Origin of the sequence: Nocardia sp. NPDC051321 (assembly GCF_044455225.1) — a bacterium.
Classification (GTDB): domain Bacteria; phylum Actinomycetota; class Actinomycetes; order Mycobacteriales; family Mycobacteriaceae; genus Nocardia.
This window is the reverse complement of sequence record NZ_JBITEM010000026.1, coordinates 1-88,838: the sequence shown is the minus strand read 5'-3', so window position 1 is coordinate 88,838 and position 88,838 is coordinate 1. Positions and strand designations below refer to the sequence as shown.

Annotated in this window: 80 protein-coding genes and 2 pseudogenes; 44 read left to right on the top strand and 38 right to left on the bottom strand. The window is 67.1% G+C overall.

Annotation, left to right across the window (positions count from 1 at the left end; translation table 11 throughout):
• Positions 1-376: 376 nt before the first annotated feature.
• The 4 genes from ACIA8C_RS41470 to ACIA8C_RS41455 all read left to right on the top strand — a co-directional run bounded on the left by ACIA8C_RS41470 (position 377) and on the right by ACIA8C_RS41455 (position 5,423).
• On the top strand, positions 377-2,113 hold the full coding sequence (locus tag ACIA8C_RS41470; RefSeq protein ID WP_397144720.1) for a TM0106 family RecB-like putative nuclease: 1,737 nt from the start codon (positions 377-379) through the stop codon (positions 2,111-2,113).
• Positions 2,110-4,080 (top strand): molecular chaperone HtpG, encoded by a 1,971-nt coding sequence (gene htpG / locus ACIA8C_RS41465; RefSeq protein ID WP_397144718.1) that lies wholly within the window; start codon positions 2,110-2,112, stop codon positions 4,078-4,080. Before ACIA8C_RS41470 ends, htpG begins: the two co-directional genes overlap by 4 nt.
• 61 nt (positions 4,081-4,141) lie before the next feature.
• Positions 4,142-4,600: a GNAT family N-acetyltransferase gene (locus ACIA8C_RS41460; protein WP_397144716.1), complete on the top strand. Its 459-nt coding sequence runs from the start codon at positions 4,142-4,144 to the stop codon at positions 4,598-4,600.
• 4 nt (positions 4,601-4,604) lie between these two features.
• Positions 4,605-5,423, top strand: a complete 819-nt coding sequence (locus ACIA8C_RS41455; protein WP_397144714.1) for a methyltransferase domain-containing protein — start codon at positions 4,605-4,607, stop codon at positions 5,421-5,423.
• A gap of 70 nt (positions 5,424-5,493) precedes the next feature.
• On the opposite strand, the gene ACIA8C_RS41450 is transcribed toward ACIA8C_RS41455, so the two are convergent.
• Complete coding sequence (locus tag ACIA8C_RS41450) at positions 5,494-6,261, bottom strand: SDR family NAD(P)-dependent oxidoreductase (RefSeq protein ID WP_397144712.1); 768 nt, start codon at positions 6,259-6,261, stop codon at positions 5,494-5,496.
• A 126-nt stretch (positions 6,262-6,387) separates the two neighbouring features.
• Positions 6,388-6,513: pseudogene (locus ACIA8C_RS41445) on the bottom strand (DUF4352 domain-containing protein); the annotation flags it as partial.
• A gap of 51 nt (positions 6,514-6,564) precedes the next feature.
• Here ACIA8C_RS41445 and ACIA8C_RS41440 point away from each other — a divergent pair.
• Together ACIA8C_RS41440 and ACIA8C_RS41435 are read left to right on the top strand one after the other, a co-directional pair.
• Positions 6,565-7,443, top strand: coding sequence for an SDR family NAD(P)-dependent oxidoreductase (locus tag ACIA8C_RS41440; RefSeq protein ID WP_397144710.1), 879 nt, complete (start codon positions 6,565-6,567; stop codon positions 7,441-7,443).
• Between the two features lie 26 nt (positions 7,444-7,469).
• Positions 7,470-7,688 (top strand): annotated as a pseudogene (locus tag ACIA8C_RS41435) (TetR/AcrR family transcriptional regulator); the annotation flags it as partial.
• Positions 7,689-8,010: 322 nt separating this feature from the next.
• Here the strand turns inward: ACIA8C_RS41435 and ACIA8C_RS41430 are convergent.
• From ACIA8C_RS41430 to ACIA8C_RS41415, 4 genes are all read right to left on the bottom strand, one after another.
• Positions 8,011-8,778 carry a TMEM165/GDT1 family protein gene (locus tag ACIA8C_RS41430; RefSeq protein WP_397144708.1) on the bottom strand — a complete coding sequence of 256 codons (768 nt, stop codon included), beginning with the start codon at positions 8,776-8,778 and terminating at the stop codon, positions 8,011-8,013.
• 295 nt (positions 8,779-9,073) lie between these two features.
• Complete coding sequence (locus ACIA8C_RS41425) at positions 9,074-9,601, bottom strand: peptidase (RefSeq protein ID WP_396994836.1); 528 nt, start codon at positions 9,599-9,601, stop codon at positions 9,074-9,076.
• A 453-nt stretch (positions 9,602-10,054) separates the two neighbouring features.
• The gene (locus ACIA8C_RS41420; RefSeq protein ID WP_397144706.1) at positions 10,055-10,675 is read right to left on the bottom strand and encodes a superoxide dismutase; all 621 of its coding nucleotides are present in this window, start codon (positions 10,673-10,675) and stop codon (positions 10,055-10,057) included.
• Between the two features lie 385 nt (positions 10,676-11,060).
• The gene (locus ACIA8C_RS41415) at positions 11,061-11,672 is read right to left on the bottom strand and encodes a hypothetical protein (RefSeq protein ID WP_397144704.1); all 612 of its coding nucleotides are present in this window, start codon (positions 11,670-11,672) and stop codon (positions 11,061-11,063) included.
• Positions 11,673-12,204: 532 nt separating this feature from the next.
• Here ACIA8C_RS41415 and ACIA8C_RS41410 point away from each other — a divergent pair.
• The 4 genes from ACIA8C_RS41410 to ACIA8C_RS41395 all read left to right on the top strand — a co-directional run bounded on the left by ACIA8C_RS41410 (position 12,205) and on the right by ACIA8C_RS41395 (position 15,670).
• Positions 12,205-12,576 (top strand): rhodanese-like domain-containing protein, encoded by a 372-nt coding sequence (locus ACIA8C_RS41410; protein ID WP_397144702.1) that lies wholly within the window; start codon positions 12,205-12,207, stop codon positions 12,574-12,576.
• 23 nt (positions 12,577-12,599) lie between these two features.
• The gene (locus ACIA8C_RS41405) at positions 12,600-13,646 is read left to right on the top strand and encodes a DUF4328 domain-containing protein (RefSeq protein ID WP_397144700.1); all 1,047 of its coding nucleotides are present in this window, start codon (positions 12,600-12,602) and stop codon (positions 13,644-13,646) included.
• Positions 13,643-14,410, top strand: a complete 768-nt coding sequence (locus ACIA8C_RS41400; protein WP_397144698.1) for a glycerophosphodiester phosphodiesterase — start codon at positions 13,643-13,645, stop codon at positions 14,408-14,410. Before ACIA8C_RS41405 ends, ACIA8C_RS41400 begins: the two co-directional genes overlap by 4 nt.
• A gap of 339 nt (positions 14,411-14,749) precedes the next feature.
• On the top strand, positions 14,750-15,670 hold the full coding sequence (locus ACIA8C_RS41395) for a DUF5926 family protein (RefSeq protein ID WP_397144696.1): 921 nt from the start codon (positions 14,750-14,752) through the stop codon (positions 15,668-15,670).
• Between the two features lie 262 nt (positions 15,671-15,932).
• On the opposite strand, the gene ACIA8C_RS41390 is transcribed toward ACIA8C_RS41395, so the two are convergent.
• From ACIA8C_RS41390 to ACIA8C_RS41380, 3 genes are all read right to left on the bottom strand, one after another.
• The gene (locus tag ACIA8C_RS41390; RefSeq protein WP_397144694.1) at positions 15,933-16,481 is read right to left on the bottom strand and encodes a ferritin; all 549 of its coding nucleotides are present in this window, start codon (positions 16,479-16,481) and stop codon (positions 15,933-15,935) included.
• A gap of 72 nt (positions 16,482-16,553) precedes the next feature.
• Positions 16,554-17,102, bottom strand: coding sequence for a ferritin (locus ACIA8C_RS41385; RefSeq protein ID WP_397144692.1), 549 nt, complete (start codon positions 17,100-17,102; stop codon positions 16,554-16,556).
• A 10-nt stretch (positions 17,103-17,112) separates the two neighbouring features.
• Complete coding sequence (locus tag ACIA8C_RS41380; RefSeq protein ID WP_397144690.1) at positions 17,113-18,432, bottom strand: LCP family protein; 1,320 nt, start codon at positions 18,430-18,432, stop codon at positions 17,113-17,115.
• 498 nt (positions 18,433-18,930) lie between these two features.
• On the opposite strand from ACIA8C_RS41380, the gene ACIA8C_RS41375 reads away from it, so the two are divergent.
• Positions 18,931-19,725 carry a CPBP family intramembrane glutamic endopeptidase gene (locus ACIA8C_RS41375; RefSeq protein WP_397144688.1) on the top strand — a complete coding sequence of 265 codons (795 nt, stop codon included), beginning with the start codon at positions 18,931-18,933 and terminating at the stop codon, positions 19,723-19,725.
• A 59-nt stretch (positions 19,726-19,784) separates the two neighbouring features.
• On the opposite strand, the gene ACIA8C_RS41370 is transcribed toward ACIA8C_RS41375, so the two are convergent.
• Complete coding sequence (locus ACIA8C_RS41370) at positions 19,785-20,552, bottom strand: DUF2470 domain-containing protein (protein ID WP_397144686.1); 768 nt, start codon at positions 20,550-20,552, stop codon at positions 19,785-19,787.
• Positions 20,553-20,710: 158 nt separating this feature from the next.
• On the opposite strand from ACIA8C_RS41370, the gene ACIA8C_RS41365 reads away from it, so the two are divergent.
• The 3 genes from ACIA8C_RS41365 (at position 20,711) to ACIA8C_RS41355 (ending at position 22,980) form a co-directional block, all read left to right on the top strand.
• Positions 20,711-21,127 (top strand): hypothetical protein, encoded by a 417-nt coding sequence (locus ACIA8C_RS41365; RefSeq protein WP_397144684.1) that lies wholly within the window; start codon positions 20,711-20,713, stop codon positions 21,125-21,127.
• A 261-nt stretch (positions 21,128-21,388) separates the two neighbouring features.
• Positions 21,389-22,303, top strand: a complete 915-nt coding sequence (gene pheA, locus ACIA8C_RS41360) for a prephenate dehydratase (protein ID WP_397144682.1) — start codon at positions 21,389-21,391, stop codon at positions 22,301-22,303.
• Positions 22,300-22,980, top strand: a complete 681-nt coding sequence (locus ACIA8C_RS41355; RefSeq protein WP_397144680.1) for a histidine phosphatase family protein — start codon at positions 22,300-22,302, stop codon at positions 22,978-22,980. Before pheA ends, ACIA8C_RS41355 begins: the two co-directional genes overlap by 4 nt.
• A 77-nt stretch (positions 22,981-23,057) precedes the next feature.
• Here the strand turns inward: ACIA8C_RS41355 and ACIA8C_RS41350 are convergent, their stop codons facing one another.
• The gene (locus tag ACIA8C_RS41350; protein ID WP_397144678.1) at positions 23,058-23,546 is read right to left on the bottom strand and encodes a MarR family winged helix-turn-helix transcriptional regulator; all 489 of its coding nucleotides are present in this window, start codon (positions 23,544-23,546) and stop codon (positions 23,058-23,060) included.
• Between the two features lie 129 nt (positions 23,547-23,675).
• Here ACIA8C_RS41350 and ACIA8C_RS41345 point away from each other — a divergent pair, with 129 nt between their 5' ends.
• The 3 genes from ACIA8C_RS41345 (at position 23,676) to ACIA8C_RS41335 (ending at position 25,204) form a co-directional block, all read left to right on the top strand.
• Positions 23,676-23,990, top strand: a complete 315-nt coding sequence (locus tag ACIA8C_RS41345; protein WP_397144676.1) for an antibiotic biosynthesis monooxygenase family protein — start codon at positions 23,676-23,678, stop codon at positions 23,988-23,990.
• A 273-nt stretch (positions 23,991-24,263) separates the two neighbouring features.
• Complete coding sequence (locus ACIA8C_RS41340) at positions 24,264-24,692, top strand: DUF4267 domain-containing protein (RefSeq protein ID WP_397144674.1); 429 nt, start codon at positions 24,264-24,266, stop codon at positions 24,690-24,692.
• 50 nt (positions 24,693-24,742) lie between these two features.
• A complete protein-coding gene (locus ACIA8C_RS41335) occupies positions 24,743-25,204 on the top strand; it encodes a DUF2871 domain-containing protein (RefSeq protein ID WP_397144672.1) in 462 nt (153 codons plus the stop codon).
• A 20-nt stretch (positions 25,205-25,224) separates the two neighbouring features.
• On the opposite strand, the gene ACIA8C_RS41330 is transcribed toward ACIA8C_RS41335, so the two are convergent.
• From ACIA8C_RS41330 to ACIA8C_RS41305, 6 genes are all read right to left on the bottom strand, one after another.
• The gene (locus ACIA8C_RS41330; protein WP_397144670.1) at positions 25,225-26,055 is read right to left on the bottom strand and encodes an ESX secretion-associated protein EspG; all 831 of its coding nucleotides are present in this window, start codon (positions 26,053-26,055) and stop codon (positions 25,225-25,227) included.
• Complete coding sequence (locus ACIA8C_RS41325; protein WP_397144668.1) at positions 26,052-27,227, bottom strand: PPE domain-containing protein; 1,176 nt, start codon at positions 27,225-27,227, stop codon at positions 26,052-26,054. Before ACIA8C_RS41325 ends, ACIA8C_RS41330 begins: the two co-directional genes overlap by 4 nt.
• Positions 27,228-27,269: 42 nt before the next feature.
• Positions 27,270-27,590: a PE domain-containing protein gene (locus tag ACIA8C_RS41320; protein WP_397144666.1), complete on the bottom strand. Its 321-nt coding sequence runs from the start codon at positions 27,588-27,590 to the stop codon at positions 27,270-27,272.
• A 159-nt stretch (positions 27,591-27,749) separates the two neighbouring features.
• Positions 27,750-28,100, bottom strand: a complete 351-nt coding sequence (locus ACIA8C_RS41315; RefSeq protein ID WP_397144664.1) for a metallopeptidase family protein — start codon at positions 28,098-28,100, stop codon at positions 27,750-27,752.
• A gap of 9 nt (positions 28,101-28,109) precedes the next feature.
• Positions 28,110-29,240, bottom strand: coding sequence for a septum formation family protein (locus tag ACIA8C_RS41310; protein ID WP_397144662.1), 1,131 nt, complete (start codon positions 29,238-29,240; stop codon positions 28,110-28,112).
• Between the two features lie 68 nt (positions 29,241-29,308).
• A complete protein-coding gene (locus ACIA8C_RS41305) occupies positions 29,309-31,009 on the bottom strand; it encodes an aldehyde dehydrogenase family protein (protein WP_397144660.1) in 1,701 nt (566 codons plus the stop codon).
• A gap of 92 nt (positions 31,010-31,101) precedes the next feature.
• Between ACIA8C_RS41305 and serS the strand changes: the two genes are divergently transcribed.
• The 3 genes from serS to ACIA8C_RS41290 all read left to right on the top strand — a co-directional run bounded on the left by serS (position 31,102) and on the right by ACIA8C_RS41290 (position 36,029).
• Entirely contained in the window at positions 31,102-32,364 is a 1,263-nt protein-coding gene (gene serS / locus ACIA8C_RS41300) for a serine--tRNA ligase (protein ID WP_397144658.1), read from the top strand.
• 237 nt (positions 32,365-32,601) lie between these two features.
• Positions 32,602-34,467 (top strand): putative bifunctional diguanylate cyclase/phosphodiesterase, encoded by a 1,866-nt coding sequence (locus tag ACIA8C_RS41295; protein ID WP_397144656.1) that lies wholly within the window; start codon positions 32,602-32,604, stop codon positions 34,465-34,467.
• A gap of 155 nt (positions 34,468-34,622) precedes the next feature.
• Positions 34,623-36,029: an MFS transporter gene (locus tag ACIA8C_RS41290; RefSeq protein ID WP_397144654.1), complete on the top strand. Its 1,407-nt coding sequence runs from the start codon at positions 34,623-34,625 to the stop codon at positions 36,027-36,029.
• Here ACIA8C_RS41290 and ACIA8C_RS41285 read toward each other — a convergent pair.
• Entirely contained in the window at positions 36,026-36,670 is a 645-nt protein-coding gene (locus ACIA8C_RS41285) for a TetR/AcrR family transcriptional regulator (protein ID WP_397144652.1), read from the bottom strand. The genes ACIA8C_RS41290 and ACIA8C_RS41285 overlap by 4 nt on opposite strands.
• 100 nt (positions 36,671-36,770) lie before the next feature.
• Between ACIA8C_RS41285 and ACIA8C_RS41280 the strand changes: the two genes are divergently transcribed.
• Complete coding sequence (locus ACIA8C_RS41280) at positions 36,771-38,024, top strand: oxygenase MpaB family protein (RefSeq protein ID WP_397144650.1); 1,254 nt, start codon at positions 36,771-36,773, stop codon at positions 38,022-38,024.
• Positions 38,025-38,164: 140 nt separating this feature from the next.
• The gene (locus ACIA8C_RS41275; protein WP_397144648.1) at positions 38,165-39,121 is read left to right on the top strand and encodes a DMT family transporter; all 957 of its coding nucleotides are present in this window, start codon (positions 38,165-38,167) and stop codon (positions 39,119-39,121) included.
• Positions 39,122-39,257: 136 nt separating this feature from the next.
• Here the strand turns inward: ACIA8C_RS41275 and ACIA8C_RS41270 are convergent, their stop codons facing one another.
• The gene (locus ACIA8C_RS41270; protein WP_397144646.1) at positions 39,258-40,793 is read right to left on the bottom strand and encodes a Rieske 2Fe-2S domain-containing protein; all 1,536 of its coding nucleotides are present in this window, start codon (positions 40,791-40,793) and stop codon (positions 39,258-39,260) included.
• Between the two features lie 84 nt (positions 40,794-40,877).
• A complete protein-coding gene (locus ACIA8C_RS41265) occupies positions 40,878-41,681 on the bottom strand; it encodes a hypothetical protein (RefSeq protein ID WP_397144644.1) in 804 nt (267 codons plus the stop codon).
• Positions 41,682-41,910: 229 nt separating this feature from the next.
• On the opposite strand from ACIA8C_RS41265, the gene ACIA8C_RS41260 reads away from it, so the two are divergent.
• Both ACIA8C_RS41260 and ACIA8C_RS41255 read left to right on the top strand, forming a co-directional pair.
• Positions 41,911-42,657 carry a lysophospholipid acyltransferase family protein gene (locus tag ACIA8C_RS41260; RefSeq protein ID WP_397144642.1) on the top strand — a complete coding sequence of 249 codons (747 nt, stop codon included), beginning with the start codon at positions 41,911-41,913 and terminating at the stop codon, positions 42,655-42,657.
• A 15-nt stretch (positions 42,658-42,672) separates the two neighbouring features.
• Positions 42,673-43,425, top strand: coding sequence for a lysophospholipid acyltransferase family protein (locus tag ACIA8C_RS41255; protein ID WP_397144640.1), 753 nt, complete (start codon positions 42,673-42,675; stop codon positions 43,423-43,425).
• Between the two features lie 77 nt (positions 43,426-43,502).
• On the opposite strand, the gene rnc is transcribed toward ACIA8C_RS41255, so the two are convergent.
• Positions 43,503-44,222, bottom strand: coding sequence for a ribonuclease III (rnc, locus tag ACIA8C_RS41250; protein WP_397144638.1), 720 nt, complete (start codon positions 44,220-44,222; stop codon positions 43,503-43,505).
• Between the two features lie 349 nt (positions 44,223-44,571).
• On the opposite strand from rnc, the gene ACIA8C_RS41245 reads away from it, so the two are divergent.
• On the top strand, positions 44,572-44,874 hold the full coding sequence (locus tag ACIA8C_RS41245) for a hypothetical protein (RefSeq protein WP_397144636.1): 303 nt from the start codon (positions 44,572-44,574) through the stop codon (positions 44,872-44,874).
• Between the two features lie 254 nt (positions 44,875-45,128).
• Here the strand turns inward: ACIA8C_RS41245 and ACIA8C_RS41240 are convergent, their stop codons facing one another.
• Together ACIA8C_RS41240 and ACIA8C_RS41235 are read right to left on the bottom strand one after the other, a co-directional pair.
• Positions 45,129-45,284, bottom strand: coding sequence for a hypothetical protein (locus tag ACIA8C_RS41240; RefSeq protein ID WP_397144634.1), 156 nt, complete (start codon positions 45,282-45,284; stop codon positions 45,129-45,131).
• Entirely contained in the window at positions 45,281-45,526 is a 246-nt protein-coding gene (locus ACIA8C_RS41235) for a hypothetical protein (RefSeq protein WP_397144632.1), read from the bottom strand. Before ACIA8C_RS41235 ends, ACIA8C_RS41240 begins: the two co-directional genes overlap by 4 nt.
• Positions 45,527-45,705: 179 nt before the next feature.
• On the opposite strand from ACIA8C_RS41235, the gene ACIA8C_RS41230 reads away from it, so the two are divergent.
• On the top strand, positions 45,706-46,857 hold the full coding sequence (locus ACIA8C_RS41230) for a helix-turn-helix domain-containing protein (RefSeq protein ID WP_397144630.1): 1,152 nt from the start codon (positions 45,706-45,708) through the stop codon (positions 46,855-46,857).
• A gap of 101 nt (positions 46,858-46,958) precedes the next feature.
• On the opposite strand, the gene ACIA8C_RS41225 is transcribed toward ACIA8C_RS41230, so the two are convergent.
• Positions 46,959-47,831 carry a hypothetical protein gene (locus tag ACIA8C_RS41225; protein ID WP_397144628.1) on the bottom strand — a complete coding sequence of 291 codons (873 nt, stop codon included), beginning with the start codon at positions 47,829-47,831 and terminating at the stop codon, positions 46,959-46,961.
• An 86-nt stretch (positions 47,832-47,917) separates the two neighbouring features.
• On the opposite strand from ACIA8C_RS41225, the gene ACIA8C_RS41220 reads away from it, so the two are divergent.
• Positions 47,918-48,808, top strand: coding sequence for an NAD(P)H-binding protein (locus ACIA8C_RS41220; protein WP_397144626.1), 891 nt, complete (start codon positions 47,918-47,920; stop codon positions 48,806-48,808).
• 291 nt (positions 48,809-49,099) lie between these two features.
• Here ACIA8C_RS41220 and ACIA8C_RS41215 read toward each other — a convergent pair whose 3' ends face one another.
• The 11 genes from ACIA8C_RS41215 to ACIA8C_RS41165 all read right to left on the bottom strand — a co-directional run bounded on the left by ACIA8C_RS41215 (position 49,100) and on the right by ACIA8C_RS41165 (position 62,032).
• Positions 49,100-51,346, bottom strand: a complete 2,247-nt coding sequence (locus ACIA8C_RS41215) for a heavy metal translocating P-type ATPase (RefSeq protein WP_397144624.1) — start codon at positions 51,344-51,346, stop codon at positions 49,100-49,102.
• Positions 51,347-51,426: 80 nt separating this feature from the next.
• The gene (locus tag ACIA8C_RS41210) at positions 51,427-52,362 is read right to left on the bottom strand and encodes a hypothetical protein (RefSeq protein ID WP_397144622.1); all 936 of its coding nucleotides are present in this window, start codon (positions 52,360-52,362) and stop codon (positions 51,427-51,429) included.
• Positions 52,363-52,392: 30 nt separating this feature from the next.
• Complete coding sequence (locus ACIA8C_RS41205; RefSeq protein WP_397144620.1) at positions 52,393-52,602, bottom strand: heavy-metal-associated domain-containing protein; 210 nt, start codon at positions 52,600-52,602, stop codon at positions 52,393-52,395.
• A gap of 205 nt (positions 52,603-52,807) precedes the next feature.
• Positions 52,808-53,524 carry a sterol desaturase family protein gene (locus ACIA8C_RS41200; protein ID WP_397144618.1) on the bottom strand — a complete coding sequence of 239 codons (717 nt, stop codon included), beginning with the start codon at positions 53,522-53,524 and terminating at the stop codon, positions 52,808-52,810.
• 23 nt (positions 53,525-53,547) lie between these two features.
• Entirely contained in the window at positions 53,548-54,348 is an 801-nt protein-coding gene (locus ACIA8C_RS41195; RefSeq protein WP_397144616.1) for a FadR/GntR family transcriptional regulator, read from the bottom strand.
• A gap of 184 nt (positions 54,349-54,532) precedes the next feature.
• Positions 54,533-55,768 (bottom strand): MFS transporter, encoded by a 1,236-nt coding sequence (locus ACIA8C_RS41190; protein ID WP_397144614.1) that lies wholly within the window; start codon positions 55,766-55,768, stop codon positions 54,533-54,535.
• Positions 55,769-55,771: 3 nt separating this feature from the next.
• On the bottom strand, positions 55,772-56,434 hold the full coding sequence (locus ACIA8C_RS41185; RefSeq protein WP_397144612.1) for a hypothetical protein: 663 nt from the start codon (positions 56,432-56,434) through the stop codon (positions 55,772-55,774).
• Positions 56,431-58,113, bottom strand: a complete 1,683-nt coding sequence (locus tag ACIA8C_RS41180) for an ABC transporter family substrate-binding protein (protein WP_397144610.1) — start codon at positions 58,111-58,113, stop codon at positions 56,431-56,433. Before ACIA8C_RS41180 ends, ACIA8C_RS41185 begins: the two co-directional genes overlap by 4 nt.
• Before the next feature lie 147 nt (positions 58,114-58,260).
• The gene (locus ACIA8C_RS41175; protein WP_397144608.1) at positions 58,261-60,141 is read right to left on the bottom strand and encodes a dipeptide ABC transporter ATP-binding protein; all 1,881 of its coding nucleotides are present in this window, start codon (positions 60,139-60,141) and stop codon (positions 58,261-58,263) included.
• Positions 60,138-61,058, bottom strand: coding sequence for an ABC transporter permease (locus ACIA8C_RS41170; RefSeq protein WP_397144606.1), 921 nt, complete (start codon positions 61,056-61,058; stop codon positions 60,138-60,140). The genes ACIA8C_RS41175 and ACIA8C_RS41170 overlap by 4 nt, the downstream gene beginning before the upstream one ends.
• Positions 61,055-62,032, bottom strand: a complete 978-nt coding sequence (locus ACIA8C_RS41165; RefSeq protein ID WP_397144604.1) for an ABC transporter permease — start codon at positions 62,030-62,032, stop codon at positions 61,055-61,057. The genes ACIA8C_RS41170 and ACIA8C_RS41165 overlap by 4 nt, the downstream gene beginning before the upstream one ends.
• Positions 62,033-62,272: 240 nt before the next feature.
• Here ACIA8C_RS41165 and ACIA8C_RS41160 point away from each other — a divergent pair, with 240 nt between their 5' ends.
• Entirely contained in the window at positions 62,273-63,436 is a 1,164-nt protein-coding gene (locus ACIA8C_RS41160) for a hypothetical protein (RefSeq protein WP_397144602.1), read from the top strand.
• Between the two features lie 104 nt (positions 63,437-63,540).
• Positions 63,541-64,341: an HAD family hydrolase gene (locus tag ACIA8C_RS41155; protein ID WP_397144726.1), complete on the top strand. Its 801-nt coding sequence runs from the start codon at positions 63,541-63,543 to the stop codon at positions 64,339-64,341.
• Positions 64,342-64,634: 293 nt separating this feature from the next.
• Here the strand turns inward: ACIA8C_RS41155 and ACIA8C_RS41150 are convergent, their stop codons facing one another.
• Positions 64,635-67,253: an N-acetylmuramoyl-L-alanine amidase gene (locus ACIA8C_RS41150; protein WP_397144600.1), complete on the bottom strand. Its 2,619-nt coding sequence runs from the start codon at positions 67,251-67,253 to the stop codon at positions 64,635-64,637.
• Positions 67,254-67,590: 337 nt separating this feature from the next.
• Here ACIA8C_RS41150 and ACIA8C_RS41145 point away from each other — a divergent pair, with 337 nt between their 5' ends.
• Complete coding sequence (locus ACIA8C_RS41145; protein ID WP_397144598.1) at positions 67,591-69,864, top strand: SpoIID/LytB domain-containing protein; 2,274 nt, start codon at positions 67,591-67,593, stop codon at positions 69,862-69,864.
• Positions 69,865-69,962: 98 nt separating this feature from the next.
• Here the strand turns inward: ACIA8C_RS41145 and ACIA8C_RS41140 are convergent, their stop codons facing one another.
• Complete coding sequence (locus ACIA8C_RS41140; protein WP_397144596.1) at positions 69,963-70,463, bottom strand: MarR family winged helix-turn-helix transcriptional regulator; 501 nt, start codon at positions 70,461-70,463, stop codon at positions 69,963-69,965.
• 107 nt (positions 70,464-70,570) lie between these two features.
• Here ACIA8C_RS41140 and ACIA8C_RS41135 point away from each other — a divergent pair, with 107 nt between their 5' ends.
• The 3 genes from ACIA8C_RS41135 to ACIA8C_RS41125 all read left to right on the top strand — a co-directional run bounded on the left by ACIA8C_RS41135 (position 70,571) and on the right by ACIA8C_RS41125 (position 73,000).
• Positions 70,571-71,506 carry an EamA family transporter gene (locus tag ACIA8C_RS41135; protein WP_397144594.1) on the top strand — a complete coding sequence of 312 codons (936 nt, stop codon included), beginning with the start codon at positions 70,571-70,573 and terminating at the stop codon, positions 71,504-71,506.
• Positions 71,507-71,589: 83 nt separating this feature from the next.
• Positions 71,590-72,345, top strand: coding sequence for a TipAS antibiotic-recognition domain-containing protein (locus ACIA8C_RS41130; RefSeq protein WP_397144592.1), 756 nt, complete (start codon positions 71,590-71,592; stop codon positions 72,343-72,345).
• 73 nt (positions 72,346-72,418) lie between these two features.
• The gene (locus tag ACIA8C_RS41125; RefSeq protein WP_397144590.1) at positions 72,419-73,000 is read left to right on the top strand and encodes a hypothetical protein; all 582 of its coding nucleotides are present in this window, start codon (positions 72,419-72,421) and stop codon (positions 72,998-73,000) included.
• 14 nt (positions 73,001-73,014) lie between these two features.
• Here ACIA8C_RS41125 and ACIA8C_RS41120 read toward each other — a convergent pair whose 3' ends face one another.
• The gene (locus tag ACIA8C_RS41120) at positions 73,015-73,608 is read right to left on the bottom strand and encodes a TetR/AcrR family transcriptional regulator (protein WP_397144588.1); all 594 of its coding nucleotides are present in this window, start codon (positions 73,606-73,608) and stop codon (positions 73,015-73,017) included.
• A 114-nt stretch (positions 73,609-73,722) separates the two neighbouring features.
• Here ACIA8C_RS41120 and ACIA8C_RS41115 point away from each other — a divergent pair, with 114 nt between their 5' ends.
• From ACIA8C_RS41115 to ACIA8C_RS41065, 11 genes are all read left to right on the top strand, one after another.
• A complete protein-coding gene (locus ACIA8C_RS41115) occupies positions 73,723-73,965 on the top strand; it encodes a hypothetical protein (protein ID WP_397144586.1) in 243 nt (80 codons plus the stop codon).
• Positions 73,966-74,216: 251 nt separating this feature from the next.
• Positions 74,217-75,446, top strand: coding sequence for a UDP-galactopyranose mutase (glf, locus tag ACIA8C_RS41110; protein WP_397144584.1), 1,230 nt, complete (start codon positions 74,217-74,219; stop codon positions 75,444-75,446).
• The gene (locus tag ACIA8C_RS41105; RefSeq protein ID WP_397144582.1) at positions 75,443-77,383 is read left to right on the top strand and encodes a glycosyltransferase; all 1,941 of its coding nucleotides are present in this window, start codon (positions 75,443-75,445) and stop codon (positions 77,381-77,383) included. The genes glf and ACIA8C_RS41105 overlap by 4 nt, the downstream gene beginning before the upstream one ends.
• A 62-nt stretch (positions 77,384-77,445) precedes the next feature.
• Positions 77,446-78,000, top strand: coding sequence for a phosphatase PAP2 family protein (locus ACIA8C_RS41100; RefSeq protein WP_397144724.1), 555 nt, complete (start codon positions 77,446-77,448; stop codon positions 77,998-78,000).
• Between the two features lie 79 nt (positions 78,001-78,079).
• Positions 78,080-79,006 carry a decaprenyl-phosphate phosphoribosyltransferase gene (locus ACIA8C_RS41095; RefSeq protein WP_396991829.1) on the top strand — a complete coding sequence of 309 codons (927 nt, stop codon included), beginning with the start codon at positions 78,080-78,082 and terminating at the stop codon, positions 79,004-79,006.
• Between the two features lie 4 nt (positions 79,007-79,010).
• Positions 79,011-80,975, top strand: coding sequence for a flagellar motor control protein ZomB (gene zomB, locus ACIA8C_RS41090; protein WP_397144580.1), 1,965 nt, complete (start codon positions 79,011-79,013; stop codon positions 80,973-80,975).
• A 241-nt stretch (positions 80,976-81,216) separates the two neighbouring features.
• Positions 81,217-82,299, top strand: a complete 1,083-nt coding sequence (locus ACIA8C_RS41085) for an alpha/beta hydrolase (protein ID WP_397144578.1) — start codon at positions 81,217-81,219, stop codon at positions 82,297-82,299.
• Positions 82,300-82,598: 299 nt separating this feature from the next.
• Positions 82,599-83,660 carry an alpha/beta hydrolase gene (locus ACIA8C_RS41080; protein WP_397144576.1) on the top strand — a complete coding sequence of 354 codons (1,062 nt, stop codon included), beginning with the start codon at positions 82,599-82,601 and terminating at the stop codon, positions 83,658-83,660.
• 303 nt (positions 83,661-83,963) lie between these two features.
• A complete protein-coding gene (locus tag ACIA8C_RS41075; protein ID WP_397144574.1) occupies positions 83,964-84,983 on the top strand; it encodes an alpha/beta hydrolase in 1,020 nt (339 codons plus the stop codon).
• A 398-nt stretch (positions 84,984-85,381) separates the two neighbouring features.
• Positions 85,382-86,416: an alpha/beta hydrolase gene (locus tag ACIA8C_RS41070; protein ID WP_397144572.1), complete on the top strand. Its 1,035-nt coding sequence runs from the start codon at positions 85,382-85,384 to the stop codon at positions 86,414-86,416.
• 352 nt (positions 86,417-86,768) lie between these two features.
• Positions 86,769-88,568, top strand: a complete 1,800-nt coding sequence (locus tag ACIA8C_RS41065) for an alpha/beta hydrolase-fold protein (RefSeq protein WP_397144722.1) — start codon at positions 86,769-86,771, stop codon at positions 88,566-88,568.
• Positions 88,569-88,838 lie beyond the last annotated feature (270 nt).

The window sequence follows — 88,838 nt, the reverse complement described above, 5'->3', positions numbered from 1 at the left end:
CGGCGTGTTCGTGGCCCCCGGATGTCTCGTGTCCGAGCTGTCGAGACTCGCGCCTGCGGCGCATGCGCTTCGACAGCTCGGACACGAGACGGGCCGCGAACGGCGCTCGCAGAACTCGCGCTGTGCTGGCCGGGAGTGTTGTCGGGTTCCGCCCGAGCCGGGCGCGTGCGCTTTGACAGCTCGGAGGCGAGTTGGGCCGCGAACGGGGCTCGCAGAACTCGCGCTGTGGTGGTCGGGAGTGTTGTCGGGTTCCGCCCTAGCCGTGCGCGTGCGCTTCGATCACTCGGACGCGCGACGGCCGCGAACGGGGCTCGCAGAACTCGCGCTGTGGTGGTCGGGAGGGTTGTCGGGTTCCGCCCGAACTGGCCCGTTGCCCATGGGGTTCGTGGGTTTGTCGGGGGTAGGGACCATACTGCATAACGTGGAATCGGGCATCGGTGACCGAGAAGGTCGCAAGCACAACGGCACGGCCGTCGAAGGGCCGACCGGCGGTGCGGGCGCGCCGACCCCGTTCATCGATGCCAGGGCGCTGATCGGTTGTCGGCATCGGCTGCATTTGGACGCGGTCCATCCCGGCGCGTTGCAAGGGGTTACCGAAGATCCGGGGGTGCGGCAGCGCAGGGAGGCGGCGACGGCGCATCGGGTGCGGGTGCGCGACGCGTTGATCGCGGCGGATCCAGCGGGCTGGGTGGTGATCGACCCGACGCTGCGCGCGTCGGAGCGCGCCGAGGCCACCATGCGGGCGTGCGCGGCCGGCGTGCAACACATCTGGGGCGGGCTGCTGCCGCAGGAGCCGGAAACGGGCAGGCGCGGCGGCTCGGAGATCCTGCTGCGCGATCTCGATCGCGGCGGATACATCCCGGTGATCGTGGTGAACCACAAGGTGACCGACCCGCGTCAACCGGAGCCCGCGGACTTCCACCCGACTACTTCCGATCCATACCGCTGGAACCCGCGTCCGGATCGGCACCGCAAACTGCGCCAGCAGCCGCGCGATCAGCAGCGCCTCGCGCATCTCTACCGGATGCTGCAGCGCCACGGCATGGCGAGCCCGGCACTGGTCGGCGGCGTGATCGGCTACCACTTCGACTGCATCCTGGTGCACGACCTCGGCCCGGTGCTCGCCGACTACGACCAGCGCTACGCCGACCGGGTCGCGGTGGTGCGCGGCGAGTTGCCGACGGTGCCGTCGAAGGTGCCCGAGTGCAGGCAGTGCCCGTGGTGGAGCCGCGGCATCGAGGGGCCGAGCTGTGAAGGCTGGCTCGTCGAACACCGCGACGTCAGCCTGGTCGCGCCCGGCTCGCGGGCCGAGGTGCTGCGCAGGCACGGCGTGCAGACGATCGACGATCTGGCCGGCTGGGCGGGCGACGACCCGGACGACTGGCAGCACGGGCCGTTCGACGAGGCGGTGGTCACCGCGCGGGCCTGGATCGCGGGCGCGCCGCTGGTTCGCCGGGTGGAGCCGGTGCGGGTGCAGCGCGCCGACGTCGAGGTGGACGTCGACCTGGAGAGCTTCCAGGAATACGGCGCCTACCTGTGGGGCACGCTGCTCGACGGCGTGTACCGCCCGTTCGTCACCTGGGATCCGCTGCCCACCGAAGACGAGGGCCGCTCGTTCGGCGAGTTCTGGACCTGGCTGATGACGACCCGCGCCGAGGCCGCCCTGAGCGGGAAAACCTTTGCCGCCTACTGCTACTCGCGCACCGCCGAGGACAAGTGGCTGTACGAGTCGGCGCGCCGCTTCGCCGGGCGCCCCGGAGTGCCGACGGTCGAGCAGGTGCGCGCGTTCGTGGACGGGCCGGAGTGGGTGGACATGTTCCAGGCCGTCTCCGATCAATTCATCTGCCCGAATGGCAAGGGCCTCAAGAAGATCGCCCCGGTCGCGGGCTTCGCCTGGCGCGATGCCGAGGCGGGCGGCGAGGCGTCGATGAGCTGGTATCGCCTGGCCGTCGGCTACGAGGGCGACCCCGACATGTCCCAGCGCACCCGGTTGCTGGAGTACAACGAGGACGACGTGCGGGCCACCCAGGTGCTGCGCGAGTGGATGTCGAACCGGGCAGACCTCGAGGTTCCTGGCCTCGCGGATTTCGGGCGTCGTATTATCGCGACGTGACTGAGCACGTCGAACAACTCGAGTTCCAAGCAGAGACCCATCAGCTGCTCGAGCTGATGATCCATTCGGTCTACTCCAACAAGGACACCTTCCTGCGGGAGTTGATCTCGAACTCCTCGGACGCGCTGGACAAGCTGCGGCTGGAGTCCTACCAGGACAAAGATCTACAGGTCGACACGTCCGACCTGCACATCGAGCTGACGGTGGACAGCGAGAACCGCGTCCTTACCGTCCAGGACAACGGCATCGGCATGTCTCGCGCCGAGGTGGTCGACCTGATCGGCACCCTCGCCAAGTCCGGCACCGCCGAGCTGCGCAAGAAGCTCAACGAGGCCAAGAGCGCCGCCGCGAGCAACATCGACACCGCGGAACTGATCGGCCAGTTCGGCATCGGCTTCTACTCGACCTTCATGGTCGCCGACAAGGTCACGCTGACCACCCGGCGCGCAGGGGAAACCGAAGGCACCCGCTGGGAGTCGGCCGCGGGCAGCTCGACCTACACCATCGAAACCCTCGACGAGGCGCCGCAGGGCACCTCGGTCTCGCTGCAGCTCAAGCCCGCCGACGAGGACGACCACCTCTTCGATTACACCCAGGAGTGGAAGCTCCGGGAGATCATCAAGAAGTACTCCGACTTCATCGCCTGGCCGATCCGCATGCAGGTCGAGCGGACCGTCACCGAGGGTGAAGGTGAAGAGAAGACCGAGAAGACGGTCGTCGAGGACCAGACGCTCAACTCCATGAAGGCGCTGTGGACCCGCCCGAAGAGCGAGGTCAGCGACGAGGAGTACAAGGAGTTCTACAAGCACGTCAGCCACGCCTGGGACGATCCGCTGGAGATCATCCCGATGAAGGCGGAGGGCACCTTCGAGTACCAGGCGCTGCTGTTCCTGCCCTCGCAGGCACCGTTCGACCTGTTCACCCGCGAGCACAAGCGCGGCGTGCAGCTCTACGTCAAGCGGGTGTTCATCATGGACAACTGCGAAGAGCTGATGCCGGAGTACCTGCGCTTCGTCAAGGGTGTGGTGGACGCGCAGGACCTCTCGCTCAACGTCTCTCGCGAGATCCTGCAGCAGGACCGCCAGATCCGGATGATCCGCAAGCGGCTGGTCAAGAAGGTGCTGTCCACGGTCAAGGACCTGCAGGGCGCCGAGGACCAGACCAAGTACCAGACGTTCTGGAAGGAGTTCGGGCGTGTCCTCAAGGAGGGCCTGCTCGGCGACACCGACAACCGCGAGACCATCCTGGAAGTCTCGTCGTTCGCCTCGACCAACTCCGAGTCCGAGCTGACCACGCTCGCCCAGTACGTCGAGCGCATGCCGGAGGGCCAGGACGCCATCTACTACATGACCGGCGAGTCCCGTCAGCAGGTCGAAAGCTCGCCGCACATGGAGGCTTTCAAGGCCAAGGGCCGCGAGGTGCTGATCCTCACCGAGCCGGTGGACGAGATGTGGGTCGGCTCGGTGCCGGAGTTCGACGGCAAGCCGTTCACCTCCATCGCCAAGGGCGAGGTCGATCTGGAGTCCGAGGAGGAGAAGAAGGCCTCCGAGGCGCTGCGCGAACAGCAGGACAAGGACTTCGCCGAGGTGCTCGGCTGGCTCGGCAAGACCCTGGAGGCCAGCGTCAAGGAGGTGCGCCTGACCAGTCGGCTCACCACCTCGCCCGCCTGCCTCGTCGGTGACGTCTTCGACTTCACCCCGATGCTGGAGCGGATGTACCGCGCGTCCGGCCAGCTGATGCCCGACACCAAGCGCATCCTCGAGCTCAACCCGACCCACCCGCTGGTCACCGGGCTGCGCGACGCCTACGACACGCGCAAGGACGACGCCGACGCAGGCAAGGTCCCCGAGCTCGCCGAGACCGCCGAATTGCTCTACGGCACAGCGGTCCTGGCCGAGGGCGGCGAGCTGAAGGATCCGGCGCGGTTCGCGCACATCCTCACCGATCGGCTCACCCGCACGCTCTGATCCGGTCACCGGCGAGGACCACCGCCCGGTGGTTCTCGCCGGTGTCGGCAGAATGAGTACTGTGCCGAATTCGACTGAGCTGGTCATCCGGGCGGCGCGGCCCGCGGACTACGACGCGATCGCGGGCGTGGTCGATGAGTGGTGGGGGCGCGAGATCCTGCCGGTGCTGCCGCGGCTGTTTCTCGATCATTTCCATCGGACGAGCCTGGTCGCGGAGACCGGGGGGCGGCTGTCGGGCTTTCTGATCGGGTTTGCCTCGCCGTCCGAACCCGACGAGGCCTACATCCATTTCGTTGGCGTGCATCCGGATTCGCGCAAGAGCGGCCTGGCGCGGGAGCTGTACGAGCGGTTCTTCGTGACCGCTCGGGCGCACGACCGGCGGGTGGTCACGGCGGTCACCGCGTCGAGGAACGAGCCGTCCATCGCGTTCCATCGACGGATGGGCTTCACCGTCGATGGGCCGGTGCCCGACTACAACGGCCCTGGGCGTCACCTGGTGAACTTCCGGCGAGAGCTCTGAGACCGTGTCGGAAAATCCCCTCGCCGTCGCCGAGCCGTGGGACCTCGTCGCCGACGGTTACGCCGAGTTCGCGCCAGCGATCATGCGTCCCTTCGCCGAGCGCGCCCTCGAATACGCATCGGCGACAACGTCTTCCCAGGTCATCGACATCGCCGCAGGCACGGGCATACTGAGCCTGCTTGCCGCGCCGCGGGTGGCGCAGGTGCACGCCATCGACTTTTCCGGGCCGATGATCGAGCGGCTCATCACCGCGGCGGGGGCCGCCGGACTGACCAATATCGAGGCCAGCGTCGGCGACGGGCAATCCCTGCCGTTCGACAGCGACCGCTTCGACGCCGGATTCTCCCTGTTCGGGCTGATGTTCTTTCCGGAGCGGGACAAGGGATTCGCCGAACTGTTCCGGGTGCTGCGTCCCGGCGGCACGGCCGTGGTGTCCAGTTGGGCGCCGGTCGCCGAATCCCCGCTGATGCGCACGATGTTCGGCGCCTACCGCGCCGCCGACCCCAACATTCAGGAGCCGCGACCCGACCACCTCAGCCTGGAGAACCCCGAAGTCCTTCAAACCGAAATGCACAGCGCGGGGTTCGAAACCGTGTCCGTCCAACGGCATTCGACCGCGCTCACTTTCACCGACGCGGACCAGCTGTGGGAGACCATGGCCCGCAGCAGCGCACCGCTCGGCCTCATGCGCCGCAAAGTCGGCGAACAGGTATGGGCCGAACGCGTCGCCGTGATGAAGTCCTACCTCGCCGAGCACTATCGCCCCCGGCAACCGCTATCCACCACCGCGTTCCTCGGCATCGGCCATAAACCGGAGTTCTGAGAGTCTGGCCTGAAGACAGGGAAAGCCGCCGCCGACCGGACTTGGTCGGCAGCGGCTCTCGCGTTGCTTGCTAGCGCGGGGCCATGCGCAGCGCGCCGTCCATGCGGATGGTCTCGCCGTTGAGGTAGTCGTGCTCCACGATGTACTGCGACAGCTGCGCGTACTCGTCCGGGCGGCCGAGGCGCGACGGGAACGGCACGCCCGCCTCGAGGCCCTTGCGGTACTCCTCGGTGACGCCGGCCAGCATCGGGGTGTCGATGATGCCGGGGGCGATGGTGTTCACCCGGATGCCGAACTGGGCCAGGTCACGCGCGGCGGGCACGGTCATGCCGTGCACGCCACCCTTGGACGCCGAGTACGCGATCTGGCCGATCTGACCCTCGAACGCGGCGACCGAGGCGGTGTTGATGATGACGCCGCGCTGGCCGTACTCGTCAACGGTGTCGGCCTTCGAGATCGCGTCGGCGGCCAGGCGCATGACGTTGAAGGTGCCGAGCAGGTTCACGGTGATGACGGTGCGGAACAACTCCAGGTCGTGCGGGCCGTTCTTGGACAGGATGCGCCCGGCCCAGCCGACACCGGCGCAGTTGACCACGATGCGCAGCGGCGCGCCCGACTCGACGACCTTCGCGACCGCCGCGCTGACCTCGTCGTTGCTGGTGACATCGGCCGGAATGAGGGTGACCCCGGCGGGCACGTTGTCGCCGGCGCGCTCGATCGACTGCGGCACATCCAGTCCGAAGACAGTGGCCCCCAGCTCGGCGAAGCGCTTGGCGGTGGCGGCGCCGAGGCCGGATGCGCCTCCGGTGACAATGGCGGCGGAACCCGAAATCTCCACGATGGTCCTCTCGTTCGTGACAGCCAGTTGGCCCTTTGTCAATTGCACCCTAACGGGTGCGCCCAACAAGGCCCATGAGGACTCCCTCTCACTTCCGAGCGGACCATCGCCCGGCCTCGTGCGCGGCTACTGGAGGGTTACTTTGGCGCCGCCGGAGAACATCGAATCGTGCAGCACGATGTGGCTCGGCACCGCATCGGCCGGCAAGTCGAAGACAACCTGCGCTGTCACGGTATTACCGGGGTTGATATTGCCGCTCGACTATTTGCGAACAAACGTGTTCTTAGGTGGTACGGTCCCTGCATGAAGCTGTTCGCGGGGGCGTCTGTTGCTGGGCGCAAGGTTTTGATCACGGGGGCGGCGCGGGGGATCGGGGCCGCGCTGGCTCGGCAATTGCATGCCGGTGGGGCGCACGTGGCGTTACTGGGGTTGGAGGCGGAGCTGCTGGGGGAGGTGGCGCGGGAGTGCGGTGACGCGCCGTGGCGGTACTGCGATGTCGGGGATCGTGAGCAGGTGGATCGGGTGGTGGCGACGCTGGTGGGGGAGCTCGGCGGGCTCGATGTGGTGGTGGCCAATGCGGGGGTGGCGCGGCAGTTGCCCTTGATCGGGGGCGATCCCGCGGTGATGGAGGAGACGCTGGCGGTCAACGTGCTCGGCGTCTACTACACGTTGCGTGCGGCTGGACCGCACATCGGTCACGCGAATGGCTATGCGCTGGTGGTCTCCTCGCTGGCCGCCGCGGTGCACCTGCCGCTGGTCGGCGCGTACAGCGCGTCGAAGGCCGCGGTGGAGGCACTCGGCAATACGCTGCGGATCGAACTCAAACACACCGGAGCCAAGGTCGGCGTCGCGTATTTCGCCGAGCTCGATACCGACATGACCTCGCGTGGGTTCGGCACCGACGCGGCAAGGGCGATCATCGGTCGCTCCACCGTTTCCGGCGTCGCACCGCTCGGGCCCGCCATCGATTCGGTGGAAAAGGCCATCGCGCGACGGCGGCGTCAGGTCGTCTCACCCTGGTGGGTGGCCGTCGTGCTGCCGTTCCGGCCGATCGCCCAGCTCGTGATCGCGGTCGCCTTGCGCAAGGGTGTGCGGCGCGCCTTGGAGATCGCGCGCGGTGAAGAGGCACCCTTCACCACGGACCAACCGGACCGACCCCGCAAAATGGAGCGGCAAGCTTAGCCCGACCTAACCACCGGAGCCCTCGAATGACCGAATCGGCAACCAGCGCACGCCAACTCCCGCGCGGCAGGCACGGCCTGCCGCGTGAGCAGGTGGTCGCTTCGCAGCGCGAGCGCATCCTGGTCGCGATGGCCGAGGCGATGGTCGAGAACGGTTACGTCGGCACCTCGGTCGCGGCGATCCTGAAGCGCGCAGGCGTGTCCAGGGAGACCTTCTACGAGCAATTCCGTTCCAAGGAGGCCTGTTTCGAGGCCGCCTACGAGCGAGCCGTGCAGAATCTGCTCGGTCGCATCGCGGCTGCCGCCGACGACCCGGCGGTCGAACCCGAGCCCGACGGTATGGCCAGGATCGACCGGATCTTCGCGGCCTACCTTCAGCACCTCGTCGACGATCCGGCCAGCGCGCGGCTATTCCTGGTCGAGGTGTACGCGGTGGGTGCGGCGGCGCTCGCCCGCCGGGCGCAGCTGCAGGAGTTGTTCGTCGGCCGGATCGCCGATGTGCTCGGCGCGCGCACCGACGAGCAGCGCTTTGCTTGTCAGACGCTGGCCGCCGCGATCGGCGCGATGGTCACCGGTCGGATCGCGGCAGATGACCTGGATGGTCTGCTCGCGCTGCGGGCGCCGCTACTGAATCTGGTGCATCGGGGTGGGGCGCTGTACGGGGACGCTTTGCTCTCCTCGCGCGGATGAGCAGCATGGTCGCGCCGCCCGAGGCCGGTGCGATCGCGGCAAGAGTGGCGACGGTCAGCCCGGCCAGTGTCGGCGCGGCCGTCGAGAGCAGCGTCGCCGCACCGAAGTAGAGGAACAGCAGGCCCGAGCCGATGCCGATGGCCCGCTCCGGCAGGTGCTTGCCGACCAGGATGCCGATGCCGATGGCCAGGGCGTCGGCGGCGACCATGCCAATCGTCGAGCCGATCCACACGCCGACCCAGTCGTAGTCGGTGGCCAGCGCGGCGGTCGCGAACATGGTCCGGTCGCCGAGCTCGGCGAGCAGGAACGCGGAAAGCACCACGAAGAACGGTGCGGTGCTGGCCCGCAATGACTTCGGTGCCTGCTCTTGCTCGTCCGCGCGGAAGTGTTCACGCAGCGTCCACAGGCCGACGGCCAGGAAGGTGAGGGCGGCGATCAGCGAGATGGCCCGCGTCGGCAGCGCCGATCCGAGGAAATAGCCGACGCCCACCGAGATCAGGTGGACCGCGGCGGAGGCGGTCGCGATGCCGCCGAGCACCACCCACCAGCGGTAGCGCAGCGCGAACGTCAGCGCCATCAGCTGGGACTTGTCACCCAGCTCGGCGAGAAAGACGATGCCGATACTCAGCAAAACGGTGGCGATCATGATGTGTGCGGCTCCCGGGTCTCCGGCCTGCCGGTCGGAGTCTGGGTATGCCTCCGGCCGACAACGAATAGTTGTCTAGGCCGAAGGTCTCGCCCACCGGATTGTTCCGGTTCACACAGCCGGACCCGAACCCTCGTGGGGTGGCGGGTCAGTATGTCGACTGTGCAATTGGGGGCTACTCCCCTTCGCTGCCACCGACTCTACCCGGACACCGCAGGGAGTGCCACCATGGGGTGGCCCAAATCGCATTGCGCACAATAAGTTTGGCGATGCGTGCGGCAAGTTTCGGGTACCCTTACGCGGCAAGCAGCATGGCCAGGACCGCGGTGTCGGGATCGCTGATCGGGTCCAGGCCCACCCTGCTGACCAGGGAGGTGACCGTGCCGTCGGATTCCGCCTCGGCCCACGCGGCCCGGTGTTCCAGCCCCAGATGTGGCACGCCGGGCAGCAGCACACAGCCCGACGCGGCGCCCGCGCATTCCGGCAGCGACGGCCTGGTTTCCGAGGGTGGATGCAGCATCAGCAGAGCAGCTGGCACATGCTCGGCAAACCTGCCGGGCGCGAGCGCCTCCGCGCCGAGCACCGTGCCCTCGGCCAGCACCAAGCCGACCGTGCCGGGCGCCGGATCGTCCGGCAACTCCTCACGCACCCCGAACACCGTCGAGGTGGTCAGCAACCCGGGCAGCGTGGCCACCCGGACGGCGAGCACCAGCACCTGCGCCCATTCCTTGGTGGTGTCCGGCCAGCGGCCAGAAATGACGAACCCGCGCAGCGAGCCACGGGCATGGAAAGGCGTGATGCCGATTGGTCCGTTCATCCGCATGGTGCCTCCCGTCGTATAACCGGGGGCGGCTTTGCCCGTCCTCTGTGGACTCAGAGAATGACTGACGAAACACCTGGCACACAAGTACCAAAGAGTGCCAGGTGACCGCGAGAAACAGCCTGACCAGCGGCTGTCTTCGCCCACAAGTCGCGGTCCCCGGGATTGTTAGCCGGACTGATACCGCGCTGCGCCCCGGGCGTGTCCGTCGGGAACCGGCCAGAAACGAGCAAACCCGCGAACACTGGTCATGATCGCGGGTTTAGCTGACGACTCTCGCAACCACACTGGTATTACCGCGGGTTTCGAGCGAAGCGAGACCGAGCATTACTCGTTTGCGGCCCGGCTCGGGTCCGAGTGGCCGATGCGATTGCGACGCAGTCGCGAGCAGCGGTCGCTCGGACCCGAGCCATCAAGGGGCCGCAAACACGCCGCGCGGAGGCGCGGCAATTCAACTCAGAAGATGAGGCCCTTGCCCTGGCCGACGGCGCGCGCGAAGCGGTCCTGCACGTCTTCCCAGTTGACGACGTTCCAGAACGCGGTGACGTAGTCCGCCTTGACGTTCTTGTACTGCAGGTAGAAGGCGTGCTCCCACATGTCGACCTGCAGCAGCGGGATGATGCCAAGCGGGACGTTGGCCTGCTGGTCGTACAGCTGGAAGGTCAGCAGCTTCTGGCCGAGGGTGTCGTAGCCGAGCACCGCCCACCCGGAGCCTTGCAGGCCGTTGGCCGCGGCGGTGAACTGACCGCGGAACTTGTCGAACGAACCGAACTGGTCGTCGATGGCCGCGGCGAGGTCGCCGGTCGGCTTGTCGCCACCGTTGGGGGACAGGTTCTTCCACCAGATGGAGTGGTTGACGTGACCGCCGAGGTGGAAGGCCAGGTTCTTCTCGTACAGGAAAATGGCGCCGTGGTCACCGCTGTCACGGGCGGCCTCGAGCTTCTCGAGTGCGGTGTTCGCGCCCGCGACGTACGCGGCGTGGTGCTTGGAATGATGCAGCTCATTGATCTGCCCGGAGATGTGGGGCTCCAGGGCGCTGTAGTCGTAATCCAGATCTGGCAGCGTGTACTCAGCCACGATGTCCCTTCCTATGTCGGGCTGTGTGCGCCCATCTCGAGCACACCCAACCATCATTCGTACACCCGCTCGGTTCCAACCGGGCCTGATGCCCCCGCATTCCGTTGTGGGCTTGGGCTGCGCCCGCGCGGGCGCATCGGCACCGGCTCGAACCTCACAAATAGCATCGAACCATGTAGTGGTACGACGAACTAGTGGGGCGGCTACGCCTCCCGGCGTTCGTCATGGTCGCCGGATCGGGTACCGCCCGGCCGGGCAGCACCGATCCTTGTGCCGGATACCCACAAGGTCGACTGTCACCCCCGCTGTCGCGGGTTTCCCAACCCGTGCGCACAAACGAATACCGCACATCCGGAAGCCGGGTGTGCGGTTCGGTATCGGTGGATCAGAGCGGCGGCGCGATGCCTGGGCGGGTCGCCCTCGGGTCGCCCGCGTCGTGCGCCTCCCACCAGCGTGCCGCGCCCGCGATGAATTCGGCCAGCGGGATCTCCCGGCCGGTCGTGTCATTGATGAGCAGGTTGTCGAACCAGACGCGCACGTCCAGCTCGCGCGGGTCGATGCCCTCTTCCTGGGAGAACTCGAGGACGTGGGCCGAGATGTGCTCGTCGATCTCGGTGTCGAAGCTGAGCAGCTCGCTCCACAGCGCCCAGCCGCTGTCATCGAGGTCGATGAACTCCCAGCCGTGCAGCCTGCCGCCGCCGAAGCTGCGGATCGCCTCGTCGAGGCCGTTCAGTTGCAGGGGCAGCACCTGGGGTTCGAGATCGTCCCAGTTCTGCATGCGCAGCGATGCCGCTACGCGGCCGACTCCGGTGAACGTCACCTGAACCCGGTAATCCTCGGTGGGCGTTCCGTTTTCCGGAAGCGTCAGCACCTCTAAGTCGAGTCGTAGTTGCTTGGCCGCCGCGTCGATCTCCAGGCCGAGGCATGTCGCCTCGGACAGAGCGACGTTGAGCCCAGCCGTATCCATGCCGTCGAGTAGCCCCCTGCTCACGTTCATGGCCAACAGGCTACCGACAGCTACCGGTGGAGCCCAGTATTTCAGTTTTTCGCTAGTGTTCTCGTTTTTTATGGAACCGATTCCGACCGGGCGCCGTCCAAGTAGGTATCGGAACCCGGTGCGCCCGTGAGTTTCGAGGTCGGCGGCGAATGACTGCTCCGGGACTGGATCATGGAGGGGAGTTCCGGATCGGTCGTTCGCGCCGCATGCGCACGCCCGCGAGTCTGCTGTCGGCCCGTGAACGGCCCGGATCGGGGTGCGTGGGGCGGCAAAGCGGTTAGCCGGTAGGTAACTTTGATAGCCAAACCCTGAAACTGGTGCGCTGTCTGATAGCTGCAGCCTGTGGATGAAGTTGTGGATTATGTGGATAACTCTGTCGGAGGTATGCACATGCGCGCCACGATCAGGGCGTCGATCAGGCTTCCGGGACGCAGAACATACCTGAAGTACCGGCTCGATGTCGAGTCGCCGACGGCCGGGGCGCGGGCCCGGAACTCCACGGCACTCGCCCACCCATGGCAGGATCGAAACCGTGACGAGTCCCCATGTTCCTTCGGTCCCGGTGGACGCGGTACCGAGCGAATTCGACAGCAGCAGGCCGAGCACGGCCGACGGCGCACAGGCGATCCTGCTCGATGTGCGCGAAGACGACGAGTGGCAGCTCGGGCACGCGCCGGGGGCCGTGCACATCCCGATGGTCGACGTGCCCGCCCGGGTCGACGAGCTGGACTACGACGTCGATCTCTACGTCGTCTGCAGGCAAGGCGGTCGTTCCCTCCAGGTGGTCGAATACCTCACGCACATCGGCTTCGACGCCATCCAGGTGAACGGTGGCATGGTTGCCTGGCAACAGGCGGGGCGCCCGCTGGTCGCGGACGGCGACCAGCAGGCGAAGATCTACTAGTCCGGCAAGACACAGGAGGCACGGTGAGCACGGTCGTACAACCTTGTGCGCGGTGTGGCGCGCGCTGGGCCGTGCAGTCGAGCCCGATGCACTGGTGCCCGCGCTGCCGCGGCGTGCTGCTGTCCCCCGCACCCATCGACGCGCCCGCCGAGCGGCGCAACTATCGCTGGGTGGCGCGCAGGCCCGACCAGCGCGGCCGCCGACATCCGGCCACCGGCCGCCCGCCGAGCCGGGAAACGCCGCGCTACACCCAGATTCCGCGATGGGGCCTGCTCGACCCGCCGCCCCGACCCGCCGCCGCGGCACCCGCGCCGCTCACTCGGCTGACCAAGTGGGCGTCTTCGCTGCTGATCGCCACCGCTGCGACGTTCGCGGTCGCGGCCGTCGCCGAGCTGCTGCGCTATCTACTGCTGCTGCGCAATCGGACGCGGCTGATCCATCCGGCGGTGCTGGTCTGTTCCGACGTGCTCGTCCTCGCCGCGGCGCTGCTCGCGTTGCTGTTCGCATTGCTGGCCGCGGTGGCCGTGGTCGGCTGGTTGATCGACGCGCGCAGGCTCGCCTTCCAGGAAACCGGCCGGGCCGACCCGCGATCGGTGCGGGCACTGGTGCTCGGCTGCGTGATCCCGGTGGTCAATCTGCTGTGGCCCGGCGTGTTCCTGACCGAGATCGTCGCCGGGCGCGCCGATCCGCGGGCGTTGCGGGCGATCCGGATCTGGTGGGCCGCCTGGGTATTCGGCGGCCTGGTCGCGGTGGCCGCGCTGGTGTGGCGGACCGCGGATTCGTTGCAGGTCAAGGCGGACGGCGTGCTGTTCACCGCGTTCACCGACCTGGTCGCCGCCGCGGTCGCGCTGCTCACCCTCGCGATGATGCGGGCGGTGCAGGAGCGCGACGTGCGCGGCCGCAGCCGGACCGCGCGGCGCTGGTTGATCGCCGTCGACCCGGCCGTGCCGGTGATCGAGCCGGTGCATCCCGGTGGCCGGGCGCGGCGCGCGGCCGAGGAGTCGCCGCAGGACACAGCTGAAGACAACGGTGCAGTGGACCGTGAGCACGAGGAGGTTTTGGCCAAGTGAGCGAGGTCAGTCGCGCACCGTTCGTGGTGGCGCACCGAGGTGCTTCGGCGGCGCGCCCCGAACACACGCTCGCCGCATACGAATTGGCGCTCCAGGAAGGCGCGGACGGCGTGGAATGCGACGTCCGGCTGACCAGGGACGGGCACCTGGTGTGCGTGCACGATCGCACCGTCGATCGGACCTCCTCGGGCACCGGGCTGGTCAGCGAGATGACCCTGGATGAACTGAAGGAGCTCGACTTCGGCGCGGACGGCGAAGGGGCGGAGGTACTCACCCTCAGCGAGCTGATCACGCTGGTGCTCGACTGGCGCAGCAGGCCGACCAAACTGTTCATCGAGACCAAGCACCCGGTCCGTTATGGCGCGCTGGTGGAGAACAAGCTGCTCGCCGAGTTGCAGCGGTTCGGCATCGCCACGCCCGCGTCCGCGGATCACTCGCGTGCTGTGGTGATGTCCTTCGCGGCCACCGCGGTCTGGCGGATCCGGCGCGCCGCACCGCTGCTGCCGACCGTGCTGCTCGGTGAATCGTCGCGCTATCTCGGTGGTGGTGCCGCGACCACGGTCGGGGCCACCGCTGTCGGCCCGTCCGTGAAGACGCTGCGCGACCATCCTGAACTGGTCGACAAAGCCGCGGCGGCGGGACGTGCCACCTACTGCTGGACCGTGGACGACCCCGACGATGTGCGGCTGTGCGCCGATCTCGGCGTCAGCTGGGTGGCCACCAATCATCCCGGGCGTACCAAGGCCTTGCTCGACGCCGCCTGAAACAGGCTTGCGCCGCTCACTTCTGGATCGTATCGACCAGTACCGCCGGTCGGCGCTGCTCGGCGTGCGATGGGCTCGGCCGTCCGCGCTGGCGCGAATCCATGGGGAGAGGAAGCGCGCTAGCCCCGCTCGCTCAACACGCAGGGCGGGCGAAAGGTGGCTTGACAGAGTCGGTCCGGTGACCAGCTCGCATCGGCCCGGGAGTGTCGGCGAACCAGGTTGTGCGGCTGCGCAGTTGGCCGGACGCCGGTTCCTGTTCCGTCCTGACCCCGCCGCCGACCGGGCTCGCTGCCGTGGCGCGCGGGGTGGCGGCGCGCACACCATGTAGGTTGACCCCCCGTGGGTAAGAGCAAGCGGAATAGTCCTAAGCCCGGAGGGAACCGGGCACAGCGTCTCGCCGAGCGGAAGGTGGCGCTGGAGCAGGCGACCCAGTCCGTCACGCGTCCCTTCGAGGGACTGGCCGCGGAGTGCGATCTGGTCGCGCTGTGCGAGTTCGTGCCGTCGGCGACCGCCGAGCTGAAGCTGGCGCCCGGTGTCGCGGCCGAGCGCGCGGTGGTGCTCGGCACCGTGCTACCGGGCGCGGTGGCCGCGCTGGTCCGGGCAGGCGATCAGCCGAGCGGCTATGTCGGCGCGCAGGTGCAGTTCCAGGGCGCCGACCTCGGTGCCGATCTGGCCGCCGCGATCCTGTGGACCCAGTCCGCCGAGCCCGGCGACTCGCTGGCCTCGGTGGAGAGCATCGCCGGCGGCCCGAGGCTGACCGACGTGATCGATCCCGGTGCGGACCTGGATCTCACGGTGCATCAGGACTTCGACTGGTGGGTGCCGGAAGGTGTGCAGCCCGACCCGCAGGTCGCCGCGACCATCGAACAGGCCAAGCAGGCGATCAAGCCGTCGGCGCGGATCGCGCTCGGCCCGGACGCGACCGGCGCGGCCTGGTGGGTGGACGCGGGCGACAAGGCGCACATCCGCTGGGTCCGCCCGGAGAACGAGGACGACCTGATGCTGGCGCTGGCCCGCCTGCACGCCGCGGGTGGTCTGCACCTCGGCGAGGGTTCCCGGTTCGCGGGCTCGTTCCGCACGCATGGTGTGCTTGTCCCGGTTTTCGATCTGGATCCCGAGCAGCACCCCAGCGAATGGGCAAAGCCCGCACAGGAATTCGATGCCAGACTGGCCGAGGTACTTGCCTCGGACGAGCCGTTGACGGCCGGCGAGCGCCGGTCCAGGGACGGCCTGCGGTCGCGTCAGGTAACCCTGCGCTGACTCTCGGTCAATGACGTGCGGAATTTTGTGAAGAATCCCCCTTTCTAATATTGTCGCGGTTAGGTTCTCCGCTACTATCGGACGCTGGTGGACCCACCGACCTGATGATTGAAAGAGGAAAAGACTCCATGGACGAACTGATCACCGCGCTCCGGACCCTGCTCAGCACCATGAGTGCCAAGTAGGCCGTCCGCCGAAACGGCAAAAGGCCCAGCTCTTCATGCAGAGCTGGGCCTTTTCGCGTTCGAGCGACAACCGTGGATCAGATAGATCCGCCCGCCGCTGAAGGGGCACCGGACGCGTCGCTGGCGCCACCCATTTCCCTGGCGATGAACTCTTCCAGGTCGAACAGGTTGGACCCGGCGCGCTCGGCGATGGTGAGCAGGGTGGTCATGTTGGCGACCTCCTCGACCTGCTCCTTCAGGAACCACTGCATGAACTGCTCGCCCAGGTAGTCGCCCTCTTCACGGGCGGTGCTCGCCAGCTGGATGATCTGGTCGGTGACCGTCTTCTCCTGCGCGAGGGCCAGCGCGATCGGCTCGTGCACATTCTCGAACTTGGACTTCGCGGCGTCGATGCCGGACAGCTCGACAGTGATATCCCGGTCGAGGAAGTACTGCACGATCATCATCGCGTGATTGCGTTCTTCGACCGCTTGCGCATAGAAACGCTTGGCCAACTGCGGCAGGTCAGCATTGTCGAACCACACCGCGATTGCGATGTATTGATGCTCGGCGTTGAATTCGTGCCTGATCTGATCGTGGAGCAGGCCGTGGAATTTGCTGCGTGGGGACTCCGGATGGCTGGACATAGTATGCGACATTAGCGCTGGTCAAGACGCTTGTCATCCAAGTGCTACCTTATTGAGGCTAGTATTGCCTAATTAATTCTTCGCTGCCCCAGCCATTCTCGGGGTTGCGTTATCGACCCGCTGCGGGGCGCGGAGTTCGCGGGCGATGAAGTCCTCGACGTCGAATAGATCGTTCGTGGAACGGTCGATCACGGTCAGCAGGGTGGTCATCTTCGCGACGTCTTCGACCTGTTCCTTCAGGAACCACTGGATGAAGCGCTCGCCGAGATAATCACCCGAGCCGCGGGCCGCGCGCGCGAGCCCGGTGATCTGCGCGCTCCTTGTCTGTTCCGTCTCCAGCAGGAAAGCTATTGCGGCACGGGGTGATTCGAAGGTGGACCGGATCTCGTCCAGCCCGCCGATGTGGATCTCCAGATCGCGGTCGAGCAGGTACTGGACCATCCGCAGCGCGTGCGCGCGTTGCTCGCCGGACTTGGCGTAGCAGTGTTTCGCCAACTGCGGCAACCGATTCGAGTCCAAGTACACGGCGGCCGCGAGGTACTGCTGCGCGGCCGTGAAACCGTGACGAATCTGCGCACTGAGCAAAGCGGGGAACGACTGATCGAGCTCGGTATTCGTCATGTAAACGACGCTACCGCGTCAGCAGGTCGTCCGGAATCGGTCTGTCCGAGGCAATCGCGTCGAAGAACTGGCCCGCCTTGTTCTTGTCCCACAGCAGCACATTGCCGCTGTCGGTATCTTCGAAGCCGCCGACCGGCACCGTCGTCGGTATCGTGTCGCCGCGCATCGCCCAGCCGAGCTGCGCAAGATTCCAGATGTGGTCGCCGTCGGCTACCTTCAGCGATTTCACCATGCCGGTCGCCATCGGCCACAGCTTGAACGGATTGGCCAGGGTCGCACCGCTGGTCGCCTTCTTCACCAGCGCCGCCATGAAGATGCGCTGGTTATTGATCCGGTCCAGATCGGCGAGCGCGGTCGCGCGGCTGCGCACGAAGCCGAGCGCCTCCGGGCCGTTCAGCTTCTGGCAGCCCGCGGGCAGGTTGATCCCGGCCAGCGGGTCGTCGATGGCCTTCGGCAGGCAGACATCGATGCCGCCGAGCGAGTCGACGACACCGGCGAAACCGCTGAAGCCGATCTGCGCGTAGTGATCGATATGCACGCCGGTCGCGATCTCGACGGTCTGCACAAGCAGTTGCGGCCCGCCGATCGCGAAGGCGGCGTTGAGCTTGTCCTTACCGTTGCCCGGAATGCTGACGTAGGAGTCGCGCGGCAGGCTGACCAGCGTGGTCTTGCCCGACTGCGGGATGTGCACCAGCATGATCGTGTCGGTGCGTTCCGGGCCGACCTCGCCGCCGGTGGCGAGCTCCTGCTCCTGCTCGGGCGTGAGGCCCGCGCGGCCGTCCGAACCGACGAGCAGCCAGTTGGTGCCCGGCGTATCGCCGATACGGCCGGCATAGCCGGCCAGCGCGGGGATACGGGTCAGCGAGCCATCGAGTTTCACCACGGCGCCGACCGCGGCCACGATCAGTACCAGCAGCAGAACCAGGAACCAGCGGAAGTAGTGGCGCTTGCGGCGCGGGCGCGGCGGACGAGGCTGACGCTCGCCGCGCGGGGGGCCGGGCGGCGGTGGCGGCGGGTTGCCCCGGTACGGCCGCTGCGGCGGCGGTCCCTCGCGGTAGGGCACCGGTTGCTGCGTGGGCGCGTGCGTCGGCGCCTGGCGCGGCTTGTCCAGCGGTGGCCGGCGTGACGCGACGTTTTCCGGCGGGACCTGCGAATACGCCAGCGGCTGCTGCGGGCCGCCGCGATGCAGCACCTGGGTCGGCTCGATGTACGGCGACTGCGGGTCACCGGGTGGCCCAGCGCGGTGCGGCCCGGGACGCTGCATCGGCGGCGGGCCGGGCGGCGGCACCCGGCGCATTCGCGCGCGGTACTGGGGGTCGTCGCCATTCATCACTGTGACTCTACTTATCAGTCGTCGTTCGGGGTGGTCGTGCGACGGATGATCTCGCGCCGATTCCGGCGCTTGTTGTACTCAACTGCCCTTGGTACGTCGCGCCGGTCTCGGTGCCCGTCCGTCCGCGCACTCTCTATGAATTCGCCTGCGCCGTCCCGCTGTTATCGCAATGCGGAGAACTATTGGATCACGAGCTTCGCGCGGCTGTATCGATGCAGGTGAGGGGTGATGGCGATGGATCGATGTGTTTGTCGACACCACGCCGCGCGGACGAGGGCTTGGTCGTGCGGGTACGGCAGTCGGGCTATCGGGTAGAGCAGTCGGGCTATCAGAAGTGCGGCGGTCGGGCTGTCCCGGTGCGGCGATCAGGGTGCTGAGAGTGCGGTGGTCAGGCTGTTCGGAGCGAGACGTTCAAGCCCTTTGGAAGTGCGGCACGGGGGACTTGATCGGTGCGGTGCGCGTCGCTGGTCGCGCCGGGGCAATAGATTCGAGCCCATGCGTGGTGAGTCCGGGGCCCAGAGCGGCGAGTCCGAGGTGACAGAGCGGGAGCGGCTCGGGATCAAGCTCGAGATCGCGGTCGTGCTGGTGGTCACCTTCGGGTTGAGCGGGCTCAACGCGGCGCTGTCGCTGGTGGAGAGCGCGCTCGCGCCGGGTGGCGTTGGCGGGCAAACCGTCGCACTGAATCCCTCGCGGTCCGCGCAATCAACGATCGATCTGCTGTTCCAGCTGCTGAGCGTCACACGGCTGGTCGGCTGGGCGGCACTCGGCCTGTATCTGTTGTGGCGCAGCGGAATCGGGCCGCATCTGGTCGGGTTCGCGGCTCGGCTGCGCTGGCGCGCGGATGTCGTGCCCGGGCTGGTGCTCGCGGCCATCATCGGAGTGCCCGGCCTCGGCCTCTATCTGACCGCGCATGCCTTGGGGATGAGCGTGACGATCGTGCCCGCCTCGCTCGGCGACCACTGGTGGCGGCTGCCCGCGTTGATCCTGTCTGCCTGCGCCAACGCGTTCGCCGAGGAGATCATCGTGGTCGCCTACCTGATCAGCCGCCTGCGCAAGCTCGGCTGGTCGGAGAACTCGGCGCTGGTCGCCTCGGCCCTGCTGCGCGGCAGTTACCACCTGTACCAGGGTCTCGGCGGCGGTATCGGAAACCTGGTGATGGGCTTGATCTTCGGGCGCTACTGGCAGCGGACCAACAAACTGTGGCCGTTGATCCTTGCCCATGCCGCCATCGATACGGTCGCCTATCTCGGCTATACGGTCCTGCACGGCCATGTTTCGTGGTTGCCGTAGTCGAATTGCCCAGTCGCGCAGGTGGCTTCGCACGCGGGGCCAGCTGAAACGGCCTGCGGTCAGATGCGGCGTAGGCCGTTGAGGAACGGGCAACCTGCCAAGGTGCGGACCGCGCGGCTGAGCGATTCGATGTCGTCGGCGGGGGAGTTGAACGGGAGACGGAAGTCGTGGTCGCCGTCGCGGCCCTCGATGCGCAGGGTCAGGCCGTAGCGGTCGATGGCGAGCGGGTGCACGATGCCGTGCTGGAGCTGGGGCGGTAGGTGGCGAGCGAGTTGCGCGACGACGTCCGCGTGGTCGGCGTCCATGTGCTGCAGCCAGGCGGATTCCAAGGTGCAGAACGGATCCGGCTGGGCGAGGCGCAGCTCGTCGATGCTTACCGATTCGGCGCCGGTCGAGTCGGCCACCACCGCGGAGTTGATCACCAATCGCAGCAGGGTCGCGCTGTGTCCCACGTCGAGCAGGCCGGGATCCGGGTTGTCCTTGGCGACCTCTCCGGCCAGCGCGCGCTGGGCCTGCGCGGGCACCGCGCGCACCCACCCGCGCAGCCACACCAGCGCGCGGACAGGTTCGCGCAGCGGCAGCGGAGCGTGGTCGGTGAGTTCCAGCACCGCGGGTGCGCCCGCGTCGGGGGAGTTCCCGGCGACGATCGCCGCCACCGAGGTGGTCGGCACCGCGATTACCGCGTCGCCGCACTCGCGCACGTGATGCACGGAGACAGGCGTCGGGTCGATGCCTGGCATGGCTAGTACCGCCTGCTCCGCATGCGCGCACGCACTACGCACCCGCTCTGCGGTGGACGGTGTGGCAGTCGTTGTCGGACGCGGCATGCAAACCTCCGTGGTCGGGCGTTGTTCGCCTCGCTCGGCGCTCAATTAGGTTACCCTAAGCTAAGTGACGAGCGGAACATTCGCAACCGTTCGCCCCATCCTGATCCTGAGAATTCGCGCGCGGCATCGGGCACGGACCCGGTTGTTACGGTGGGTCGGTGGCGCACGGAGACGAAACAACCGGAGAACCAGTACTAATCACGCTGACGACACCCGCCCGGCGCAGCGTCGTCGAAGGCCTGGTGCGCGCTCCCCAACCCGGCAACACCGCCCCGATCCTCGACGCGGACGCCCCCGACCCGGACATCGCCGACTTCCTGGCCACCATCGTCCACACCGACACCGGCTTCATCGCCCGCACCTGCTCGGGCGAGCGCGCTATGGCCATCGTCGCTGCCACCGCCGCCGCGCTCTGCGGCGAAGACATCCCCGCCGCCCTGTCCACCCCGGACATCGCGTTCCTCAACGCCCTGAAACCTCCTGCGGTAGAAGCCCTCCGAACAGTCCTCCTCGCCATCGAGACCGAAGCCATCGAAGAAGTAATCCAAGCCCTCCACCCTCTCGCCCGCCCCTGACTCCACGAGTGCGCACCCTGGACCGGCCGCAACTCGGCTCCCATAAGGACTAGTGATCAGCAGGGCCTTCTCGCGCGTCGGGCGTGTGCTGGTTCGGCTCCTGGGCCGCGGACCCGCGGCTGCGGTGAGATAACCCGGGATGTCGTCGATGGCCGTTGAGCGTCGGCCCCGCGCCATCCTCGGCGGCTGAAAACCCTGGTGGGATGGGGCGGCGGTTAATACCGGGGGGCGCCGGTCGCGGACGCAAGTAAGGTCGTAACCGTGCCGCGTATCGCGTACTTCGGGCCCTCCGGAACTTTCACCGAGATGGCCCTCGCCGAACTCGAATCCTCGGGGGCCTTCGAAGGGGTCGTCGAGCGGGTAGCCGCGCCCAGTCAGGGGGCCGCGCTCGAGCTGATCCGGTCCGGTGACGTGGCGGGGGCGGTGGTGCCGATCGAGAGCTCGGTCGAGGGCTCGATCTCCGCGACACTCGACTCCCTGGCCATCGGCCCGCGGCTGCAGATCGTCGCGGAGACCGAACTCGAGGTGACCTTCACGATCCTCGGTCACCCCGGCACCAGCCTGTCCGAGGTGCGCACGCTGGCCGCCTATCCGGTGGCTGCCGCGCAGGTGCGCGAGTGGGTGTCGCGGGAGTTGCCGCAGGCCCAGCCGTACGTGTCGGCGTCGAATGCCGCGGCGGCCGAAGACGTGGTGGCGGGCAAGGCGGATGCCGCGGTGTCCACCGCGCTGGCCGGTGCGCGGCTCGGGTTGGCGGTGCTGGCCTCCGGCGTGGCCGACCACGAGCAGGCGATCACCCGTTTCGTGCTGGTCACCCGTCCGTGCGTGGCACCGCCCGCGACCGGCGCGGATCGGACGTCGATCGTGCTCGAGTTGCTGAACGAGCCGGGTTCGCTGATGCGCGCGTTCGCCGAATTCGCTACCCGCGGTATCGATTTGACCAGGATCGAATCCCGCCCCACCCGCACGGGCATGGGCACCTATCGCTTTTATCTCGACTGCGTCGGGCACATCGATGACACCGCGGTGGCCGAGGCGCTCAAGGCTCTACATCGCACCGCCCGGATCCGGTTCCTCGGTTCCTGGGCCGCGACGTCGGCCACCGGCACGCCACCGCCGTCGGACGACGCGGCCGCCGAATGGCTGACCCAGCTACGAAAGGGGGTGGCGGATCTGTGACCGAAGCAAAGATCGGCCCGGGCAAGTTGGTGCTGGTCCGGCACGGAGAGACCGAGGGCAACGTCGCAAAGCTCCTCGACACCAAGGTTCCCGGTTTACCGCTCACCGAACGCGGTGCGGCACAAGCCAAGCTTTTCGGCGAGAACCTGATCAACCCGCCGCAGGTCCTGTTCTGCTCGGCGGCCCAACGCGCCCGCCAGACCGCAGGCTATATCGAAGCGGCGACCGGCGTGCCCGCCGTCGTGCTGGACAACGTGCAAGAGGTGCAGGCCGGCGACCTCGAGGGCAAGCACAGCCAAGAGGCACACCTCTTCTTCCAGCGGATCTACCGAGCCTGGCACAACGGCGACCTGGATCAGCGTGTCCCCGGCGGTGAATCCGGCCGCGACGTCCTCGCCCGCTTCCTGCCGATCATCGAGGACCTCCGGGAAAAGTATCTGACCCCCGACTCGACCGGCGACGTACTGCTGGTCAACCACGGCGCCGCCATGCGCCTGGTCTCCCGCTACCTAGCCGACGTGCTGCCCCCCTTCACCACGAACAACCACCTCGACAACACCGAAACCATCGAACTGGTCCCCCTCCCCGACGGCACCTGGGACTGCACCCGCTGGGGCCGCTTCACCCCGCCCTTCGGCTACGACGTCGCCCCCACCTCCGACGACCCGATGGGCTAGCAGCACCTCCCGCCCACGAATCCCTTTCCCCCGCCCACGAATTCGCCGTCGACCGGGAATCGCTCGGCTGGCTGAGTTCACCGTGGTTCGCGGCGGGCGCGGCGCCGTCGTTGCAGGCCGGGGTGTATTCCGGCGGGGAGGTCCGCGTGTGCGGCGATGCGACGGAGAAGCGGGAGCAGCAGGGTTCGCTCGGTCTCGTCCAGGGGTGCGAGAATTTCCGATTCCAGCGCGTCGGCCTCGGATTGGACCGCCTCGAGCACTTCGCGCGCGTGATCGGTGAGGTGGACCGCGTGTGCGCGACGGTCGTCCGGATGCGGGCGCCGGGTGACCAGTGTGCGCGCCTGTAGCTCGTCGACCAGTCCGACCATCGCATTGCGGTGGACCCGCAGCAGATCCGCGAGTTCTTGCTGACTGCGCCCATCGGTGGCGGTCAGGTGGCCAAGGACCGCGAAGTGGGCCGGATCAAGGTCCAACCGCGCCAGCTGCTCGGTGAACCGGTGTGCCACGTGATGACCGATCTGCGACAACAGGAATACCCCACGCGAGTCCAGCGGCCGGTTCACCATGACCTCACATTAGCAACTCAACATGATTGCCATATAACATGATTGACAGCTAATGGGATTGTCACTTACGGTGACAATATAACAGCCTCCGGCAACCCCGCCGTCCCTGACATAGACGCCCCGGTCACAGTGATCAACACAATGTCCGTACCTGCGGCTCAACGCGACCTATTCCTGAAACGCTGGCGGGATAATGCCCAGTACATGGCGTCCGCGCCCGGCTTCCGCCGCTCCAGGATGTTCGAGGCGGCCGCTGAGGCTGCCGAGGCGGTCTTCGTCAACGTCGGTGACTGGGACAGCGGCACTGCCCTGCGCAGTGCCCTCGGCACTCCACAATGGAGCCAGCTGAATCAGCGGATCCAGGACGAGCTCGAGCTCACCGCACGACCGATGATCTACCGCCTGGCCCTCGACGTAGCACCCGGTGACGTGCTGTCCGAGTGACCACCGATCGATAATCCGAAATCTCAGCACCCCGGCCGACGCGTAGGAGACAAACAGTCGGCCGGGAAGATACCCGGCGCAGCGAGATTCCTTGCCGGGCAACAGTTCACCAGGACCCCACCGCCGTTCGAACCGATCGGGTGCCGAGTCCCATCGCCGTCAGCGAATCCCACTCAGCTCCGCGTCATCCGGCACGTCATCGGCCGCCTCCGCTACATCTGCCGTGTCCGAGTCCGAACCCTCCCCAATCCGTCTGCACATCAAGGAAGAACCATGTCGCGCAAGAACCTCAACACCGTCCTGGCCACCGCCGTCGTCGGGTTCACCTGCTACCTCGCGTTGTCCTTCATCCTGACCCCCGAGACGGCGGCTCAGGGCTTCGGCCTGCCGGACTGGCCCGGTGGCGACGGCGGCGGCTTCCTCATCGTGAAAGGCTGCCGCGAACTCGCGATGGGCCTTGGCACGGGCATCCTGCTGGTGACCGGCCAGCGCCGCGCCCTGGGTTGGGTCCTGCTGATGACGGCCGCCGCCCCGCTCGGCGACATGGTCAACGTCCTTGGCCACCACGGCTCCACGGCCACCTCGTTCGGCGTCCACGGCCTGACCTCCGCGCTGATCGCGGTCACGGGCCTGCTGCTCCTCCGCGAGACCAGTAAGGCCCGCAAGGCCGCTGCCCCAGCGCTCGCCGCGCAGCTCGCCTGAGGTCTGCACGCCTCCCTACGGCCGCAACACATTTCACGAACGAGGACTCGATGAAACAGCTCTACTGGACCGCCGTCGCCTATACCGCACTGGGCCTGCCGTCGGGCCTGTTCTACCGCGAACTCACCAAGGCCCACCAGTTCACCGGCAAGACCGAACTCGCCGTAATCCACACTCACCTGCTGGCGTTGGGAACACTGTTCTTCCTGATCGTTCTGGTGCTCGAACACCAACTCGCCCTGTCGAGCACCCGCGCCTATCGCTGGTTCTTCGTCGTCTACAACACCGGTGTGTGCTGGGTGGTGTCGTGCATGACCATCATCGGTGCCCGGACCGTCCTCGGGTACGGCGAATACAAGCCGCTGTCGCACCTGGCCGGCGGCGGTCACATCCTGCTGACGATCGGATTCGTGCTGTTCTTCGTCACCGTGCATCAGGCCATCACAGCCCGCCGCGAGGCGCCGCCCGGCAGCAGCGCAGTCAGTTCCTCGGCCCGGCCGTCCTTTTCCTGACCGGCCGAGGAACTGAGGTTCTAGACCTGCTCAGGCTTGCGCGGAAACTCCGCCCGCTCGGGCAGCTCACTGATCAAGTCCTGCAACGCAGTTCGCAACCGTGCCGGTGTCCCGGTGGCGAGCGAGGTCCACTTCACGCCGTCGTCGGACTTGCTGGCGGTCGCGATGAAGCGTCCGCCGCGGGTGTTGAAGACCGCGATGTGGTTGTCGGTGACGTCGCGGGTGCCGTCGCCGTACACCACGGCGACGATCTCGGCGTGCGAGTGGATCTGCACCATGGCCGAGGCGAGGGATTTCGCGTCGGCCGGCGGGGTGCCGACCTTCGCCAGTCGGGTGGCGGTCGCTGCCGCGTCACCGGTGTCGTCGAAGATCGGGACCAGCTGTTCGGTCGGTGCCCGCATGCCGGTGAGGTCGAGCGGGTCGGCCGGGCCGAGGGCCGCGATCACCGGGCCGGGCAGGTCGTCCTGGGCCTCGTCGATCACGTAGGACTGCGGCCCGCGCAGGGCGACGGTGACAACGTCGTCGCCCTTCGCGAGACACATGCGACTCGCTTGACCGTCCACGAACAGCCGCAGCGCGACCACCCAGTGCGGGCGATACAGCGCGAGCAGCCGGTCCTCGAGTTCCTGATGGATCACGTCACCGATCATGAGTTCCCGATCGATGAGCGACTGGGCGGCCACGGCCATCGCGGCATCGTGATCGGTCACGTTGTCGTATTGCCCGCGTGCGTCCAGCACGACGGGCACCTCGTCGATCCCCAGCTTCTCCAGGAGAAACTGCATCTCGTCGAGCGACAACACCACCGACGCGAGCATCGACGGGCCGCGGCCCGCACCGAGCACCGTCACTTAGCGGCCGTACCGGCTGTGTCGGCGCCGATCACTCCGTCGGCGGCGTAGCGGCCGTCGTTGAAGTGTTCGATCGAGCGCAGGTAGTCCTGGCTCTTGTGCTCGGACTCGTCGTCTTCGTCGCGAACCTGGTTGCCCAGCAACGGGCTACCGGGCGTGCTGTTGCGCTGCACCGGCGCCGCGGTGGGCTGGCTGACCGAGACGTTCTCGGCGACCGGCGCCGCGGTGGGCGCACCACCGATCGCGCCCGCGCCCCAGCCTTGGGGAAGCTTCATCGAACCGTTGCCGACCGAGACCGACGCGCCGGAACCGAACGACGCCGACCGGGTGCCAGCGGAAACCGCGGAGGCCAGACCCGCGCCGCCGACCATGGTGGCCGGGGCGACACTGCTGATGCCGGGTGCCGCGGCGCTGCTGACCGCCGCGATCGCGTGCGAGCCGATGGTGCCCGCGGTGGACACGCCGGTGGTCGCCACCGAGCCCGCGACGTTCGCCGCCTGCGTCACCGCGCCGACCACACCGGGGTTGTTCGCCAGTGCCGCCGCGGTCGAGATCGCGGTCTGCACCGGATCGGCATTGGTGGCCTGGTAGGCCTGATCGGCCTGGCCCGCCGAATCCGCGGTGCCCGCGCCGTGCGCGATCGCGGGCGGGTTGACGAACTCGCCCGGTGTCAGCACCATCGCGGTGGTCGCCGCCTCGTAGGTCTCCATGGTCAGCGCCGCACGAAGGTCGAGCGCGGCCTTGGCCGCCTCGGCCGCTTCGGACGAGCCGTTCAGCACGCCGCCGGTGGAGGCGGCGGCGACCCGGGCCGCGTCGACCGCGGCGATCTCCGGGATGCTCGGCATGGCCAGCGACGCCACGGTGTAGGCGATGGCGTTGCCCGCCGCCTTCGAGCCCATGGTGGCCGCCATGACGCCCTGCTGCTCGGCCCAGCCGATGAATCCGGTGAGCTTGGACAGCGCGGAGATGCCGTTGATGCCCTGCATACCGACACCGAGCTCCGCCATCACCCGGGCGACGGTCGCGGTGGCGTCGACCCACGCGGCGGTGAGCCCGCCCCACGCGGTGGCGGCGGCCGAGATCGGGATGGCGTGCGCGCCCGAGTTCAGCGCGATCGAGTTGCCTTCTGCGAGACGGGGCAACCAGAACACCCCGGTAATTCCTGCGGTCATGCTTTCTCCCCTTGCTAGTGCTGTGTGCGATGCCCGCAGGCGTTAAGCGATTGTTCCGCTGATGATGTCGACGACGCCCGCGCGGGCGACATCCTCACCGATGTGGGTGACGAGCTGGCTGCGCAAGGTCGCGGCAGCGTGATGCAGCTCCAGAATCCCCTGGGCGACCGCCTGGTCGTGCGTCATCGCCCCCTTGTTGAGGTGGTTCGCGGCGTGCAGCGACACCTCGTCGACACCGGACGGGATGACATGCGTCGCGGGCGCGGTCACCGCGGCGGCGGCAGCCAGCCGCTCGGCGAGTAGATCCAGCTCGGCGGCGGCAGCGAGGACGACTTCGGGTTGTACTAGTACGTGGCCAACCATGACTCGACTCCTTCTAGTGGCGGCTATGGGGCGGAACCACGAGAATTCCCCCTTCGAGTGATAGGACGCGACAGCGAAGCGATCGGTTCCATCGAATCCCCTAAAGTTTCTTCCTGTCTCACCCCAACCGCAACCGCACTCATACAGCTGGGATAAAGACTAGCCCCATCCCAGCTGATGTAGGCGCTCTTCGTCAATGCCGAAATAGTGTGCGATCTCATGGATCACGGTGATTACCACCTCTTCCACCACTTCGGCCTCGTCCGCGCAGACGGCGAGGATGGACTCGCGATAGATCGTCACCGTGTCGGGCAGCGCGCCGCCGTAGTGGCTGTCGCGTTCGGTGAGCGCGATCCCGTGATAAAGCCCGAGTAAATGTGGATCCTTCGGATTGCGTGGTTCGATCAGCACGACCACGTTATCGATAGCGCGGGCCAGCTCCGGTGGAATGCGGTCGAGCGCGTCGCCGACCAGCTCCTCGAAACGGTCCTCGGACATGGAGACCGGCATCGTCGCGGATTACCTCGGCTGTGGCGGCAGCGGCGCCGCGCCGGGCAGCGGAGTGGGGGTCGAGCGCCCGGTGTTCGGCGGCGGCTGCGGCGCCTGGCCGTTGATCAGGATGTCGCCCTTCGCGGAACCGGTGATCGGCGCGAAGCCCTCCCGATCGGCCCCCTTGCCGACCATGCAGTCCAGCTTGCGGCTGCCGGCCAGCCAGCTGCGCGCGTCCAGGTAATCGAAGAACAGCGTCAGCGTCTTGTTGCGGACCACGTCGGGCCCGCCGAGATAGTCCGACGAGGTCCGCGCGCATTCGTCCTCGACGAATTTGTCCTGCTCGTCCTTGGCCGGCGGGCCACCCTGGAACCGCTGGCCGAGATCGATGGTGGAGACCACCTCCACCGCGTGCACCTGCGCGCAGTCCACCGGGTCGGTGGGCAGGTTCTGGTTGATGCCAAGGCACACGCCGGGCCCGTACACCTTCGACTGATCGTGTTCGGCGGCGCTGCCCACCGACGGCGGCGTGCCGGTGCTCGCCGCGTACTGCAACCCGCAACGCAGCGTGCGATCGCCGTGCTGCCAGCCGTCGGGACTCGGATACATCAACCCGACGATGTAGCGCCCGCGCGGATCGAACTTCCCGCCCATGTATTGCTGCACCGCTGGCACGCAGTGCTCTTCCTTCAACTCGGTCAGCCGCAGCGAGTCAGGGAACCGGGAGCCGGGCCCGAACTCCTTGCCCGGGTATTTGCTCATGTCCACATCCGCCGCGACCTCGAACATGTGCTTGGTATCGCAGCGCACCTTGAACAGGTCGGAGTGGTCCGGCTTGGACCAGCTCAGGCAGTCACCCTTGACCGCGGTGCCGAATTCCTTGTCGACCACCGGCTCGCCGGGTGAGCCGGGGGTGTGCGCCTCGACCTTGTTGTTGTCGAACCCGGTCACGAACAACGTCACCAGTGCTGCGATCACGGCACCCGCGGCCACCAGCAGCAACCCCCAGCGCAGGGTCGGCGCGGGCAGCGGCGTATCGCCGGTGAACAAGCCCCGAACCGTGTCGAACGAACGCCGCACCCCGCCGGGGCGCGACGGCAGGCCACGCTTGGGTAGCCGGCTCGATGGCTCTGGCTTGGGTGCATGATCGGAGGAGGACATCGCGATCCATCATGGCAGTCTCCGCGCCACGGTGCCACGACCTGGTCTGATCAGCCCTTTTCGCCGCGCTAACCGCGCAATGCCGAGGCGAAGATGCCGGGAATCCGCGCCGGGTTGCCGCTGGCGTAGAACTCGGTGAGCTTGCGCCCGGTTTCCGCCGCGGTCGCGTTGTCGACGAACCACGGCGGCTTCGGCGACAACGCCAGCTCACCATGCAGCACCGAGCGCGGCGCAGGCCGGAACGGTCCGCGCACCACCGTGCGTTCCACGTCGTCGAGCAGAAAAGCGTTGTGCACCACGCCGATTCCACTCTGCACGTCGTCGAGGGTGTGCCCGGGGAACGCGCCCCAGGAGGCGCGCGGGGCCAGGAAGGCGAGCCCGGTCCAGGCGTTCACCGCGATCGCGCCGTAGCGCAGCCGTTCGAGGGCGCGATCGAAGCCGATGCCGAGTTTGCGGATGGTCGACGGGTGGGCGAGCACGTTCGCGCCGAGCGTCCCGATGAGTTCCTTGTTCGCGAAATCGACCGCCTGCTGCAGGAATTCACCGTCCGCGTAGGGCAGCTCGACCACGCCGAGGACAGGCGAGAAGTACTCGGTGCGCAGCAGCGGCGTGTCGGTCAACGGCACCTGCTCGACCAGCACGCGACCCGAGCCGACCTGGTCGGCGCCGGGATAGGCGGCCAGCGCGTCGGCCACCCGCGAGTCGCTACCCGGGTAGTAGGCGGACCGCTGCGGCGCCTGCACGAGGGCGGTGCGCAGCTCGGCCAGGAACTTGTCCTTGAGCGCCCACTCCTTGCTGATCACGACGGCCTGCGCGGCGATGCAGTTGTAGCCGCCGTTGTGCAGCCGCTGGGTCGCCACGTGCTCGGCTTGATAACGCAGGTCGGCATCGGACCAGTCACCGGGCACCACGATGGTCGGCGAGACCCCGCCGAGCTCGCTGGTGATCGGCTTGTCCAGCAGCGGCCGGTTGTCCTGCTTGCGTGCCAGCCCCTCCGGCCCCGGCCCCCACACGATCGCGTCGTGCGTCTGCGCGCTGCCGGTCATGTGCACATGCGCGACGTCGGGATGGTGCACCAGGTAGCCGCCGGTCGCCGCGCCACCCGTCACAATCCGCAGCACCCCGAGCTCGCACAGCGGCGCGAACACCATCTCGAACACCGTGTACAGCGGATCGGTGATCGGGTTCAGCTTCAACACGACCACCCGGTTGTGCGCGTACAGCTCATACAACGCGTCCAGCGGCGGAATGGAGGTGATGTTGCCCGCGCCGAGCACCGCCCCGATGCCGCCGGTCGCGGTCGGATCGAGCTGGGCCAGCCCGGCCCGCTGCCGCGCGGTATCGGCGTCGACGCCGGGCCGCAGCCACACCTCGCCGTGAAAACCGTTGAGCAGCAGCCGGTCATAAGCGCTCAACGGCAGGATCGGCACCGCGACCCGATTGCCAGGCGCCGACTTGACCGCGACCCCGTCGAGCGGACTGCGCCCGTCCTCCAGCGCGGCCATCGTCGCGGACAGTGCCGCAGTCGCCTGCAGCAGGGTCAGCGGCCCGGACATCCACTCCTCGCCGACCAGCGGCGAGTCCGCGGCCAGGCCCTTGATGGTCAGCGCGGCCCGCACCCAGTCGTCGGCGAAGCGTCCGGTCCTGGCGTGGATGTCGTCGAGGAGTTCGCGGCGGCGGCGCAGCGGGGTCTGTGCCCACACCTTCGCGCCCGCGGTCAGCTCGGCCAGTGCGTCGTCGATCGCTGATTCGTCGAAAGTTGTACCCACAAGCCAACTATGCGCGCGTCGTCGGCCGAGTGCGCCGCATCCAGGGATATCGGGGTGAAACCGCAATAGCCAAACCACTAGGCTGAGGCCCCATGATCGACCTCCGATTCCTGCGGGACAACCCCGACGCGGTCCGCGCCTCGCAGCGTGCCCGTGGCGAAGACCCCGCCCTCGTCGATGCCCTGCTCGAGGCGGACGCGGCGCGCCGCGCGGCGGTGGCCACCGCCGACAACCTGCGTGCCGAGCACAAGGCGATGGGCAAGCTGGTCGGTAAGGCGAGTAAAGAGGAGCGCTCCGGGCTGCTCACGCAGGCCCAGGAGATGTCGGTCAAGGTCAAAGAGGCCGAGGTCGCGCAGCACGCCGCCGTCGCCGACATGGACGCCGCGCACCGCGCCCTGTCGAACGTGGTGCAGGACGGCGTGCCGGCCGGCGGCGAGGCCGACTATGTCGTGCTCGAAACCGTGGGCACACCAACGGAATTCGATTTCGAGCCGAAGGATCACCTGGAACTCTCTGAGTCGCTCGGCCTGATCGACATGGAACGCGGCGCGAAGGTCTCCGGCGCCCGCTTCTACTTCATGACCGGCTACGGCGCCCTGCTGCAGCTCGGGCTGCTGCAGCTCGCGGCGCAAAAGGCGGTGGCCAACGGTTTCACCATGATGATCCCGCCGGTGCTGGTGCGCCCGGAGATCATGGCGGGCACCGGCTTCCTCGGCCAGCACGCCTCGGAGGTCTACCGCCTCGCCGAGGAGGACCTCTATCTGGTCGGCACCTCGGAGGTGCCGCTGGCCGGTTACCACTCGGACGAGATCCTCGACCTGAGCAACGGCCCCAAGCGGTACGCGGGCTGGTCGTCGTGCTTCCGGCGCGAGGCGGGCAGCTACGGCAAGGACACCCGGGGCATCATCCGGGTGCACCAGTTCGACAAGGTCGAGATGTTCGTGTTCACCACGCCCGAGCAGGCCGATGCCGAGCATCAGCGGCTGCTCGGCTGGGAGCGTGACATGCTCGCGGCCGTCGAGGTCCCTTACCGGGTCATCGACGTCGCCGCAGGCGATCTCGGCAGCTCGGCCGCGCGCAAGTTCGACTGCGAGGCCTGGGTGCCGACCCAGCAGACCTACCGTGAACTCACCTCCACCTCGAACTGCACCACCTTCCAGGCCCGTCGTCTTTCCGTGCGCTACCGCGACGAGAACGGAAAGCCGCAAATCGCAGCCACTTTGAACGGCACGCTCGCGACCACCCGGTGGATCGTGGCCATCCTGGAGAACAACCAGCAGGCCGACGGTTCGGTGCGGGTGCCTGCGGCGCTGGTTCCGTTCGTTGGCACCGAGGTGCTGACGCCGCCGAAGTAACGCATACCTGGCGTGCGGCACGCAGCAGGCGATAGGCGGACATCTGCCCGTCCGAACTGCCGCTGGTTCGCCTCTGTACAGGCTGCGCCGGTGCCGACGAATGTGGAATGTGGGCACCGGCGGCCAAGTCGCGTTGGCTACCCGAATGTTTCGCGAAGCTGAATAGCTACCGGTTCGCCATGCCGGATTCACGGGATGTGGCAACCGCTGGGATTCGTTGTGTCTAGGCTATTGTCCGTGCGAGGAATCGGGGCGCGCGGCGATACCCGAACCCGGGTGCGGGCGGCATCGGCGCTGGCGACAGCTATGGTCATGGCTCGGACCACCGGGGCGTTCTACGTCATGGGTGGTGTGCTGGGTCTGCTTATTACTGCGATCGCCCCGGGCGAAGAGGGGAATCGGCCGCTGGTCGGCACGGCTGCGGCTATCGCGCTGACGCTGGGACTCACCCTGCTCGCGTGGGGTCCCCGGCTGCCGCACTCCGTCCATCACGGGTACGTCGCCATCGCGACGGTGCTGGTCACGGTCGCGGTCTACGCCTTCCCGAACACCGTCGGCGCGATCAGCCTCGCCGCCTTCTATGTCTTCGTCGCCTGCGATGCCGCGTTGTTCTTCGCGTGGTCGCAGGCCGCCGCGCACATCGCCTTCGCCATGGTGCTGTGTCTGTGGGTATTGCCCGTGCGGCCGGTGCATCCCGGGTTGCCGTGGTGGTCCGGGTTGATTCCGGCGGGGGTCACCCTCGGCGTCGGCGTGGTGGTCGGCATCCTCACCAGGATGGCGTCGGAAGCCGATATCGACGTGCTGACCGGGCTTTTGAACCGGCGCGGCTTCGATCGCGCGCTCAACTCCGCGATCGAGCAGGCCGCCCGCACCGGCCAGGGACTCGCGCTGGTGCTCGTCGACCTCGACCGATTCCAGAAGATCAACGACCACCTCGGCCACCGGGCCGGCGATGCCGTGCTGCAGCGGGTCGCCGACACCTGGTCGAAACTGCTTGCGCCGGACCAGCGCCTGGCCCGCTACGGTGGCGACGCGTTCGCGATGCTGTTGCCGAACACCACCGAGCAGGCCGCCATCCTGCTCACCGAGCAACTGCGCGCGGCGGTGACCACCGGCTGTTCGGCGGGCGTGACCTCTTGGCAGCCAGGCGAATCCGGCTCGCTGCTGGTGAGCCGCGCGGATGTCGGCCTGTACCGGGCCAAGCAGGCGGGTCGCAACCGGACGGTCCTCGAGTCCTCGCGTCAGCTGCCGCTCGCGGTGGAGTTGCGCGAGGCCATCGACCGCGGCCTGCTCGACGTGCACTACCAGCCGATCGTCAGCCTCACCGAGGGCGGCGGCAAGGCGGTCGGTGTCGAGGCGCTGCTGCGCTGGTCGTCGAGCGCGCAGCCGGACGTCACCACCGAGGGCCTGATCCGGGTCGCCGAGGAATACGACCTCATCTCCGATCTGGATGAGCTGGTGTTGCGCAGGGCCTGCGCCGACGCGGCTCGACTGCAGGACACCTTCGCTCAGCTCGATCTGACGCTGAACGTCAATGTCAGCGGCTTGGAGCTGGCCGAGGCAGGCTATGCCGATCGCGTCGCGGGCATCCTCGCCACCACCGGCTGGCCTGCCGAACAACTGGTGCTCGAGGTGACCGAGAGCGAGCTGGCCGCCGAATCGCACACCGCCATCGCGAATCTGCACACCTTGCGCGACCGAGGCGTGCGCATCGCCATCGACGACTTCGGCACCGGATACTCCTCGCTCAGCAGGCTGGCCACGCTGCCGAGCGACATCCTCAAGGTCGACCAGTCCTTCGTCGCCGCCATCCGCTCGGACTCCCCGGCGCCGCCGCTGCTCGGCGTGATCGCCGCCTTGAGTAGCGCGCTCGACCTGCAGGTGATCGCCGAGGGCGTGGAGACCGAATACCAGGCCGCGGTGCTCACCGAACTCGGCTTCGCCCTCGCGCAGGGCTATCACTACAGCGACTCGCACCCGGTCGCGGACCTGATCAGCGACCTCAACGAGAACCACGGGCGGGTCGGGCCGGGTACCGCTGGGCGCGAGCTCGACGACGGCGATTCGATGCACGCCGCCAACGGCTGGCTGCCACTCGGATAATCGCTTGACGCGGTCGGCCGCAGGTTCGCATGCTGATACACATGCGTTTGATCGTTTACCTCTGTTGATCTGTCGCCCGGCTGACGGGTAGCGTCCTCCGCTCGCGCTCGCGTCCAGCCGCTCTCTATCGCCGCTCGGCTCTTGTCCGCGCGGAGTTGACGGCCCGTTCGCTGACGATCCGCGCCGTGCTGTTCAAGGGCATCGGCGACCTGATCCCGCTCTACGCGCTGTACTCGCTGCTGTTCGCCGACCACGGGCTGAACACCGGGCAGATTTCCTCGTTGTTCGCGATGTGGTCGGCTACCGCGTTCCTGCTGGAAGTGCCGTCCGGCGCGTGGGCGGACACGGTGTCGCGGCGCGTGCTTCTGGTGCTCAGCGGCGCCCTGCTGACGGCAGGGTTCGCGCTGTGGACCCTCGTCCCGACTTATCTAGGCTTTGCCTTGGGATTCGTAGTGTGGGGCACCGCAGGCGCTTTGGCCTCCGGGACGTTCGAGGCCCTCGTCTACGACGATCTCGCCGCCCGCGGCGAGCAGTCCGCCTACGCTCGCATCCTCGGTTACACCCGCGCGGCTTCGGAAACCGCCATTGTCGTCGGTATTGTCGCCGCCACGCCGCTGTACCTCTGGGGCGGTTATGCGCTGATCGGTTGGTCCAGTGTCGGATTCGCCGCGCTGCACACGGTGATCGCGATGTCGCTGCCCAATGCGCCGAAGGCGGTATCCGCCGCCGACACCGATGAGCTGGCAGACGAAGAGACGCCGCCGGTCGCTGGAGCTACGGCCGACAAGCACACCTCGATGTCGAATAGCGTTGTTGCCGAGTTGAATCGGAACGGCACCTCCGATGGTCTCGCGACAACTGTTGACGGTCGAGTCGAATCGAGCGACGCGGACGAGAAGGCGCGCGGACCGATCGCCCGCTACCTCGCCATGCTGAAGACCGGTGTCAGGGAAGCGTTTCGGGTGCGCGCGGTGCGCAACGGCGTGCTGCTCGGCGCATTGTTGTTCGGCATCACCGCGTTCGACGAGTACTTCGCGCTGCTCGCCGAGTCGGCCGGCGTGCCGACGGCGGTGGTGCCGCTGCTCGTCGGACTGACCGTGCTCGGCTCGCTGGGCGGCTCGCTGCTGGCCGGACGTACCGAGGGCATCTCGGGACGCACGATGGCCAGTGTCGTCGGCATCGGCGGCGTCCTGTTCCTCGGCGGCGCGCTGATCGCCGGACTTGCCGAGCGATGGCCTAGTGCCGTGTATGTCCTTACCGGCCTTGGCTTTACGGCGATCGGCCTGTCCTACGGCATCGTTTACAACGCCGGTGTCGTCGCCGGAGCTCGGCTGCAAGACGCGATCGAGGGTGCGGCCCGAGCCACCGTGACCTCGGTATCCGGCCTGCTCGGCGAGGTCGTCGCGCTGGCGGTATTCGCCTTCGCCGCGCTCGCCACCACCTGGTGGTCGATAGCTACCACCCTCGCTCTGCTCGGCGCCACCATCCTTCCCATCGCCCTGCTGACGCCGTTTTGGCTACCGCCGAGACCGGCCGATGCCGAGGACAAGACCGGGGACTAGTCGAGCGGGACACCGATGAGATGGCTTGCGGTGAGCAGGAACTGGTCGGTGGAGCGATCGATCAGGACGGCCCGGGTGACCGGAAGGGTGCCCGCCAGCCAGCTGTTGGTGGTTTCCCAGAGGCCGCCGAGCAAATGGGTGGCGGCGAATTCGGCTTGGTCACCGGCGTTTTCGACGACCTCGGCACCGACCTCGTCCGCGCACACGGCCATCATGATGCCCGCGAACGAGCGCATCACCTCGGCTCTGCGCATCAGCAAGGCCGGGTTCAGCTGGGCCTCGACGGTGGCGATGCGTGCCTTGCGCGGGTCGTCGGCGATCAGGTCGATGGCCGCGGCGATCGCGGCCCTGGTCTTGGCGCGGATATCGGTGGGCGTCGTGACGAACGCGGTGACCACCGCCTGCCCGATCTCGTCGACGATCCGGTCGAACAACTCGCTGAACACCGCGTCGAGATCGCGAAAGCTCTCGTAGTAGTACCGCTCGGACAGCCGCGCCTCGGCGCACAACCCCGAGACGGTCAGCTTGGCGAAACCCGAGGTCCCGATGATTTCCTGGGCCGCGTCGAGCAACGCGGCACGCCGCCGCGCTTTGCGCTGTTCGATCGGCACGCCGCCGTAGGACCGCGAGGTGGTAGCCATCGGAGCCATTCTGGCATACATCCTTGCCAGATATCGGATTGTGTGGGACGGTCTTGTCAGAATGCTCGACCGCGAACCTCGATCCGACGGGTGAAGTGCAATGGCGCATGACAACCAGAAACTGCCCACTCCGCAGCTGTTCACGGAGTTCCCGTTCAAGTACGCCGTGCCAGTGCTTGCCCCCGGCGACCTAAGCTGCACCGCCGCCCAGCGCGACTCCTTCCGCCGATTCACCACGGTCGGTGATCCACTGGCCGACGCCATGGTCGCGATGTTCAAGCGGCTGCCCGTCGGCGAGGGACGCCGGATGTTCGAGGTCGCGGTCGACAGCGGCATCGCCGCGGTGCCCGACGCCCCCGCGGAGCTGGCCGCGTTCTTCGCGCAGGTGGAAGCCGATCCGTACTGGCTGGATCGCGAGAAGATCGACCGCGGCGCCCGAGTCGTCGGCCGCACCAGCGTCTGGGGCGGCATCGCGATGGGCATGTTCGCCCTGATGGGCGGCTACCTGGCCTCGCGCGCGGACAAGACGCTGGTCGGCACCGGCGACCTCGACGCGATGGCGCCGCGCCGCCTCGCCGAGACCACCCAGTGGTGGCTCGACGTGACGACTCCCGGTGCGCTGCAATGCAATGCGGTCGGCTATAAAAGCGTGCTGCGGGTGCGATTGATGCACGCGCTGGTGCGCGCTGGCATGAACCGGCGCCCCGACTGGGACTACGAGGCCTGGGACCATCCGATCAACCAGGTGCTCACCGTCGGCACGCTCGGACTGTTCTCCATGGCGAATCTCGTTGGCGCCCAAGCGCTCGGCCTGCAGTTCTCGGCCAAGGAGAAGGACGCCGTCTTCCAGCTCTGGCGCTACGTCGGGTTCCTGCTCGGCATCGACGCGGAGATCCTGCCGACCTGCGAGACCGACACCTGGCGCGCCTTCTGGATCCTCGCCGACACCGAATTCATTCCCGACGCCGACTCCAAGCGCTTGGCCCAAGCCCTTGTCCCCGCGGCGGGCGGTCTGTTCGTCGGTGACACCACCGCCGCGCAGCGCGCGCTACGCAAGGTGATCACCAATTACATGGTCGCGTACAGCCGAATCATCCTCGGCGCGACCAACGCCGACTTCCTCGGCCTGTCCGACAGCAGATTCTTCCGGAGCGCCGTGCTGGCCACCGCCGTCGTCAACGGCGCACTCGAGGTGCCCCGCCGAATCCTCCCCGGCGCCACCCGTTTCCACGAAAACCTCGGCGCCCGCATCCGCACCCGCCTGGTCCGTGGCTCCATCGCCCGCAACGGCGGCGACCGCACCTACGCCCGCCACGACACCTACGCCACCCGTCCCACCCTTCGCGTCGGCTGACCCGTTCCCGGCCGCCGATGCTGCCCCCGCCATGCGTCGATCACGAGCTCGTCGGCGGCGGGGGTATCAGCGTGCGTTGCCTGGAATGTGACTCCGGCGGGTGCGTCGGCGCGGGGGAATGCGGCGGTAGCGTTCCGGAGATGACCGCGCGGGTGAGGTTGGGGCTTGGGTTCGGACTCTGCATCGGGGCGGGGGTGGCGGTGCAGGGGCGGATCAATGGTGCGCTCGGGGCGCGGCTGCACGACGGAATTGCCGCGGCCACCATTAGTTTCGGGTCCGGCCTGTTGATTCTGGTGATCGCGTTCGCGTTCAGTGGCCGGCTTCGTGGCGGTGCTGCGCAGGTTCGGAATGCGCTGTCGGCGGGCACCTTACGGCCGTGGCATCTGCTCGGTGGGCTCTGCGGTGCCTTCTTCGTCGCCTGCCAGGGGCTTACCGTCGCGGCGATCGGCGTTACCGCCTTCACGGTCGCCGTCGTCGCGGGCCAGCTCCTGAGCAGCCTCGTGGTCGATCGCCTCGGGATCGCGCCGAATGGTCGAACTCCGGTCACCGTACTGCGGTTCGGCGGTGCCGCTTTCGGAGTAGTCGCGGTGCTGATCGCCGGGACGGGCCGGTCGGGCGCACCGGCTGGACCACTCTCGATCCCTGACTCATTGCGTGGCGCGCCGACCGCGCTGCTGATTATCCTGCCCGCACTGGCAGGCATCGGCCTGGCCTGGCAGCAAGCGGTCAACGGCCGTGTCGGGGAGGTCGGCGGCCCGGTCTTCGCCACCCTGGTCAACTTCTGTGTCGGCCTCGTCGCCCTGGTGGTGATCGAGGCGGTCGTCCTGCTCGGCTCCGGCATTCCCACCGAATTCCCCACGCAGCCTTGGCTTTACCTCGGCGGCCTGATCGGCATCGCCTTCATCGCCCTGGCCGCCGTCACCGTCCGCTGGATCGGCGTTCTCCTACTAGGGTTGACCTCCGTAGCAGGCCAACTCCTGATGTCGATCGCCCTGGACATCGCCACCCCAACCAGCGCAGGCCTGTCCGTCACTGCGGTAGCAGCCAGCGCCCTGACGTTGGTCGCCGTCGGCGTGGCCGCCCGATCCCACCGCTGACCCAACCGATCGAGTGGCACATGGTGGCGGCATTGCCCGAGTGAGGCCCGCCGTGGTGCCACTGGATCGCGATTCACCAGGGTGTCCGATGGGCACCTCGATGAGGGGTGTGGAACGTTTCTGCCGGTCCGCCGCGTCAGAGTTTGCGTGACCGCAGTTCGTGGCCCTTGGAGGTCTTGCACCGTCCGGATTCCAGGTCCCACTGCCAGCCGTGCAGGTTGCAGGTAAGCGTATTGCCTTCCACTACACCGAATTTCGACAAGTCCGCTTTGAGGTGCGGGCAGCGACGCTGCACTTCCCACCCGGCCAGCTCGGTCGAGGCGGAATCGTCGTGCGCCTCGGAGAACCAGCCGTCGGCGTAGGCGATGCGCTCGTCGGTCAGACATTTGAAGAAGGTGTAGAGGAATTCGTTGTAGCCGCCGATCCGCCACGCCTGGAAGCGGGTGGACAGGAAGATGGTGTTCACCCAGTCGGGCTCGTTGTCCCGCAGCACGGTGCGCACCAATTCCGGGGCGATCCGGAAACCGTAGCGGTACTTGCCTTCTCCCTCGATCGCCCCGCGCACCACGCGCTTGGGGAAGTCGAGCACCACGGTCTCCTCGCCGATCACCAACCCGACCGGGTAGCCGATGCCGTCGCAGATCAGATCGCTCTGCGCCATGATCGGCTCGAACAGCTCCTTCAGCGGTTCCAGCAGTGGCCCGTCACCCGTTGCCCAAGAAGCCTTTTCGGCCGCGAGCACCGGCGCGAGACGCTGCGCCATCAACTCGATGTATTCGGCCTTGTTGTCGTAAATCAGTCCTGGCTCGAAGGGATGGGTCAACGCCAACTCGGCCCCGCGCACGTCGGCGACGGACCCGGGGATCATCAGGATCCCGCCCTCGTTGCCGTGGATCCGCATCTGATCAAGGAACACCATTTGGTCCGGGAAGATATTGCCCTCGTCGCCGCGATCGTCGTTGAGGTAGCGCAGCTCGTCGTCCAGGAACACCGGCGGCCCGGCCGATGGCACCACCCAGGTGGCCCCGACCTGCTCGATGTAGCTCCGGCACCGGTCCATGCCGCGCTGGCGCTTCTGCTTACCGAAGTTCGACTTGGTCCGGCTCGGGATGTCGTAGACCATCGGGTACCAAATCGCGCCGGAGTACTGCAGCAGATGGATGTCGATGTGGCCGAACGAATCATGCAGCACGTCCATGTCGACCGGACGGGCGTCGTTCATGTTGAAGCAGATGGTCTCGCCGTCGGAGACGACCAACCCGGAGTCGCCGATCGGCCCGTCGGCGGGCGCGCGCAACGCGATGATCATGATGTCGAGCTCGGCGCCGTTACCGCTGATGGTGTGCTTGACCGAGTCCTCGGTCTCGAAGAACTTGTGGAAGCCGAGCTTCTCCAGTTCGCGCTTCAGATCCGGCACCGGGTAGTCCGGCAGCAGCACCGTCGCGTCCTTGTTGACGTGCTTTGCCAGGTTCTCCGCGTCGAAGTGGTCGCGGTGCAGATGCGAGACGTAGAGAAAATCGCAATTGCCCAGCTCGTCCCAGTCCAGCTGGGTGTTGTCGGGAAACGGGAACCACGAACCGAAGTACGCGGGGTTGACCCAGGGGTCGCAAAGGATCGACCCCGCCGCGGTGCGGATGTGGAATCCGGCGTGTCCGACGCTGGTGATCTGCACGAGCTGCTCCTCCTACCGTTACCAGCCATCCAGGGTAATGGCTGTATAGAACTGCCGAGCGCTCGCGGTGCCCCGCGAGCAGGGCTACGGGGAGACGTCGCCGATGCAGTAGCCCTGTGGCCCGGCGGCCAGGGTGAACACGCGGGTCTGTGTTGTCCCGGCCGAGTTGGTAACCGGAACATCGACGGCGATGTAGTCCCCGCGTGGCGGGTCGGAATGGATTTCCTGGTCGGCGAACTTGGTCGCGCCGGTCAGCTTGCCCGGGTTGGTGGCCAGCGGCGCGGCGCTGGACTTACCGGTGCCGGTGGGATCCCAGCCGGCCGGGGACGCCTTGCAGACCAGCGGGTAGGTGCCCTCCTTATCGGCGGCGTCGAGCGGGGCGCCGACGAATCGGGCCAGGTAGCGCCGCACGGTGTGTCTGGCGTCGGCGTCGTTGTACTCGATGTCGGCGCCCGCCGAGGCGACCCGGGGGCAGGCATAGCCGGTGTCGAGCGCGGCGCGGTCGACGGCGACCGTGGTGGTCCTGGTCTTCCAGGTGATGGCGTCTCGCGTGGCGGTGCCGGGCTGGGCGAGGGCGGCCAGGATGGGCTGCTCGTCGGCGTACATTTCCGCCACGTTCTGCGGTGCGATGGTCCAGCATTTGGCTTGCAACTGCGCCACGGTGCTCGTCTTCAGATCCGCGGCCCAACGCTGCACGGCGGCAGGCAGTTCGGCGACCGGTCCGACCGAAGGCGCGGCCGACGAGGTGGCGGGCGCCAGCGTGCTGCTCGGGGTGGACGGAACAGCGGTCGGTGTCGTACTCGCCGTTGTGGCCTGCGTCGGCTCATCGTTCGGAATGCCCACCGCGGAGTCGCAGCCGGTCAGCGCGAAGGCACTGGCGATCGCCAAGCCGCCGATCAAAGCTCGGACGGTGCGCAGCGGTCGAGGCGATGTGGTGGGCTGATCCCGCGGTGTTTTACGGTCGCGTCCAGGTGGATTCAGATGGGCGCATTCCACTTCGACGATCCTCTTCTCTACAGCGTGCGACAGGCCGAGCGAGCCGTCCCAGGCTCGGTGTGACCCACAAAGCAGTGGCCCACTGCCGGATGAGACAGTCAGCGACTACGCTAGCGGAATTGTGGAACCCGTCTACCGGACGATCATCGGTCTTGCCCGCGCCGTCTTCTTCGTCGAAGGCCTGAAGTTCACCGTCAAGGGCGCTGAACATATCCCCGCGCGGGATGGTGCCGTACTCGCGGTCAACCACACCGGCTACATGGACTTCACCTACGCGGGGCTGCCGGTGCGCACCCCCAAGCGCTACATCCGGTTCATGGCCAAAAAAGAGGTCTTCGACGACAAGATCTCCGGCCCGATCATGCGTGCGCTCAAGCACATTCCGGTCGACCGGGGCGCTGGCGCCGACTCCTACCAGGCCGCGGTCGAGTATCTGCGGCGCGGCGAGCTCGTCGGCGTGTACCCCGAGGCGACTATCAGCCGCAGCTTCGAGATCAAGGATTTCAAGTCCGGCGCGGCGCGGATGGCCATCGAGTCCGGCGTACCGATCATCCCGATCGTCATCTGGGGAGCGCAGCGAGTGTGGACCAAGGGCTTCCCGAAGCGCCTCGGCCGCACCAACACTCCGATCTCCATCGCGGTCGGCGCGCCGATCCCGCCGTTCGAGCCCGCGTCCGAGCTGACCGCCAAGCTCCGCGCGACCATGCAGGAAATGCTGCTCGACCTGCAAAAGGACTACCCGCACGAGCAGGGCGCGTACTGGGTGCCTGCCCGGCTCGGCGGCAGCGCCCCTACCCTGGAGGAGGCCGACGCGCTCGACGCCGCCGAGGCCGCGGAAAAAGCAGCTCGGAAGAAGACGGCCTCGTAGTAGCGGAGATTTCGGATGGCGCGGGAACCGGTTTACGACATACTCACCGGCTTGGTGCGCACCATATTCGCGGTGCAAGGGCTGCGGATCGACATCGCCGACCAGCATCGGATCCCGAGTTCGGGCGGCGCGGTGCTCGCCGTGAATCACACCGCGTACCTGGACTTCATGGAGGTCGGCCTGGTCGGCCGCAAGTCCGGCCGCAACGTCAGATACATGATGAAGGCCGAGCTCGAACATGGCACCGTCGGCTTTCTGATGAAGCACTGCAAGGCAATCGGCGTCGACCGCACGGCGGGCGCCGAGTCCTACAGTCGCGCAGTCGACGCCCTGCGCGACGGTGAACTCGTCGTGGTCTATCCCGAGGCGACCATCAGCCGCAGCTTCGAACTGAAGGACTTCAAATCCGGCGCGGCCCGCATGGCCATCGAAGCCGACGTCCCGATCATCCCCCTGGTCATCTGGGGCGCCCACCGCGTCTGGACCAAGGACATCCCGAAACAACTCGGCCGCCACAACTTCCCCATCAACATCCGCATCGGCGAACCCATCCCACCGGCCGAACCCCCGGAAACCCTCACCACCACCCTCCGCAGCCAGATGGCAGCCCTGCTCACCAAGGCCCAACACGACTACCCCATGGAACCCGGCGCCCGCTGGGTCCCCGCCCGCCTCGGCGGCACCGCCCCCACCCTCGCCGAAGCCGCCATCCTGGAACAGGAAGAACAAGCCCGCCGCCGAGCCAAAGCCCAACGCCCAAACCCCTGAGTTCGCGCGATCAGAGGTACATTCGATGTTTCAGGGCGTCTTGCGGCCGTCCGTTCCGATTTCCGGCTCGACGGCAGCTAATCGTTCGCGGTCAGCGCTGCATATGCGGCGGCAGCGGCGTTCTGCTCGGCTTCCTTTTTCGATCGACCCTCTCCCACACCGTAGGCGGTTCCCGCGATTACCGCGGTAGCGGTGAACGCCTTGTCGTGGTCGGGGCCGGTCGAGCTGATCTCGTAGCTGGGCACTCCCAGGCCGTGTGCGGCGGTGTGTTCCTGCAGGCTGGTCTTCCAGTCCAGGCCAGCGCCCATCTTGGCGGCACGTTCGAGTAAGTCGGCGAAGAGCCGCAGCACCACGGTGCGAGCCACTTTGATGCCGTGCTGTTGGTGTACCGCGCCCAGCAGGGACTCCATGCCGTCGGCGAGGATGCTGGTCTTGTTGCGTCCTCCGGTGAGTTCCTCACCTCTGCCCAGGCGCAGGTGGACACCCAGCCCGTGGGGGCCAAGGTTGCGGGCGACCTCGGCGCAGGCCTGCATGTTCACCACTCGTGAGCGGATCTTGGCCAGATCGCCTTCGCTGCGCTGTGGGTACGTCAGGTACAGGAACTCGGTGACGCTGAACCCTAGAACCGAGTCACCGAGAAATTCGAGCCGTTCGTTGGTCGGCATTCCGCCATGTTCGTAGGCGTAGGAGCGGTGGGTCAGTGCCATCGTCAGCAGGCTTGCCTCGATCGCAACCCCCAGGGCAGCAATCAAATCCGCGTGCTCGTCGGCGTCGGCGCCCTCGTTTGCCACTGTCATAACGGGGTCTTCCACACGCTGGGACGGTCACCGCTGTTTCGGGGCGCGCCGTCGGGCAATCGCACGCCCATCCCCGACGGTTGCCTACCAGTACCTTGCCGCATCAGCGTGAGCTTACCGGGGCACGAAGGGGCACGGCGGGCCGCTACGGCGGCAGACCACGAGCAAAGGAATCCCATCAGAGATGTGACGGCAGTCACACATGTTCGGTGGAACCGGTCCGGGTGCCCGCACATCCAATCTATCAACCAGAAAAGCTGGTTTCGAAATCGTAAGTGGGGGAACACAAATGGGTACTACCGTAATTCGTCGTGCAACTTTCGCCGCAGCACTGTTGGGGGCTATCGGAATGGCGACCACGACTACCGCCAACGCGCAGGATGTCTCCTGCCAACCGAACGGATCGCCGGTCTGTCTCTGCGTGGTCGGCGGCGCCGACGGATACCAGGCCTCGGCCATCGGGCAAGGGTTCGTCGGATTCCTCACCATCGAAGGTCCCGGTATAAACCGGGACCTCTCCACATCACCGACAGAGCCGAATCCGAGCTGGATCGTCACCGGCATAGGCCGGGGCCGTGTCTGCGCCATCGCCTACCAGAAGGACGGAGGCACCTATAACCAGATCGGCGTCGAATGCCAGAACGTGGACTGAACGACCAACTGACTCTTGATCAGCGGGTTCGGGGTTCGAGTCTCCGACCGAACTGACCGCCGAGAACCACTGCGATGGGAATGTTATCGGCGGTCAGATCGGCTCTTGGGCTGCCGCTAACCCGGAAGCGGAGCCTTCTTGGATACGTCAGCGGTTCTCGGCCATGAATCGACGTTAGCTACATGGATGCCGCGCAGCGCAAAATCTGATCAAAATGTGATCTGACCAGCTTAGATGGATCTAAGCAGGCTAGGTCAGTACTCATCGTCTTCGTCTTGGATGCGCTGCCGGATGCCGTCGACGGTTCGGTCTTTCGGGATGCGCTCCGGCCACAGGATCGCCACCAGGCCGACGGTCAACGGCAGTGCGATCACGATGACCCATCCGAGTGTCAGCCATCCGCTACTCATCGGATCTCGGTGTCGCGCACGTCGATCGGGTGCACGTCGATCAGCACGGTGGTCAACGTCGCCGGAACACTGATCACGTCGGCGGCCAGTTCTACGTAGTCGTCCAGCTCGACCGGCCAGCCGTCCAGGCCGACCACTGACCAGGACCCGTCGCTGTGCTGGAGGTACTGCGGACCGTAGTTCGGGGCCAGCCCCAGCTTCCTGGTGTTCTCGTCGTCATCGCGTCGTGCGGGAAGTTTCACGGCCCGCCCCTTCCGCCGTCAGGGTTAGTGGCACCCGCCGCCGGGGGAGCCGGTGTTGGCCGGTTCGGCACCCGGCGTCGAGGCATGAAAAAGACGTTAGGCGTGCGGTTTTCGACCCAGGTCCCTCTTGCTGTCCACAACCGTCTACAACGAACGTGACGCACGGCTACCGTGGGCGTATGGACCCCTGGCGGGAGGACGTCACCGGTGAGCGGTTGCGTGCTGCGCGCGAGGCGGCTGGACTCAGCTTGTCCGCAATGGCGGCGCGCACGCACTACAGCAAGGCTTTGCTAGGGCTGCTGGAGACAGGGCAGCGCACTGTCAGAGCCGAGCATGTGCGCGCGTATGCGGACGCACTGGGAGTCGGCTCGGCCCTGTTCATCGAACCAGTTGATGGCGAACGGGCGGCGGCGGAATGGATGCAGCGCGCGGCGGTCTCGGATATCGGAGGCGACACCCTTGAACGGCTCGAACTCGCCGTTGACGACCTGGCCGCTGCCTATCCGACGACTGCGCCGGGCGAATTGCTCGTGCGCATCCGCCAGCATCTTGGCTACGCCGGACGACTCATGGACTCCCGCAAGACCCTGACTCAGCACCGCCGGTTACTCGTCGCGGTCGGCTGGTTGTCGCTGCTGGGTAGTACCTGCCATATCGATCTGGGCGACACCCCGTCCGCAGCGGCCCGGGGGCACTTGGCGTGGAAGCTGGCCGACGAAGCACAGCACCTGGAGATATCGGCCTGGTGCCTCGAGACGCGCGCCTGGCAGTTACTGACCGCTGGAGAGTTCACCGCTGCCGCCGAGCTGTCGCGGCAAGCGCAAGCCATTGCCCCGGAGGGCAGTTCGGTCCACATTCAGGCGACCGCCCAAGAAGGCCGCGCGCTGGCGCGGCTCGGAGACAGCACGGGCACCTACGGCGCGCTGTGCAGAGTCGCCCGGCTGGTGTCCGCGCTTAACGTTCCCGACCGGCCGGAGCATCATTTCCGGTACGACCCTGCCAAGTCGGACGCCTATGTGGCTACCACCCTGGCTTGGCTCGGTGATCCTGCGGCCGAGTCCTACGCCCGGCATGTCCTGACAGATCTGTCCGGCGCGACCTCCACCCGCCCGCGCCGGATCGCTTCGGCGAATCTGGATCTGGGCTTGGCCCTAGTGGCCGCAGACAAGCCCGATGAAGCCGCGGACGTGGCACTGGCGGCGGTGACCTCTGGACGCTTGGTTCCGTCGAACTACTGGCGCGTGACTGAACTGGTCACCGGCATCGAGGATCGTGACACTGCGGACGCGGCCGTGGTGCGCGAAGCATTCCGGGATACCTACCGGCCGTAGCTGCCGTCAGACCGGTCATCGCTCGGTAGGGGGTGGGTTGAGCAGCCTTCGATTGAGATAGCGGTCAGGAGTTGTGCCAATGGGCGATCGGAAGGCGGTGGTCAGAGGCGGTCGAGGGGGCGGCAGGGGGATGGGGCGGGGACGGTGCCGCGTAGGAATGAGCTCGGTGGGACGCCCATGAGGGTGCGGAAGTCGGCGGTCATGTGGGATTGGTCGAAGTAGCCGTTGTCGGCGGCGAGTCGAGCTAGGGCGGTTGTCGGCTCGTAATTGCCTGTGTTGGAAGGTAATTGGGTCGATGGTATGGCTCGGGCCTGTGTCAGGATGCGACGGAGCCGATCGATGCGGGCGAAATGCTTGGGGGAGACGCCGATTCCGGCGGTGAACAGGTTGCGGAGTTGGCGTTCGCTTACCGCGAGGTCGTACGCCAGTGTGCGCATGGAGCGAACGTTCGGCTCCGCCGAGAGCGCCGCGATGGCCGAGCGGAGCACCTCGCGTTGCGCGCGTCGGGTCGCGTCCTCGGAAATGCGTTGCGGTAGTGCGGTTTCCAGAAACTGGAAGACCTCGTCGGCGCTCAGCTCGAGCAGTTCATCGGCGAGATCGGCGGCGATACCTGGCAGGTCGGCGAGGCGGATGACCCGATCGGTGAGCAGTGCCGCCGGCACGCCGAGCAGCGGCCGGGCCGCGCCGGGCGCCAAGCGCAGCCGAAGGCACGACGCGGGTTTGTTCGGATGCGAGTAGAGCGCTCTGGTCTGCGGTCCGATGACGAGCGCCTCGCGCGGCCCGGACTCCTGGCTGCGCAGCACGATCGTGGTCGCGGCCTGCGGGATATGCGCGAACGAATCGGCCAGCTCGCGCATCGTCGGAATGCGCCCGAGCTCGGTGAACCACGGCCGCAACGACTCGGGCGCGGGCACCGTCGCCTCGACGAGGTCGGCGGTCACGACGACAGGTGCCGTACGCAGCATGGTGGTCACCGAATCCACTGTAAGCACTGGGCGGCTCGGTGGCTGTGCCGAAATTTCCTAGAGAACCCGGTGGTCTGGGCGGCAGCGTGGGGCTCATGATTCTGATCACCGGTGCCACGGGCACCATCGGCAGCGAAATCGTCCGGCAGTTGGCGGCGCGCGGCGAGCAGGTGCGCGCCGTCACCCGTGACCCGGCCCAGGCGAACCTGCCCGCCGGCGTCGAGGTGGTCCGCGGCGACTACCACGACCCGGCCTCGATCGCGGCGGCCGCGGCCGGCGCCGACGCGGCGTTCATCGTCGGCATCCTCGGCCCGGAATACGTCGACGCCGACCGGACCCTGATCACCACCGCGCGCGACGCCGGAGTTCGCCGCATCGTGAAGCTCTCCGCCATCGGCACCGGCGAGCAGGCGGTCGGCGGCATCGGCACCTGGCATCTACCCGGCGAACAGGCGGCCCGCGAGAGCGGCGTCGACTGGACCATCCTGCGCCCGAGTTCCTTCGCCTCGAACACCCTGGGCTGGGCCGACGCGATCCGCAATGGCCAGCCGGTGCCCAGCATGACCGGCAGCGGCCAGCAGGGCGTCGTCGATCCGCGCGACGTGTCCGCGGTCGCTGTGCAAGCCCTGCTGACGTCCGATCACGCGGGTCGCGTCTACACCCTCACCGGTCCGGAATTGCTGACCAGCGCGGACCAGGTTGCCGTGCTCGCGGAGGTGCTCGGCCAGCCGCTGGAGGTCGTCGACGTGCCGAACGAGTCTGCGCGCGAACACATGCGCGCAGCAGGTCTGTCCGAAGCGTTCATCGACGCTGCCCTCGCGGGTCAGGCTTATGTGCGCAGCGGCGGCAACGCCGTGGTCACCGACGATCTCCGCCAAGCCCTCGGCCGCGCACCCCGCACCTACGCCGAGTGGGCCGCCGATCACGCCGCGGTGTTCCGTGTGGCACCCACAACATCCTCTCGCGCCCGCGGAACTATCGCGTAGCGACGCCGAATCACCGGCTGTGAATCGGCTGGCAATTGCGCGGGAGGTTGCCGAGAGTTCTGGCCCGGCCATTGTGGAGTGCTGTTGGGCGGCAGTAACTTTCGCCTGTTGTTTCTACGAAAGGTCGAACTCATGATTCTGCTTTCCCTATTGGCCGCGACCGGTAGTGCCGCCGCGGCATGGGCAACGGGTAGTGCCGCAATGGCATTGGGAAACAGCGGCGTCTTGCAGTAGCCCGAACGGCCGAATGGGACGGCACCGTCGGGTGCCGTCCCGTCGGGTTTTCCGCCGTTACCGCGCGGTGGACCGGAAGGTGCGCAGGCGCAGGCTGTTGCTGACCACGAAGACCGAGGAGAACGCCATCGCGGCGCCCGCGAGCATCGGGTTCAGCAGGCCGGCCATGGCCAGCGGGATCGCGGCAACGTTGTAGGCGAAGGCCCAGAACAGATTGCCCTTGATGGTGCCGAGGGTCCGGCGGGCCAGCCGGATCGCGTCGACCGCGGCGCGCAGATCGCCGCGCACCAGCGTGAGATCGCTGGCCTCGATGGCCACATCGGTGCCGGTGCCCATGGCCAAGCCCAGATCGGCCTGCGCCAGCGCGGCCGCATCGTTGACGCCGTCGCCGACCATCGCGACGACCCTGCCCTCGGCCTGCAACCGCTTGACGGTGTCGACCTTGTCCTGCGGCAGCACCTCCGCGATCACCTCGTCGATGCCGACCTGTGCGGCGATCGCCGCGGCGGCCGCCGCGTTGTCTCCGGTCAGCATGATCGGCGTGAGGCCGAGCGCCCGCAGCTGCGAAATAGCTTGAGCCGACGTCGGTTTCACCGCATCGGCAACAACGAGCACACCGCGCGCCTTACCGTCCCAGCTCACCGCCACCGCGGTCTTACCTTCGGCTTCGGCGGCCCGCATGGCCTGTGCCAACTCGGCATCCAGCTGCTGTGCCCAATCGGCAAGCAGCCGGGCCCGCCCGACGAGCACCGCGTGCCCGTCCACCACGCCCTGCACGCCGAGGCCCTCGATATTCGCGAAGCCCTCGACCGTGTGCAGCCCGCCGACCTGCTCCCTGGCGCCCTTGGCGATGGCCTGCGCGATCGGGTGTTCGGACGAATCCTCCAGTGCCCCAGCGAGTGCGAGCACCTCGTCGCTGTCTTCACCCGCTGCGGCAACGACATTCAGCAATGTCATCCGGCCGGTAGTGACGGTGCCCGTCTTGTCGAGCACCACGGTATCCACCCGCCTGGTCGATTCCAGCACCTCGGGACCCTTGATCAGGATGCCGAGTTGCGCGCCGCGACCGGTGCCGACCATCAGCGCGGTCGGCGTGGCCAGCCCGAGGGCACACGGGCAGGCGATGATCAGCACCGCGACCGCGGCGGTGAAGGCCGCCGCGACGGAACCGCCGGTGCCGAGCCAGAAGCCGAGCGTCGCCACCGACAGCGCGATCACGATCGGCACGAAGAAGCCCGAGATCTGATCGGCCAGCCGCTGGGCCTGCGCCTTGCCGGTCTGTGCGTCCTCGACCAGCTTCGCCATCTGCGCCAACTGGGTGTCCGACCCGATCCGGCTGGCGCGCACCACGATCCGCCCGCCGACGTTCACCGTGGCGCCGACCACGGCGTCGTCGGCGCCGACCTCCACCGGCACCGGCTCACCGGTCAGCATCGAGGCGTCGACCGCGGAGGAGCCCTCGACCACCACCCCGTCGGTGGCGATCTTCTCACCGGGGCGAACAACGAACTGATCCCCAACGGCCAACTGCTCCACCGGTATCCGCTGCTCAGTGCCGTCGCGCAGCACCGAAACCTCCTTGGCGCCGAGCTCGAGCAGAGCCCGCAGCGCCGCACCGGCCCGGCGCTTGGACCGCGCTTCGAAGAAGCGTCCGGCCAGGATGAAGGTGGTGACGCCCGCGGCGGCCTCCAGGTAGATGCTGCCGGAGCCGTCCATCCGGGAGATGGTGAATTCGAACGGGTGCTTCATGCCCGGCATGCCCGCGGTGCCCCAGAACAGCGCGTACAGCGACCAGCCGAACGCCGCGAGGGTGCCCATCGACACCAGGGTGTCCATGGTGGCGGTGCCGTGGCGCAGGTTGGTCAGCGCCGCACGGTGGAACGGCAGCGCGCCCCACACCACGACCGGCGCGGCCAGCGTCAGCGACAGCCACTGCCAGTTGGTGAACTGCAGCGCGGGGATCATCGCCATCGCGATGACCGGCACTGTAAGCACCAGCGAGACCAGCAGTCGGGTGCGCAACGCGGCAGTCGGATCCGATTCGGCCGCAATGGTTTCCGTGACTTTCGGCGCGGGCAGCGTGGCACTGTAGCCGGCCTGCTCGACCGTGGCGATCAGTTGCTCCGGCGAGACGTCACCGGTGACATCGACCCGCGCCTTCTCGGTCGCGTAGTTCACCGTCGCGGTGACGCCGTCGAGCTTGTTCAGCTTCTTCTCGATGCGATTGGCGCAGGACGCGCACGTCATGCCGCCGATCACCAGTTCGACCTGCCCGCTGGCGGGTGGTTGTGCCGTGGTGGTCATCGTGTACTCCGTTCTGTGCGGCACGGTAGTGGAGATTCAGTCGTTGCGGGGCCGCACGACGACTCCGTGCCGCGCGACCGTCAGTGGCTGTGCGCCGGTTCCGGGGTGGGTGCGCCGTGCCCGTCGTGTGTCACGGGCTCGGCCGCCGCGGTGCCCTGGTCGACGGTCAGCGTGAATTCGGCGGTGCGGACCACTCCTTCGTGCTGGAAGTCGAGAAACAGGCGGTAGTCGCCCGCGCTCGGTGCGGTGACGTAGAAGGTGATACCCGGCCCGGCCGGGGTCACGCCGTCGCCAGGGTGGCCGTCCGGGTGGACGTGCAGGTAGGTGAGGTCGGCGGTGCGCAGCGCGACGAGGTGACCGTACGCCGCCAAGTAGGGCTGCAGGTCGGTGACCGGCTTGCCGTCTCGGTGCACCGACAGCGTGACCTTCGAGGCCCGGCCCGCGGCGACGGTTCCGTCGAGGGTGACGGTGTAGCCGCCGACGGTGGCGGTGGTCGCCGTGGCAGGCAGTGGCTGCGGGTCGTAGTTGCCCGCGACCCGCAGATCGGCGCCGAGGGTCAGGTTCTGGCCGCCCTCTGGGATGAAGTCGGCGAACACGCGGTAGTCGCCCGCGCGGGTGAGATCCAGTGGGACGCTCCATGTTCCGTCGCTGCCGAGGACGGGGTGCACGTGCTGGAAAGCGGCCATGTCGCGCCGGACCACGATCAGGTGCAGGTCCTTGTCGTGGTTGGGCTGGTAGCGGGTGACCGGTGCGCCGTCCTGGTTCAGGATGCGGAAGCGCAACGCGACGTCCGGTGCCGCGGTGGTGAGCGCGGTGTCGAGCCGCAGGGTGTAACCGTTGTCGGTGGCCATCATTCCTCCAGGTGCGTGGTCCGGACGGGCGGTGGACTCGTCCGCATGAGCGGGTGATTCGGGGGCGGCGGGATCGGGGCCGATCGCGGCACCTGTGGCAAGGGCGATTCCGAAGACGGCGGCGAGGCCGAGGGCGAAGCCGGCGAACTTGGTGGATGCGTTCATCGGATGCTCCGTTTCCGGGTGGTGCCTGCGTCAGTCGGCGACGGCGTAGCCGGCCCGGTCGATGGCGGCGACGATGGTGTCGCGCTCGATCGCGGCGGCGCTCTCGACCGTGACCTGGCCGGTGGGCAGGTCGACCGCGACGCCGTCGACGCCGGAGAGCAGGCCGATCCCGTCGCGAACTCGGTTGGCGCAGCCGCCGCAGGTCATTCCGGTAACGGTCACGGTGATTGCGGTGCTCATGGTGTTTCTCCTTCTGCGGCGACGGCCGTTGCCGTTCTGCTAGTAGTTACCATACCCCCCTAGGGTACTGCGTCAAGACGGAGATTCGCGTCGATGGGAGTGCACCTGGTCACAGCCGGACGAACAGGCTGGTAGGGGTCGCCCCGACGGCACGAAAAAAGCCGCCGCCCTGGGGATCAGGGCGACGGCTCGGGTCGGCGGTCGGTCAGCCGGCGTGCAGTTTGCGGGCGGTCGGCGAGGCTTCGGTGTCGGCGGGATCGGGATGGGTGCCGAAGAGGCGGTCGGCGGTGCCGGAGGTGGTGACGGTGAACCAGTAGTGCTCGTTCTTGTAGTGGTGGTGGCGGTGATTGCGCCACACCGCACGATAGAGCGAACCTTTCGGCTTGTAGTCAGTGTGGATCAGGTAGTGGGTCCACTCGTAGCCGAGGCCGAGGAGTGTGATGGTGAGCAGGAAGGTGAGGCCAAGGCCGAGGCGGGGGAAAGCGAAGGCGGCCAGCGCGATCAGCACCACCACCAGCACCGACAGCGTCTTGGTCGGGATGAAGATCAGCGGGATATCGCGCGGGTCGACGTGGTGCTCGCGATGTTTACGGGCAAGCTCACTGTCGATCGGGATCGGACCGAGTTGCCTTGGCCGCCAATGCAATACGGTGACGTGCACGATCCATTCGAAAACCGGGAACACCGCGAGCATGGCCGCGGGCACCAGCGCGTCGGTCAATTGCCAGTCGCCGACCAGGATTCGGCCGACCAGCGCCGCGATCAGCGTGAGCCCGATCAGCCACGGCGAGGGATGGCGCAGGAACTCGCGGAAGGCCGCGCCGAGCGTGAGTCCGCGGCGCAGCGACCGCTCGTCGTCGCGCACCCGCGCGCGAGCGTTCGCCTCGACCGAATCCTGCTCGGAAGAATGGGGTTTCGTCATCGCATTTCCTAGGTGAAGCGTGATCAGTGGTCGCCGAGGACCTCGATCAGTGCGGTGGTCGCCGGCTCGAGCAACGCCCGGGCGATATCGGCGGCCTCTTGCGGCCGGCCCGCCACAATGGCGGCGGCCAGTTCGCGGTAGGCCTCGACATTGCCCACCTCGGCGGACATGATCGGGGCCAGCGCCGCGAGCGCTGGTTCATACGCGGCGCGCAACATGTTGAACATCAGCCGGAACACGATCGAGTCGGCCGCGTCGACCACGTGATCCCAGAACTCCATCGCGTGCCGCTGTTCGGCCACGGGATCTTCCTCGGTGGCGAGCGCTTCGAGGCAGTGCGCCAACGTCGCCCGCACCGCCTCGCGATGCGCGGCAGTGTTTCCGTGGGCATTGTCGGGCGGCGTCGCGGTGTGCGGTGTAGCGCTCGCGTCGTCGCCGGATTGTGACTCGTCGGTCATGCTGGCCGCCGCGAGTTCGGCCACCTTCGGCCCGTTGTGCAGCCGCGCCTCCAGAATGCTGCGCGCGACCGCGGGATCCAACTCCCCGGCCTGCACCAGCAAGCGCGGCAAAACCTCCAACCCCGCCCCCCGCCGATAATCCAGCACGGTCGTCGCGTCCCCCTGCCGCACCGCGACCAACCCCGCCGCCGCCAACCTCTGCAACGCCTCCCGCACCGCGGGCCGCGACACCCCTAACGCCTCAGCCAACTGCCGCTCACTGGGCAACGTCGCCCCGGGCGCCAACTCCCCACTCAGCACATCCGCCGCGATCTGCTCGAAAACATCCCCCGACACCGACCGCTTGACCACAGGTTGCAACGCCATACCCCCACTCTGCGCCCAAATAGGTCAGGAGGTCAAGTGGTCAGACCAATTAGGATGTTGTTCATGTGTAGTCGCCGCCGTATCTCGTTCGCTGAGCCATCGAGTCGGTCTGATCAGGCCCGACGCCCGGCGTAGCACTTACCGAACCCTTGTTGTGCGTACGGCACCCGTGCCCGCGGCCTGGCTAGGGGCGGATAGTCCAGGTGCGCCACGGGAGTAGGAGCGGGCTGGCCAGGAGGGCGACAGCCGCGCACCCGATCGCGAAACGGACACTCGTGACGGTGGCCAACGCGCCACCGAGCGCGATGAATGCGGGCTGGCAGCTGCGGGAGCTGATAGACCACGCGATACCCACCCGTGACATGAACTCGTCGTCCGTCGCGCGCATGCGGAACGTGGTGAAGACCGGATTGAACACCCCTGCGCAGAACAGCAGCGCGGTCTCCGCCGCGACGACGACAACCAATCCGGCGATCCCCGGCCCGGCGAACACGAGGAAGCCCATCCAGCACGTGCGCAGCGCGCCGAAGCCGAGTAGCACGGTGCGTTCGCCGAGGCCGACGATCAGTCGGCTCGTCAGCAGCGATCCGATGATTCCGCCGAAGCTCGGAATTCCGAGCGCCACTCCGTACTGCCATGGCGCGAGGTGCAAATCGCGCAGCATGAGTATCGCCAGCAGCGGGCCGGTGAGCCGGATCGCGCCACCGAAGACCATCGCGTTCCAGAACAGCGCGTGCAGGGTGCGATGCCGAAAAATGTAGGCCCATCCGGCGCGAATATCGGCGACCCAGTGGCGCTCGGCGTGCGCGACCGGCGGGGTTGGCTCGGGTCGTTCCAGCGAGCGAATCCCCCACGCGGACAACAAGAAACTGACGGCATCGAGCAGCACGGTGGCCCCGGCGCCGAACACCCCGATCAGTACGCCGCCGATCGGGGCACCGAGACCGGAGACGGTCCAGGCCGTCGTCTCGAATCGGCTGTTCGCGGTGGTCAGCATCGGCCCCGGCACCAGCGCTTTGAGATGCGCACCGCTGGCCGCGTTGAAAACCATCGTGCCGAGCACCTGGATGGTGGCCACAATGCACAACTGGCTGTAACTGAGCACCCCGAACGCCATCGCCGCTGGAACGGTCGTCAGTGCACCGAAGCACAGAATGTCCATGCCGATCATCACCGGACGTTTGCGGCGAAACTCGACAAAGGGCCCGAGCGGCAACGCGATAGCCGCGCTGACCACGGCCGACAGGGCCGCGAGCAGCGACACCCGAAAGTCGGATGCGCCGAGCACAATGATCGCGATCAACGGCAATGCGCCTGCGCTGAGCGAACTTCCGAGCTGACTAACGGTGAACGCAGCCCATAATCGATGAAAGTCGTTGGGGAGCTTCGGTTCCGCCGTCAGGGTGGACCGGGCGATCACGACTCAGCTCGGGTCGGAGCCACGAACGGCCGAGAGCCAGAGGGCGGTCGCCGCGGCGACGGAGGTGGCGGCGAGGAAGGTCGTGAAACCGCCGCTGTCGACATAGATCCACAGTAGGGCCGCGAAGGGGGCGGCAACGGCGGATTGAGCGTCGAGCAGCAGGCGTCGACGGACGCGGATCGCCGTGGTGGTGCGGGCCGGGGCGTCCGGATCCGGCAGGGACGGGTTATCGATGAGACGCCCAGGAGGTTCGGTGCTGCGGATACGACCGGAAGGGTACAGCCGATGGCCCGCGACCTGGATGGTTCGATCGGTGAGGCCGGCCCGGGACTCGGTCATACTCAGCAACGCCGAGTCGAAATAGACCGGGAGCCAACGGGGTCGGCCGGTCCCGCTGATCTCCAGCCAGGAGCGGCTGACCAGTCGATGCTGTTGGCGGATGCGGGAAACGCCAACGGTGCGTGTCGTTCCCGACGGCCAGAACGCGAGAAGCCCTTGCGCGACCGCGATTCGGTAACCCGAGTATCCGATGATCCCCAAACCCACCGTGGCCAACGCCGCCACCTGGTCCAGATCGCCGAACGGCGCCCAGGCGAGGCATACCGCCAGGGCGCCGATCGTCACGCTGATCGGATAGGCCAGGGGCCGGCCCGATCCGAAACTCACTTCACGAAGCCAATTTTCGTGTAGTCGTAGGTCGCCAGGCCTGCCGCACCGAAGTTCGCCAGGTTAGCGCGGACCGCGATATTGCCCGGTGTCTGAGTGAGCGGCAGCGAGTGCCCTTCCTCGAAGACCTTGCGGTCGACCTGATTGGCCAGTTCGATGGCCTTCTTCGGGTCGAGCTCCGACACCGCCTGCTCGATCAGGTCGTTGAGCTCGGGCGAGCCGATCCGGCCGTAGTTGCCCTGCACGTCATCGGGGTTGTACCCCCAGATCTGCGAAAGGCTGCTGAGCGGGAACGGATCGCCCACCCAACTCCATTGCCCGACATCGAAGTTGCCCGGAATGATCCCGTCGGTGAAGAAGCCGTTGCCCGGCTTGGTCTCGATGTTCAGCTTGACGCCGACCTGCGCGAGGTTCTGCTGGATGATCTGGGCGATCTGGACCCAGACGTCCTGGTTGTACATGACATCGCGGATCTCCAGCTTACGGCCGTCCTTTTCGCGGACGTCCCCGTTGAGTTTCCACCCGAGATCGTCCAGTTCCTTGGCCGCTGCGGTCGGATCGAAGGGCAGGTTGTTCTCCTGATAGCCCTCCTGGCCTCGCATGTAGATGTGATTGTTCAGCGGCTTCGGGTTCTCCACCAGGCCGTTCTGCGTCGCGGTCGCGATGGCCTGCCGGTCGATGGCCTTCGAAATCGCTACCCGCAGTTTGGCGTCGGCGAGAATGGAGCCCGACGCACCGTTGAAGGTCAGGTGCGACCATTGGTTGCCCGGCGCCCGGCGCAGCGCGATGCCCGCGGTGTTCTGCGCGGTCTTCAGCTCATCCCGGCTGGCGATGCCGACGGCGTCGATCTCGTTGTTCTGCAGGGCAGGCAGCTGCGCCGCGTTGTCGAGGACGCTGAAGGTGATCGTGTCGAGCTTCGGCTTGTCGCCCCACCACTTCGGGTTGTGGCCGAGTACAACTCGGCCCTGTGCCCGGTCGACGGATTGCACCATGAATGGCCCCGCACTCGGCCCAGGGTCCTGGATCAGGCTCTTGTTGAAGGCCTCCGCTGTCGAGGTGACCGATTTGGGGAAGAAGAACGTGGTGCCCGCGAATTGCCCACGCCAGTCGGCGTAGTGCTTCGCAAAGGTGATGACCGCTTGTTTATCGTCTACCCCACGTTCGACCTTTTCCACTCGGTCGAAGCCCGCGGTGGCCGCGATCAGGAACGACTTGTCCGCGCCGCTCATCGCGTGTGCTTGCGACTGGATATCTTCCCAGGTGATCGGCGTGCCGTCGGACCAGACCGCCTTGGGGTTGATGGTGTAAGTGACCACCTGTTTCGGTTCGGTGCTGGTCAGCTGGATATCGGTGAAGTAATCGGTATTGACCGAAAGATTTGCCGCCGCATCGGTTTTGAAAGCGCGTGGCATAGTCGGCCGTAGGAGGGCGGCCGTTTCAGCGTCGTTTCCGTCGTTGGACAGCCCGTTCCAGTTCTGCGGGAGTGCGCTGAGCGACAGCCGCAGGTTTCCCCCGTCCCGCAGTTCGCTGACGTCTTTCGGATTGATGTCGTTGGTAGTGCCGAGTGCATCGGTAGAACCCGCAGGCGCACTGGTGTCGTCGGAACTGCATCCTGCCGCGATCAACCCGATGGCGACCAGTGGGATCGCCAATCGCGTTGTCCATGAACGAACCCGCATGTTTCGCTCCTTCCCGCAGGGATCCTGCGTAATCACTTGACGAAACCGATTTTGGTGTAGTTGTAGGAGACCAGCCCGGCCGCCCCGCAATTGGCGATATCGGCGTGCACGCTCCAGTTGCCTTCGGATCGGCATCACGCTCTGCTCCTATCGGCTGACGGCCGGAACCGGCACCGCGTCGATCAGAGCGCGCGTGTACCAGTGCTGGGGGTCGTCGAAGATATGTTCCGCCGGACCGGATTCGACGATCTTGCCGCGATACATCACCGCGATGTCGTGGGCCAGGTTGCGTACGACGGACAGGTCGTGTGAGACGAACAGAAAGGACAGGCCGCGCTCGATCTGCAAGTCGCGCAACAGGTTCAGCACGCCGGCCTGGATGGAGACGTCCAGCGAGGACACCGGCTCGTCGAGCACCAGGATCTCGGGGTCCAGCGCGAGCGCGCGGGCGATGCTGATGCGCTGTTTCTGTCCGCCGGAGAAGTCGGCGGGGTAGCGCTCGGCATGATCGCGGCGCAGGCCGACCTGTTCGAGCAGTTCCGGTACCCGGCGGCCGATCTCGTCGCGCGAGCGCCCGTCGATGCGCATCGGCTCGGCGAGCGCGTCAAAGATCGGCAGCCGCGGATCGAGTGATGCGGTCGGATCTTGGAAGACGATCTGCACCTTTCGGCGGATCTCCCGCTTCTGCGCCTTGGTCAGGGTCGCGACGTCGCTACCCATGATCTCGATGGTGCCCGATTCCGGCCGGACCAGGTCGAGAATCTGGCTGAGCGTGGTGGATTTGCCGGAACCGGACTCGCCGACCAGGGCCAGCGTGCGGCCCGCGCGCACCTCGAAGCTGATGCCGTCGACGGCGCGGATCTCCCCCTTGCGGCGCTTGAACAGGATGCCCGAGGTGATCGGGAAGGTCTTCACCAGCTCCGAAATCCGAAGCACCACTTGGTCGCTGACCTCGGCCTCGATCCTCGGCTCGGTGACTTCCTGCCGATATGCCTCGAACAGCTCGTCGCTGCCGACCTCCGCGGTGCGGATACAGGCGGCGGCGTGCCCGGGGTTGGTCATCTCCAACGGTGGCTCGGCGACTCGGCATTCATCGATCGCGATCGGGCAGCGCGGCGCGAACGAGCAGCCCGCTGGCAGGGCGTGCATGGCGGGCGGCGCGCCGACGATCGGGATCAGCGGCTGGCGGGCCGGGCGGTCCATCCGCGGGATGGAGCCGAGCAGGCCCACCGTGTACGGCATCCGCGGCGCGCTGAAAAGCTCGGTGGTGGTGGCCGTTTCGACGATCTTCCCGGCGTACATCACCGCGACCCGGTCGGCGAGGGTGGCGGCGATACCCATGTCGTGGGTGATCATGATGACGCCCGCGCCGGTGATATCGCGCGCCTTGCGCAGCAGGTTCAGGATCTGCGCCTGCACCGTGACGTCGAGCGCGGTGGTCGGCTCGTCACAGATGATCAGCGCGGGGTCATTGGCGATTGCCATGGCGATGACCACTCGCTGGCGCATGCCGCCGGAGAACTCGTGCGGAAAAGCCTTGGCGCGCAACTGGGGTTCCTCGATGCCGACCAGGGCGAGCAACTCGACTGCCCTGGCCGCTGCCTCGGGCCTGCTCATCTTGCCGTGCGCCAGCAGGGCTTCGGCGATCTGCTCGCCGACCCGATACACCGGGGTCAACGCCGAGAGCGGGTCCTGGAACACCATGCTGATGGAACTGCCACGCAGCCTGGACAATTCACGATCGCCGAGGCCGAGCAATTCGCGCCCGCGCAACCGGATCGAACCGCCGATCCTGGCCTGCTCGGGCAGCAGGCCGATCACCGCGAGCGAAGAGACCGACTTGCCGGAACCGGATTCGCCGACAATGGCGAGCACCTCGCCGTCGGACACGGTGTAGTTGACACCGCGCACCGCGTCGATGCGGCCCTCCTCGCTGGGGAACGACACGCGCAGGTCGGTGACCTCCAGCAGCGGTGCGGTGAAGCTCTTCTCGACCACGACCTTCTCGGTGGGGTCTGCGCCCGTCATACCTTTGCCTTCTTCTTCGAGCGCGCCCGCTTGGCGCTGGGATCGAACGCGTCGCGCAGGCCGTCACCGACCAGGTTGGCGCACAACACGATGGTGATCAGCAGGCCACCGGCGAACAGGAACAGCCAGGGATAGGTCAGCGCCGACTTGGTGCCCGACGCGATGAGCGAGCCGAGCGAGACGTCCGGCGGCTGCACGCCGAAACCGAAGAAGCTGAGCCCGGTTTCGGCCGTGATGGCCCCGCCGACCGCCAGTGTGGTGTCGATGATCAGGATCGAGGCGATGTTCGGCAGGATGTGGCGGACGATGATCGTGCGCGTCGGTGCGCCCATATATCTTGCGGCCCGGACGAATTCGCGGTCGCGCAGGCTGAGCGTCATGCCGCGCACGATGCGTGCACTGATCATCCAGCCGAACACACTGAGCAGCAGGATCAGCAGGAGAATCGAGCCGTTGCCCTTGGTCCGCGGCGCGAACAGCGCGACGATGATGAAGGTCGGCACTACCAGCAGCAGGTCGACCAGCCACATGAGTGCGCGGTCCGTCCAGCCGCCGAGCATCCCGGCCGTCGCGCCCACCGTCGCGGCGATGGTGGTGGAGATGAGCGCGACGCACAGGCCGATCAGCAGCGACTTCTGCATGCCACGCAGGGTTTGGGCGAGTACGTCCTGCCCGATCGGGGTGGTGCCGAAGGGATGTCTGCCGCTGGGCGGCTTCAGCAGGGCGGTGTAATCCAGCTGCTGGTAGTCGTATTTCAGCAGGGGCGGCAACGCGTAGCTGGCGATGAACAGCAGGACCAGGATCACCGCGCTGATCACCGCGGGCTTGTTACGCAGGAACCGGCGCAGGACCAGCTTGCTCCGGCCCGCCGCGGCGGGCTCGGGTGCGCCCTGGACGATAATTTCGGCTTCGGTCATCGCACACGCACCCGGGGATCGAGCAGAGCCAACATGATGTCGGAGAGCAGGCCGGACACCAGCACCACCAGGCCGGCGAACGCGGTCACCGTTACCACCGGGTACAGGTCCTGGGCGGTGATCGAATCGATCAGCCACTCGCCGACGCCGTGCCAGCCGAAGATCTTCTCGGTGAACGTCGCGCCGGTGATCAGGCCGAGCAGGCTGTAGGCGAACAGCGTCGCCATCGGAATCAACGCGGTGCGCAGGCCGTGCTTGTACAGCGCCTTGTTGCGGGTCAGGCCCTTGGCGCGGGCGGTGCGAATGAAATCGCTCTGCAGCACGTCGAGCATCGCGTTGCGCTGGTAGCGGCTGTAGCCCGCCATGCCGCCGAGGGCGAGGCCGGCCGTCGGCAGCACCAGGTGCTGTAGCCGGTCGAGCAGTTGCGGCCAGAATCCGTCGATCCGATTCGCCGAGGTCTCCCCGGTGTAGAGGAATATCTGCGAACCGGTGAGCGAATTGATTTCCAGCGCACCGTACTTCAAGAGTGTCGCCAACAGGAACACTGGCGTACTGAGCACGAGCAGCGAGATGATCGTGGTGAAGTAATCACTGAATTTGTACTGCCTGATCGCACCGGCGGCGCCGATCAGGACGCCGAGCACGGTGCCGACCAATGATCCGATGATCAGCAGCCGCAGACTCACCGAGACCCGGCGCGGCAGTTCCGCGCTCACCGGCTGCCCGGCGAGGGTCTTCCCGAAATCTCCCTGCGGTATCCCTTTCAGCCAGGTGATATAGCGCTGCGGGATCGGGTCGTTGAGGTGTAATTCCTCGGCTTTGGCATCGATCACCGCCTGGGGCGGGCGCGGATTGCGTTGTTCCAGACTGTCCAGCGGGCGAAACGTCAGCGACGCCAAGCTGAAGGTCAGGAACGACGCCAGCAGCAACAGCACGACATAGTGAAGCGCGCGTCGTAGCAGGAAGCCGGTCATCAGTCCTCGTGGTCTTTCGGCTGGACGGACCAGCGTCGAGTATTAGCCCTTGATCATAAGGACGAAGACCCGGACGCGCGTGTCACGCGGGGCTCGGGCATGTCCTTTATTCTTGCGGCACATGTGTACGCGGTCGGTGCGACGCGACGAAGGGGGAGTCATGAGTGCGAGTCAGCGAGTGGAACGAAGGCACAGCACGCTTTTGCGAACGACGGAGCCGAGTGTCGGCAAGGGGGAGTTGTGAGTAATCCGCAATATCCGGGTGGGTACAACCCGTATCCGGCGTATTCGGCCGGAATGTCGGCGCCGAGCGGGGCGACCGCGATCACCGCCGGAGTGCTGGCTGCGGTCGGTGCGGTCGGCGAATTGTTCGGCGGCGGACTGAGTTTGGCGCTCGGGTTCATCGGCTCACGACTCGATGAATACGACACGACCGGGCTGTTCTCCCAAGATTGGTATCAGAGCTGGGCCATCGTGTCCGGTGCGCTCGGGCTGGTTATCGCGGTCGTGCTCGGGGTCGGCGCGGTCGCGCTGTTCGGCAGGAAATCGTTCGGCCGGGTGCTTATTGTCCTCGGCTGTGTCGCGGCGATCGCCACCGGAATCGTCGGTTCGGTGCTCTTCCACTCCCTCGCCACCACTTCGAACAGTTTGAGCTCCATCAGTGGTGGGATCGGCGGCCTGCTGGGTCTGATCTTCCCGATCGCCACGGCAATACTCGCGCTGCTGCCCGCGACGAGCCGTTGGCTGGCGCACATTCCGGTCGCCGCCGCCCCGCAGCAGTACGGCTACCCCTATCCCGGCCCGCCCCAGGCCTGGCCTCCCGCGCAACCGGGCGCCGCCGCTCAGATCGATGCGCAGCAGCCGCAAGCCGGATGGGGGCAACCCGCTCCGGTCTGGCCGCCTGTGCAGCCGGGCGCCGCGGCAGGCCCTGACCAGGCCGAAGGGCAGCAGTCGCAGGTTCCGCAGAGCCAGCCAGGACCGGGCTGGCAGCAGTCGGGACCCGCCGGTGGTCCCGCGCCCGCTGGTCAGGCCGCATGGCAGCAGGCGCCAGCAGGCAGCCCGCCCGCGCAACCTGTCCAGGCCTGGCCGCAACCCGCTGCTGCGGGAACCACTGACGAGGCCGACAAGCAGTCGGCCGCACCGCAACCCGTGTGGGGCGCACCCGCACAGCCAGGCCTCTCGGCCCCGGCTCAGCTGGGCGGACCACCCCTGGCGCCACAATCCCCGGGTGCCGCAATGCCGAACGATCAAGCCGCATGGCCGTCGCCCCAGTCCCCATCGGCCTGGGGCGCACCCGCTGCCATCGGACGCGACGATGAGACGGTGCTGCGGCCACCGTCGTCGGCTCCTGCCGCCCCACCACCGCCTTCGGATGACACCGCTTGGCGTCCACCGTCCGCGTAGCCGCGGGCACCGCGGACCACCTTCCTGGTGATACCCCCGTCACTGCGAGACGGTTGTCCGGCAGGATGGAATAGGTGACCCTCTTGCACCTGCCCAAGCCGAAGATGGTGGCGACCGACGTCGACGGCACCCTCATCGATCACGATGAGCGGGTCACCGCGCGCACCAAGGCCGCGGTGGACGCGCTGATCGGCGACGGTGTGCCGTTCGTGCTCGCCACCGGACGCCCGCCCCGCTGGATCGATCCGGTCGTCGACGGGCTCGGCTACGCGCCGCTGTGCGTGTGCGGCAATGGGGCGGTCATCTATGACAGCGCCACGGATCGGGTGCTGGCCAGCATGACGTTGGACGTGCCGACGCTGTCCTGGATCGCGGACGCGGCCGAGGAGGCGCTGCCCGGGTGCGGGCTCGCCGCCGAGCGGGTCGGCGAGAGCGCGCACGACGCGGTCACCCCGCAGTTCGTGAGCTCCCCGCTGTACGAGCACGCCTGGCTGAACCCGGACGACACCACGGTGGCCCGCCACGAGGTCATCGACGCGCCTGCGATCAAGATGCTGATCCGACTACCCGGCGCGCGCAGTTCCGACATGCGCGCGGTGCTTGCCCCGGTGCTCGGCGAGCGCGCCGACATCACCTACTCCACCGAGCACGGACTGATCGAGCTGTCCGCACCCGGCGTCACCAAGGCGTCCGGCCTGGCGATCGTCGCACAGCGCCTCGGCGTCGAGTCCGCGAACATCGTCGCGTTCGGCGACATGCCCAACGACGTCCCGATGCTCACCATGGCGGGCCACGGCGTGGCGATGGCCAACGCCCACCCCGAAGCCAAAGCCGCCGCCAACGAGGTCGCCGAATCCAACTCCGACGACGGCGTCGCCCGCATCCTCGAACGCTGGTGGATCTGATCTAGTCCTCGCGCGCGAATTCGTTTGCCGCGCAAGAAATTACCAGCTGGCTCATGCGCAGCGTGCGAGAAGATGCGCAGCGCGAGCGAGTGTGCCACCTCGGGTTGGGTGCGCGCACACCCGCGGCGCCGCGTCAGTGCCGGTTATCGCGGGGCGCGAATTTGCTTGGTGCGCAACAGCTTGCCTGCCGATGTGCGCGCGGTATGCGAAAAGATGAGGTGCCGTGAACGTGATCGGAGCTCGCGGCCGTTGATGGGATTACGGCGGCGAGCTCCGAGTGGGTTGGTAGCGGGTCAGCCCGCTGGTTCGGGGGCGGGGGTCGGGAGGAAATCTTCGGGGGCCGGGAACTGGAGAGCGTCGGGTGATGGGGATGGGAGGTCAGCGGGGGCCGGTGCTGCTGGAGCTTGCGTTTCGACGGGAGCCGGAACCTCAGCGGGGCTGGAGGATTCGGCGGGTGCGGGCGCGGCGGCCGGTGCGGGGCGACCTGCGTCCTGCGGGTGGGTGTCGTTGTAGGTCTTCCACACGGTGGTGACGATGCCGGTCACCTGGTTGAGGATCAGCGAACCGTATTGGAAGTCCGAGCGCTGGCCGTTCGGGACGTTGTAGGCGTCGCTCGTCGGGAGCCCGAGCACGCCTGTGTCGCCGCCGAGCTGCAGGAAGCGGTCGAGGATCTTGCCGAGCACCTCGATGATTTTGCCGTCCGGCGCGGTGTAGACGTAGCCGTTGGCGAACTTCGCGTACTGCTGGCCCTGCGCGGCGGGCATCGGCTCGGTCTGGGCGGCGCCGAGTGGTCCGCGGGGACCGCCCTTGTCCGCCCAGTGCTTGGCGATGGGGTTCTCGTTCACCATGCCGAGCAGCTTCTTGGTGAGCGCGGCCAGCGCGGAGAGGTCGGGCTTGTTGTGCGGTGCGGCCTGTGGGGCGGGGCTGTTCGCGGCGCCGTCGGTGCCGGTCCCGTTGTTCGCGTTGCTGTCGGTACCGTCGCCGTTTCCGCTGTTCGCGAGGCCGGTGCCGCCCGCGACACTCGCGGCGATCTCGCGAATTCGATCCATTTGCTCATAGGCGGCGTCGCCGGGGCAGGTGGTGTTGCCGACGTCGCGGTGGGCGAACACGATCGGCAGGTTGACCGCCTGGCCCATGGCGTACGAGGTGTACTCCGTGCCCTCGGAGTACATGACCGTCTTGCCCTGCGGATTGAGGTGTGCGATCTTGGCGCGCCAGCCGATGAAGTTGCCGATCGCCTCGATCGACTCCTCGGTGGGCGGGTCAACGGTGTAGTTGCCCATCAGCGCGACACCCGCGGTGTTCTCGTTGAAACCGCCCGCGTGCGCGCCCTGCACCGCGCGGTCGAGTCCGCCCGCGCGGCCCTCGAAGATCTGGCCGTACTTGTCGACAAGCGCGTTGTAGCCGATGTCGCACCAGCCCAGCGTTTGCGCGTGATAGGTGTAGATCGCGCGGACGATGCCCGCGGACTCTTCCGGGGTGTAGTCGTTGCGGCCCGCGGTGTGATGCACGGTGATGCCGCCGAGGCCGTCCTTGCCGGGACCGTCGTCGTAGGTGGGTTCTTCGCAGCGAATACTCTCGTCGGCGCCCCAGCCCTCGCGGGAGATCACCTTGGGTCCGCCGCCGGGCGCGGGCGCGGCGACCTTGTGCAGCGCGCCGTCGATGGCGCCGCGACCCGGATCGATGAGCACGGCGGTCAGATCGATGCCCGACATCTGCGCGGGATCGTCCGAGCGCGGTGCGGGCTGGTCCGGTGCGCCGGTGTCCGTTGCGGTCGTGGCGGCGTTCTTGCGGGTGACCAGCATCTGCACGGCGTTGGTTGTGCCGACGTAGAGCGGCTCGGTGCCGGTCTTGCCGCCTGCCGCGGCGCGGTCGGTACGGCGGGTGTCCACCGGTTCGGTGTTGAACCAGGGCCCCCAGCTGCCGTCGGGTTGCCGGGCGCGCAGCGTCGCCTTGGTGTGCGTCAGATCGGCGGCCGTGAGGGCGACCACGCTGAAGGGAGTGTCCCTGGAAAGCTCCTTGACCTGCGCGCCGACCTGGTCGGCCAGTGCGGGCGGGACCGCGCCCGGAGCCAGCGCGGGCGTGTCGGGGGTGGTGCCCGGTTCGAGTCGGCTGGGATCGGCGATGAAACGGGTGCCGCTCGGAGCAGATTGAGCCGGTGCCTGGGCGGTCTGCCCCGAATTGGCGACCTGGCCCGGAATGGTGTTTTGATCGGGCGCGGTGACCGGCTCCGGGCGGGAGTTCTGCGTCGGCGCGGTGACCGGTCCTGGAAGCGAGTTCTGGGTCGGCGCGGCGGCCGGGTTCGGAATTGTGTTCTGGCCTGGCGTTATAGCCTGCCCCGGAATGGTGTTCTGACTCGGCGCAATGGCTTGGCCCGGAATGCTGTTTCGGTTCGGCGTGGCTGCCTGCCCGGGAAAACTGTGCTGATTCGGCGCGGCGGCCTGCCCGGGAAATGGTGTCTGCCCTGGCGCGAGGCCCTGCCCGGGAGTGGCGTTCGATCCAGGTGTGGTGCTCTGACCTGGCGCGCTCTGCTGGCCGGGAGTGGCCGGGTGGGGACCATTCAACTTCGGTAGCGGAATTTCTTTCGGTAGCTGCACACCCGGTGGCAGTGGTAGTCCATCCGGAATGGGAATGGACGCTGGTAGCGGCAGCATGCGCAGATCCGACAGGTGCAGATCCGGTAGATCCAATCCGGTGAGTTCGCGCAGCGGAAGCACGATGTCGGGCGCCGAGTTCAGCACGACCTCGGCCAGCTGCGCCGGTACGGCGGCGAGCTCGGAGCCGGTGGTCGCGCGATAGTCGGGCGAGTCGCTCATTGTGAGCGCTGCGAGCGGGGCCGCTACCGCAAGGGTGGTGACAACCGGGAGGACGTAGGAACGTTTCGGTTTGCGGTAGGGCACGAGCGTCTCCATTCAGGTCGAACCAGTGATCGTGTGCAAAACCAGGGTTGCTTCCTGATGTATCAACGATCACAATAGTCACAACTGTCACATATCTAAACCTCTGGTTGAGGATTATGTGATTGCTCGAATGTAGCTCTCGGAATGCGGCCGGATGGAACGACATGCCGACAGGTATCCAATCCGCCCGGCCCCGGAATACCGTGGGAGTGAACGGATGCGACGCCACAAAGCACCGGAACGAAAGAGCACGGGGGGAGCACAAATGCGGGTGAAATCCGCGCGCAAAGCAAAACGAGCGGCACGCCGGGGGCAGCGTCGGCGCGGGCCGGGACAACCTGCGCTATCCGTGCGTTCGCTGCTGGTCACCGGCGGTGCGACGCTGACGGTCGGTGCCGTGCTCGTGCTGTGGGTGTGGCCGGGGGAAACGCCGTACCGGACCGTGGCGGGACCAGGCCACGGGCGCGGGATGAGTCAGTTGGGGGCATTGGCGAACGCTCAGGAGGGGCAGACCGCGGAAAACATCCTCGCGCACTATTACCCCGGCGCCACGCTCGGCACCGTTCCGGCAAACACGGTGGCGATCCGGCTCACCGCCCAGGACGACGCCACCCTGGACACCTTCGCGGGCGCCGGTCTTCGCGTCGCCGGTCAGCTGGTCGAGGCCGGGCAGGCCGCACATCTCACCCCGCTGCCCACCGGCGGCGCGAACGTGGTGGTGACGGTCGGCTGCGACGGCGACGTGCTGTGGCAAGCGGCCACCGACGACCCGTGGGTCTATCCGATCGACCCGGGACCGAACCGTCCCGCCGCCGAACACCTGACCCTCTGCGGTGGTTCGGCGTATCGCGGTGTGCTCGGGGTGGCGACGGAGAACGGCGCGGCGCGCACCGTCAACCGCGTCGACGTAGAGGACTACCTGCTGGGTGTGATTCCGGCCGAGGTGCAGGCCAACTGGGCAGACAAGGGCGGAGTCGAAGCTTTGCGCGCGCAAGCAATCGCGGCCCGCTCGTATGTCCTTGCCGAGCATCGTTTTCCGTTCGCGCAAAGTTGTGACACCACCGACTGCCAGGCGTATCCCGGTACGGCGAAGGAGGATCCGCGCGCGGCCGCCGCCGTCGCGTCCACCGCGGGGACCGTCCTGCTGCGCGACGGGCGAATCCTGCGGTCGGAGTACTCCTCCGCGCCCGGCGGCGGCGAACCTGCCGACATCTACACCTTCGAGGTGGGGCCCGCACTGAGCGATCTCGCGCCCAATGCGCCGACCGCTCCGGTGGATCCGCGCACGAAGGTCGCGGTCGGCGAATCACCGATCGATGTGGAATATCGCCGGATCGGCGGCGCGGCAAGCAAAGTCGGCCAGCCCCTCGGCCCGGAGATGGCGTTGCCGCAGAACGCGGGCAGGTATCGGATGTTCACCAACGGCGTCATCATCTCGACAGCCACCCTCGGCACCCAAGTTGTCGACTTCACCACCCTGCTGCAGTTGGTACCGGATCCGCCGACACCGAAGAGCGGCCCATCGAATGCCAGCGTGCCCCCCGCCCCTCCGGGTGCGGTTGTGCCACAGCAGGTTCCGCCAGCGCCGAGGACCGGGACGCCCGGTGCCATCGCACCACAGGCGCCGTCAGCTGCGAGTGTTCCGCCGGTGCCTGACCCTGCGTCATCCGGCATCGCGGCGTCGCCGTCAGCTGCGAGTGTTCCGCCAGCGCCTGGGGCCGCATCAACAGGTGCCATTGCGCCGCCGGACTCGTCGGCCGGGAATGTTCCGCTGGCGTCTGAACCAGCGCCATCGGATGCGATCGCAACGCCTGGGTCCCCGCCGCCGGTGAGGGTGCCGTCGGCGTCGTCGGAGGCGGTTGTGCCAGAGCAGGTTCCGTCAGCGCCTGAGCCCACACCAGCCGGTGGCATCGCGCCGCCGGACCCGTCGGCTGGGAGTGTTGCGCCAGTGTCCAGGGCAGCGTCATCTGATGGCATCGCGGCGCCGGTGTCGGCCGGGAGTGTTCCACTGGCGTCTGAACCAGTGCCATCGGATGCCAACGCAACGTCTGAGTCCGCGCGGCCTGCGAGTATGTCGCCTGAGGTCAGCGGAGCGCCTGTGTCCGAGTGGGTTCGGTCTCGTGCGAGCGTTTCGTCGGTGGTTGGGTCCGCGCGGTTGGGTGGTATCGGAGTGCTTGTCTCCGAGTCGGTTCCGTCTGGTGCGAGCTCAGTGGCCGCGGCGGTTTCGGCCGTTACGGGGGTGCCGTCCGCAACGGCCGATGTCAGCACAGTGCGTGGGGTCGAACCGGGTCCTGCCGATGCCGATGTGCCGTCGGAATTCGAGTCCGAGCCGTCGGCCACCGACGTGCCCTCGGTGCCGGAGACAGCGTCGTCCGGGGTCAGCACACTGCCGGTGCCCGAGGCGGTCCCGTCGGGGGTGGGTGTGCCGCCCGTGTTCGAGTCCGCGCCGCCGATCGGCTTCGTGCCACCCGTCAATTCGGCGTCACCCGGGAGCACGGTCGCGCCGACGACCGCGGCTACGCCGACACCGCGTCCGACGCCGGGGATTCCGATCCCGTCGAGGGGTGCGACGAGTAGCCCGATATCGCCCGGGTCGTCGGGGACTGCTGCCACACGGCGGTGAGGGTCGGTCTAGGCGGACATTCTCGTTGCGCTGCAACGGTATAAGCACGCCGGGCGTCGAAAGTGTCCGGCCAGACCGGGCTTACCGCATACCGCGGCTCAGTCTTCTACCTCATCCCCCAACGATTCCGCCAGCGTCCGCAACAACCCCGCGAGCTGCTCACGCGATTCCATGTTCAACGCCGCGAGTATCCGCTGCTCGTTCGCCATATGTTTCGGCAGCAGGTCGTCGATCGTCTGACGACCGGCAGGGGTGAGCCGGACCCGGATCACTCTGCGGTCTTCCGGGCACGGCATGCGCTCGACCAGCCCCTTGGCCACCAGCCGGTCGATCCGGTTGGTGATCGCGCCCGAGGTCACCATCGCCACCTTGATCAGCGCGCCCGCGGTGAGGCCCGCTTCGCCGCCGGAACGGCGCAGCGTGGCGAGCACGTCGAACTCCCAGAATTCGATCCCGAACTCGTGGAAGAAGTGCTTGAGCTCCTGCTCGAAGAGGCGCGACAACCGTTGGATGCGGCCGATCACGGCCATCGGCGAGACGTCGACCTCCGGCCGCTCCCGATTCCAGTGCTGGATGAACAGGTCCACCGCGTCTGCCATGGCCGCTCCTCTCTACATTGAGAACCTTAACATTGATTTACTTGACGCTGAGGTACTCGGGCGAGTAGATATTTCAACGTTGAGATTATCAATGAGGAGCGAACGACATGACCACTAGCACCACCCCGCGCACCGGAAACTCGTACGCGGGCACCCTGGCGCTCACCGCCCTCACCCCGATCGTCTGGGGCTCCACCTACGCCATCACCACCGAGTTCCTGCCGCCGGACCGCCCGCTGTTCACCGCGCTCATGCGCGCACTGCCCGCCGGCCTTGCACTGCTCGCCATCACCAGGGTGCTGCCGCGCGGACGTTGGATCGGCCGGGCCGCCGCGCTGGGCATGCTGAACATCGGTGCCTTCTTCCCGCTGCTGTTCCTCGCCGCGTACCGGCTGCCCGGCGGTGTGGCCGGCGTGCTCGGCGCGGTCGCGCCGATGTTCGCGCTCGGCCTGGCCACCGTCGTGCTGGCCGAGAAGCCCAACGGGCGCAAGGTGCTTGCCGGTCTGATCGGCGTCTTCGGCGTCGCGCTCGTGGTGCTGCGGGCCAACGCGCAACTCGACACCGTCGGCGTCGTCGCCGGACTAGGCGGTGCCGCGTCCATGGCGGCGGGCACCGTACTCACCCAGCGGTGGGGTCGGCCGACGGGCGTCGGCCCGCTCGCGCTGACCGGCTGGCAGCTCACCGCCGGTGGTCTGTTCATCCTGCCGCTCGCCCTGCTCGTCGAGGGTGCGCCGCCCGCGCTGGACGCCGACGCGATCGGTGGCTACCTGTACATCGGCATCGTCGGCACCGCGGCGGCCTACTGGCTCTGGTTCCGCGGGATTTCCAAGGTGCCCGCCACCTCGGTGGCCTTCCTCGGTCTGCTGAGCCCGGTGTCGGCGGCCGTGATCGGCTGGATCGCGCTCGGTCAGGCGCTCAGCCCACTGCAGATGATCGGCCTGGTGATCGCGCTGGCAGGCACCGTGTTCGGTCAAATGGCCGGTAAGCCGAAGGCGGCCACTGTCGCGGAACCGGCCGTGCCCGTCCCGGCGGCGGCGCGCTGAACCGCCGATAAAGCGGGTTGACCTTGACGTAGCGTCAACTTGCATGCTGGTTACACCGACGAGATGAGAAGGGAGAACAGGTCGTGAGCACTGAATGGTCCATCCAGGATCTGGCCAAGGCGGCCGGTACCACCAGCCGCACGCTGCGCCACTACGGCCAGTTCGGGCTGCTGCCGCCGAGCCGGATCGGCACCAACGGATACCGCTACTACGACCAGGGCTCCCTGCTGCGGTTGCAACGCATCCTGCTGCTGCGAGAACTCGGCCTCGGCCTCCCGGTCATCGCCGAAGTCCTTGCCGGAGAACAGGACACCGGTGCCGCACTGCGCACGCACCTGGAACTGCTTCGGCAGGAACAGGATCGGATCCGGCGCCAGATCTCCTCGGTGCAAACCACGCTGCAAAAGACGGAAAGAGGTGAACAACTCATGGCCGCAGAAGTTTTCGACGGCTTCGACCACACTCAGTACAAGGATGAGGTGATCGAACGCTGGGGCAAGGACGCCTACGAAAGCGGCGACAAATGGTGGCGCTCGATGAGCGAGGCACAGAAGAAGGCGCACTTCCAGACCCACTTGGACATCGCCGCCGACTACGGCAGGGCACACGCCGCCGGGCTGGCGCCCGACAGCGCCGAGGTGCAGGCCATCGTCGCCAGGCACCGCGCCTGGATCGGCGAGGGCTGGCAGGGCGAGGCTGTGCTGAAGGAGGCCTTCATCGGCCTCGGCGAGATGTATGTCGCGGACCCGCGTTTCGGGGCCAACTACGACGTGCACGGCGCGGGCACCGTGGAGTTCGTCCGCGACGCCATGAAGGTCTACGCCGAAACACAGCTGTAGATCGCGCCCAACACCCGGCCGGTACGCATACTGAATGCGTGCCGGCCGTCGGCGGAGAGAGGGCATCCGAGCAATGACATACGCCAGTGAGAGTCGGCAGGCGCCGAGCGGAGTGGTCGCGACCACCGCGGCGGTGCTGGCCCTGTTCGTCGGGCTGTGCAACCTGTGGGGCGAACGAACCGTACTGAACGCACTGCGCGGCGGCCCGCACATCGACAAATCCTTCGCCGCCTTCTCCATGCTCGGCGCGTTACTCGCCGCGATCGCCCTGATCTACGGCGCCGTCCAGTTGCTCCGCCGCGACGAAACCGCCCGCTATATCCTCATCCTCACCTCGGGCCTGCTGACCGCCGCCGCCCTCGTCGCCCTCGTCTGCGCGCTCTTCGGTTACCAGCCCGACTACGGCATCGATTGGCTCCCCGAGCAGCGGCAGTCACTCGAAATCCGCAACGGCAATTTCGACGGCCTCGTCGGTACCCTGACCGCCCTGCTGCATCGCGAGTGGATCGCCTCGCTGACCGCCGCGGTCCTGCCCTTGGCCGTCTTCCTCCTGGCCTCCTCCGGCCTCACCACTCGCTGGGTCGCCTACCAGCCGCCCCGCCCGTATCTCGAAACCTCCGATAGCGAAACGACTTTCGCCGCCATCGACACATGAAGTACGGCCGACAGTTACGACCGGCCGTCTTCGGGTTGTCCTCGAAGGGACTGCATCAGTTGGGCTTCCGAGATCGGGGGAACCGGCAGCGGGTGGGCCGCGGTAGCGCGGAGACCGTCGAGGGTCAGGGCTAGGTGGCGGCGCCACGCTTCGGGGGCGATGGTGGCGGTGGCCTCCAGGATTCTGGTGTGTGACCAGGTGATGAAGGCGATGTCCTCGAGCACCCAGTCCGAGCGCAGGGCGCCGGATCGCTGGGCGCGGCTGATGATTCGGCGCATGATGCCGTGGCCGTATTCCTGCGCGTCGGCGATGGCGTGGCTCGGGGCCGCGCGGACGGCCAGTTCGCTGAGTAGGCGGTCGGCAGCTTGGAGTTCGCAGACCTTTTCGACCAGATAGACGAACGAGTCCCACGGGTCGTCGATGGCGAGGGCTTCCTCGGCGATGCGGCCGCCCGCTTCGATGCGGTCCTCTACGGCGGCGGCGATGAGGTCGTCGCGGGTGGGGAAGCGGTTGTAGAGGGTGCCGATGGCGACGCCCGCGCGGGCCGCGATCTCTTTGAGCGGCGCGTCGAGGCCGCGTTCTTCGAAGACCGCGCGGGCCGCGGTCACCAGCGCGTCGCGGTTGCGGCGGGCCCGGGCTCGGTGTGGGAACCGCGCGGCGCTTCGGGCGCGAGGGGTTTCGGGTGGCGGTGATCGGCAGAAACCCGGACAAGGCGCAGCGGCATGTGGACGAACTCGTCGCAACTCGCGATCGAACTACAAGGCACCGGCGTCTACGCGGGCCTGCTCGACATCGGCGCGTTGATCGGCAACAGCAAGGCTGAACAGCTCGTCGACGAACACCCTGAGCTGTTCCCGGCCGACCTCGAGATCATCCGCATGACCAATGACGAACTGGGCGAACACTATTGGCGTATGTACACCGACCGCGACCAAGTGGAGGTCGAGGTCGGCTTCCCGGGCTGACGAGCGCAAATGGTTACCGCCGTCGATGGCCAGGAACCCGCCGCAACTTCCGGCCCGCCGACATACTCGATCGCGTCCCGCGCCGAACCGCTGAGGTTATAAAGCCTCCATGACCGTCAAGTCCACTATCGGCAAACTTCCGGCGAAATTGGGATGGCTCGGGCACGAAAACGTGCGTGGACCCGGTCTGGTGATGTGCCCCGCACGACTCCACCCAGACCTCGCGCGGACTTCCGATACTCTGGGCTCCCGTGACCGTCGCATCGTCCCCGGGTAACTCCGCCAACTCCACCTCACAGTTCGATCTGATCGTCGTCGGCTCCGGATTCTTCGGGCTGACCGTCGCCGAACGCGCCGCTACCGAGCTCGGTAAACGCGTGCTGGTGCTCGATCGTCGCTATCACCTCGGCGGTAACGCCTACTCGGAGCCGGACCCGGATACCGGGATCGAGATCCACAAGTACGGCGCGCACCTGTTCCACACCTCGAACAAGCGGGTCTGGGATTACGTCACCAAGTTCACCGAGTTCACCGGGTACCAGCACCGGGTCTTCGCGCTGCACAAGGGGCAGGCCTACCAGTTCCCGATGGGCCTCGGCCTGATCTCCCAGTTCTTCGGCCGCTACTTCACCCCGGATGAGGCGCGCAAGCTGATCGCCGAGCAGTCCGCGGAGTTCGAGGCCAAGGACGCGCAGAACTTCGAGGAGAAGGCGATCTCGCTGATCGGGCGCCCGCTGTACGAGGCGTTCATGCGCGACTACACCGCCAAGCAGTGGCAGACCGACCCGAAGGAACTGCCCGCGGGCAACATCACCCGCCTGCCGGTGCGCTACACCTTCGACAACCGCTACTTCAACGACACCTACGAGGGCCTGCCCAAAGAGGGTTACACGAAGTGGCTGGAAAACATGGCCGCCTCGGAGCTCATCGAGGTCAGGGTGAACACCGACTGGTTCGACGTGCGCGACGAGCTGCGCGCCGCGAACCCGGACGCCCCGGTCGTCTACACCGGCCCGCTGGATCGCTACTTCGACTACCAAGAGGGCGAACTCGGCTGGCGCACCATCGATTTCGAGACCGAGGTGCTCGACACCGGTGACTACCAAGGCACCTCGGTGATGAACTACAACGATGCGGACGTGCCCTTCACCCGCATCATCGAGCCGCGCCATTTCCACCCTGAGCGCGACTACCCGAAGGACAAGACGGTCATCATGCGCGAGTTCTCTCGCTCCGCGCAGACCGGCGACGAGCCGTACTACCCGATCAACACGCCGGAGGACCGCGCCAAGGTGTCGGCCTACCGCGCGCTCGCCAAGAAGGAAACCGCAACGGACAAGGTCCTTTTCGGCGGCCGCCTCGGCACCTACCAGTACCTGGATATGCACATGGCCATCGGCAGTGCGCTCAGCATGTTCGACAATGTGCTGCGTCCGCACTTGGAGACCGGTGCGCCGCTCGCTGACGAAAGTGCAGAATGACCTCCCAATCCATTTTGGAAGAGATGACCACCGAGACCCGCGCGAAATCGCTGCTGCAGCGGATCATCCTGCCCCGGCCGGGTGAGCCGCTCGACGTGCGCACCCTCTACGTCGAGGAATCCAAGACCAACGCCAAGCGCGCGCACGCCGCCACCCGCACCTCGCTGTCCATCGGTGCGGAGTCGGAGGTGTCGTTCTGCACCTACTTCAACGCGCTGCCCGCCAGCTACTGGCGGCGCTGGAGCATCCTCGAGTCGGTGGTGCTGCGCCTGGAGCTGGCCGGTCACGGCCGGGTGGACGTCTACCGCTCGAAGGCGGATGGTTCACGAATTCATGTGCAGGGCAAGGAATTCGCCGTATTGCCCGGCACCGAATCGGTGGATGTGGAGTTCGAGGCCGACCTCGGCCCGTTCGAGGACGGCGGCTGGATCTGGTTCGACATCACCACCGACACGGCGGTCACGCTGCTGTCCGGCGGCTGGTACGCCCCGGTCGAGGCGCCCGACCGGGGCAGCATCGCGGTCGGCATGCCTACCTTCAACCGGCCCACCGATCTGGTGAAAACCCTTGCCGCCCTTGGCTCGGACCCGCTGGTACTGGATAAGGTCGCCGCGGTGATCGTCGCCGATCAGGGCAACCGCAAGGTGGTCGACGAGCCCGGCTTCACCGAGGCCGCCGCGCCGCTCGGCGACCGGCTCGCCATCCACGATCAGCCCAACCTCGGTGGTTCCGGCGGCTACAGCCGGGTGATGTACGAGGCGTTGAAGACCACCGACGCCGAGTACATCGTCTACATGGACGACGACATCGAGATCGAGCCCGACTCGATCCTGCGCGCGCTGGCCTTCGCCCGGTTCGCCAAGTCGCCCGTGCTGGTCGGCGGGCAGATGCTCAATCTGCAGGAACGCTCGCACCTGCACAGCATGGGTGAGGTCGTCGACCGCGGCATCTTCATGTGGACCTCCGCGCCGAATGTCGAGTACGACCACGACTTCTCGAAGTATCCGCTCAAGGACCGCGACAACTCCAAGCTGCTGCACCGGCGCATCGACGTCGACTTCAACGGCTGGTGGACCTGCGTGATTCCGCGCCGGGTCGCCGAGGAGATCGGCCAGCCGCTGCCGCTGTTCCTGAAGTGGGACGACGTCGAATACGGGCTGCGCGCAAGGGATCACGGCTACCCCACGGTCACCCTGCCCGGTGCCGCGGTGTGGCACATGGCGTGGAGCGACAAGGACGACGCCATCGATTGGCAGGCGTATTTCCACCTGCGCAACCGGCTGGTCGTCGCCTCGCTGCACATGCCGGGTAACGGGCGCGGCATGGTCGTCAACACGGTCAAGGCGACGCTGAAACACCTGCTGTGCCTGGAGTATTCGACGGTCGCCATTCAGAACTTGGCGATCGAGGACTTCCTCGCGGGTCCGGAACGGCTGTTCCAACTGTTGCCGAGTGCGCTCGGCGCGGTGCACGCGCTGCGCAAGCAGTACCCCGACGCGGTCATCCTGCCGTCGTCCACCGAACTGCCGCTGGCCAGCCACCTCGAGGTCGGCGCCGTCGCCGAGCCCGCTAACCCGATCGCCAAGGTGGTCCGGCTGGCCAAGGGCGTGGTGCACAACTTCCGCCCGGCGCACCCGCAGCACCACGAGATCCCGCAGCTGAACGTCCCGACGCTGGACGCGCGATGGTTCTTGCTGTCGCAGGTCGACGGGGTTACCGTCACCACCGCCGACGGACGTGGCGTCGTCTACCGCAAGCGCGACCCGCGCCAGGCCCTCGGCCTTTTCCAGGAAGCCCTGCGCCTGCGCAAGGAACTGGCCGCCCGCTTCCCCGAGATGCAGCAGCGCTACCGCGCCGCCCACCCGCAGCTGACCAGCAGCGCGGCCTGGGAAAATGCCTTCGGCATCGGTGCAGAGACGAAGGGTGACAAGTCGTGAGTGTCGCGGACAACACCGCGGTGAACAAGCCGCTGCAGAGCACGAACGGCCACGGCGGACCGGTGTCCGCGGTGCCGTCGACCAAACCGGCGTCGCCCGAGGTGAAGATCATCAACGCGGTGCAGGCCAGGATCGCCACACCCGAGGTGATCAAGGCGGCCCGCGGCATGTCGCATTTCGGTGAGCACGCGCTCGGCTGGGTCGGCATCGCCGCGGCGGGCTGGCTCGTCGACAAGCCGCGGCGCAGGCAGTGGGCCGGGGTCGCGGTCGGCGCGGTCGGCGCGCACGCCGCCTCCATCGTGATCAAGCGGGTCGTCCGGCGGCCCCGCCCCAACGATCCGTCGGTGCAGGTCAACGTGTCGACGCCGAGCAAGCTGAGCTTCCCGTCCTCGCACGCCACCTCGACCACCGCGGCGGCGGTGTTGCTCGGCAGATTGACCGGGCTACCCTTGCCTGCGGTGCTCGTCCCACCGATGCTGCTTTCCCGGGTCGTCCTCGGGGTGCACTATCCCTCCGATGTGCTCGCTGGTTCGGCGCTCGGTGCCGCGTCCGCCGCCGTTGTGCTTGCCGCCGAAAAGAGACTCGATGACCGCCACAGAAAGAGCTTTGGTAGTTGAACATGAGGGAGCGAAGCGAGCGAATCATGACACAGCGTGCATCGCACATGACGCAGCCGAGCGCCAGCGAGGCGGAGTCATGAGCGAAGAGCCGACTGGTGCCGACCTAGCTGAAGCGGTTGTCAAGGGGCCGCCGAAGACGTTGGCGGGCGGGTTGTTCAAGGCTGTCCGGCCGCGGCAGTGGGTCAAGAATGTCCTGGTGCTCGCGGCTCCGCTGGCCGCGGGCACGGTCAACGAGATCGACGTGCTCGCGCATGTCGGCATCGCCTTCGTGGTGTTCTGTCTGGCGGCCTCCGGCATTTACCTGGTCAACGACGCGCTCGACGTCGAGGCGGACCGGGCGCACCCGACCAAGCGGTTCCGGCCGATCGCCGCGGGCATCGTCCCGGTGAACCTGGCCTACACGCTGTCGGTCGTGCTGCTCGTCGCCTCGATCGCAGGCTCGTTCCTCGCGTCGTGGAACCTGGCCGTGGTGATGGCGATCTACATCGGCATCCAGCTGGCCTACTGCTTCGGCCTCAAGCACCAGGCGGTGCTGGACATCTGCATCGTGTCCTCGGGCTTCCTGCTGCGCGCGGTCGCCGGTAGCGCGGCCGCGAATATCGCTCCGTCGCAGTGGTTCCTGCTGATCATGGCGTTCGGTTCGCTGTTCATGGCGGCAGGCAAGCGCTACGCCGAACTGCAGATCGCGGTGAGCACGGGCGCCAAGATTCGCAAGTCGCTCGAGTACTACACGCCGACCTATCTGCGCTTTGTCTGGACCCTGTCGGCCACAGCCGTCGTGGTGTTCTACGGTCTGTGGGCGTTCCAACAGGACAACCTAAAAGACACCAATTGGTACGCAATCTCGATGATTCCGTTTACCATCGCAATCCTGCGCTACGCGGTCGACGTCGATGGCGGCGAGGCCGGTGAACCTGAAGAGATCGCTCTGGGGGATCGTGTCCTCCAGTTACTCGCAATCGCCTTGATCGGAGCGGTAGGTGTCGCTGTCTATCTCACCTGACGAGATGTTGGTAGCGGGAGTGGAGCAAGAGGAATACGCGAACGAGGGGCCGGCTGTGCAGCCGGCCCGCTCGGCGTCGCGGTACGCCTTGCTATCCCGTGCCACGTTCGTCGGTGGGATCGCGCTCACCGTGGTCCTTTTCGCCGTCGGCGGCTGGCAGCGCCGCTGGATCGCCGACGACGGCCTGATCGTGCTGCGCACGGTGCGCAACCTGCTGGCAGGCAACGGACCCGTCTTCAACGAGGGCGAGCGCGTCGAGACCAACACCAGCACCGCATGGACCTACATCGTCTGGTTCTTCAGCTGGCTGACCCAGGCGCGACTCGAGTACGTGGTGCTCGGCATCGCGTTCACCCTGTCGCTGGCCGCGGTCGTGTTCGCCATGCTCGGCGCGAGCAGGCTGTGGGGCGGCCCGAAGTCGGTGCTGCTGCTGCCCGCCGGGATGCTGGTCTACATCGCCATCCCGCCTGCCCGCGACTACGTCACCTCGGGGCTGGAGAGCTGCCTGGTGATCTGCTGGCTCGGCCTGCTGTGGTGGCAGCTGATCCGCTGGAGTCAGGCCGAGCGCGTCCGGTTGCCGGGTCTGCTCGGTCTGGTTTTTCTCGCGGGCCTGGCCCCGCTGATCCGCCCGGAGATGACGCTGGTCGGCGGCCTCGCGCTGCTGATGATCGTCATCGCGCCGATGCCGGAGTCCCGGCTGCGTCCGATCGTGTTGCGCGGCTTGATCATTCTGGTCGCGGGCCTGGTGCCGATGGGCTACCAGATCTGGCGGATGGGCTACTACGGCCTGCCCTACCCGAACACCGCGGTCGCCAAGGACGCGGGCGGCGCCAAGTGGCACCAGGGCTTCATCTACCTGTGGGATCTGGTCGGCCCGTACTACCTGTGGGTGCCGTTGCTCGTGCTGCTCGTCGCGGGAGTCGTCGCGGCGCGTAGTAAGGCCGCCGAGCCGGTGGATCCGGACGGACGGCATGCCGGCGCCGAGGAGCAGTCCCGGTGGAACGCGCGCCGGATTCGGGAATGGTTGCGCTCGCCCGCCGCGGTGGTCACGCTGGTGCTGCTCAGCGGATTCGTCCTCACCATCTACGCGCTGCGCGTCGGCGGCGACTTCATGCACGGCCGCATGCTGCTTGCGCAGCTGTTCCTGTTGCTGCTGCCCGTCGCCGTGGTGCCGATCCGGTTGCCGGTGGGTGGGCTGCGTTCCGCGACCGCCGCCGACTGGTCCTTCGCGGTGGTGCTCTTCGCGTTGCTCGGCACGGCGGGCTGGGCGCTGTTCGCCGCCAACACCACCGCGATCAAGTCCGGCACCAAGATCACCTCGACCGGCATCGTCGACGAGCGGGTCTACTACGTCCTCAATACCGGCCACGATCATCCGATCCTGGCCGAGGACTACCTGGACTACCCGCGTATCCGGCCGATGGTCGACAACATCACCGAGACCCCGAACGGCGGCCTGCTGCTGAACTCGCCGTCGTTCATGTTCTGGTATATCGCGCCGCCGCCGCAGCCGATTCCGGCGGGCGGCGCCGGGCACACCGTCTACTTCCTCAACCTCGGTATGACCAGCATGAACGTTCCGCTGAACGTGCGCGTCATCGATCAGATGGGCCTGGCCTATCCGCTCGCCGCGCACACCGAACGGCTCACCGACGGCCGGATCGGACACGACAAGGCGCTGTACCCGGACTGGGTCATCGTGGACACCGGCATGGTGGACAAGAAGCCGTGGATGCCCTGGTACCTGGACGAGAAGTGGGTGACCCAGGCGCGCACCGCGATGTCCTGCCCCGCCACCGAGGCGTTACAGATCTCCTACCGCGACCCGCTCACCTTCGAGCGGTTCCGGCACAACTTGAAGCACGCGCTGACCTTCGCCAAGTACCGGATCGACAGAGTGCCCAAGTACGAGATCGAACGGTGCGGTTTGGTGGACCCGTTCCCCAAACCGGTACCGGCCCCGCGCTGAGTCGATCCCTGCTGACGGACCGTGTCGAGTCCGAATGATCAATAAGCACACTGGGTCCCCTTCACAGGGGGCCCAGTTGCTGCATTGGGCAGGTTTCACAAAATTGGGGTACACCCCTCTGTCTCGGTTCGATAACGCCCTTGTCACGATGACGCGCTAGGCTGCGAAAGTACGCCCGTCATGACGTCCACTAGTTGAGGGCATCGGCGGGTCATCGTGAGACAACAGCCGGTGCTGTTGCATGAACGAGAGGTCGAAACTGATGCGAGGCGTGTTCGGGCGTCTGAATACTCGAAGAGCCGGATCGTGGCTGAAGCGTTCGGCGCTGGTGTCCATGGCGATTCTGCTGCCGCTCGGGGTGTCGGTGGCAGGCCCGGCCGGACCGGCGTCCGCGGCGTTCAACCCGGACGGCTTCGATTTCTGGGTCGACTCGGAGATGGGCCCGATCAAGAACCGGGTCTTCCGTGCCGCCGACGGCAACACCGGCCGCGTGGTCTACGCGCTGGACGGTATGCGGGCCAGGCCGGATCTGAACGGCTGGGAAGTCGACACCGAGGTCGTGCGCGAGCTGACCAAATGGAACATGAACGTCGTGATGCCGGTGGGCGGTCCGTCGAGCTTCTACGCCGACTGGACCGGGCCGAGTAATTTCTTCGGCCTCGGCAGCGCGGGTTCGTCGTCCACCGGCTCGGCCAACTCCGGCTCCGGACTGCTCTCGGGCTCCGCGGGCATGGGTAAGACGAATACCTACAAGTGGGAAACCTTCCTCACTCAGAATCTGCGCAACGCGCTGCGCGATCGCCTCGGCTTCAATCCGAACGGCAACGCCGTGTTCGGCCTGTCCATGGGTGGCAGCGCGGCGCTCACCCTGGCGGCCTACCATCCGGACCAGTTCCGTTATGCCGGTTCGTATTCCGGCTACCTGAACATCTCGGCGCCGGGTATGCGCGAGGCGCTGCGGGTGGCCATGCTCGACGCGGGCGGCTTCAATATCGACGCGATGGCGCCGCCGTGGGGTCCGCAGTGGCTCCGGATGGATCCGTTCGTCTTCGCGCCGCGTCTCAAGGCCAACAACACCAGGCTGTGGGTCTCGGCGGGCAGCGGTCTGCCGAGCGGTGCCGATGGTCTGAGCTTCAACACCGTCAACGCGATGGGACTCGAGGCGCTGGCGCTGGCCAACACCCGCGCGTTCCAGGTGCGGATGGCCACGCTGGGCGCGAGCAACGCCACCTACGACTTCCCGGCCGTCGGTGTGCACAACTGGACCTACTGGGCCGATGAGGTCTACCGGATGATCCCGGATATGTCCGCCAATATCGGGTGATTCACGGGTAAGTCTGTTCGAAAGGCCGCCCGGTGCCGAGTGCACCGGGCGGCCTTTTCGTTTGCCAGGCGTCCAACCGGTGTTCGGTAACGAATGAGAAGGGTAGCGGCGGGCGAGTTGTGGCATGAGTCACTTTCCAGCAACATATAAGCTTCCGATGCCGATTGATACACGAAGAACATGCACAGAGGTCGATTCGTCCGGTTTCGGTGGACGGCGGCACTCAGTGTCCGCAACGGGGGCCGGTCGAGATCGCCAGCTGTTTGCCCCCCGGCCGCCCGAACGAAAGGTCGAGTTAGATGCGAATTACCCGCTGGAAAGGTAGATCCGGTACGTCCGGAGCGACTGGTTCGTGGGTGAAGCGATCCGCACTCGGGGTCGCCGTGGCTCTGTTGCTGCCCTTCGGTATCGCGGCAGCGGGCAGTGGTGCCATCGCATCGGCGGGCATGGACCCCGGCGCGTTCGACTTCTGGGTCGATTCCGGCATGGGCCCGATCAAGACCCGCGTGCTGCGCGCCAGGGACGGCAACACCAACCGGGTCGCCTACGTACTCGACGGCATGCGTGCGCCGGAGACGCTGAACGGCTGGGAGATCGAGACCAACGTTCCCGCGGTCCTGGCCGACGCGAACATCAACGTGGTCATGCCCGTCGGCGGCATGTCCAGCTTCTACGCCGACTGGAATGCCCCGAGCGAGCTGGCGGGCATCCCGGCGGGCTCCGGCTCGTCCTCCGGCTCCGGCGCGCTGAACATCCTGGCCGCCGGTCCCGGCAAGAGCTACCGGTACCAGTGGGAGACCTTCCTGACCCGCGACCTGCGCAACGCGCTGCAGGAGCGGCTCGGCTTCAATCCGAATCGCAACGGCGTGTTCGGCCTGTCCATGGGCGGCAGCGCGGCGCTCACCCTGGCCGCGTACCACCCGGATCAGTTCAGTTTCGCCGGTTCGTACTCCGGCTACCTGAACATCTCGGCGCCCGGCATGCGTGAGGCGATCCGCATCGCCATGCTGGACGCGGGCGGCTACAACGTCGACTCGATGGCGCCGCCGTGGGGTCCGCAGTGGCTGCGGATGGATCCGTTCGTCTTCGCGCCCAACCTGGTCCGCAACGGCACCCGCCTGTGGATCGCCGCGGCCAGTGGCCTGCCGACGGCGAACGATGGACCGAGCTTCAACACCCTCAACGGAATGGGCCTGGAGGCGCTGGCGCTGGCCAACACCCGCGCGTTCAACGTGCGGATGGCGACGCTTGGCGGCGGCAACACCGTCTACTCCTATCCGGCCTACGGTATTCACGCGTGGAACAACTGGACCGACGAGGCTTACCGGATGATCCCGGACATGTCCGCCAATATCGGCTGACGAATTCGTCCTGAACAGACCGCCCGGCGCTATCGAGCGCCGGGCGGTCTGTTGTTTTCGCATCGGCCGACGGATATCGCGAGCATGATTGGCTGGTAGATCGCTGGTGAACGAATTGCGATCTTCTCGTGGTCGGTTGTCGCGGAAAAACCGCGCGATCGGCAAATCTTTGGTTTTCGTCACGATCCGGCATCACAGCGCGTTTTCCGAAGGTTTCCGCGCGAATTCGCGCTGGAAGCCGTCGATGCTGAGTGTCGATCTGCATGCGGTCAACGGCGAGCGCACGGGCGAAAGGTCGAATCGATGCGATCAGGCGGAGTACGCGGGACGGTTGCCAGTGTGCGCGAATCGGCGCACAACCGCTGGTTTCGGCGTTCGGTCGCGGGCCTGGTGTTGGCCATCGCGCTGCCGTTCGGCGCCGCGCTCGGCGGATTCGGCGCGACCGCGCAGGCCGGCTACGACCCGCGTGGCTTCGACTTCTGGGTCGACTCCAGCATGGGCCCGATCAAGTCCAGGATCTTCCGCGCCGCCGACGGCAATACCCGGCGGGTGGTCTACGCGCTGGACGGCCTGCGCGCCCGCAACGACCTGAGCGGCTGGGAGATCGACACCGACATCTCCCACGTGCTGCCGCAGTGGAACATCAATGTGGTGATGCCGGTCGGCGGACAGTCCAGCTTCTATTCGGATTGGATTGCGCCGAGTAACACCAACGGCCAACAGCAGCCCTACGCCTGGGAGAGCTTTCTCACCGAGAATCTGCGCTGGGCGTTGCGCGACCGCCTCGGCTTCACCCCGCGCGGCAACGGCGTGTTCGGCCTGTCCATGGGTGGCAGCGCCGCGCTCGCGCTGGCCGCCTACCATCCCGACCAGTTCCGTTATGCCGGTTCGTATTCGGGTTACCTGAACATCTCGGCCCCTGCGATGAAGGAGGGGCTGCGGCTGGCCATGCTCGACGCGGGCGGCTTCAACATCGACGCCATGTGGGGTCCGCCATGGGATCCGCGCTGGCTGCGCAACGATCCGTTCATGTTCGCGCCGTTGTTGCGTGACAACGGAACTCGGCTGTGGATCGCCAGCGGCAACGGCCTGAACGGACCGCGTGATGTGATCAACAGCCCGATCGACGGCTACCACCTCGGCAACGCGATGGCGCTGGAAACGATCGCGCTCGCCAACACCCGTGCGTTTGAAGCGCGGATTAACAGTCTCGGATCGAGCAACTCGGTGTTCGTCTACACCCCGGTCGGCGTGCACAGCTGGAACTACTGGCAGGATCAGGTGTTCCAGATGCTGCCCGACCTCAGTGCGCATTTAGGCTGACTTGAAATCGCGGCGCTCCCTTGGTTCTCCGTGGATACCCGGCGCTGCCGCGGCCGGCCCGCCGCGGGTAGCTGACACTTCCGGCCATCAGATGAAAATTTGGTGTTCCGGCACGACAATCACCGGGGGAACGCGATAGGGTCACCGCACCATCACAGATTGCGTACGGGCGGATTTCGGCCACCTGGTTGCCTCGGCCTTGCTAAGGCCACGGGTGTCGAATATCGTCCAGCGAGCGCAAGTGTGACCAGATCGTTGTTTCGCAGTCGCCTGCGCCGGAATGTCGGGGTCCGGTGCGTGGCGGTGTGCGTCTCGTTGGCAGCACTGGTGCGGTTGCGCCCCTCGCGGGTCGCCTACGGCACCACAACAGGCAGAAAAGCAGAAAGAGAGCAGGATTCATGCGTTTCGGCAGGGCGGCCGCGCCGATGAGAACGAAATCGGGACGGCGAGGCGCACCTCGTGGTTGGCGTAATCGAATTCTGGCTGTCGGTGCCGCTGCATTGGCGCTACCGATCGCCGCGGGTGTGGCGGCCCCGATCGCCACCGCGGCGCCGGTGCACGCACCGGTATTGCGTGCCCCGGCAGGTGGATTCGAAGATCTGATGGTCCCGTCCAGCATGGGCCCCATCAAGGTCCAGGTGCAGTGGGCATCGCGCGGCGGCAACGCGGCGCTCTACCTGCTCGATGGACTCCGGGCGCGTGACGATCGCAACGCGTGGTCGTTCGAGACGAACGCACTGCAGCAGTTCGGCGGCGACAACATCACCCTGGTCATGCCGGTCGGTGGTCAGTCCAGCTTCTACACGGACTGGTACCAGCCGAGCAACCTGAACGGCCAGAAGGTCACCTACAAGTGGGAAACCTTTCTGACCAAGGAACTTCCGGCCTTCCTCGAGGGCTACGGCGTCTCCCGCACCAACAACGCGGTGGCCGGTCTCTCGATGGGTGGCAGCGGCGCGCTCGCGCTTGCCGCGTACCACCGCGAGCAGTTCAAGTACGCCGCCTCCTACTCGGGCTACCTGAACATCTCCGCGCCGGGCATGCGTGAGGCGATCCGCGTCGCGATGCTGGACGCGGGCCGCTACAACGTCGACTCGATGGCGGCGCCGTGGAGCCCCGCGTGGCTGCGGATGGACCCGTTCGTGTTCGCGCCGCAGCTCAAGGGCCTGCCGATGTACATCTCGGCGGCCAGCGGCCTGCCGGGCCAGTACGACTCGCCGAACTCGGCGGTCGGTGTGTTCAACACCGGCAACGCGATGGCGCTCGAGGCGCTCTCGCTGGTCAACACCCGGGCGTTCCAGGCTCGCCTGGCCTCGCTGAACATCCCGGCCACGTTCGACTTCCCGGCCCAGGGCACGCACTCCTGGAAGTACTGGGAGGGCGAGCTCTTCAAGTCCCGCAACGGCATCCTGGACGCCACCGGCGCCTGGTGATCCGCTGATCGACCGCTCAGGCCGTACCCACTCGGGTACGGCCTGAGTTACGTTTCGGGACAGCTGGTTTCAACGGATGCCGGGTGCGGTATCTATCTACTCACACATCATTTGTCCCGGTAAGACCGCTTCGGCGCCGCGGCTTCCAGCACGGAAGCGGTGGCGCCGGATGCGTTGTGCGAGCCCGCAAAACGAACATGAGGGTTTTCTTATCGTGCGTGTCCTCCCCGGAACACGGCGCGCACGGGAGTAGAAAGCTCTTGTGGCAGGGATTCGGCGCGGCAGATGGGGGAGACGCGAGCGTCGTGGCGCTCGTCCGGCTCGCGGGCGGTTAGTGCTGCTCGCCACCGCCATGGTGATCCCGTTGGCCGCGGGCATCGCACCCGCCTACGCGCAGCCGGCGCCGGCCCCGGCGCCCGGTCCCGCCCCGGAGGCGGTCGCCCCGGCGACCGTGCAGAAGGTGATCTGGCTGACCGACCGCCGGGTCGCGCTGTGGATCAATTCGCCGTCGATGGCCACGCCGATCCAGGTGCAGCTGCTGCTCGCCAAGGACTGGAACACCCGCCCCGACGCGCGCTTCCCGGTGCTGTACCTGCTCGACGGCCTGCGCGCCGAAGACGACGAGAGCGGCTGGACCAAGGACGCGGGCGCCGTCGACTTCTTCGCCGACAAGAACGTCACCGTGGTGCTGCCCGTCGGCGGCCAGTCCAGCTTCTACTCCGACTGGGTCCAGCCGAACAACGGCAAGACCTATAAGTGGGAGACCTTCCTGACCAAGGAGCTGCCGCCGCTGCTGGAGGGTGACTGGCGGGCGACGGATGTCCGTGGCATGGAAGGCCTTTCGATGGGCGGCACGGCGGCCATGTTCCTCGCCGCGCGCAATCCCGGCTTCGCCAAATACGCCGCGTCCTACTCGGGCTTCCTCACCACCACCACGATCGGCATGCCGCAGGCTATCCAGTTCGCCATGCGCGACGCGGGCGGCTACGACGTCGGCGCCATGTGGGGCCCGCCGACCAGTCCGGAATGGGCCGCGCACGACCCGTACACGCAGGCGGACAAGCTGAAGGGCGTTTCCCTTTACGTCTCCAGCGGCAGCGGCGCCACCGGGCCGTTCGATCAGGCGTCCGGCATTCCCGGCGTCAGCACCAACTATGCGGGCATGGGACTGGAGATCCTGTCGCGGCTCACCTCGCAGAACTTCGTCACCAAGCTCGGCAGGCTGGCCATCCCCGCGCAGGTGAATTACCGCCCGTCCGGCACGCATTCGTGGCCCTACTGGGACTTCGAGATGCGGCAGTCCTGGGCTCAGGCCGCCACCGCGCTCGGTGTCGATCCAGGCAAGACCGGCTGCACCGTCGGCGGCCAGATCGCCACCGTGGCCGCGGCGAACAACTGGCTCGGCGACTGCCTGTCCGCCGAGTACCCGGTGGCGGGCGGTGTGGCGCAGGACTTCCGGTCCGGCCGGGTCTACTTCACACCGGCGGGCGGCGCGCATCCGGTCGGCGGCATGATCGGCGGCGGGTATCAGGCCGCGCAGGGCGCCGCCGGACCACTCGGACTGCCGATCAGCGATGAACGCGGGCTGCCGGACGGCAAGGGCCGCATGCAGACCTTCCAGAACGGCGCGCTGTACTGGACCCCGCAGACCGGTGCCCAGGTGGTGCGCGGCGCGATCCTCGACGAGTGGGGCAAGCAGGGCTACGAGGGCGGCCCAGCCGGCTACCCGGTCGCACCCGAGGTGAAGACCCCGAACCGCGACGGCGCCGTGCAGTCCTTCGAGAACGGCCCGTTCTACTACAGCGCCAAGACCGGCGTGCACCGCGTCCAGGGCATGATCCTCGGCAAGTACGCCCAAATGGGTTACGAGAACAGCTGGCTCGGCTTCCCGCTCAGCGAGGAGCAGCCACTCAAAGACCTCGGCCGCTACAGCCATTTCGAGGGCGGCAACGTCTACTGGAGCCCCCTGTCCGGCACCTGGGCCGTCAAGAACGGCCCCATCATGGACGCCTGGCAGGTACTCGGCTACGAGAACGGCAAACTCGGCTACCCCATCAGCGACGAGTTCCCCGTCCCCGGCGGCGTCCAGCAGAACTTCCAAACCGGCTTCATCGTCATCAAAGACGGAAAACCAGAAGTACACGGCCTGTAATAGTTTGGCCACCCCCACGCTTGGCTAACACCATGTGGCCGTCCCCATCCCTGGCTGACCCCGACAGAGACCTACCCCTCCCAACCCAGCCCCAACAAAGCGAGTCTTACGAGCGACCCGTTCGTGTGGCTAACACCGACCGAGACCTGCCCCTCCCGACCCAGCCCCGCACGGAGCGAGTCTTACGAGCGACCGTTCGTGGCCCGTCTCGCGTCCGAGTGGTCGAAGCGCATGCGCCGCAGGCGCGAGTCTCGACCGCTCGGACGCGAG

Coding starts and splice junctions, on each gene's coding strand:
- ACIA8C_RS41080 (WP_397144576.1), top strand. CDS start 82,599: ATGCGAATTACCCGCTGGAAAGGTAGATCCGGTACGTCCGGAGCGACT.
- ACIA8C_RS41280 (WP_397144650.1), top strand. CDS start 36,771: ATGGCGCATGACAACCAGAAACTGCCCACTCCGCAGCTGTTCACGGAG.
- ACIA8C_RS41390 (WP_397144694.1), bottom strand. CDS start 16,481: ATGTCCAGCCATCCGGAGTCCCCACGCAGCAAATTCCACGGCCTGCTC.
- ACIA8C_RS41115 (WP_397144586.1), top strand. CDS start 73,723: ATGTGGACGAACTCGTCGCAACTCGCGATCGAACTACAAGGCACCGGC.
- rnc (WP_397144638.1), bottom strand. CDS start 44,222: ATGACAGTGGCAAACGAGGGCGCCGACGCCGACGAGCACGCGGATTTG.
- ACIA8C_RS41085 (WP_397144578.1), top strand. CDS start 81,217: ATGAACGAGAGGTCGAAACTGATGCGAGGCGTGTTCGGGCGTCTGAAT.
- ACIA8C_RS41315 (WP_397144664.1), bottom strand. CDS start 28,100: ATGCCGGTCTCCATGTCCGAGGACCGTTTCGAGGAGCTGGTCGGCGAC.
- ACIA8C_RS41125 (WP_397144590.1), top strand. CDS start 72,419: ATGACATACGCCAGTGAGAGTCGGCAGGCGCCGAGCGGAGTGGTCGCG.
- ACIA8C_RS41195 (WP_397144616.1), bottom strand. CDS start 54,348: ATGGCGTTGCAACCTGTGGTCAAGCGGTCGGTGTCGGGGGATGTTTTC.
- serS (WP_397144658.1), top strand. CDS start 31,102: ATGATCGACCTCCGATTCCTGCGGGACAACCCCGACGCGGTCCGCGCC.
- ACIA8C_RS41425 (WP_396994836.1), bottom strand. CDS start 9,601: ATGCGGATGAACGGACCAATCGGCATCACGCCTTTCCATGCCCGTGGC.
- ACIA8C_RS41075 (WP_397144574.1), top strand. CDS start 83,964: ATGCGATCAGGCGGAGTACGCGGGACGGTTGCCAGTGTGCGCGAATCG.
- ACIA8C_RS41380 (WP_397144690.1), bottom strand. CDS start 18,432: ATGAATGGCGACGACCCCCAGTACCGCGCGCGAATGCGCCGGGTGCCG.
- ACIA8C_RS41385 (WP_397144692.1), bottom strand. CDS start 17,102: ATGACGAATACCGAGCTCGATCAGTCGTTCCCCGCTTTGCTCAGTGCG.
- ACIA8C_RS41135 (WP_397144594.1), top strand. CDS start 70,571: ATGACCACTAGCACCACCCCGCGCACCGGAAACTCGTACGCGGGCACC.
- ACIA8C_RS41335 (WP_397144672.1), top strand. CDS start 24,743: ATGAAACAGCTCTACTGGACCGCCGTCGCCTATACCGCACTGGGCCTG.
- ACIA8C_RS41285 (WP_397144652.1), bottom strand. CDS start 36,670: ATGGCTACCACCTCGCGGTCCTACGGCGGCGTGCCGATCGAACAGCGC.
- ACIA8C_RS41230 (WP_397144630.1), top strand. CDS start 45,706: ATGGACCCCTGGCGGGAGGACGTCACCGGTGAGCGGTTGCGTGCTGCG.
- ACIA8C_RS41240 (WP_397144634.1), bottom strand. CDS start 45,284: ATGAGTAGCGGATGGCTGACACTCGGATGGGTCATCGTGATCGCACTG.
- zomB (WP_397144580.1), top strand. CDS start 79,011: ATGTTGGTAGCGGGAGTGGAGCAAGAGGAATACGCGAACGAGGGGCCG.
- ACIA8C_RS41155 (WP_397144726.1), top strand. CDS start 63,541: ATGGTGGCGACCGACGTCGACGGCACCCTCATCGATCACGATGAGCGG.
- ACIA8C_RS41275 (WP_397144648.1), top strand. CDS start 38,165: ATGACCGCGCGGGTGAGGTTGGGGCTTGGGTTCGGACTCTGCATCGGG.
- ACIA8C_RS41255 (WP_397144640.1), top strand. CDS start 42,673: ATGGCGCGGGAACCGGTTTACGACATACTCACCGGCTTGGTGCGCACC.
- ACIA8C_RS41415 (WP_397144704.1), bottom strand. CDS start 11,672: ATGAACGTGAGCAGGGGGCTACTCGACGGCATGGATACGGCTGGGCTC.
- ACIA8C_RS41070 (WP_397144572.1), top strand. CDS start 85,382: ATGCGTTTCGGCAGGGCGGCCGCGCCGATGAGAACGAAATCGGGACGG.
- ACIA8C_RS41215 (WP_397144624.1), bottom strand. CDS start 51,346: ATGACCACCACGGCACAACCACCCGCCAGCGGGCAGGTCGAACTGGTG.
- ACIA8C_RS41220 (WP_397144626.1), top strand. CDS start 47,918: ATGATTCTGATCACCGGTGCCACGGGCACCATCGGCAGCGAAATCGTC.
- ACIA8C_RS41065 (WP_397144722.1), top strand. CDS start 86,769: ATGGTGATCCCGTTGGCCGCGGGCATCGCACCCGCCTACGCGCAGCCG.
- ACIA8C_RS41340 (WP_397144674.1), top strand. CDS start 24,264: ATGTCGCGCAAGAACCTCAACACCGTCCTGGCCACCGCCGTCGTCGGG.
- ACIA8C_RS41175 (WP_397144608.1), bottom strand. CDS start 60,141: ATGACGGGCGCAGACCCCACCGAGAAGGTCGTGGTCGAGAAGAGCTTC.
- ACIA8C_RS41210 (WP_397144622.1), bottom strand. CDS start 52,362: ATGAACGCATCCACCAAGTTCGCCGGCTTCGCCCTCGGCCTCGCCGCC.
- ACIA8C_RS41165 (WP_397144604.1), bottom strand. CDS start 62,032: ATGACCGGCTTCCTGCTACGACGCGCGCTTCACTATGTCGTGCTGTTG.
- ACIA8C_RS41325 (WP_397144668.1), bottom strand. CDS start 27,227: ATGACCGCAGGAATTACCGGGGTGTTCTGGTTGCCCCGTCTCGCAGAA.
- ACIA8C_RS41095 (WP_396991829.1), top strand. CDS start 78,080: ATGAGCGAAGAGCCGACTGGTGCCGACCTAGCTGAAGCGGTTGTCAAG.
- ACIA8C_RS41140 (WP_397144596.1), bottom strand. CDS start 70,463: ATGGCAGACGCGGTGGACCTGTTCATCCAGCACTGGAATCGGGAGCGG.
- ACIA8C_RS41200 (WP_397144618.1), bottom strand. CDS start 53,524: ATGACGAAACCCCATTCTTCCGAGCAGGATTCGGTCGAGGCGAACGCT.
- ACIA8C_RS41320 (WP_397144666.1), bottom strand. CDS start 27,590: ATGGTTGGCCACGTACTAGTACAACCCGAAGTCGTCCTCGCTGCCGCC.
- ACIA8C_RS41205 (WP_397144620.1), bottom strand. CDS start 52,602: ATGAGCACCGCAATCACCGTGACCGTTACCGGAATGACCTGCGGCGGC.
- ACIA8C_RS41105 (WP_397144582.1), top strand. CDS start 75,443: ATGACCTCCCAATCCATTTTGGAAGAGATGACCACCGAGACCCGCGCG.
- ACIA8C_RS41350 (WP_397144678.1), bottom strand. CDS start 23,546: ATGGTGAACCGGCCGCTGGACTCGCGTGGGGTATTCCTGTTGTCGCAG.
- ACIA8C_RS41430 (WP_397144708.1), bottom strand. CDS start 8,778: ATGATCGCCACCGTTTTGCTGAGTATCGGCATCGTCTTTCTCGCCGAG.
- ACIA8C_RS41310 (WP_397144662.1), bottom strand. CDS start 29,240: ATGTCCTCCTCCGATCATGCACCCAAGCCAGAGCCATCGAGCCGGCTA.
- ACIA8C_RS41470 (WP_397144720.1), top strand. CDS start 377: ATGGGGTTCGTGGGTTTGTCGGGGGTAGGGACCATACTGCATAACGTG.
- ACIA8C_RS41180 (WP_397144610.1), bottom strand. CDS start 58,113: ATGCGGGTTCGTTCATGGACAACGCGATTGGCGATCCCACTGGTCGCC.
- ACIA8C_RS41150 (WP_397144600.1), bottom strand. CDS start 67,253: ATGGAGACGCTCGTGCCCTACCGCAAACCGAAACGTTCCTACGTCCTC.
- ACIA8C_RS41245 (WP_397144636.1), top strand. CDS start 44,572: ATGGCGACCACGACTACCGCCAACGCGCAGGATGTCTCCTGCCAACCG.
- ACIA8C_RS41375 (WP_397144688.1), top strand. CDS start 18,931: ATGCGTGGTGAGTCCGGGGCCCAGAGCGGCGAGTCCGAGGTGACAGAG.
- ACIA8C_RS41170 (WP_397144606.1), bottom strand. CDS start 61,058: ATGACCGAAGCCGAAATTATCGTCCAGGGCGCACCCGAGCCCGCCGCG.
- ACIA8C_RS41370 (WP_397144686.1), bottom strand. CDS start 20,552: ATGCCGCGTCCGACAACGACTGCCACACCGTCCACCGCAGAGCGGGTG.
- ACIA8C_RS41440 (WP_397144710.1), top strand. CDS start 6,565: ATGAAGCTGTTCGCGGGGGCGTCTGTTGCTGGGCGCAAGGTTTTGATC.